The following is a 114,432-nucleotide window of genomic DNA, read 5'->3' as shown; positions in this document are numbered from 1 at the left end:
GCCTCGGCACCATGGCGATATCGAGAACGAGGGCCCAACCACTGAAGCGCCCAGGTTGAAGCGCGCAGAACAAAGCGAGACAGTGCTGGTAGTCGACGACGAGGCCACCGTGCGAATGCTGGTGGCGGAGATACTCGAAGAGCTCGGATACACCACCATCGAAGCAGGCGACAGCGCCGAAGGACTCAAGATCCTGCAGTCGGATGTGCCTATTGACCTACTGGTAACCGACGTCGGGCTGCCGGGCGGGCTGAACGGCCGCCAGATGGCAGATGCGGCGCGCAACTATCGTCCGGACCTGAAAGTACTCTTCATCACTGGCTATGCCGAGAATGCCATTGTCGGCAACGGCCAACTCGCCCCAGGCATGGCCGTCCTCACCAAACCCTTCTCGATAGAAGCCATGACCCAGCGCGTGCGCTTGATGATCGAGGGTTAGGGGCAAGCACACCGGGCTTATCGGAATGCGCTGAGTGGCGTTTTCCAGGCTTCCGTTGCCGAGCAGGGTTGCTCAGATAATAAACTTTTTTGACGGTTGCCTTCAGTGCCAAAACACTGAACTTGCCCCGCACCTTCTTGCGGCGGATGCCGGGCTTAGAGTCGTCGACGTAGTACAGATCGCGAGGCAGATGGGCGTGCAACGCGGAATCGGGCATGGGGTGATTTTCCGGGCAGCCAGTCAGTGGGCTATATCTGCTTGACCGCAAGAGCAAGTGGAGGTGCCGATGGAATTTTTCTCACGTCCATCGCTATTCCGTGCAAGCGCATCTATGCTCTTGCGACGTCAAGCCTCTCTCCATCAATCCGCATCAATCTGCATCAATCTGCATCAACAAGGAAAACAATGAACCAATCTACAGCGTGGTTGCGACGCGGTGTGTGTGTGGCTGTCTGTCTCGCAGCTGCAGGGTTGTACGGATGCAAGACCGATAATGCGGACCAGGAGGATCCCGCCGAGGAAGAGGTGGAGCATGTGCCTGCAGAGGACGATTTCCACCCCGCGTTCGTGCTGGCCACCGATGATGCTCCCGTTCTGACCTCGAGCTTTCGGCAGTCCATGAGCGTGCAGACTACCGCCAGTACCACATCGTCAAGCGGGTGGACGCCTCAGCAGTTCCAGCAGGCCTACAACGTGCCAGCTTCTATCGGCAACCAGCCTGCGGGGTACGGAGTCAAGGTCGCCATCATCACGGCTTACCACTATTCGAACCTGCAGTACGACCTGAATACCTGGGCAAAGACATTTAACCAAAAGCCTATCACCCTTAAAATCATCAACCAGGCTGGGAATCTTAAAAACAGCAACTGGGCGGTGCTGAGCAGCCTGGCCGTTCAGATGGTCAACGCCGTGAGTCCGGGCGCCACTGTTTACGTCATTGAGGCCAAATCCTTTAGTCAGAATGATATAAAGGCGGCCATGCAAACCGCAGCAAATACGGGCGTTAACGTGATATTAATGCCTTTCGGCTCCGTCGAATTTTCCACGGAAGGCGCTCAGACCAACCTGTTTGCGAACAGTCGCATCGCGTGGATCGCGGCAGCGGGATCCCAGTCGCTGCCGAACTTTCCCGCGACCTCTCCTGACGTGATAGCGGTGGGTGGCACGACACCCGGATTGGTAGATCCCCTCGTCGAGACGGCCTGGGCCGACGCAGCGGCTGGCATGTCTGCCTATGAAAGAATGCCCAGTTTCCAGATGATTCCCTCCGTTCAGCAAGTGAACACCACGGCATACCGATCCGCGCCAGACGTGGCCTTCAATGCCGATCCTGCGTACGGTGCGCGTATCTATGTATCAGTGCTTGGTGGGTGGTATGTGATCGGCGGCACTGCGGTATCGTCGTCGTTTTTCACCGGCGTGGTGGCCATCGCCAATCAGCTTAGAAAAAGCCAGAACAAGCCGATGTTATCTTCTGTACACACCTCTTCCGGATCACTTCAGAGCGGCCTCTACGGGCTCATGTCGTCAAACGGTGGACCTACCAATTCCACTGTGTTGAATGATGTTGTAGACGGCTACGCTGGCGAAGGTTCTTACCCAGCGGAACCTGGCTACGATATTGCGACCGGTCTGGGTTCCTTGGATGTGGCGGCGTTTGTCAACTATATGGGGTCCAAGCCGTAGCGTGAGCGCGAGTATACAGGCCGACATTTCGACCGGACCGTCAGCGGTTCCGGTGGGATTGCAGGGCAGTCCCGGCGCAGCGCAATTGCGCCCATCAACAGCCCGTGCGAGCCACGCCAATCATTCCGGATGGATATAGACACCATAAAATTAATGAATTTTTGTTATTCGTTTCGATAGCCTAGATTGTTTCAAGGTCATGGAGAATTGCCTTGAACTCATCTACTACAAACTCAGCAGAAAAATTTGATACCGCACGGGCCAGCGAATACGGCCGCCAGAGTCGTATCGCATTGGCCGGCTATGACGCCTGCCAGGATCTTGCCGCGTGCATGCTGGCAGCCAAGCTCGTAGATACGCGTCACGCCAATATTCTGGTCGTGGGCGCTGGCGGCACAGCACGGGAAATTATCGCGATGGCCAAGCTGGAGCCGACATGGCGCTTCACTGCCGTTGATCCATCCGAGCCGATGCTCGAGGCGGCGGCCCAGCAACTGCAAGCGCAGGATTTACTCGATAGGACCCACCTGCATCTTGGCCAGGTGCAAGAGCTGAAAGCGAATGGGTCGTACGACGCAGCCACCTTGATCGGTGTGCTTCACCATCTCAATGGCAACGCAGCCAAGCAGCAGATCCTGACCGGCATTCACGCTCACCTGAAGCCCGAGGCCCCGCTCGTGGTCGCCTGCAACCAGTATGCCTATGCCAGCCAACCCTTGCTGCTTGCCGCCTGGGGGCAACGTTGGCGACAACATGGCGCCAGCGCGGATGAGGTGAAAGCAAAACTGGGCAAAATACTCCAGGGTGCCGACCCACCCCACTCCGAGGAAGCGGTAAAGAAACTGCTGCATGACGCAGGATTCGGCGAGGCTACCCGTTTCTTCAGCAGTCTGTTCTGGAGTGCCTGGCTTAGCTGCAAGCGCGCCTGAAACGCAACCGACAGAAACGGGGTAGAACCCGAACCACACCCCGTCGCTTCAGAGTTTTGACATCCCTACCCCATCCCACCGCTTGAACGCTTACACGTCCGAACGCTAATATGCGAATAATTCACATTTGCAGAGACGCCCAGCCGTGCCAAGCCCAACGACCAGCAAACTGGGATTCTTTTTCAGCGATCATCACCGCTGGCTGCTGCATCATATTCAACGCCGCCTGCGCAATTACGCCGACGCTGAAGACACTGCTGCAGAGGCCTTCTGCCAGATTCTGGCATCCAGTGTCGACCCGGATACCATCGAGCAGCCCCGCGCGTATCTCTCGACCATAGCGCGCCGGTTGATTTTCGACCGTCACCGCCGCCGTCGGCTGGAGCTCGCCTATCTGGAACGCCTGGCTGCGTTGCCGGAAGCATTGGCGCCCTCCCCGGAAGAACTCGCGCTGCTGGTGGAAGCGCTGAGCGCCATTGATCATTCGTTGTCCGGCCTGCCGCAGGTGGTGAAGCGCGCCTTTCTGTATAGCCAACTGGATGGCTTCAGCTATGCCGAGATCGGGCGCCGCCTGGGTATTTCCGAGCGCACCGTCGGCCGCTATATGACCCAGGCCCTGCAGCAGTGCTATCTGGCCGGGGCAGCGCCGTGAGCCCCGCGCCCGAGCTGGGCCGCGCGGGCAAGGAAGCAATCGACTGGATGGTGCGCCTTCGCGCTGCCGCACCTGACGCGCAGTTGCAGGCGGGCTTTGCGGCCTGGCTGCACAGCGACCCAGCCCACGGCGCCGCCTGGCAGCGCTTGCAACAGGGGCTTGGCGAGCATTACAGCACGCTGCGCAAATTTGAACGGCAAACGCCCGGCGCTGCGCGTGAGGCGCTGTTGCAACCCGACACTTCACGGCGCGCGGTGGTGCGTGGCCTGGTGGGCCTCGGTCTGCTTGGCGGCGGTTTGTGGTTGACCGGGCGCAGCCAGCCAGGCCAGGCCCTGCTCGCCGATCTGCGCACGGGCACCGGTGAGCGTGGCAGTTACCGCCTGGACGACGGCAGCCAGCTCAACCTGAACGCTCAGAGCGCGGCTGATCTTGAATTCACCGCACAACAACGCCTGTTGCGTCTGCGCCAGGGCGAGTTGATGGTACAGGTCGCGGCCGACCCTGGCCGACCCTTTATCGTAAGCAGTGCGCAGGGCGATGTACGGGCGCTGGGTACGCGCTTTCTGGTGCGTCAGGAAGCGCAGGCTACCCGCGTGGTGGTGCTTGAACACGCGGTACGGCTCAGCCTGCCAAACGGCGCATGGCAGCTGTTGCAGGTCGGCGAGGCGGCGCTGTTGCATCCGCAGCATATCGAGCTGCTGCGGGCAGACGAGCTGCACCGCGCCGATTGGTTGCAGGGCCAGCTCAGCGTGCTCGACGAGCGGCTGGAGACGGTGATTGATGCGCTCAGCGCCTATCGGCCTGGCCTGATACGCGTTGCGCCCCAGGTTCGCTCGTTGCGCGTACAGGGCGTTTACCCGCTGGATGACCCCGACCGCGCGCTGACCGCGCTGAGCGAAACCCTGCCGATCCGCGTGAGCCGGTACGGCCCCTGGCTGACTCTGATTGACGCGCAGAACTAGCATGCCGGCAAGCCGGACCCAGCGACCTTTGCGGCTGTTTGCATTTATTTGCAGAAATAACGCAGAACCTTGTCCGGTTTTTGTCGCTCGTCCCACCTATCTCCTGACTACACCCAATTAATCAGGAGCAATTTGTGTTCAGACCCCGCGTTCTTGCTGTTGTCATCGCGCTTGCTGGCGCCGGCCCCTTTGGTTACGCCTACAGCGAACCCAACTCCCAGCAGACTCTGCACTTTGATCTACCCGCCGCGAGCCTGGGCGAGACGATCAATGCCATTGCCCGCCAAAGCGGCCAGGTCGTGTCGCTGGACCCGGCCCTGGTGCGCGGCAAAACAGCCCCGGCAGTGGCAGGTGAGCTCACCGCAACGCAGGCGCTGCAACGCGTGTTGCGCGGCAACGGCCTGGAGTTGCACGTCACCGAGACCGGCAACTTCAGTATTCAGCGCCAGGTTGAGGGCAGTGCGGTTGAGCTGGACGCCCTGACGGTGCTGGGCCAGGTTGACAACACCACCACCGAAGGCAGCGGCTCCTACGCCGCCAACGCTGTGACCATTGGCAAGGGCGTGCATAGCCTCAAGGAAATCCCGCAGTCGGTCAGCGTGATCACGCGCCAGCAACTGGATGATCAGAACATCACCGACCTGCGCGATGCGGTCAATCAGACTACCGGCCTGGTCGGCGCTACCGGCATTGGCCCGGGCATGGTGATTTCTTCACGCGGCTTTCAGATAGATGACTGGCAGTACGATGGTGTGCCTATTCCGCGCAACACCTACGTGCTGGGCAACTGGACGACGCAGGATCTGGTGTATTTTGACCGCGTGGAAATTCTCAGGGGCGCCTCCGGTTTGCTGCAAGGTACCGGCAGCCCTGGCGGGGCGATCAATCTGGTGCGCAAGCGCGGCCAGGTTGCACCCACCCTGAGTATCACCGGCAAGGCGGGTTCCTGGGATCACTACGGTCTGCAGGCGGATGCCGGCGGCCCACTGAATGACAGCGGCAGCATTCGCGGCCGCATGGTGGTCGATCAGGACAATACGCACTCCTTTACTGACTACGTATGGAGCGACACCACCTCGCTCTACGGTGCGCTGGATTTCGACCTCACGCCAGACACCACCCTGGGCATTGGCATGAGCGACACCGACCTGGACTCACGGCCCATGATCCGCGGCCTGCCGCGCTACCCGGACGGCAGCGATATCGGCTTTTCGCGCTCGACGTACAGCGGCGCTACCTGGAACAGCAACAACATAGAGCAGAACACCCTCTACGCCGACCTGGAACATCGCTTCGCTGACACCTGGCGATTCAAGGTGGCTGCGGTGCGCATGCGCGAGCACAACGACTCCACGCATCAGCGCATGCACGGCGTTGTTGCCGAGGACGGTAGCGGCCTGACCTTTGCCGACTGGATCACCGACTTCGAGTCGACCAAGCTTGGCCTGGACGTGTTCATCAACGGCAGTTTCGAGGCGTTCTCCCTCGAACAGGAAGTGACCCTTGGCAGCAACTACTCCAAATACACTTCGGATGATTTTTACGCGCGGCGCTTTGTGGCTGGCGGCAACATCTTCGATATCGACCACCACCGTCCCGAACCCAGCGTAGAGGATATTCTTGCATCGCCGGGCGGCACCGCTACCAACGCCGGTTATGACGTACGCCAGAAGGGCCTGTACGGCAGTTGGCGGGTCAAGCTGGCCGAGCCGCTGACCGCTGTGGTCGGCGCCCGCACCAGTTGGTTCGACTATACCTACGAGCTGCCCGATAGCGGCTACCAGGATAGCCGCACCGAAAGCGGCGAATTCACGCCTTACCTGGGCCTGGTCTACGACCTGAGCGCGGAATGGGCACTCTATGCCAGCTACACCGATGTGTTTGAACCCCAGAGCGGACGAACCGCCGAACAGGAGATACTGGACCCCATCATCGGCAGCAATTATGAGCTGGGCCTCAAGGGCGAGCTCTTGGAGGGCCGGGTGAATACCTCGCTGGCCGTGTTCCGCTACGACCAGCAAAATCGCGCGGTGACCGACGTTGCCTCCGGTTTCCTCTGTGATGGCTGGTACTGCTCCAATGCCTCGGGCGAGGTGCGCAGCCAGGGCATCGAAGCCGAACTCAGCGGCGAGGTGCTGCCCGAGCTGCAGTTGTTCGCCGGCTACACCTACAACACCACCGAGTTTCTTGATGATCCGGACAATGAAGGCAAAACCTTCAGCCAGTGGACGCCCAAGCATATGCTGCGCATGTGGACCGACTATCAACTGCCCGGGGACTGGAACCGCCTTAGCGTGGGCGGCGGCTTTACCTCGCAGAGCCATACCCTGAGCTACGACCGCGAGTTCGAGGTGCCTGGCTTCACCGTCTGGAACGCGCGACTGGGATACCGTCTGAACGACGAAATCAGCCTGGCCGTGAACGCCAATAACCTGTTCGACAAGCGCTACTACCTGCCGGGCTATGCCGCCACCGATGGCAGCAACAACTTCGGCGATCCGCGCAACCTGATGTTCAGCGTCAAATACATCCCGCAGTTCTGATGAAAGTAACCGGTGCCGCCATGCTGAGCGCTGCGCCCTGTGCCTTCAAATAACCATGGGAGAACAAGCCGAAACGCTGATGTTTCGGCCTAGGCGCTGTATTCGGCGAGCCACCACCCGCAGATGCAATACACTGAAGCCGCATGACAATGCACTGCGCTGCCAACCAGCCAAAACAGGTTGAGTTCACAATCTAGCCCTGCGGCGCCCGCACGCAGGCTATGCTGGCAGCGCCTTAGGCAATTTTCAGTCAGTTTCGATATCGGGTGGTGCGTGTGGACAGGTTTCAGGAAATGAAGGTACTGCTCGCCGTGGCGGAAGCGGAGAGTTTTGCCGGGGGTGCCCGGTTGATGGACATGTCGCCGCCCAGCGTTACGCGCGTGATTGTCGGGCTGGAAAAGCGCCTGGGTACTCTGTTGTTGGCGCGCAGCACCCGCAGCCTGCGTTTGACCGAAGCGGGCCGACGCTACGTGGAGGACTGCAAACGCATTCTGCTGGATCTGGATGAAGCCGAAGAGCTGGCCACCGGCAGCAGCATTCGCGCGCGCGGCAACCTCACGGTCACGGCGCCGTTAATGTTTGGCGAGCTGTATCTGATTCCGCTGATTACCGAGTATCTGCACGCGCACCCGCAGGTGACCATCAACGCCCTGCTGCTGGACCGTCTGGTGAACATGGTGGATGAAGGCGCCGACGTGGCCATTCGCATCGGCCGTTTGCCGGACACCGGTTTGCAGGCCATCAAGGTGGGGCAGATTCGCCCGGTGATCTGCGCGGCGCCGGCCTTTCTCGATCGTTTTGGGCGGCCGACAAACCCCAAGGAGGCGCTGGCCGCGCCCATTGTCATGTCGTCTGCCAGCAGCCTGCTGACCGATTGGCAGTTCAACCTGCCGGAGGGCACCATGACCCTGCACCCCAAGCCCCGCCTTAAAGTGACCTCCAATCAGGCGGCGATCAATGCGGCGCGGCTTGGCTGGGGGCTCACGCGCGCGCTGTCGTATCAGGTGGCCGAGCTGGTGGCCAAGGGTGAGCTGGAAATTGTGCTGGGCGAATATGAAGCAGCTGCGCTGCCGGTGCATGTGCTGTATCAGGGCGGAGGGCGGGTGCCCGCCAAGGTGCGCACCTTTGTCGACTTTTGCGTGAGCCGGTTCCAGCAGGACCCGGCGCTGCAACAGGTCGGGAATATCTAGCCCGTGAGCCGCTACCGGGAGATGCAGGTGTTTGCCGCCGTGGCCCAGGCCGGCAGCCTGGCCGCGGCCGCGCGGCTGTTGGCGCTTTCCCCGGCGACCATCATGCGCACCGTTGCTGCGCTGGAAACGCGCCTGAACAACACCCTGCTGCTGCGCGGGCCACGCGGTGTTGAGCTGAGCCCGGCGGGCGACCGTTTTGCAGCCAGTTGCCGGCAGATTCTGGACCAGACCGAGACAGCCGAACGCTCCGCCAGCGGTGTGCATGCCAGCCCCGCCGGGCAGCTGAATGTCTCCTTGCCGCTGCTGATGGATCAGCAGGTGTTCATGCCCATTGCGCTGGACTATCTAGCGGCCTATCCGGAGGTGACGCTGCTTACCCGGGCCAGCGAAGGCGTACCCAATCTGCTGGAAGAAAATATTGATGTGGCCCTGGTGGTCGGGCATTTGCCCAACTCCTCCGGCTTCGCCATGCCGGTGGGCAAGGCCAGGCCGGTGGTGTGCGGCGCCCCCGCCTACCTGGCCAAGTGGGGTCGGCCGCAGACGCCGGAGGACCTCAAGGCGCACCGCAGCGTGCTGACTACCGTCGCCGGCGAGCAGAACGAATGGCGCTTTCGCGGCGAGCGTGGCAGCCGGGTGGTGAAGCCTGCGCCCGCACTCAGCTGTACCACCCTGGGCGGCGCCATTCATGCCGCCACCCTGGGGCTGGGGCTGATTCGCTGCATGAGTTATGAAGCACGCCATGAGCTGCAGAGCGGCCTGCTTGAAACCGTGCTGGATGATTTTGTCGATCAGCACCTGCCGGTGCATCTGATCTACCGCGACGGCCGGCGAGCCGCTGGACGGGTGCGCACATTCATCGATTTTGCGACGCCAAAGCTGCGCGCGCACCCCGCCTTTACCGACTGACCGCCCTCGGCAAAGGCGCTAGCGCGCCGGGGCTTTCTTTCAGAAAACGGAATTTTGCATTGCCCGGCGTGGTGATTCTGCTGGAACGCCAGCGGGTGCAGGATAGATCTACCAGCGCAGAGGCCACCGAACCGGCTTGATACCGCGCTGACTTCTGGCATCCACCACCTGACTTGCAAAAGGAGTTTCACCATGTCTCAGCCCGCTATCAAACTGTATCGTCACCCGCTTTCCGGCCACGCCCACCGCGTCGAACTGCTGCTCTCACTGCTCAAGGTGCCCACCGAACTGGTGTTTGTCGATCTGGCCAAGGGCGAGCATAAAAAACCCGAATTTCTGGCAATCAACGCCTTTGGCCAGGTACCGGTAATTGATGACAACGGCACCCGCCTCAGCGACTCCAATGCCATTCTGGTTTACCTGGCGAAGAAGTACGACCAAGGCAACTGGTTGCCGCAAGAGGCGCTGGCCGCAGCGCAGGTGCAACGCTGGCTGTCGGTATCTGCTGGTCAGCTCGCCTACGGCCCCGCCACTGCCCGCCTGATTACCGTGTTTGGCGCGGCCTTCAATGCCGAGGAAGTAATCAACCGCGCCCATGCCCTGCTGAAGGTGATGGAGGCCGAATTGGCTAGCGCGCCCTTCCTCGCCGGTGACAAGCCCACCATTGCCGACGTGGCCAACTACGCTTACACCGCGCATGCGCCGGAAGGCAATGTATCGCTGGATGAGTACCCGAATGTGCGCGCCTGGCTTGAGCGGATAGAAGCCCTGCCCGGCTTTGTGCCCATGCAGCAGACCGCTGCCGGCCTGCTGGCCGCCTGAGCCACGCAGTACCCCCTGGGCTGCCGGGCTTGCCGGTAGCTCTCTCAAGGAGCGCACTCCATGGATCATCTACCCAAGCACCGTCGCTCACCCTGGCACAGCGGGGAAAGGGCGCTGCAGGAAATCTATAGCGTGGCCGAACGGATGGAAGTGATAGGGCAGAAAGTGATTCGCAATCACATGCCCGATCAGCACCGCGAGTTCTACCAGCAACTGCCCTTTATGATCGTCGGTGCAGTCGATGCGCAGCAGCGGCCGTGGGCCACCTTGCTGGAAGGGCCGGAAGGCTTTGTCAGCTCCCTCGATCCGCAGCGCTTGCATCTGGCAGCGCAAGCCGACAGCCAGGACCCGGCGCACGCCGGCCTGCAAGCCGGCAATGCTATCGGGCTGCTGGGGATCGAGCTGCACACCCGGCGCCGCAACCGCGTCAACGGCGTGATCCAGAGCGCATCCGCTGCAGGCATCGGCCTCACGGTGGAACACTCCTACGGCAACTGCCCCAAATACATTCAGGCAAGGACCTACGCGTTCGCCACAGATCAACCCGGAGATCGCGCACCCTGCCAGGCGTTTGCCGGGCTGAATGCGCGCGCGACCGAGATGATTCGCGCGGCAGACACCTTCTTTGTCGCCAGCTATGTAGACCACGACCCGCAGACCCGCTCGGTGGATGTGTCGCACCGGGGCGGCCGCGCCGGTTTTGTGAAAGTGGATGGCAACAAGCTGACCATTCCCGATTACGCCGGCAACCTGTTCTTCAATACCCTGGGCAACCTGCAGGCCAATCCGGTCGCCGGGCTGCTGTTTGTCGATTTCAGCACTGGCGATGTGCTGCAGGTCACTGGCCACACCGAGCTGATTCTCGAGAGCCCGCTGATTCCTGCCTTCACTGCCGCCGAGCGTTTCTGGACAGTCGAGGTAGAGCAGATGGTGCTGCGTCCTGCGGCTACCGCGCTGCGCTGGGAACTTCACGACTACGCACCCACCAGCCTGGCCACCGGCAACTGGGCAGAGGCGGACGAGAATTGCGCCAGAGCGAGCAGCGCCGCCAGTGGCATCAATGGCGCGTCACGCAGGTACAGCAGGAGACCAGCGAGATCCGTTCGTTCACCCTGCAGCCGCAGGACGATGCGAAAATTGCCTTTGCGCCGGGGCAGCATGTGCCGGTACGTATAACGCCAAAGGGTGAAGACGCCGCGCTGATCCGCACCTACAGCGTGTCCAGCGCGCCGGCCGATAGGCGGATTCGCATCAGCGTCAAGGCGCAGGGGCCGGTCTCGCATCACCTGCACCAGCATGTGCAGGTGGGCGATCTCCTGGAGGTTCGCCCGCCCATGGGGAGTTTTACCCTGGTGCCAGACACGCAGCGCCCCGTGGTGCTGATCGGTGCCGGAGTGGGCATTACTCCGCTGCTCTCGATGTTCCGCGAGCTGGCGGCGCAGAATCAGCAGCATCAACAGCCGCGCCATATCCACCTGTTCCAGAGCGCCAGAACCCTGGCCTACCTGCCCTTTCATGCCGAGCTGCTGGCCTTGCAACAGCGCGACCCGGAGCGCCTGCATCTGCATCGCTCCTTGAGCGACCCAGACCCGGATGCCGTGGTGGGCCGAGACGTCGAGATCATTGGTCGGCTCGACTTTGCGCAGATCAAGGCGCGGCTGCCGCTGGATGACTATGACTTCTATCTGTGCGGTCCCGGCAGCTTTATTCAGGATATGTACGACGGCCTGCGCGGCCTGAATATTCCGGATGCGCGTATCCATGCCGAAGCCTTTGGCCCCTCGGCGCTGCAGCGTTTGATCGTCGAGCAGGCCGCTGCGCCAATACAGCTACCGCCCGCCAGCGGGCCGGTGCCGGTGTTTTTCTCCGCATCGGCCAAGGACGCACGCTGGACGCCGGACAGCGGCAGCCTGCTGGAACTGGCTGAAAGCCGTGGGCTGAACCCCGATTACAGTTGCCGGGGCGGCTCCTGCGGCACCTGTAAAACCCGTCTGGTGAGCGGCCAGGTGCATTACCCGAACCCACCCGCACAGCTGCCGGAGGCAGACAGTGTGCTGATCTGCTGCGCGGTCCCGGCAGAACAGGACGGCGGCGCGCAGCCTTTGGTGCTGGATATTTGAAACAGCTTTGGCGACACGAGCGGCCCCACAGGGCCGACTCTTTCACCCCTGAACAACCCTGCAATCGCAGGCTCACCGACCCTATGCAAACAACGGAGCGCCCAGCATGACTGACATTGAAAATCGACCGCCCCTGCCGCCCTTTACCCGCGAGTCTGCCGTGCTGAAGGTGCGCCTTGCCGAAGATGGCTGGAACAGCCGCGACGCGGCCAAGGTCGCCCTGGCCTATACCCCGGACACCCGCTGGCGCAACCGCGCGGAGTTTGCCACGAGCCGCGCCGAAGCACAGGCTTTTCTCGAGCGCAAGTGGAGCAAGGAGCTGGAGTACCGCTTGATCAAGGAGCTCTGGGCCTTTACCGACAACCGTATTGCCGTGCGCTATGCCTACGAATGGCATGACGACTCAGGCAACTGGTTTCGCTCCTACGGCAACGAGAATTGGGAGTTTGCCGAGAACGGCCTGATGGCTCACCGCTTTGCCTGCATCAACGATCTGCCCATCCAGGAATCCGAGCGCAAATTCCGCTGGCCGCTGGGGCGCCGCCCGGATGATCATCCGGGGCTGTCGCAGTTGGGTTTGTAGCCGCGCGGGGCACGCCATGCCGTGGTGTTTGCTGGCAGGCAAAAAAAAGCCGGGACGCGCGTCCCGGCTTTTCAGTTGCTGCTTGACCATCACTTGGCTTGCAGGAAGTCCAACAGATCCTGATTCAGTTGCTCCTTGTTGGTATCGGCCAGCCCGTGCGGCGCGCCCTCATACACGATCAGCTTGGCGTCCTTGACCAACGCGGCCGAAGCCTTGCGCAGTACAAGCTGCCAGGGAATACCTGGGATATAGCTGAAAACCCTGAACGATGAAAGGCCGATTTGGCCGCCGACCCTTGCCCCTTTATTCAGGAGTTGTCGACCCCGATATCCGGGACCAGCCGAACTTTAACCCGCTGACCTAGCGCTCGCGCTGCACTGGTCAAGGTGGCAATAGTCATTCCTGGATCATTTTGGTCGAGAACTCGATCTACTGCCGTGCGAGTGGTATACATACGTTCAGCCAGGGCCTTTTTCGTCACTTTCTGTAATCGCATTGCTTCACTGATTTGCCAGGCGATGACGCGCTTCAGCGCCGCAGCCGAAACCTCTTCACCGAGACCTTGCTCGGCAAGAAAGTCGTCTAAATCGGAACCAATATGGCGATTCATAAAATTATGCCTCTATAGAACTGATCGGTGCCGTTTTTCGGTAGCCAGATCGGACGCAGGTGTTTTCTGGCTCTTCTTGATGAAGCCGTGAAGCAAATCCATAGCGTTGCCGTGACAACGCGCGCAGCCGAATAATCATCAATTTTCAGCGCGCCCCTCATTCTCGCGATCACGCTCATAACCTTTCATCCTGGCAAACGCAGGCAGCCAGGGCATGCGTCGGCAGGTCCAGACCTCATAGGTTGGCACCAGCTGGTCACCCTGCTCCAAAACGCCCAGGTGCACTTCTATCTCGTCATTGCTGCGTGCAAACACCGATGAGCCGCAGCGCGGGCAGAAGTGGCGGCCCTGGTAATGACGGGTTTCACCTTCGATGATAACGGCGCTCTGCGGAAACACGGCGGCAGCATAGAAGAGCGCGCCGTGATGTTTGCGACAATCCTGGCAGTGGCAGATGCCCACCCGGTAGGGCTGGCCACTGGCTTTCAGCTGCACATCGCCGCAGAGGCAACTGCCGGTAAAGGTGCAGGAGCTGTTCATTGGATCACTCACCACGCCGAAGCCAGCGAAATCGGCATGCGCAGCGGCGCTATCACGCCATTGCGCACGCCGCACATTTCATCGTGCACCACATGCTGCACCAGCACGCAGGGTGGCGGTGGCGTGCCTCTCGGCAATTCGCGCAGCAGGTCACGCAGGTGCGTGCTGGAGCGCAGGTGCATGGCTTTGCCGCGCTCATCCTGCAAGGTACGACATTGCTCTGCCAGATGTGCACGCAGCAGGTAGATACCACCCTCCAGCGAGAGCAACTCCAACTCGCGGATTTTGCCTTGCGTCGCCAGGTGCAGCAGTTCTTTCAGCTTCATGTGCCTTACCTCGTATGCAGCCAAGCGGCTGTGGCTTACCAGGGCAAGCGCTCGCCCTGGTAGGAAAAGAAGCCACCACTGTCCTGCGCGCTGCTTTGATCTATGACTCTCAACAACTCTGCGGCGGCCTGGGCGGCGGGTCGGGCGTTCGCAGCGCCGCGAAAGGGTTCGGACAGCTTTGACACCACAGTGCCCGGATGCAGGCTTAGCAGGCGCGCTTTCGGTCGCTGGCGGGCGTGTTCGATGGCGGCGGTCTTGAGCAGCATGTTGAGCGCGGCCTTGGAGGCGCGGTAGGCATACCAGCCGCCAAGGCGATTGTCTTCAATGCTGCCCACCTTGGCGGATAGCACGGCCATGGCGCCGCTGGCGTCCAGCAGTGGCAGAAAGTGCCGCAGCACCAGCGCCGGGCCCAGACTGTTGATTTGAAAGACCCGCTGTAGAGCGTCCGCCTCTATGGCAGCCAAAGACTTTTCCGGCGCAATGCAGGGCGCATGCAGTATACCGGTAGCCAATAGAATCAGCTGATAGGGCCCCTGGTCGGCCAGGGCCTGAGCAGCTGCTGCGATGCTTGGCGGGTCGGTCAGATCAAGCGCGGGCAGAGTATGGCGGCTCAATTCAGTGACTTGAGCGCAGCCGGTATCACTGCGCAGTTGCGCGCAGAACGCCTGCCCCAGCGCTCCGCTGCTGCCGATCACCAGTGCGCGGTAATTTGCGCCAAAGGATTGCAGACGCAGGGCTGAGTGGTTGCTGTCTGGCGGGGCTGTCACGGCGGCGGTCCTTGGTTGGTGCAAGCGGCAGTCAAGCACCTGGCGGGCTTTGCCTTAACTTACCCCCTTGCCTGCGCACAATCCAGCGCCCGACTACCCGGCCCGGCACGCTGCCATCATCGAGCTGGCGATCCGCGCGTTACGGGGCTGCGCCTGGCGCCGGGATGATGGAGATCTTGCCGTCTTTCTCCAGAATGGCGTATTTGATCTGATCGAGCCGCTCGAGCCCGTGCGAATGCCGCGCTGCCTCCAGCACGTCGCCGCCATCTATGCGGGCCTTCCTGGCACGCGCAGCAATCAGCCGACCCTGCTCGACAATGATGATGGGCTGGCCGTCAGTGATTTTCGCCAAAGCGGGAAAGTGCCGTTTGACCAGCGACAGGCCGATATCGATCAGCACCAGGGTAATGATCACCAGCACGGCGTTGGTAACGGAAAAGTCGTCGCCCAGCAGCGCCTGCTGGGTGGCCTCGCCGATGATCAGCAGCAACACCAGATCGAAGGTGGTGATTTCCGAGAGGGTGCGGCGCCCGGCCAGTTGGAAGATGACCAGAACGACCAGATAGATGGCGGCGGCGCGAAGTATGGAGTCCATTGGCGTGCCTCAGGGGTAGACGAACTGAGTGAAGGAAAGCCGCTGATCGGCCCGGCCGATGGTCGTTCTAGCCAAGCCTGGCCGGGTTGGCCGCGCCGACAGATAGATAACCGCCAGCTGTCCCGGCGCGGTATTGAAGGTCATGCGCTGCCCGGCGGCATAGTTCTGCGTTTCGCTGGGCTGAGGGTTGAGATTCTCCAGCGAAAAGCGCTCGAAGAACTGACCTTCGACACTGATATTCACCTGGCCAGCGGCGTCACCCCGGGCGCTGATCTTCAATTGGGTTGACGCGCCGCTGCGCTCGAAACGGCCATATTCGACCTGCAGGTTGTTATCCGAGGCGACCACGCGGGCGGTACTGAGCACGCCGGTACCAAACAGGCCGAGCAATGCGGCGATGGTAACCAGGCAGAGCCCACACCAACCTGCACGCTCGATCAGCCACTGCCGACGCTGCAGCTGCATGTTCTCTTCTACCGGGTAGGAACGGTTGGCAAAGTCGTCTTTGCTGCTCATCGCCCTCTCGCGTGCGGGCTGACCCGCTGTGTCTTATCGTTCAGCGCAGGCAGCACCGCTGCCGGCCATAAGCATTTGGAGCGGCGGTATAACGGTTCGGTTCAGGCAATCTGCTCTGGCGCCCGGCAGCCGCGCTGCGGCAGGCCGGGCAGATAGGGTCGTTACAGAAAAGGAGCTGGTCGGCTAGACCTGAAAACGCGTCGCGGCAAAGCGGTTGAGCAGCAGATGCATGAGGTAGACCGCGATCAACGACAGGGTGACCGCAATGGCCAGCGACCAGAAACGGTAAAGATCGCTGTAGAACAGATCCTGCCGCGGCGAGAGGTATTGGCCAAACAGGATAGCCATGGTGGTGAGTGCAGCCATGCCGGCGCCGGTGCCACCTTCCAGCAGATGAATACGGGCAAAGAGCATCAGGCAGACCCAGAGCCCCACCGCAACAAAGGGCAGCACGTCGAAGTGATCCATGAGTACAAATTGCACCACCAATCCCAGGTTACAGCCCACCAGGGTGCCCAGGGCGCGGTTCCAGCCGGCCGGTCCGGCGCCGCGCCAGTTCAGCGGAAACAGCACCAGAATGCTGGCCACCTGGGCCGACAAACCGCTCTGCAGATTGAACACCTGAAACACCATGAACGACAGGGTAGCCACTGTGGTAGCCAGAATCACCTCGTGGCGCTGATTGGTGATGGGCTTGGCCGGCATCTGGCGCGGCTGGCGCGGCGCCACATCGCCAAATACCACTTGCATCAGCATGGCGATAAACAGGGTGGTGAACACCGAGACGATGTTGGAAGCGACTATGTCGCCAATATCTGCCGTGGGATAGCTGGCGAAGTGCAGCTGCATCGACATATTCACCACCGACATGGCGCCAAACAGGAAGTTGGTGCCGCTGCTCATCTGCCTGAACAGCAGTGCAAACATGGCCGCGACCAGAATGGTCATGGGCACCGGCTTGTCGCCAAACAGGCCCTGCACGACCAGCACCGCAAAACTGACCATCAACATGTTGGCAAGAAACTGGCGCATCACATGGGCGTTGAGCTTGGGCACCATGGCGAGCAGCAGAATCGGCTGCACGACAAAAAAGGCGCCGTAGTTCCAGCCCATCAGCTTGCACAGCAAAAACCCCAGCATGCCGCCAAAGGCGATGCGCAGGCACTGGCGCAGGTCGTTGGCGTCCAGTTGGGTCTTGCTCATCAGCAGTATGGGTCTCATGGCGGCCTCAGTACACGTAGTGCATCAGGCTGACCATGCGGATCTGCAGGCCGCCAAGCAGCCTGGCCGGGCCGCCGACCGGATACAGCTGCACCGTGGCGCGCGATCCTGAAGGTAACTGCGAGAGTACTTCCGATTGCTCCAGTTGCAGATGAATTCGCTGGCGCTGCGCATCGCGCACCCAGCGGTCGGAGGTTTCCGGCGCCGCCAGACTGCCATCGGGCAGCAACTGACCCTGCTGGGTGCCGGCATCCACAGCGGTTACCCGGGCGGCGAATACCTGGCCGGGCAAGGCATCAAATACTACGGCGGCGGACTCCCCACTGTCCATGTGCACCAGCGACTTCTCGCGGAAATCGGCAATCACATCGGCCTCGTCGCTGACCAGCGCCGCCAACGAGCTGCCGACCGTGGCATAGGTGCCGGGTTTGAGCTGCATATTGGAGACCACCCCATCGGTCTGTGCGCGTACCTGGGTGTAGCTGAGATTGAGTTCGGCGCGCTCCAGATCATTGCGCGCCTGACGCAGACGCAAGTTGTCTTCATCGGTCAGACCGCGCTGCACGCGCAACTGTTCGGCCCGAGCCTTGGCGCTGGCCAGGCTGGATTGTGCTGCCTGATAGTTGGCCTGGGTCTGCTCGTACAGCTGCCGTGATACGTTCTGCTGCGCTACCAGGGTGGCCAGGCGCTTGTGCTCGCGTGCCAGCTCGTTGAGCTGCACCTGGGCCGAGCTCACCTCTGCCTCGGCCGCCGCCAGCGACGCGTCGTAACCGCTGTTGTCGCGCTCGGCGGCTTCCAGCGCCAGTTGCGTCTGTTGCACCGCCAGTTCATAGGGACGCGGGTCTATGCTGAACAGCACTTCACCGGCGGCGACGTGCTGATTGTTGCTCACGTACACATCCACTACCTGGCCGCTGACCTGCGGCGCAATGCGGATGACCGGATGCATGACGCGCGATTGCGGGGTCAGCGGCATCCACAGGTCGGCCGCCAGAAAGTAGCCGAACGCCAGCGCAAAAAGTATCAGGGCCACGCGCACCCAGCGCGCAAATAGCTGATCGGGTGTCATTCACTTGTCTCCTGCTGATTGCCCAGTAGTACCCGCACATTGTGCTCCATACTCAGTAGTACCTCGGCAAAGGCATCCAGCTGCTGATGCGACAGGCCGCGGTAGATATCTTCACGGACTTGCGCAATGTGTACCTCCAGCAGCCTTACCTGCTCACGCCCCTGGGCGGTAAACCACAGGCAATGCACGCGGCGGTCGGCTTCATCACGGCGGCGCTCGATCAGCTGCTGCTCTTCCAACTGGTTGAGCGTGCGCGTAAGCGACGGCATCTCGATGGCCAGTTCGGTGGCCAGGGCCTGCTGGGTGCAGCCCTCGCCCACCTTGTCCAGATGCATGAGCACCGCCCAGCGAGCCTCGGTAATGCCCAGCTCACCCACCGTCTGGTTGATGGCGCTGCGCCACAGCCGATGCACGCGGCCCAGCGCCGCGCCCATGGAGGGCTTGAGGGTTTCGTGCAGATAAACGTTCGACTGCTTGGGCGTGCTCATGTGCTGCTCCGGCTGGTGCCTGGCGAAAAAGGTCAAAGGCCATTTTATTAGTTAGCCTGCTAAGCACAATTCTACGCCGGATAATTTATTTAGCAAGCTAAGCTTATCCGCCCTAATGCAACACTGCGTGGCCTGCATGCAACGATTGCCGGGAAAAAGGCTGGCAGCATGACGGCGGAACGCTCAATGCGCCGCGACGATGCGCTGTTGCGGCGCCTCGGATTTGGTTAGAGTCTGGGTATTCATTCCGGCGCAGGGCGCCGGCTTACTTCTTTTTCTGCGAGCGCTCCATGTCCTATATCGAAGAATCACTCTCCAGTGGCGAAGCCGTTCACAAGATTTTTCACCTGCACTGGTTCGCCAAGGTGCCCATGTACATCTGGATTCTGCTCGGCATTCCGACGCTGGGGATTACCTGGCTAGTCGCGATCTACGAGTACTTTCGGCTACGCTCGATCGAGCAGGGCGTGACCAACAAGCGGGTGATTCTGAAGAAGGGCATCATCAGCCGACAGACCGAAGAAATGAAGCTGACCTCCATCGAGACCGTGGAGATCGAGCAGAGCGTGTGGGGCCGCATGTTCGGTTACGGTACGGTCAAGCTGACCGGCCGCGGCATCAGCGATGTGACCTTCAAGAACATTGATGACCCCATGGCGGTCAAGCGCGAGATCGAGGGCGTGAGCAACCCGGTGGCCTGAGCATCTGGCAGGCGATCACAGCAGGAAGATGGTCGCCAGCCCAAGAAAGGCAAGAAAGCCGATCACGTCGGTCACCGTGGTCAGGATCACGCTGCCGGCCAGCGCCGGATCAATCCCCAGGCGGCGCAGCAACAGCGGGATCATCAGGCCCGACAGCGCGGCGCAGAGCAGGTTGAGCAGAATGGCGGCGCCGATAATGGCGCCGATCTGCCAACTCTTGAACCAGAGAATCGCCAGGGCAGCGACCACCGCCGCCCACAGCAGTCCGTTCAAAAAGCCGATACCCAGCTCCTTGCCCAGCAGCAGGCGCGCGTTCCCGCCTTCCACCTGCCCCAGCGCCAACCCGCGAATGACCAGTGTGAGTGTCTGGCTGCCGGCGATGCCGCCCATGCTGGCAACGATCGGCATGAGCACGGCGAGCGCCACAATCTGCTCCAGCGTGCCCTGAAACAGCCCTATCACCCAGGCCGCGAGGAATGCGGTCACCAGGTTGATGCCCAGCCAAACGGCGCGGCGCCGGGCGCTGGTGAGCACAGGCGCAAACATGTCGGCCTCATCGTTCAGACCGGCCATGCTCATCATCGCGCGCTCGGAGTCTTCGCGGATGATGTCCATCACGTCATCCACCGTGATACGGCCGAGCAGCACGTCGTTATCGTCCACCACCGCGGCGGAAAGGATATCGAGGTCTTCAAAGCGCCGCGCCACTTCGCTGCTGGAGAGCGATACGTCGAGGGCCTTGAACTCGGCATCCATCACGTCGCCCACCTGCGCCTCCGGCGGGCTGGTGACCAGCCGGCTGAGACGCAGCACACCCTGATAGCGATTCTTGCGGTCGACCACCATGACCTTGTCGGTGTGGTCCGGCAGGTCTTCGAGCAGGCGCAGATAGCGCAATACCGAGCCCACGCGCACATCGGCGCGTACCGACAGGTGGTCGGTGTTCATCAGGCCGCCGGCGGAATCCTCCGGGTACGACAGCATCGACAGCAGCTGCTGCCGCTTGCGCACGTCCATGGCCTGCAGCAGGTGCCGACCGTTGCCGGCGGGCAGATCCTGAATCAGGTCGACCAGGTCATCCAGATCGAGCTTCTGCGCCGCGGCGGCCAGCTCGTCCTCGTCCATTTCCAGCGCCAGGCGGGCGCGCACTTCTTCGTGCAGGTGCACCAGTATCTTGCCGGCGCGCTCGGCGTCGAGCATGTCCCACACGCTGCTGCGCTCATCCGGTGGCAGCGCTTCGAGCAGGCCGGCGGCCTTGGCCGGGTGCATCTGCCTGAATGCCTTGCCTACACGCTTGAATTTGCCGGCCTCCAGCGCGTCGCGCACGCGGGCGATCTGGGTGGTGGCGCCGTGATCGTCGTCGTCATCAAGATCGTCGACCAGATCGTCATCCTGCGGGTCACGTTGCAGCGCAGCGGCCATCTGTATATCCAGGTGACGCAGAACCTGCTCTTCGGTGTTGTCGTCCACCTGCTGCCAGGCCGCCTGACGCTGCTCGGGGTCGAGCGCTTCCAGCACGCTGGCTACCTTGCCCGGATGCATCGCGCGCAGCAGCTTGCGCACACGCTTGCGCTTGCCCTTGGCGAGCGCCTCGGCAATGGCATCGAGCTCGGTATGTATGGCGTGGCTGTCGGCTTCGCTCATCGGCGCGCACTACTCCTGTGGCTGAATCGGACAACGAACAGTCAAGGCCCCGCGCGCTGCTGGCCCCTGCTGGGCGAACGGCTGGTAACGGCCGGAGCCGTCGGGTGGCTGGTGCTGTTACAGATGCATCCTAATGTACCCTTGGCAGACGCTGCGCACCAGAACAGGGTCACCTTAACCAGCGCAGCAGACCGGTTTCTCCTGCAAAGGCCGGGGCCCATCCCGGCCAAGGGTGATGCAGCTAACGACAGGCCCGAGCGAAGCACGCTTGCGGCCGGCAAATAAATCGCCCTTGCACACACAAACCACATCAAGCGCACAAATCGCGTCTCCAGACTGGCGACATTACCAATCCAGGTGGAACACAGGGAGACGCAACATGAAGTATCTGATCGGATGGATAGTGCTGGTTACCAGCCTGCTGGGCCAGGCAGCCTTTGCCAACGAGTCTGAAGAGCCGGGCACGGGGCTGTTTCTGCTGCGCAGCGACGCGGAATCGGCCTGGCAGCCAGCGCTGCTGCTGAACACCGAGATGGATGTGCAGGTGAGCGGGCCGATTGCCGAAGTGCGCATCCGGCAGACCTTCAGCAACCCCGGCGGCGCCTTTGCCGAGGGGCAGTATGTGTTGCCGGTCAGCGAGCAGGCGGCAGTGCACGCGATGACGCTGGACATCGGCGAGCGGCGCATCGAAGGTGCCATCCATGAGCGCGAACAGGCGCGCAAGATCTATCAGCAGGCAAAGGAGAACGGGCAGCGCAGCGGCCTGGTGGAGCAAAGCAGGCCCAACTTGTTCCGCACCTCGGTGGCCAACATCGGTGCCGGCGAAACCATCAGCGTGACCCTGAAATACACCGAGCTGCTGCAGCCCGACGCCACCCGCTTCAGCCTGCGCCTGCCGCTGACCATGACCCCGCGCTTCGTGCCCGCACCGCCGGCCTCGGACAACCCGCAACAAGCCCCTGCGCCACGCCCCGCCGGGCCAGAAGGCCCTATAGTGACAGCCACAGGTAACGATTCCACCTCGCACCAGGCGCAGATCAACCTCTATCTGGATTCCGGCATGGAGCTGGCGCAGGTACGCAGCCCCAGCCACGCCATAGAAACGAACTACGACGGCCATGGCTACCTCATAGCTCTGCAGAGCAACCCGGTGCCCATGGACCGCGACTTTGTGCTCGAATGGCAACTGCCCGCCGAAGTCGGCAATCAGGCGGCGCTGTTCAGCGAGGCGGTGGGCGATGGTTACTACGCGCTGCTGATGCTGTCGCCGGCGGCCACCGCCGCTAGCGAAGAGCGCCAACCGCGTGAAGTCTTTCTGATACTCGACACCTCCGGCTCCATGCAGGGCGAGCGCATCCGCCAGGCGCGCCGCAGCGTGGTCTATGCGCTGGAGCGTCTGCAGCCGGAAGACCGCTTCAACGTGCTGGAATTCAACAGCGAGTACAGCATGCTGTTCCGCGAACCGCAGCAGGCCAGCGCCGACAATCTGCACGAAGCCCGGCGCTGGGTGCAGGGTCTGCCGGCCAGCGGCGGCACCGAAATGCTGCCGGTACTGCGCGAGGCCCTGACCCAACCCAACGAGCCCGGTTACCTGCGCCAGCTGATCTTTATCACCGACGGTTCGGTGAGCAACGAGCGCGACGTGCTGCAGATGATCCATCAACGGCTGCGTCAGGCGCGGGTGTTTACCGTGGGTATTGGTGCTGCGCCCAACAACTATCTGCTGCGCAAGGCAGCAGAAGTAGGGCGCGGCCAGTTCACCGCCATCAACGATGCCGAAGGCGTGGGCGAATCGATGAACCGCCTGTTCGAAAAACTCGAATCCCCGGTGCTGACCCACCTGGCACTGCAACTGCCGCCCGGCATCGAGGCAGAAACCTGGCCGCAGAAACTGCCCGACCTGTACGCCGGTCAGCCTCTGGTAGTAGCGATGAAGCTCAATCGCCTGCCCGAGGAAATCACCTTGACCGGGCAGCAACCCGAGCCCTGGCAGCAGCGCCTGGTACTGCCCGAGCAGCAAGACAGCGAAGGTGTCGCAAGGCTGTGGGCGCAGCGCAAGATAGACGCCATGATGGACAAGCTGAATGCCGGGGCCGGCGATGATGAAGTCCGCGATCTGGTGTTACCGGTGGCTCTGGAGCACCAGTTGATGAGCAAGTACACCAGCTTTGTGGCGCTCGAGCCGGTGCCCGCGCGCAGCGCCGAAGAACCGCTGCACAGCCAGCAGGTGCCCAATCTCAATCCGGTGGATCACCGCGCCTATCCGCAAACCTCGCTGGGACTGGCCGGCCTCTGGCGTCTGGCGCTGGCATTGCTGCTGGCCGCCATGCTGGTGCTGTTCTGACGCCGCCCGGCGCACTGGAACAACGGCCATGCGTAAGCTGATTGCAGCGGTGCTGCTGCTCGGTGCCCTGGGCGTTGCGGGCCAGGGGCTCTGGCTACAGGCCAAGGCGCAGGTGGCACAATGGCTGATCGCCCACGCCTGGGATCAGCAACTGGCCAGCGGCGAGGCGGCCAAGCCCTGGGCCTGGGCCGATACCTGGCCGGTGGCGCGGCTGACCGGGCCCAACGGCGAGCAGAGTTACGTGCTCGCCGGCATGAGCGGCCAGGCGCTGGCCTTCGGTCCCGGCCAACTGGATAACGGCGTGCAGCCGGGCGATGCCGGCACCCTGGTGCTGGCTGGGCATCAGGACAGCCACTTCGCCTTTGTCGAGCATCTCAAGGTCGGCGAGGTGCTGGAACTGCAAGGCGCCGACGGGCGCGAGTATCGCTACCGTATCGCCAGCCAGCGCGTAGTCGACAGCAGGACGGAGAACATCGAGCTACAGTACCAACGCGGCGAACTGCGTCTGGTGACCTGCTATCCATTTGCCGCGCTCACCAGCGGCGGCCCGCAGCGCTATGTGGTCACCGCTTGGTTGGAGCCTGCCGCATGATTGCGCTGGCACTGCAGAAACCGCCACAATCGGTGGATCAGTCAAGCAAAGAGCGGCCCATGGGCGACAGGATATTGATCATCGAGGACGAACCGGCGATTGCCGATGCGCTGCTGTACGCACTGGCCACCGAAGGCTTTGAAACCCAGTGGTGCGCGCTGGCCCGCGACGGCATGAGCTGGTTGCGGGAGAATCCAGTCGACCTGCTGGTGCTGGACGTGGGCCTGCCGGATGAAAGCGGCTTTGAGCTGTGCCGCCGCATTCGCCAGTTCTCCACGGTGCCCATCATGTTTCTGACCGCACGCAAGGAAGAGGTCGACCGCATTGTGGGGCTGGAAATCGGTGCCGACGACTACGTGGTCAAGCCGTTCAGCCCGCGGGAGATTTCCGCTCGGGTGCGTGCGATCTTGCGCCGTACCCGCAGCGAACCACCACAACAGGGCAACGAGCGCGGCAGCGAAGAAACTCCGCTGTTTCTGCATGACAGCGAACGCCGACGCATCCGCTATCAGCAGCAATGGCTGGACCTGACCCGCTATGAATACCTGATTCTCAGCGCCCTGCTGCGCCACCCCGAGCACGTGCTGAGCCGCGATCAGTTGATGGATGCCGCCTGGGACGATCCCGGCGCCAGCCTTGACCGTGCGGTGGACACGCACATCAAGGGCATCCGCACCAAGCTCAAACGCATCACCCCCACGCTGGACCCCATCATTACCCACCGTGGCCTCGGCTACAGCATTGATATGCAAGCCGCCGAGGCGCAACCGTGACGCTCAGCAACCGGCTGCTGATCGCCTGGTTCCTGATTGCCGGGCTCGCTACGGTGCTGTTTCTCAGCAGCATTCTCAACCAGGTGCCCTCCTCGGTGCGCCAGGCCAGCGAAGAGGTACTGGTCGACAGCGCCAATCTGCTGGCCGAAGTGGCCGAGCTACATTGGCAGCAGGGCTTCGCCGCCGGCAGCCCCTTCAGCCAGGCGGTGGAACGCTACCGCGCGCGCCAGCTGGACGCGCAGATCTGGTCGCGGCACAAAACGCGCAGCGAACTGGTGATCTATCTGACCGATGAAACCGGCACTGTGCTTTACCACAGCGACCCCACCGAAACCGGCGCGGACTATTCCCGTTGGCGCGATGTATCCCTGACCCTGCAGGGCGAGTACGGCGCACGCACCACGCGGATTGATCCCGAGGACGAAAGCAGCAGCTTCATGTACATCGCCGCGCCGGTGTATCAGGGCGAGCAACTGGCCGGCGTACTCACACTGGGCAAACCCAACGCCAGCCTGCATCCGTTCATTACCCTAGCGCACGGTTATTTCTGGCAGCGTGGCGGCATCATTCTGCTCGGCGCCCTGCTGCTGGGCGCCGGTATGTCGTACTGGCTGACGCGCTCGGTGCGCCGCCTGGTGGATTATGTGGAGCGCGCGCGCAACGGCGAACGCGTCAGCCCGCCCAAGCTGGCTGACCGTGAGCTGGCGCGCCTGGCGCGTGCCACCGAAGCCATGCGCCGCGAGATCGACGGCAAGGCCTATGTAGAGCAGTACGTGCATACCCTGACCCACGAGATGAAGTCGCCGCTCTCGGCCATTCGCGGCGCCGCCGAACTGCTGCAGGAAGCCAACGTACCCGAACCCATGCGCAGCCGTTTCCTGGCCAATATCGACAGCGAATCCGAACGCCTGCAGCGGCTGGTCGATCGCTTGCTGTCCCTGGCCGGGGTGGAAAAGCTGCAACATCTGGAGCAGGCCGAAACCCTGAATCTGGCTAATCTGGTGGCCGGCGAACTGGAGGCCAAAAGGCCGCTGGCGCAGAAGAAGCACCTGGAGCTGAATTTTGTGCAGAGGGGTAACACCCAGGTACGGGGCGACGCCTTTCTGCTGGAACAGGCGATCAGCAATCTACTGGATAACGCCATCGAGTTCAGTCTGGCGGGCGGGCAGGTGATGGTGAGTCTGGAGGCAGAGCAGGAGCCGCTGCGCCTGCGCATTGGCAATGACGGGCCGGCGGTGCCGGATTATGCCTTGAACCGCGTGTTTGAACGTTTCTATTCACTGCCGCGCCCGGACGGCCAGCGCAAGAGTACCGGCCTGGGCCTGAGTTTTGTCAGCGAGGTAGCCAAGCTGCACCACGGTCAGGTGCAGCTGAACAACCGCGAAGGCGGTGGCGTGGAGGCAATCCTGAGCCTGGCCAGAGACAGCCTACTGCCAGCCGAGGAAGGCTCCACGGCTGGCAGTCGCTAACCCCATAACTCAGTCTTCGTAGGACTCGATCGGCGGGCATGCGCAGAACAGGTTGCGGTCGCCGTAGACGTTGTCGATGCGGTTCACACTCGGCCAGAACTTGTTCGCCGCGACCCATGCCTGCGGGAACACCGCCTCTTCACGGCTGTAGCCGCGCTGCCAGTCACCGGTGATGTCGGCCAGGGTGTGCGGCGCGTTGTGCAGCGGGTTGTCTTCCGCGCTCCACTCACCGTGCTCGACCTTGCGGATTTCGGCGCGGATGGTCAGCATGGCATCAACGAAGCGGTCCAGCTCGGCCTTGGATTCGCTCTCGGTCGGCTCGATCATCAGCGTGCCCGCCACCGGGAAGGACATGGTCGGGGCGTGGAAGCCAAAGTCCATCAGGCGCTTGGCAACGTCTTCCTCGGTGATGCCGGAAGCGGCCTTGAGCGGACGGATGTCGATGATGCACTCGTGCGCCACGCGCCCGTTGCGACCGCTGTACAGCACCGGATAGGCATCGCCCAGGCGCTTGGCCAGATAGTTGGCGTTGAGAATGGCTACGGCGGTGGCCTGGCGCAGACCGATGGCGCCCATCAGCGCGATATAGGTCCAGCTGATCGGCAAAATGCTGGCACTGCCCCAGGGCGCGGCACTGACGGCGCCGTTTTCCGGGTTGGGACCGTCCAGCGGCACGACCGGGTGGTTGGCCACAAAGGGCGCCAGATGCGCCTTGACGCCAATCGGGCCCATGCCCGGGCCGCCGCCGCCGTGCGGAATGCAGAAGGTCTTGTGCAGGTTCATGTGCGACACATCGGCGCCGATGTCCGCCGGCCGGGTCAGGCCCACCTGTGCGTTCAGGTTGGCGCCGTCCATGTACACCTGGCCGCCGTGCTGATGAATGATCTCGCAGATCTCGCGGATACCTTCCTCGTAAACGCCGTGGGTCGATGGGTAGGTGATCATCAGGCACGACAGCTTGTCGGCGTTGTCTTCAGCCTTCTGACGCAGGTCGGCCACATCGACGTTGCCCTTGTCGTCACAGCTCACCAGCACGACGCGCATGCTGGCCATCATTGCCGAGGCCGGGTTGGTGCCGTGGGCAGACGTCGGAATCAGGCAGACATCGCGGTGCGCGTCGCCGTTGGCTTCATGGAACTTGCGGATCGCCAGCAGGCCGGCGTACTCGCCCTGCGCGCCGGAGTTGGGCTGCATGCAGATGGCATCGAAGCCGGTAATGTCGCGCAGCATGGCTTCCAGCTCGTCGATCATCTGCTTGTAGCCTTCGGCCTGCGCCAGCGGCACGAACGGATGCAACTGGCCAAACTCCGGCCAGGTGATGGGAATCATCTCGGTGGTGGCGTTGAGCTTCATGGTGCAGGAGCCCAGCGGGATCATCGCGTGGTTGAGCGCCAGGTCCTTGTTCTCCAGCGACTTGATGTAGCGCAGCATCTCGGTTTCCGAGTGATAGCTGTTGAAGACCGGGTGCGTGAGGTACTCAGATGTACGGCGCAGCGCGGCCGGAATGCCTTGCTCGGTGCCGGCTACCTGAGCGTCCAGCGCGGCTATGGTCTGGCCGTGCGCATCGCCGGCAAACACCGCCAGCAGCGTCTCGACGCTGGCACGGGTGCTGGTTTCATCCAGGCTGACGCCCACGGCATCGGCATCGATCAGGCGCAGGTTGATGCGCGCGGCGCGAGCACGCTCGACGATCTCGCCTGCCTTGCCCGGTACCTTCAGGGTCAGGGTGTCGAAAAAGTACTGGTTGCAGCGCTCGATGCCGGCGGTCTGCAGCCCGGCGGCGAGGATGGCGGTCAGGCGCTGCACGCGCTCGGCAATGGTCTTGAGTCCCTGCGGGCCATGATAAACGGCGTAGAAGCTGGCGATGTTGGCCAGCAATACCTGCGCAGTACAGATGTTGGAGTTGGCCTTCTCGCGGCGGATGTGCTGCTCGCGGGTCTGCAGCGCCATGCGCAGGGCGCGGTTGCCACGGGTATCAACCGACACGCCGATGATACGGCCGGGCATGGCGCGCTTGTAGGCGTCGCGAGTGGCGAAGAAGGCAGCGTGCGGTCCGCCGTAGCCCATGGGCACACCAAAGCGCTGGGCCGAGCCGAAGACCACATCGGCGCCCAGCTCACCGGGCGGCGTCAGCAGCGTCAGTGCCAGCAGGTCGGCCGAGACGCAGGCCAGGCCTTTCTGCCCCTGCACCTGTTCGATCAGCGGCTTGAGATCACGGATTTCGCCCCAGGTCGTCGGATACTGGAAGAGCGCACCGAACACGTCGTGCTCGCTCAGATTGCTGACGTCATCCACTACCAGATCAAAGCCGAAGGCCTCGGCGCGGGTGCGCACCACGGAGATGGTCTGCGGGTGGCAATCTTCGTCCACAAAGAACAGGTTGCTCTTGCTCTTGGCCACGCGCTTGGCCAGCGCCATGGCCTCGGCAGCGGCGGTGGCTTCGTCCAGCAGCGAGGCACTGGCCAGCTCCATGCCGGTCAGGTCGATGGTCACTTGCTGGAAGTTCAGCAGCGATTCCAGACGGCCCTGGGCAATTTCCGGCTGGTATGGCGTGTAGGCGGTGTACCAACCGGGATTTTCCAGCACGTTACGCAGAATGACCGTGGGCGTGAGGGTGCCGTGGTAGCCCATGCCGATGCAGGAAGTAAACACCTGATTGCGCGAAGCGATCTGCTTCAGGTAGCTCAGCACCTCGGCTTCGCTGCGCGGTGCGCCCAGCTCCAGCAGCTCATTGCGCAGAATGCTCTGCGGCACAGTCTGACCGACCAGATCTTCCAGCGAGGCGGCGCCCAGGGTGTCGAGCATGGCTTGCTGCTCGGCGGCGTCCGGGCCGATATGCCGACGGATGAAGTCGTCGGTCTGTTCCAGGTCGGTGAGGCTGACTGAGTTACTCATGAGTGGTTACCTGCAAGGACGAATGATGCAAAAGAAGGAAAGCAAAAAGCCCCGACGCGAATCAGGGCTTTTACTGCAGCGGGAAAAACGCCGGATCAGATGGCAGCGCCGTAGGCGTCGGCATCCAGCAGCTTGTCCAGTTCGCTGACGTCGCTGGGCTTGATCTTGAAGAACCAGGCTTCGCCGTAGGGCGCGCTGTTGACCAGCTCGGGGGAATCGGACAGCGCTTCGTTGACGGCAATGACTTCGCCGCTGATGGGTGCGTAGATATCGGAGGCGGCCTTGACCGATTCCACCACGGCGCACTCTTCGCCGGCGCTTACCTGACGGCCCACGTCGGGGCATTCAACGAAGACCACATCGCCCAGCAGGTCCTGGGCGTGGTCGGTAATGCCCACGGTGACGGTGCCGTCGGCTTCCAGACGGGACCATTCGTGACTGGCGGCGTAACGCAGATCGGCAGGAATATTGCTCATTGGACTGTCCTCAAGAAATAAACGTAAAGTTGTTCGGCTTACTCGGCTTACTCAACGACCGACTGGCCATTGCGCACGAAGCAGGGTTTGACCACCCGCACCTCCAGCTGCTTGCCACGGATCTCGACCTTGGCAGTACTGCCGGTGGCGCGCGGCACGCGGGCCAGGGCAATGGAATAGCCCAGGGTTGGCGAGAAGGTCCCGCTGGTGATCTCACCTTCGCCGACGCCTTCGACTATGACCTTCTGATGGCCGCGCAGCACAGCACGCTCTGACAACACCAGACCGACCAGCTTGGGCTGATCGCCCGCCTCTTTCTGTGCAGTAACCGCAGCGCGGCCGATGAAGTCGCGCTCGCTTGGCTCCCAGGCAATGGTCCAGGCCATGTTGGCGGCCAGCGGCGAGATGCTTTCGTCCATATCCGAGCCGTACAAATTCATGCCGGCTTCCAGACGCAGTGTATCGCGCGCGCCCAGACCGCACGGCTTGCAGCCGGCAGCCAGCAGGGCGTCCCAGAGTGCGGCAGCTTCTTCACCGGGTAGCATGATTTCCAGGCCGTCTTCACCGGTGTAACCGGTACGGCCGATGAACCAGCCGCTCTCCGGCAGGCCCTGGAAGGGTTTCAGATCGCTGATCAGCGCGGCGCGGGCGTCGGATACTACGCTCTTGGCCACCTCAATGGCGCGCGGACCCTGCACGGCGATCATCGCCAGATCGGGGCGTTCGGCCAGGGTGACGGCAAAGGATTCGGCCTGGCGGTTCATCCACGCCAGATCCTTTTCGCGGGTCGCGGCATTGACCACCACGCGGTAGCCATCCACGGTGAGATAGACGATCAGGTCGTCGATCACGCCGCCCTCCTCGTTCAACATGCCGCTGTACAGCGCCTTGCCGGAAGATTTGAGGCGCGCCACGTCATTGGCCAGCAGATATTGCAGGTAGTTCTGCGCTTCGGTGCCGGTGACGTCGACCACGGTCATGTGCGACACGTCGAACATGCCCAGGTCGCGGCGAACCTGATGGTGCTCTTCCAGTTGCGAGCCGTAATTCAGCGGCATGTCCCAGCCGCCAAAATCGACGATCTTGGCGCCGGCGGCGAGATGCTGGTCGTACAGGGGAGTCCGCATGGCCATGCAGCAGTCCTTCTGATCGGTGGAATTTCAAAGCCGGGATTGTAGCCGCAAACCGCTACGCTGTGCAGCCCTTGCGCCAGGCCTGCGATTAGCGGTGCACCCGGTGCTCGTTAGCCCGGACGCCGGGCCGAGCGGCGAATCAGCACTATCACCGGCAGCAGGCCAGCCAGCACCAGACTCAACGCCGGCAGAGCGGCACGCGGCCAGTCGCCCTCGGCGGTCAGGCTGTGGATGCGCACAGCCAGGGTGTCCCAGCCGAAAGGTCGCATCAACAGCGTAGCAGGCATTTCCTTGAGCACATCGACAAACACCAGCAGCGCGGCGCTGAGAATGCCCGGCAGCAGCAGCGGCAGATAGATGCGCCAGAGCACGCTGAAACCGGAGTGCCCCAGACTATGCGCCGCCTCCGGCAGTGCCGGGCGAATACGCGCCAGGGCGGCGTCCAGCGGGCCGCTGGCTACCGCCATGAAACGAATCAGATAAGCCAGCAGCAAGGCAAAGAGACTGCCCAGCAGCAAGGGCGCAGGGCTTTCTGCACCCAGCCAGAGGCGCAGCGGGATCAGCAACTGGTTGTCGGCAAAACTGAAGGCGAACATGATACCCACCGCCAGCACCGAGCCCGGCAGCGCATAGCCCAGATTGGCCACGGCCACCGCCGAACGGACGCGGCGCAGCGGTTGCAGGCGCCGCGCCAATACTAGCAACAGGGCTACTGTAACCGTGGCCAGGGCGGCAATGCCGCCCAGCAGCAGGGTGTTGCGAATCAGCATCCAGTACCGACTGTCCAGATCGCTCTTGCCGCTGCTGAACAACCAGTAGAGCAGCTGCAGCACCGGAATGATGAAGGCGACACTCAATACCAGCAGACAGAAACCGAACGCCAGCCAGCCGCGCGCGCCCCGCAGCCGGTAGAGCGCGCCCTGCCGCGGTCGCTCGGCACCGGGGAAGCGCTTGCTGCCCTGCGCCCGGCGCTCGGCGTAGAGCGCCACCAGCACAAAGAGCAATAGCAGACTGGCCAGTTGGGTCGCGGTCTGCAGACTGAAGAAGCCATACCAGGTTTTGTAGATGGCGGTGGTGAAGGTGTCGTAGTTGAACACCGAGACGGCGCCAAAATCTGCCAGGGTTTCCATTACTGCCAGTGCCGCGCCGGCACCGATGGCCGGGCGCGCCATGGGCAGCGCCACGCGCCAGAACCCCTGCCAGGGTGAGTGGCCGAGCACCCGCGCCGCTTCCAGCAGCCCGCGGCCCTGGGCCAGAAAGGCGCCGCGCGCCAGCATGTACACGTAGGGATAGAACACCAGCACCAGCACCAGAATCACGCCGCCGGTGGAACGAATCGGCCACATGCGAAAATCATTGCCCAGCCAGCTGCGCAACAGGGTTTGCAGAGGGCCGGCAAAATCCAGCAACCCGATCATCACGAATGCCAGCACGTAGGCCGGTATGGCGAAGGGCAGCATCAGCGCCCAGTCGAACCAGCGCCGACCCGGGAACTCGCACAAGCTGGTGAGCCAGGCCAGACTCACGCCCAGCAGTACCACCCCGGTGGCCACGCCCACGACCAGTACCAGAGTATTGCTCAGCAAGCGGCCCATCTGCGTCTGCAACAGGTGCGTCCAGATTGCCAGGTCGAGGCTGTTCCAGCTCAGCACCAGTACCAATAGCGGCATCAGCACCAGTGCGGCGGCGCTGTAGGCCAGCAGTCGCCAGCGACGCTTGTCGGGGATGGAAGGGTGCAGCACGGCAACTCCTGCAGACACTGAAACAAAAACGCCCGGTCAATCGACCGGGCGTGCAGTATATCGGCAAAAGCCGATCAAGGCTTTGTTACGATCAATGCCAGCCAACGCGATCCATCATCATGATGGCTTCAGCCTGACGCCGGCCCGCCACTTCCACGTTGATGTTGTCGGCCTTGAACTCGCCCCAGGATGCTACCTCTTCCGACGGCTTGACCGACTCGTTGGCCGGGAATTCCTGATTCACATCGGCAAAGATGCGCTGCGCTTCTTCCGTGGTCAGCCATTCCAGAAAGGCGATGGCTTCTTCGGGATGCTTGGCGTGGCGGGTAACGCCGGCGCCGGAGATGTTCACATGTACGCCACGACCATCCTGGTTAGGCCAGAACAGTTTGACCGGAATATCCGGATTGGCTACTTCCAGACGACCGAAATAGTAGCTGTTGACGATGCCTACATCACACTGGCCGGCAGCAATGGACTGCAGTAGCGCGGTGTCATCAGGGAAGACCGGGGTAGCCAGATTGTTGACCCAGCCCTGGAGTACTTCTGCGGTGCGCTCCTCGCCCAGGGTTTCGATCATGGTGCCCGTCAGCGACTGGTTGTAGACCTTCTTGGCGGTGCGCAGACACAGACGGCCGTTCCACTCGCTGTCGGCCAGCGCTTCATAGGTGCTTAGATCGGCTGGATCAACGCGCTCGGTTGAGTAGGCGATGGTGCGGGCACGCAGCGACAAACCGGTCCAGTAGCCCTCTGCGGAGCGGTACTGCGCCGGGATATTGGCCTCGATTGCGTCAGATTTTACTTCGCGCAGCACGCCCTGCTGCTCGGCCTGCCAGAGGTTACCGGCATCTACAGTGATCAGGAGATCGGCGGGCGTGTTGGCGCCTTCGGCCTTGAGACGCGCCAGCAAGGGCGCTTCGCTGTCGGTGATGAATTGAATTTGGGTACCGGTTTTCTCGGTATACAGATCGAAGACCGGTTTGATCAGATGATCCTGGCGTGAAGAATAGACAACCAGTTCCTTGGCCTGGGCCAGGCCGCTCAGGGTGCTGAAGACCAGCCCCATTACGGCGGCATTGCGAATCACTGACATGGCGAAGCCTCTTGCGAGAGAAATGAATGGTGAGCAACGACAGCAGATGATAATGATTAAGGTTTAGCCTGGCAAACGCGCGACTGTTGCAGGGCATTGCACCAGCGCGTGAAACATTCAGGGGCGCGCCAGCGTGGGCAGCTCGCCGCTCAACCCCATCGCCCGACGCATTACCTCGGATTTGATCATCGGCGCCTGATCGAACATCTTCATGCCGGCATTGCGCAACCAGCGCAGCGGCAAGGCCTGCGCATGGAATAGACGCTCAAAGCCCTCCATGGCGGCCATGACCGCGAGGTTGTTACCCATGCGCGCGCGCTCGTAGCGCTGCAGCACGTCCAGCCCCGCCGGGCTTTCACCACGCGCCAGTGCGGCGCAGAGCACATCACGCAGAACGGCGGCATCCAGGAAGCCGAGGTTCACGCCCTGACCCGCCAGCGGATGAATGCTGTGCGCGGCATCGCCCACCAGCACCAGGCCAGGCATAGCGTAATGCTTGGCATGCCGCTGGCGCAGCGGAATGCTGACGCGTTGATCCGCCGCGAGCACCGGCCCCAAACGTCCCTCCAGCGCCTCGGTCACCGCCGCGCAGAAAGCCGCATCATCCAGCGCCATCACTGCCTGAGCGCGCTCGGGCAGCAATGACCAGACAATCGAGCAGTAATGCTGGCCGCCCCGCGAAGGCAGCGGCAGAAAAGCCAGCGGGCCACTGGGCAGAAAGCGCTGCCAGGCGGTGTGCTGGTGTGGCTCGGAGAGGGTGACCGTGGTCACCACGGCATGGTGCAGGTAATCCCATTCCCGCATGGCAAAGCCGGCCAGTTCGCGCAGTCGTGAGCGCGCGCCGTCCGCCGCCACCACCAGCGGAGCACGCATGCGCTGCCCATCGGTACAATCGACGCGCCAGCCGGTATCTTCGCGCACCAGGCCCTGCACGGTGAGGCCGGGCAGCAGGGTAACGCCGCTGGTGACCAATTGCGCCAGCAGGGCGTTCTGGATCTGATAATTCTCGACGATATGGCCCAGACGCAGCTCGCCCAGGTCCTGCGCGGCGAAGCGCACCTCGCCAGTGCCTTCGGCATCCCATACGCACATGCTGCGGTAGGGCGAAACCGACTCAGGGCCTAAATGCTGCCAGGCGCCGAGGTTCTTCAGTATCTGTTCGGATGCGGCGCTCAGCGCACTCACGCGCGGGTCGAAACCCGAGGGTGTGGTGGCCCGCGGAATGGGCTGCAACGGCTGGCTGTCGAGCAAACCGATGCGCAGGCGCGAATCGGCCATGGCGCAGGCCAGCGCCGCGCCCACCATACCGGCGCCGACAATCAGCAGATCAAAGGCTTGAGTGGAATCCTGCTGCGGCGCTGTTGTATTCATCCTTTCAACCCCATGGCCTGTCGGGCGAAGACCGACTTGAGTGGCGACACTATATCCATTCCCAGCAAGCCGAGGTTGCGCCCAGCCGTGAGTACCGGGCGGCGGTTGCTGAACAGCCGGGTGAGCCAGTCGCTGAGGGCGATGGTTTGGCGTTGATCACTTTGCTGCTGCTGCAGATAGCGTTGCAGCACCCGCAAATCACCTGGCGATTCGGCAACACCGCTATTGAGCAACTGGTCAGCCAGCGCCATGGCATCACGCAATGACAGGTTAAAACCCTGACCAGCAATGGGGTGCAGGCTGTGCGCCGCATTGCCCAACACCACCAGCCCGGAGCGCACCTGCTCTTCGGCCTCGATCAGGCTCAAGGGATAGCTGTGGCGCAGGCCCACTTTTTTCAGCGCGCCCATACGAAAGCCGAAGGCCTCCTGCAGGCGGACGAGAAACTCTGCGTCTGGCAGCGCCGCAACTGCGGCGGCCTCCCCCGCCGGCAACGTCCAGACCAGCGCGCTGCGGCGCTGCGACATGGGTAACAGCGCCAGCGGACCGCTGCGGGTAAAGCGCTCATAAGCCACACCGGCGTGCCCGGCCGAGCTGGTGATATTGGCGATGACCGCCGTCTGGCCATAAGGCCGGCTGTGGCGGTGAATACCCAATTGTTCAAGCAGTCCGGATCGTCCGCCATCGGCGATGATCACCAAATCGGCGTGTTGCTGCGTTTCACCCTGCTCGCTCGCCACTGTAAGCTGATGCCCTTCGGTGGCAGGCCGAATGCCGGTCACTCGCGCCGGCGCCTGCCAATTGACCACGGAATGATCCAGCGCGCCCAACAGCGCCTCGCCCAGCACGGCGTTTTCAGCAACGTAGCCCAGCGCGGGCACCCCTTCGCTGGCGGCCGAAAGCCGGGTTACTCCGGGATAGCCCCGATCCGACACATGAATATGCGCAATCGGCTCGACCTTGCCAGCCAGCGCCGGCCAGACGCCGAGTCCTTCCAGCAGCAGTCGGCTACCGTGCGACAGCGCGGTGGAACGCGCATCATAGCTTGGCTGTATCTCGCCGCTGCCGGGCGGTTGCGCCTCGATCAGTTGCATCTGCCAACCGCGCTCACGGGCATGGGACTGCAAGGCTAGCGCCAGACTGGCGCCCACCATGCCGCCACCGACAATGCTGATCAGGCGGTTCACGCGGGCTCGGCCTCGGTTTCCCGGGCCGCAGCCATCAGCGCTTCAATCTCGTCCGGATCCTTGACCACCTTGTCGGTGAGCACCTGGCAACCGGTTTTGGTGACCACCACGTCATCCTCGATGCGCACGCCAATACCGCGCCATTTGCGCGGCACTGTCTCGTCGTCGGGCGAAATGTAGATGCCCGGCTCGACCGTCATCACCATGCCCGGCTCCAGCGCGCGCCAGACGCCGCCCACGCGATATTCGCCCACATCGTGTACATCCATGCCCAGCCAGTGGCCCACACGGTGCATGTAGAAGCGCCGATAGGCCTCGCTGGCAATCAGCTCCTCGACGTCGCCCTTGAGCAGCCCCAGTTCCACCAGGCCGGCGGTAATCACCCGCAGGCTGGCGTCGTGGGCTTCGTTCCAGCTGCGATCCGGCGCTATGGCCTCGAAAGAAGCATATTGCGCGGCCAGTACTATGTCATAGATGGCCCGCTGCTCGGGGCTGAAACGGCCGTTGGCCGGGAAGGTGCGGGTGATGTCGCTGGCGTAGCAATCCAGCTCGCAGCCGGCATCGATCAGCACCAGGTCGCCATCGCGAATCTGCGCATTGTTTTCGGTGTAGTGCAAAATGCAGGCGTTGCGCCCGGCAGCAACAATGGAAGAGTAGGCCGGCGAGCGACTGCCGTGGCGCATGAAGCTGTGTTGCAACTCGGCTTCGAGCTGGTATTCGTACATGCCGGGGCGACACACCTGCATGGCCCGGGTATGCGCCTCGCAGGAAATATCCGCAGCGCACTGCATGACTTTCAGCTCACCCGCGCTCTTGTACAGGCGCATGTCATGCAGCAGGTGATCCAGCGCGACAAACTCGTTGGGTGGCTGCGCGCCAAGGCGTGCCTTGCTGCGAATCAGGTTGATCCAGTTGGTCAGCCGGCGATCAAACTCCGGGTTGGCACCCATGGCGTAATAGACCCGGGTGCGGCCTTCGATCAGACCGGGCAGGATGTCGTCAACATCGGCAATCGGAAAGGCATCGCTGGCGCCGTATTCGCTGACCGCGCCTTCCTGGCCGGCGCGGTAGCCATCCCACAACTCGCGCTCTTTATCCTTTTCGCGGCAGAAAAGCACGTAGTCGCCATGCTCGCGGCCCGGGATCAGCACGGCCACGGCCTCCGGTTCGGGGAAGCCGGTGAGGTACTGGAAGTCGCTGTCCTGGCGGTAGTTGTGCTCCACATCACGGTTGCGAATGTACACGGGCGCCGCGGGCAGAATCGCGATGCTGTTGGCTTCCATCTGATTCATCAGCGCCTTGCGGCGGCGAGCGTAGTCCTGCTTGCTGATTTGCATGAAGACCTCGATCAATGCAGTGATGCGGGGGGAGTATCCTGCTCGTTGCTGGCCGGCTGGCATTCGCTGAACACCATGAGCGCCGCCATGCGTACATATTCCATGACTTCCATGAAGTCGACCTCGTTGGCCTCGGATTCATCCAGATCGGTCTGCACCTGCGAAATGGCAACAAAGTCGCGCAGCACGCTGTCGGCCTCTTCGCTCAGTTCGCCGCTACGCTCGACCAGGCCAAAGCCGGCGAGAAAGCCTTCACACCACTCGCCCAGTGCCTCAGTGCGGTGGTCCACGGTAGCCGAGTCATCGGGCAGCACCAGCGTAAGATCAAAACCGCTGCCGGTGAGTTCCGCCAGGCTGGCGTCGTAGAGCTGGATCAACGCCACCTTGCCGGCCTCGGCAAGCGTGCTGGTGCCGTCGAGCAACTCCTGCGCCACAGTCAGCCAGGTAGTATGGTCCAGACGGGCGCCCGCTGCCAGGCGGCCGGTCAGATGGCCATGCAGTTCGGCCGGTCGCACCACCGCCCCCACTTCACTGCAGAGCTGGGCGTAGCGATCATAGTCAAAAACGGCGGGCATCAAAGCCATAGTGGTTTCCGGGCCTCCGGCAAATGAGAAACAGGCACTGCTGCGGCTTGGGAATACAGGTATGCTATGGCCTGCATGCGGACGCTCGAAGCAGATGAACTAATGTGGCTCTATTGTGCCTGCCCAGGCCGGGGTAAATCTACCGCCCGCCCCAGGCAAGCCCAATCCAATAGTGCATTGCGCGAGGTTTGACCACCTTGCGGGCCGCCTCTATAGTGGCTCAACACCGGGAAGACAGAATGGCACCAATGGACGCACCCGATATCAACGCCCTCGCACAACGCATTACCCAACTGATCGACCTCTGCGACCAGCTCAAATTGCAGAATCAGCACCTGCTTGCGCAGGAGCGTCTGTGGCGGGATGAACGCGTACAGTTAATCGAAAAGAACGATTTGGCCCGTCAGAAGGTCGAAGCCATGATATTGCGTCTCAAATCCCTGGAGCACGACTCATGAGCCAACCCCTGACTGTCATCCTGCACATACTCGACAAGGAGTATCGCGTCAGTTGCCCGCCGGAAGAGCGGAGCAATCTGGAGCAGGCCGCCCGCCACCTCGACACCACCATGCGCGACATCCGCAACAGCGGCAAGGTCATTGGCGTGGAGCGCATCGCCGTGATGGCGGCGCTGAACATCAGTCATGAGATGCTGACCGGCAACCACGATCAGAGCGGCGCCCTGGACGATCAGAAGGCGCAGATCAGCGAGTTGGTGAAGCGGCTTGATCAGGCACTGGAAAACCACCAGAACTGAGTTTGGCGAGCGTCAGAACCTTCCGTCTTGTCAGCAATTTTCCCATCGGCATCGAAGTCCAACCGGGTTTTCTGTATAGTGGGCAACATCCCTGGGGTGTTGGCCAGTCGGAGATGTCCCTGAGCCGATACTCCTGTACCAGGAGGCCACGCGTTGTTGCCAGTGTGCATGTCCGCATGACGGAAAGCCTGAGGCAGCGCCGTGTCCCCCACCTTGAACTTTCGGGTTCAAGGGCTAACCCGGCAGCGGCACTCTGGGGACCTTTTCCATGACACCCGACTCTCGCAAGCAATTACGCAAACACTTGCGCACTGCTCGCCGCAGCCTGAGTCGGGTCGAACAAAGACGCGCCAGCCAGCAGCTGACGCGCCGTCTGAGCAAAACCAGCCTGTTTGTACGTAGCCGCCACATTGCCTTTTATTTGGCTGCCGATGGCGAGATAGACCCCCTTCCTCTGCTCCACCGCTGCCGGCGCTTGCGCAAGCACTGCTATCTGCCAGTGCTGCACCGTTGGCCCAGCACCCGGATGAGCTTTCAACGCCTGCTACCCCAGCAGCGCTGGACGCGTAACCGCTATGGCATACGTGAGCCGCTACCCAACCGCAAGCTGCAGGTCAGACCCTGGCGCCTTGATCTGGTATTGATGCCGCTGGTGGGATTTGATGAGTCTGGCAACCGGCTGGGAATGGGCGGCGGTTTCTATGACCGCAGTTTTGCCTTCAGGCACAGGCGAGCGAGCTGGCGGCGGCCAGCGCTGATCGGGCTGGCGCATCAGTGTCAGAAGACTGAAGCACTGCCGGCGGCCAGTTGGGATATCCCGCTGGACGGCATCGCCACCGACCATGAGTTATTGTTGCTGCGCCCCGACCTGCGGATGCCGCTCAGGCTCGAGGATAATCAGGGGTAATCATAGGAGGGCTCGGCCGGCGCTTCGCGCGCCGAGGACTTTTCCAGGTAACTCTGGGTATACCCCGTAGTCACCACCCCAAGACCGAAAACGATTACCAAAACCCACAACATATCTGGTTTGCGTCGCACGCGTTGCCTCCTCCACTATCCGGCAATCTATTATTGATCTGTACGCGTTTTTTACTGTCCTGCCCCCTGTGAGCTGAAGGACGAAAAACCCGCGCAACAGTGGGTGTCATTTATAACCTTTAGACAAGAATGTCAAGACCAGACATATCAAGGAGCTATATATATGGCCTTCTGGCTGATGAAATCCGAACCGGACGCTTTTTCCATCGACGACCTGATCGCCGCGGGACAGGCACCCTGGGACGGGGTGCGCAATTATCAGGCGCGTAACTTCATGCGCGGCATGCAGCCCGGAGACACCTTTTTCTTCTATCATTCCAGTTGCCAGCCGCCCGGCATTGCCGGCATCGGCGAGATTGTCAGCCAAGCCTACCCCGACCGGACCGCGCTAGACCCCGAGAGCCCTTATCACGACCCGAAAGCCAGCGCTGAGAAACTACCCTGGGTAGCAGTGGATGTTGTGGCCACCAGCAGGTTCCCGAAACTTCTGATGTTGAGCGAGATCAGACAACTTGCAGGCCTTGAGGATCTGCCCCTGCTGCACAAGGGCAATCGCCTGTCCGTGATGCCGGTCAGCGCGGAGCAATGGTCCATTCTGACTACGGCCATATGATGGCAAGAGCCACCTGGCTGTCGCGACCACTGGCTCAAATGGCAGCATTGTGCTATCAGTACACCGACATCCACAGAGTGCAGCCATGCCAGTTCGCTCAGCCGCCCGCCACCCCAAGCACGCCCTGACGCTGATAGTCCTGCTTCTTGTTGCCCTGCTGTTTGCCATTTTCTATCTCTGGCAGGCGCTGCTGGCTGCAGAGCAGACTCAGGCCCGCGCTCGCCTGCAGCTCGAAGCCAACCGCCTGTTGCGCGATTTCGAGAATTTTCAGGCGATCGAGTGGCTTGATCGTGATTACCGCATGCGCTGGGTTCAACCGCTGGCCGGCAATGAAGCCGCCGTCGATTTTGTCTATGGTCCAGAGCACCCCAACTATGCCGTGCTGGCCGAGGTGGAACGCACTGCAACTGCGCACCTGAGCAACAGCTTTCAATTGGTCCAGGGCGGTCAGGGACTGGCCTATTACGTCCCGCTATATCGCCAGACCGAGACGGGCACGGAGTTTGACGGTTTTCTGCTGGGCATCTTTCGCGTTGAGGTGCTGCTCGCCGACCTGCTCAAGAACCTGCAAGCCAATCGGCTGAGTGTCGAGTTGGAGGCGCGCGGCCAGACGTTGATCAACCGCCCCACCAACGACCAGGTTACCAACAGCTGGAGCGTATCCAGCCCGGTGGAACTGGGCGAAAACCACAACTTCATGCTGGTGGTGCACCCCACCCGTCATCTGCTGGCCACCGCCACTACCCACTTGCCCCTGATGATCATGATCAGTGGCAGCCTGGCGGCCCTGCTACTGTGCTATTCGCTCTGGCTGGCCCTGCAGGCTGCTCGCCGCAACCAGATACTGAAAAGCACCAACCGCCAGCTGCAGGCCGAAGTGGTGCGACGCCAGGCGACCGAAGAAAGCCTGCAACACAATCAGGCACGCCTGAAACTGATCATCGACATGACCGACCACAGTCATGATGCCCTGTTCATCATCGGCCTGCGCCCGCAGGAGCTGGTTTATCTGAACCGCACCTGCTGGCAGAGCCTGGGTTACACCGAGGAGGAGTTGCGTCAGTTGGCCAGCATTGCGCCGCGCGACATCATGCCCGACGCGGATTCCTGGCTGCATGCGGTAAAAAAACTCATTCACGATCAGGGCAACGCCATTTTCCAGCAGCACGTACGCCGGCGCGATGGCAAACTGACCCCGCTGGAAATCAGCGTGCGACATCTGCGTCGCCTGGGCCGAGATTATCTGATCTGCGTGGGCCGCAACAACAGCGAGCAACTGGAGATCGCCGAGCGACTGCAACGGCTATCCAACCAGGATGGCCTGACCGGCCTGTATAACCGTCGCTATTTCGACAAGACCTTGCTCAGCGAGTGGCGCCGACTACGCCGCGACAACGCGCCACTGGGCCTGCTGATGCTGGATGTAGACCACTTCAAACGCTTCAATGATCACCTCGGCCACCAGGCCGGTGACGACGCGCTGCAGCGCCTGGCCAATGCACTGAACAATTGCCTGATGCGCGAGGGCGACTGTGTGTGCCGCTACGGCGGCGAAGAGTTTGCGGTGATATTGCCGGGCGCCGACCCGAGCCAATGCCTGAAAGTGGCCCAGCGCATTCATGAAGCCGTGGCATTGATGGCGTTGCCGCACCCGGAAACCAGCAACGCCAGCGGGCTACTCAGCGTGAGTATCGGCGCCGCCAGCCTGCAACCCATGCCGGAATGGGGTCCGCACGACCTGATCAAACAGGCCGATGCGGCCCTGTATCGAGCCAAGGACGAGGGCCGCAATCGCACCTGCAGCGCCGAGCCGAACGAAGGGCTATAGCTCCAGGAGGGTCTCTAGGTGCGGCTCTGGCGGCTGCTAACCCAGGTACAACCGGTAGGCCGGGTTATCGGTCTCATCCCAGTACTGGTAGCCGATACCCTCCAGCGCCTGGGTCACCAGGTGCCTTTCTTCCTGCGGCACCTGCAATCCGGCCACTACCCGGCCATAGGCCGCGCCGTGGTTGCGGTAATGGAACATCGAGATATTCCAGCGCCCGCCCAGTTTGTTGAGAAAGTTGAACAGCGCGCCAGGGCGCTCGGGGAACTCGAAGCGGAACACCAGCTCGTCGGTCACCTGCTCGGCATGCCCACCGACCATGTGCCGCACGTGCAGCTTGGCCAGCTCGTTGTCGGTCAGATCCAGCACCGGGAAACCCTGCTTGCTCAACTGCGCCACCAATTGGTCGCGCGGGTCCAGTTCCGGGTGCGTCTGCACACCCACAAAGATGTGCGCCTCGCTGCCGCTGTGATAGCGGTAGTTGAATTCGGTAATGGCGCGCTTGCCGATGGCTTCGCAAAAGGTCTTGAAGCTGCCGGGCTTCTCGGGAATGGTGACCGCCAGCAGCGCTTCGCGCTTCTCGCCGATCTCGGCACGTTCGGCGACGTGGCGCAGGCGATCGAAGTTGACGTTGGCGCCAGAGTCGATAGCGACCAGCACCTTGCCGCTGCAACCTTCGCGCGCCACGTATTTCTTGATCCCGGCCACGCCCAGGCAGCCGGCGGGCTCGCAGATGGAGCGGGTGTCGTCGTAGATATCCTTGATTGCCGCGCACATTTCGTCGGTGGTGACGGTTATCACCTCGTCCACGTAGTGACGACACACCTCGAAGGTATGTTCGCCAATCTGCGCCACGGCGACGCCATCGGCGAACAGTCCGACCTGGCTCAGCACTACACGTTCGCCGGCGGCCATCGCCGCCTTGAGGCACGCCGAATCTTCCGGCTCGACGCCAATCACCTTGATCTCGGGCCGCAGGTATTTCACGTAGGCGGCGATACCGGCAATCAGGCCGCCGCCGCCCACGGGTACGAAGATGGCATCTATGCCGGAATGCACCTGGCGCAGAATCTCCATCGCTACCGTGCCTTGGCCGGCGATGGTGTCAGGATCGTCGTAGGGATGGATGTAGACGAAGCCCTTTTCCTTAACCAGCTTCTGCGAGTAGGCCAGCGCCTCGTCGAAGGCATCACCGTGCAACACCACCTTGCCACCGCGGGCGCGCACTGCCTTGACCTTGATCTCCGGCGTAGTGCGCGGCATCACGATGGTCGCCTTGACGCCCATATGCCGGGCAGCAAAGGCCAGGCCTTGCGCATGATTGCCGGCCGAAGCCGCCACCACGCCACAAGCCCGTTGCTCGTCGGTCAGCTGCGCCAGCTTGTTGTAGGCGCCACGAATCTTGAACGAGAACACCGGTTGCAGGTCTTCGCGCTTGAGCAATACGGTGTTACCCAGGCGCTCGGAGAGGAAAGGCGCGGCGTGCACCGGGGTTTCAACCGCCACGTCGTAGACACGTGAGCAGAGGATTTTCTTGACGTAGGTTTCAAGCGTCGGGTTTTGCAGCATGGGTGAGGTCAGCTTGTTCCGGGGGATAAAAGCGGCCAGTCTAGCGAATCCGCGCTATCGCGACTACACGCCAGCCATGGCAACCCCGTATAATCCGCGTTTTTGCCAGCACCCTTTCCAGCCCCGAGGAGCCGACCATGACCCAGGACGAACTGAAACAGGCCGTAGGCCAGGCCGCCGTGGAGCGTCTGCTGCCGTATTTGGACGACAAGAGCGTGATAGGCGTGGGCACCGGTTCCACCGCCAATTGCTTTATCGACGCGCTGGCCAAACACAAACTGGCCTTCGATGGCGCCGTCGCCAGCTCGGAAGCGACCGCCGAGCGCTTGAAGAGCCACGGCATCGCCGTGTACGAATTGAACAGCGTGAGCCATCTGGATTTTTACGTGGATGGTGCCGATGAGAGCAACGACAGGCTGGAGCTGATCAAGGGCGGCGGCGCCGCACTGACGCGCGAGAAAATTGTCGCGGCCGTGGCCAGAACCTTTATCTGCATCGCCGATGAAAGCAAGCTGGTGCCGGTGCTGGGCAGCTTCCCGCTGCCAGTCGAGGTGATTCCCATGGCGCGCAGCCATGTGGCGCGCGAAATCGTCAAGCTGGGCGGTGATCCGGTCTATCGCGAAGGCTGCGTGACCGACAACGGCAACGTGATACTCGATGTCTACAACATGTCGATCGTCAATCCGCAGCAGCTGGAAAGCGATCTGAACGCTATCGTCGGCGTGGTCTGCAACGGGCTTTTCGCCGCGCGCCCGGCCGATGTACTGCTGCTGGGCACCAAGGACGGGGTGAAAGCGCTGGAGCGCTCTTGAGCGCTCTACTTGCCGGGCACAAAGCGATAGAACAGATTGGGCTCGCTGACCAGATACAGCCGGCCCGCACTGTCGAGTGACAACCCTTCGGCCTGCGGTACGGTTTTCTGCAGGCCGCTCATACCGCGCCACAAGCCCAGCAGGCTCAGCGGCCTGCCCGTCTCGCTGTACTCCACAACCATGTGCGACTGATCACTCAGCAACAGCAGGTGACCGGTTTCATCGTGCGTACTCAAGGACGACAGATCATGCATGAACAGCCGTGGCGAATCGGATGATTCGAGCTCCTGAATCGCCACCTGCATGGGCTCCCCCGGCCGCGCATCGACAAATCCGGTGATCGACAGCACGCGCATGGGGTCGCGTTCCTTGACGACCAGCAGCCGCTGTCTGCGGTGATCCCATGACAGCCCCTCAAAACCCTTGTTGCCGTTCAGATCCATGCCGATGGTCAAGCTGGCGGCGGCGTCCGTTGCAACGTCCAAAGCCTGCGGCGGCACATCCAGAATCAGCAATCGCTGCGTACGCTCTTCGGCTACCACATAACGATTGCCGCCTACATGCGTGAGACCTTCCATGTCCTCCACGCCGTTAACGCGCACCTTGCGCAGCAGCTCACCCTCCAGGCTCAACTCGACCAGCAGCGGCTCGCGATTAAGCGTGGCAAACAGGGTGTTGCTCTCGCGGTTGTAGGTTAGCGAGGAAAGATCGTCTTGCAGCCCAACTACCTCATGCCCTTCAATTTCGACACGATAATTGCCCAGACGCATGCTCGCGCTCTGGGGGGGCTGTGCATCCAGGCGCCAGGCATGCCAGAGCAAACTGTCGAGGTGCAGCAAATGCAGCGCGGACGCGCTCAGTAGCAAGAGTAAAAGCAGACCTATCAGCCGTTTTCTCAAGTCGGGTCAGCCGGCGATACGCGTGGTGACCTGTAACTTGCCCGGCATGGCCAGTTGCAATTGATCGCCAGGATTCAGCACCCCCACCCCCGCCGGGGTACCGGTGATCACCACATCGCCCGGCAACAGGGTGAACTGGGTGGCGACATGCCGCAGCAGCGCGAGTACCGGTGTAATCATTTCCGCCGCCGTGCCCTGCTGGCGAAGCTCACCGTTGATTTCCAACTGCAATGACAACTCGCTCAGCTCACCCGCCTCGGCCGCTGGCACAAAGGGCGTCAGGGGGCAGGCACCATCGAAACACTTGGCCCGCTCCCAGGGATGCGCCTTGGCCTTGAGCTGATCCTGCAACTCACGCAGGGTCAGATCCAGCGCCAGGCCGACACCGGCAATCGCTGCGCTGGCTTGAGCCTCAGACACCTCGCCAGTCAGTGGCTGACCGATCAACAGCGCAATCTCGGTCTCGTAGTGCACCGGCCCGCGCCCCTGAATCAGGGCCAACTCCTCACCAATTGGCACCACCGAGGTGGCCGGCTTGATAAACAGCAGCGGCTCGGTGGGTACCGGGTTGTTCAGCTCACGCGCATGCTCGGCGTAATTGCGACCAACACAAACCACCTTGCCCATGGGCAAATCAATCGCAGTACCGTCAGTGTAGTGGTGCTGGTAATTCATCAGAGTTCTCCAAAAGCCGCGGTATGCAGATGGAGGCAAAGCGCAGCCCCCGCTTGCTTGCAGCTTGGGGCTTGACGCTTGCCGCTTTTAGCTGAAAATCTTGCCCGGATTCATGATGCCGTTGGGATCAAACACCGCCTTGATCGATTTCATCACGGCGATTTCCGCCGGGCTGCGGCTGTAGGTCAGATAGTCGCGCTTGGTCATGCCCACGCCGTGCTCGGCGGAGATGGAACCGTTGTACTTCTCGACAATCTCGAATACCCACTTGTTGACCCTGGCGCACTGGCCGAAGAACTCATCCTTGGACAGATTCTCCGGTTTGAGGATATTCAGGTGCAAATTGCCATCACCGATGTGACCGAACCAGACGATCTCGAAATCGGGGTAGTGTTCACCCACGATGGCGTCGATATCGTGCAGGAAGGCCGGTACCTTGCCGACGGTGACCGAGATATCGTTCTTGTAGGGTGTCCAGTGCGAGATGGTCTCGGAGATGAACTCGCGCAGCTTCCACAGATTCTGCAGCTGCTGCTCGCTCTGGCTCATGACCCCATCCAGCACCCAGCCCTGCTCGACGCAGTGTTCGAAGGTAGCCAGGGCGTCGTTGGCAATCTCTTCGCTGATGGCTTCAAATTCCAGCAGCGCATAGAAGGGGCAGTCGGTCTCGAAGGGCGCCGGTACATCCCCACGGCCCATGATCTTGGCCATGGCCTTATCGGAGAAAAACTCGAAGGCGGTCAGATCCAGCTTGTCCTGGAATGCGTGCAGCACGGGCATGATGGAGTCGAAGTCCGGCGTACCCAGCACCATGGCGGTCAGGTTCTTGGGCGCGCGCTCCAAGCGCATGGTCGCCTCCACCACAAAGCCCAGGGTGCCTTCGGCGCCGATAAACAGCTGGCGCAGATCATAGCCGGTGGCGTTCTTGATCAGATCCTTGTTCAGCTCCAGCAGCTCGCCCGTGCCGGTTACCACTTTCAGGCCAGCGACCCAGTTGCGCGTCATGCCGTAGCGAATCACCTTGATACCGCCAGCGTTAGTGCCGATATTGCCGCCAATCTGGCTGGAGCCGGCAGAGGCGAAATCGACCGGGTAATACAGACCCTGGTCTTCGGCGAACTGCTGCAGCTGCGCCGTGACCACGCCTGGCTGGCAGACAACGGTGCGGTCGAACTGGTTGAAATCGCTGATCTGGTTCATATAGTCGAATGACACCACGATTTCGCCATTGGCCGCCACGGCTGCAGCAGACAGACCGGTGCGCCCGCCGGAGGGCACCAGCGCCAGCTTCTGCTCATTGGCAAAGCGCACCACGGCCTGCACCTGTTCTACGGTCTTGGGGAATACGATGGCCAGGGGCGCGGGCTCGAAATGCTTGGTCCAGTCCTTGCCCCAGGCGTTGAGTGATTCGGCGTCAACGCGGACCTTGTCCGGCTCAACCAGGGTCTTGAGGGTAGCAATCACGGCTTCTGGGGTCATGGCGGGCTCTCAAACGAAATTCATGCAGCGCCTGAGCACATTTCATGCAGCCACAGGCATCAAAAAAGGCAGATTATGCTAGCATACGCGGCTTCCGAAACAGGACACTTCTGTCGGACTAAATCGCAGAAGGCTTTGCTCGGCTCATCTCAATCAGCATTCGGGTAACTGACACCATGGCCAAAACCTCGCTGGACAAAAGCAAAATCAAGTTTCTGCTCCTCGAGGGCGTACACCAGACTGCCGTCGACACATTGAAGGCAGCGGGTTACACCAACATCGAGTATCACACTGGCTCCATACCGGAAGAGCAACTGAAGGAATCCATTGCCGACGCGCACTTCATCGGCATCCGTTCCCGCACCCAGCTCACCGCCGACATCTTCAGCCATGCCCACAAGCTGGTTGCCGTAGGTTGCTTCTGCATTGGTACCAACCAGGTGGATCTGGATGCCGCCATGGAAATGGGCGTTGCCGTATTCAACGCGCCCTACTCCAACACCCGCTCAGTCGCCGAGCTGGTCCTGGCCGAAGCCATTCTGCTGCTGCGCGGCATCCCCGAAAAGAACGCTGCCTGCCACGAAGGCGGCTGGATGAAGAGCGCCACCGATTCCTACGAGATCCGCGGCAAGAAGCTCGGCATCATCGGTTACGGCTCCATCGGTACCCAGCTGTCTGTTCTGGCCGAAGGCCTGGGCATGAAGGTGTATTTCTACGATGTAGTGACCAAGCTGCCACTGGGTAACGCTACCCAGGTCGGCTCGCTGACCGAGCTGCTGGGCATGGCCGACATCGTCACCCTGCACGTACCGGAAACCGCTGCCACCAAGTGGATGATGGGCGAGAAGGAAATCCGTGCCATCAAGAAGGGCGGCATCCTGATCAACGCCGCGCGCGGCACCGTGGTGGATATCGATGCGCTGGCCTCGGCCCTGCGCGACAAACACCTGAATGGCGCTGCGATCGACGTATTCCCGGTTGAGCCACGAGCCAATGGCGACGAGTTCGTCAGCCCGCTGCGCGAGTTCCAGAACTGCATCCTGACCCCTCACATCGGCGGCTCGACCATGGAAGCGCAGGCCAACATCGGTCTGGAAGTGGCGGAGAAGCTGGTGCGCTACAGCGACAACGGCACCTCCATCACCTCGGTCAACTTCCCTGAAGTGGCGTTGCCTTCGCACCCCGGCAAGCACCGGCTGCTGCACATTCACGAGAACGTGCCCGGCGTGATGAGCGAGATCAACAGCGTGTTTGCCGCCAACGGCATCAACATCTGTGGTCAGTTCCTGCAGACCAACGAGAAGGTCGGTTACGTGGTGGTGGATGTCGACGCCGAGTACTCCGATCTGGCGCTGGAGAAGATCCTGCAGGTCAAGGGCACCATTCGCGTGCGGGTGTTGTTCTAAGCTGAGCCATCAGCCTGGCGTGCCGGGCTGCAGCAATACCCAAAGGGGGCGCAACGTCGGTTGCGCCCCCTTTTTTTGTTAGTCGCACGGGCATGGGTTCCTAGGGTGGCCAACGCCGAAGGCTTGCCTACCATGGCGTGGTGCATCAGCTGTACACTCAACCGAACATCGCCCGCCTGTTATAAAAGCCCAGTAATATTCCGACCTGGTAGCTCGAGCACCTGCATTAAATTCCGATCTTTTTAGCCTTGCTCCATCTTGAAGGTACATCCACGTCCGCTTTTCGCCTTTGCCGGCGAGTTACTTTTGTTTGCTTGGCCATACAAAAGTAACCAAAAAAAGGCCACCCCACCAAGCTGGCCTGCGGCTTCTCTGCGTTACTCGACAGCTTGGAAGGGAATGATCAGCCAGAGCGCGCCGGGGTTTTTGGGCTTGGTTGCTGATCAGGATGGCAGCAAAACAAGTAACCACTCGGACCAAAACTCCCATCTGAGCGGGCGAGTAGCGCAGATCTGCCGGGAAAAAGGTACGCGCGGTGTCTGAGGTGCGTAGCGCCGAGTTTGCGCGTGCCCCCGGCAGATCGAGCAACGCAGCGAACCCGAAGGGCCGCGCAGCTGGGTGCCCTGGGGGATCGCTAAGGGGGCATGGGCAAGCATGCCCCCTTGGCTCGCCTAGAGGCGAAAACGGTAATGAGCTGATGCACTAACTACAAAGCCGGCGCTGTAGTTACGCAGGTAAACCAGGCAATAACGGGCAGACGGCATTTTTGGCCAATCAAACAAAAGTAACTCGCCGGCAAAGGCGAAAGGCATGCGCAAAGACAGTCTCGAAAAAGAGCTAGACTGGCAACACAAGCGTCTTCCAGGGTGAGTGAGCTCCAGCCTGGCACTGTCAAACGCCATAAAACCCCTCGTCTCAGAACCGCGCCAGAAGCATCCAACCAGAGCCCCCACTGTAATACGCTAGAAACCTGACGCTGGTTGAATGACGCTTCAACCCGACAACCGAACCCCACCCCATGTCCGCCATCCAGTCCCTCGCCGCCCTGCTCAAACCCATCGAATCATTGAGCCCCGAGATGACCATCAGCGAGGTCGCCGACCAGCTGCTGCAGCCCAGCCACAAGGCGTTTCTTTCTCTGCCCGTGGTAGACGCGGCGCAGCGCCCGCTGGGGCTGATCAGCCGGTACCGTTTGCAGGACATTTTCATGCAGCGCTTCGGGCGTGATCTCTGGGGCAAGCGCTCGGTCACCGAGGCGGCCAACCCCGGCTCGCTGGTGATCGCGCTAAATACCTCTCTGGATGACGCCGCACGCATCGTCACCGCGCAGCTGCAATACCCGATTACCGAAGACTTCATTCTGGTCGACGAGTACGGCTGTTATCAGGGGCTGGGCACGGTGCTGGACCTGCTCAAGGCCATGGAAAGCCGCATAGACCAGCGCAACCGTGCGCTAAATCGCGCCCTGCGCGAACTGAAGAACTCGCAGGCGCATCTGATCCAGTCGGAGAAGATGGCCTCACTCGGCCAGATGGTCGCCGGGGTGGCGCATGAGCTGAATACTCCACTGGGCTATGTGAAGAACAATGTGCAACTGCTGCGCGATCTGGTCCAGCCACTGCTGGAGCTGGCCGAGGCGCAGGCGCAGCTGAGCCAGTGCCTGACCGATCCGGACACCTCGGCCGAGACCGTGGAAGCGGCATTCGCGCGTGTGCAGGACGCGACCGAGCTGGCCTCTCCGGCGACCTTCGAAGAGGACTTCACGCCGCTGGTGGACGACACCCTCTACGGCCTGGAGCAGATCGGCGAACTGGCAGTCAGCCTCAAGGACTTTGCCCGCCTGGATCGCGCCATGAGCGAAGACATCGATCTCAACGATTGCGTGCGCAGTGCGCTGGTGATCGCGCGCAATGCGCTGAAGGACAAGGTGAAGGTGGTCACGCGTCTCGGCGAGCTGCCCACCATTACCTGTACGCCCTCGCAAATCAACCAGGTGCTGCTCAACATGCTTACCAACGCGGCGCAGGCGATGCCTGACAGCGGGCAGATTCTGCTCAAGAGCTGGGCGGACGCGCAGTTTGCCTACCTGTCGATCCAGGACAACGGCCAGGGTATTCCCAAAGGCATTCAGCAGCGCATCTTCGATCCCTTCTTCACTACCAAGGCAGTGGGCGAAGGTACCGGCCTGGGATTGGCGATCAGCTACAAGATAGTGCAACAGCATGGTGGCAATATCCGCTTTGCCTCCGAACCGGGGCGCGGCACCCGCTTCGTTATCAGTTTGCCGCTGAACCAGACCCAGTCATTGCAACGGAGCGCTTGATATGACCTCGTCCGATCCCGTGCGCATCCTGTTTGTCGATGACGAAGAACGCATTCTGCGCAGCCTGTCGCTGCAATTTCGCCGCCAGTATCAGGTGATTACCGAGTCCAACCCGGCACGGGTAATGGAGCGCCTGAAAACCGAACCGGTAGACATAGTCGTCAGCGATCAACGCATGCCACAGATCAGCGGCAGCCAATTGCTCAGCCAGGTGCAGCATGCCTACCCCGACAGCCTGCGTATTCTGCTCACCGGCTATTCCGATCTGGACGCCGCGGTAGACGCCCTGAACAGCGGCGGCATCTTCCGCTATCTGACCAAGCCCTGGGAGCAGCGGGATATGGCCGACACCCTGGCGCAGGCGGCCGAGATAGTGCGCCATCGGCGCCGTTTTCTCGGGCAATCACCTGCTGCCGCGGCGCATACGCCCGCCAGAGCACGCCAGGTCTGTTTGCTGCTGGTGGATGAAGAGGCAGAAACCCTGGCCCTGAGCCGCGACATCTGCGGCCGGCTAGGTATACAGCTGCAAGCGGTAAGCACACTGGACGGCGCCCTGGCCAAACTCAACGAAGAGGATGTGGACATCCTGCTGAGCGACATTCGCCTGGGCAGCGATGATCTGCGGCCGCTGCTGATGACCCTGGCGCAAGCCCACCCGCAGTTATTGAGCATTGTGGTCACGCCTTTTCAGGATACCCAGCTGCTGCTGAAGCTGATCAATCAGGCGCAGATTTTTCGCTATTTGCCCAAACCCATTCGCCGCGGCATGCTTGAACGGGCAATCAAGACGGCGGTGGTTCAGGTAGAACAGGCCTGGCAACAGCCCAGCGCGCCGTCCTTGCGTCAGGCAGAGACGCCGCGCGCTGCCGAGGAGCAAAGCCGGGTGAGCAACTTCATGGGCATGCTGGGCCGGCTAAGGCAACGTCTGACGGCATGAGCAGCGGCGCGCGGACTCACGTATCGAGCAACGCAGCCAGTTGCGCCATCTCGTCTTCATTGAAGACCCGCACCCCGGCGCGGCGCAAGGCGGCCGCAGTGACACCTTCACCAGGCACCTTGGTGCCGTTGAAGTTACCGTCGTAATTCTCATGGTTGCCGCATGACGGACTGCGCGCCTTCAACAGGGCGTAACGCAGCCCGTGCCTGGCGGCCAACGCCACGGCCTGTTCTGCGCCGCGCACGAACGCGATTGTGAAATCGTCACCCTCGATACTGCGCACCGGTAGTAGACCATCAAGTACCTGAGCGCCCTGGCCACCGGGAATCTCCGCTGGCGGGCGCGGCGTCGGCAAACCGCCAGCCACCTCCGGGCACAGCGCCACAATACGTCCCTGCGCCTGCCAGCGCAGCAGTTGCGCCTGCGGGTCGAAGCCGCCACCGTCGTAGCGCACCGGGTGACCCAGCAGGCAGCGGCTGACCAGAATCTTTTCCATGCAGTACTCTCTCCTGGCGTTACAGACCCTGCAGTTTAGCGGTCAGCCGCTACTCAGCGCAGCAGCGGATTATCCGGCCGACGACGAAACCAGCCGGCCAGGCTGGCTCGCTCCTTGCCCGCGGCCAGCACCTCATGCTCAATGTCTGCACTGGTGAACACGGCCACGGTTCCCGCGCGCGGCGCCACATCATGAGTGCCCGCAGCCAGGTGCAGGCGCAATTCGCCGCCGTCGCCCGGTTGCCATTGCTGGTTGAGATAAGCCACCACCGAGACACTGCGCAGCGGACTGTCCTGAAAGCGGTCGAGATGCCTCTGATAGCCGGCACCGGGCGGATACAACGCATAATGGGTTTCGAAGCTGTCGAGCCCGAGGAACAGGCTGCGGTTGAGCACATGGCGCAGCTCGTCCATCAGCCGCAGATAGGCACTGTTGGCAGCGCACGGCGGACAGTCGTCCAGCCAACGGGTGTAATCACCACGAATCCGCGGCACCACGGTTTGCTCCGGGCCACGGCCAATCGCCGCCGGCGTCAAGTCGGACTGCTGCCAGAGCGCATGGCATTCGCTGGCCAAGGCCTGCACCAGATCAGCGGGCAGCAACTGCGGTTGCACAGACCAGCCACGCTCGGCCAGCTCATCGGCTATCAGCTCAAAGCGGCTGACCGGTACCCCAGGGAACTCGAACATGGCAGTGACACTCGAACAGGTTACGCCGACACCGGCACGCCTGCCCTGGACCCGCGTTCAGCGGCCAGACCGCGCCAGGTAGGTTGGCCGCGCAGCCGGCCAGGCAGACGCCGGCATTGTATGTCATGGCCGTACTCTGGCAAGATTTTTCCGCGCGGGCAGGTGCCCGCTCGTCACCACATGAGGCTAATATGCGTCCCACCCTGTTTTCCGCCGTTCGCACCACCCTGCTGAGCGGCCTTCTGGCCATGAGTCTTCCCGTTCTGGCCAACAGCAACGAGCTGTACCAGATCTCCGGCATGCAAACCCATCAGGAGCATTTTCAGCAGGCGCTGAAGAAGGCTCAGCAACGCTACGCGGCGCAATTGCCCGCCAATGTGGCTGATAACCTGATGCGCAAGAGCAATGAACGCTTCGAGCCCCAGCGCATGCACGCGCGTGCCGCCGCCACCTTGCAGGTCAACCTCGGCGACGACGAACTCGACAATGCACTCGCTTTCTACCGCCGCGATGTTGGCCAGCAAGTGGTTGCCGCCGAAACCCGCGCCACCTCCCCTGCCGAGGTCAGCGCCATGCAGAATGGCTTGCCGATGATGAAGGTGAGTGCCGAGCGCAAGGCATTGATCGACCGCCTGGCCAAGCAACTGCCGGCGCTCGACCTTGGCGAAGAGGTATCCCTGGCGTTGGCCGGCATGGCGACCGACAGCGCCAATCAGATGCTCGGCGGGCTGTTCCAGATTCCTCAGGAGCTGACCCAGCAGCGCGGCGCCCTGCGTGCACAAATGGAGCCCAACCTGCCGCAGACGCTGCTGTACGTCTACCGCGATCTCTCCGATGCGCAGCTGGAGCAGTATGTGCAATGGAGCGAATCGGACACTGGCCGAGCCTTTTTCAAGGCGGCCAATGCCGCAGCGCATGATGCCTTGAATCCCTGAACCCAGCCTAGCCGCCGAGGCGCGGCGCCAGCCACTCCAGGTACTGCTTGCGCAGGCGTTGATGTTCGTTGGCCAGATGGTGCCGCGCCTTCGGCAGGTACAGGGTATCGGGCGCGGCAAACTTGCTTTCCAGCACCTTGATGTTGTGCTGCCAATCTACCGTGCCGTCATCCTGACCCTGAATAATCAGCGGTTTGTGCACCACGCTCTCTGCACCTTCGATGCGCGGAATCCAGCGCTCCAGCGCCTGCACCCAGGCCACCGGTAACACCTGTGGCTGCAGCGGATCGTGGCTGCGAATGAAGTCGAGGAAGGCCTGATCACTGGAGTTGTCGGTGAACTTGCGCCCCAACTGCTGCACAAAGCCGCCCAACAGCCGCAGCCCCATCTGTGAAAAGCCCCACTGCCGGGGGCGCACCAGCGGCGCCATGAGAATGGTCTCGCCCAGCGCATCCGGCACGGGTCCATGCAGCAGACGGTCAATCAGAATGGCACCGCCGGTGCTCTGCCCCAGCATGTGCCACGGCGCGGGTAGTTCCCACAGCATGGCCTGCTCCAGGACACCATCGAGCACTTTCTGATAGCGCAGAAAGCAGTCGATACTGGCGCGCTCGCCACTGGACAAACCATGGCCCGGCAGATCAAAGGCGAGCACCGCAAACTGCTGCTGCAACGCCCATTCGATGAGGTGGCGGTAAAGCCCCATGTGATCGTAGTAACCGTGCAGAATCAACAGCGTGCCGCGGGCTACTGGTGGCTGCCAGATCTGCACCGCCACGCTGAAGCCGTCCACTTCGATGCGCCCCAGGTGCTGCGCCGAGCGCTCGCTGAAGTCGATGCCGTAATAGCCGGCGTAACGCCGGGCAGCAGCATCCACCGCCCGTCCCGGCTCGAGAGCGGGCAACTGGTCAACAAAGGAAGTGAGAAAATCCTGATCCATTCAGTGTCCAGCCAATAGAGGGAATGCGCGCCAGCAGGCGTCGCAACGGCGGCGCGGCCTAACAGAATTCCACGTTATGAACATGATTTGCAACCGATCATCGTGTAACATGCTGCCTCTCCAAATTCCACGTCCTGATGCGCGATGCGCGCAGGTTGTCAGCAGAGTGAGGGTTTCCCCATGACAGAACGCGTCCAGGTTGGCAGTTTGCAAGTTGCCAAGGTTCTCCACGACTTCATCAATCAGCAGGCCATTCCCGGTACCGGCGTCAACGCCGATGCCTTCTGGACCGGTCTGGAAGCCCTGATCAACGACTTGGCGCCGAAGAACAAGGCTCTGCTGGCCAAACGTGACGACTTCCAGGCGCAGATCGATGCCTGGCACAAGGCGCACAAGGGTCAGCCCCACGACGCCGCTGCCTACAAGACTTTCCTGCAGCAGATCGGTTATTTGCTGCCCGAGCCGGAAGACTTCCAGGCCACCACCGAAAACGTCGACGAAGAAATTGCCACCATGGCCGGCCCGCAATTGGTTGTGCCGGTAATGAACGCCCGCTTCGCCCTCAATGCGGCCAATGCGCGCTGGGGTTCACTCTACGATGCGCTCTACGGTACCGACGCCATTTCCGAAGACGGCGGCGCAACCAAGGGTCCCGGCTACAACGAAATTCGTGGCAACAAGGTCATCGCCTTTGCCCGCGACTTCCTCAATCAGGCAGCTCCGCTGGCTAATGGTTCCCATGTGGACTCCATCGCCTATACCGTCAAGGACTGCCAGCTCAGCGTGGCCCTGAAAGATGGCAGCAACACCGGCCTGAAAGATCCAGCGCAGTTCATTGGCTACACCGGTTCCGCCGATGCCCCCACCGGCGTGCTGCTCAAGCACAACGGTCTGCACTTTGAAATCCAGATTGACGCCACCAGCAACGTCGGCCAGACCGACGCTGCTGGCGTCAAGGATGTGCTGATGGAGTCCGCACTGACCACCATCATGGACTGCGAAGACTCCATCGCCGCCGTCGATGCCGACGACAAGACCGTGGTCTACAGCAACTGGCTGGGCCTGATGAAGGGCGACCTGTCAGAAAGCGTGAACAAGGGCGGCAGCAGCTTCACCCGCACCATGAACCCCGACCGCGAATACACCCGCGCCGACGGCTCCAGCCTGACGCTGCATGGCCGTTCGCTGCTGTTCGTGCGCAACGTGGGCCACCTGATGACCAACAACGCCATACTCGACAAGAGCGGCAACGAAGTGCCCGAAGGCATCATGGACGGCGCCGTTACCAGCCTGATCGCCATGCACAACCTCAAGGGCAACACCAGCCGCAAGAACACCCGCACCGGCTCGGTCTACATCGTCAAGCCGAAGATGCACGGCCCGGAAGAAGTGGCCTTCACCACAGAGCTGTTCGGCCGCGTCGAAGACCTGCTGGGGCTGACCCGCAACACGCTGAAAGTCGGCATCATGGACGAAGAGCGTCGCACCACCATCAACCTGAAAGCCTGTATCAAGGCCGCCAGCGAGCGCGTGGTGTTCATCAACACCGGTTTCCTTGACCGTACCGGCGACGAGATTCATACCTCCATGGAAGCCGGCGCTTTCATTCGCAAGGGTGAAATCAAGGGCGCCGTGTGGATTGGCGCCTACGAGAACAACAACGTGGACATCGGCCTGGCGACCGGCCTCAAGGGCCGCGCGCAGATCGGCAAGGGCATGTGGGCCATGCCCGACCTGATGGCGGCCATGCTGGATCAGAAAATCGGCCACCCGATGGCCGGCGCCAACACGGCCTGGGTCCCTTCACCCACCGCGGCAACTCTGCACGCTCTGCACTACCACAAGGTCAACGTGGCAGAGCGTCAGGACGAGCTGGCCAAGCGCAAGCCGGCCTCGGTCGATGACATTCTGAACATCCCGCTGGCTGCCAGCACCGACTGGTCCAAGGAAGACATCCAGCAGGAACTGGACAACAACGCCCAGGGCATCCTCGGCTACGTTGTGCGCTGGATCGACCACGGCGTCGGCTGCTCCAAGGTGCCGGACATCAACGATGTGGGCCTGATGGAAGACCGCGCAACACTGCGTATCTCCAGCCAGCACATCGCCAACTGGCTGCGCCATGGCGTATGCAGTGAAGAGCAGGTGATGGAAACCATGAAGCGCATGGCGGCCGTGGTCGACCGTCAGAACGAGAACGACCCGGCCTACCAGCCGATGGCGCCGAACTTCGACGACAGCGTCGCCTTCCAGGCTGCGGTAGAGCTGTGCATCGAAGGCAGCAAGCAGCCCAACGGTTATACCGAGCCGGTTCTGCATCGTCGCCGCCGCGAGTTCAAGGCCAAGCACAGCCTGTAAATTGCCCGCAACACTGGAAAGTCCGGCCTTGTGCCGGGCTTTTTCGTTTTCGGTGGTAAAAGACAGCTCCTCTTCTTGGCCGCGGCAACGAATCGGCGCATCATCCGCCCATACGCCATGCGTTGCAGTGGGTACAGTAGGCAGCGAACAAGGATGAAGCACATGGAAAGAATAGAGCCGGTTTTCAGTCACCAAGCACTGGACGCCAGCGGCTTGCTGTCAGGCAAAGCCCGTGCGAAGAAATCATGCAAGGTGGCACGCCCCAGCGTACTGGAGATGGAGGGGCGCCTGTCTCTAGCCAACTACTGGCTATATCACGCGACTTTCAACCTTGATGCTTTCATGCTGTGCTACGCGGCCGCCTATTTTTTGCTGCGCCACAATCCGGCGGCGCTGCTACTGAGCATCGGCACACTCTTTATGCTCAACTGCTGGATCAGTCTCGCACTGGTACTGAGGCGCACCCGAGACACGGGCCGATCTGCCTGGTGGTGTTGGCTGATAGTCCTGCCCCTCATCGGCGAGCTGTTCATGCTGTATTTGGCCCTCAAGCCCGGTCAGGACGAGCCAAACCGCGCAGGGCGTCCTAACCAACCCTATCCCAGAACCGAATACGGGAAAATTGCCTTGCTGGCGATCCTGAACTCTATTCTGGTGGTTCTACTTCTGATCACCTTCAGGCCACAGATTGCGGATGCCTCACGCATACTTTTCGCAGCGTTTCTCAATCTCTTCAGCTGACGCCGCACCGCATCATATGAACCCTTGGATGCCGCAGCACTCCAACGTCACTCAGCTTGAACAGCGTATTTACGCAGTGGGAGACCGCGACATGAAATACATCTTTGAAGTGCACATCAGAGAAGGGTACCGCGCCGAGGATTATGCCGACGCGTGGGTCCGTGCCAGTCAGCTTATACAGAAAGCGCCAGGCGCTCTGGGGACTGAACTGCACCGCAAGATCGGCGATCCGCGAACCCTGATCGCCATCGCACATTGGGACAGCAAGGCCAACCGCGATGCCATGGAAGGACAACCCAATCCAGAGATAGCCGAGATCATCAAGGGCGCTTCGCGCTATTGCGATATACGCCTGATCGGCGAGTTTGATGAGCCCGAATGGACCGTCATGCCTCCATCGCACTGAGCGCAGCCGGCATCCATGTTAGCCGGCCTCGGCGCTGCCGCCATTTTTGCGATGGCCACGCAGATTAAGCAAAAACAGACCAAGCTGCAGGGTGATGAGGGCATAGGCTGCATCGTGCCAGCCCCAGACAACCCAGAGTATGTTGCTCAGGATGAAGCAGCAAAAACCCCAATTGCGCTTGCGACGGGTTTGCGAGCCAACCAGCCAGGCGGCAATCAGGGTAGTCAGCATGGCAGGCCATTGCAGCAGGTCGATCAGGGTTTCCATATTCATATTCCATGGACACAGACGCCTGCGGGACGTTCCACGAACCAAGCGCAATGAGCAGCATTGGTCGTTGACCATGGACAGGATTAGAATACCTACCCGCTCTTACTTCACATGGCGAGATACCGATGAAAGCCGCAGTCGTGAACGACCCGAGTCAGCCACCGCAGTACCTTGATTTTGCTCAGCCGCAGGCGCAGCCGGGGGAAGTTATGGTGACAGTTCGAGGCGCAGCGCTGAGCCAGCTGGTGCGCGCCCAGGCCTGCGCAAAGCACTATTCCAGCCCCAAGCCGCCCTTTGTACCCGGCGCGGATGGTGTGGGCGTGCTCGACAACGGTGAGCGCGTGTACTTCGCCTTTCCGCGCAACCCGGTGGGCGCCATGGCTGAACGCGTGGCGGTCAGCGCTGACTGTGTGGTGGCTATTGCGGATGGCATAGACGACCTCACCGCGGCGGCCATCGCCAACCCTGGCATGTCGTCCTGGGCTGCGCTCACCGAACGCGCCGGATTCGAGCCAGGTGAATCGGTACTGATCAACGGAGCGACCGGTGCTTCCGGCCGGCTGGCGATTCAGATCGCTCGCCACCTGGGCGCCGGGCGTATTGTGGTGACCGGCCGCAATCCGGCCACGGAGCCCGAACTGCTGGCGCTCGGCGCCGACCGCTTCATACCCCTGCAACAGGATGAGCAGTCGTTGGCGGCGCAGCTGCGTGCCGAAATGGACGCCGGCATTGACGTCGTGCTGGACTACCTCTGGGGGCCCTCGGCTGCCGCCATCCTGCGCGCGGCTGATGGCCATGCGCCCGGGCAGGCAGCACGGCGTGTGCGCTTTGTGAATATCGGCTCACTGGGTGGCGCCAACATGGAGTTGCCTGCCAGCGCACTGCGCAGCAGCGGGCTGGAGTTGCTGGGCAGTGGATTGGGGAGCGTTTCCAACGCCGCGCTGGTGCGTTGCATTGGTCAACTGTTACAGGCAATTCCGGTCGCCGGCCTGCATGTGGCAGCAATCGCTCGCCCGCTCGAGCAGGTCAGCCGTGCCTGGGTAGACGACAGTCTGCAAGAGCGCATCGTGTTCGTCCCCTAGACCCGGATAGCCTTGACTGCCTGCAGCCATTGCTGGTGCAGTTGATAACATTCGGTCTGCAGCCCTTGCACCTGCATGGCTTCACGCAATTGCTCGCGTTCCGCCACCAGGTCCTCCAGCGCGCTGCTGTTACCATCCAGTCGATGCATTTCCAGCAGACCCAGATGGTAAAAGCGCAGCACCTGCATGGCCTCGGGGTCATGTTGTGCGACGCCCGCCTTGACCTGATGCATGATGTTGGTCACGCGCATCAGGCTGCGCTTGAGGCGCCAGCCATATACTGCGGGCGCCATGATTTCCCGATGCCAGAGACCAAAGCGTACTATGACCACGGTCAGCGCCAGGCCCAGCAATACACCAGTCAGATTCCAGCGAAAATTGCTCACCTCCGGCTGCCCCAGCACAGCCACCAGCACGCTGGACAAGCCCATCGCCAAAAGGGCAAACAGCGCCAGTACCAGCCATGTGCTCTTGCGGGTTTGCTGGCGGTAGAGTACCGGGTCGCGTTGTTCAATCTCGAATAGAATCGTCATGCTTCACTTTCCCATGCTGTCTGCCAGCGCGGCAGTGTACGCAGTCTGTTTGCACAAGCGCAAAGCCTGACTCGGCAGAAGCGGCACCCGAGCCGGCTATACTGCAGGCGATGGCGAATTTTTGCTGCACCCGTTCGGCCCGGCTTTTCCAACAATATCTCAAAAATGGTACATACATGCTTGCATCCGCGACCTCTACCTCGGCACTACGCCGCCTTGGCATTAGCCTGCTGCCCCTGCTGCTCAGCGCCTGTGCCAGCCAACAGGACACGCCGCCGGAGGGCACCGGCATCGCCAACAGCCTGCTGCGCGGCGAACTTGAGGATGGCCACTACCGCGCCGCAGACGGCAGCTTCAGCGTCGACACACCTTTCAGGCCGGGCAGCGACGCCTACAGCCAGATGCACATCGGCGAATCCTTCGACATCAGCGAAAGCCAGGTGCAGTTCACCTCCTCGGCTGCGCCCATTGAGGTGTATCGGGTACATCTGTTCAAGGGTGATCTGCCAGCCGATGGCGAACTCTATCGCCAGGCCACCGCCCAGTATTTTCAGTTGTTCGAGGAGCGCTACCACACCACGCTGGAACCCATCAACCTGCAGGATCACCGCATCAGCGGCGTAAGCGCCACCAGCGCCACCTTTGGTCAGCATATTCCACAGCGCAGCGCGCTTGGCCTGAGCGCCGAGGCTGTGGATATCTGGCACAGCTATTATTATCTCGAGCGCGGCGATAACGCCGCCTTTATCTGGATCAACCGCCCGCAGCCGGATCAGGCTGGTGCCAGTGCGGGCGCCGAAGAGCGCATCGAGGCCTTCATCGATTCATTCGAGCTGACCAGTAAAGCGCTGCGTTAAGGTTTTGCGAGGAGCGTCTCAGGTCCGCTTGCCGTGAATCGCTATACTGCCGGGCCATTCAGGAAAGGACCTCCGATGCCGGCTTTGAAAACCCTCCTCGCGCGCCTGCCCCAACTCGATCTCAGCCGCGGTTTACTGCTGTTCGGTTTTATCTTTGTGGTATTCGGCGCCACACTCGCGGTCAGTCTGGGCGGCAGTATGCTCTGGCGATACCAGGCCACCGCCGACTGGCAACAGGTGCCTGCCGAACTCAGCCAGCTGGAACTCCTCGGCAGCCGTGGCCAGTCCCAGAGCTGGCAGGTAAAGGCCCGCTACCACTATGAATTTGCCGGTAACACTTACAGCAGCGAGCAGGTCGGGCTGAGCAACGGCTCCGACAGCTTCGAGCGATACTGGCAACAGCTGCATGAGGCATTAGCGCGCAGCCAGGAATCTGGCCGGGTGCAGGCTTGGGTAAACCCCGAAGAACCCGCGCAAGCGCTGCTTACACGCCAGTTGCATGTGCCACTGTTGATGTTCAGCGGGCCTCTGGGCGGCACCATCTTGCTGATGGGCGTCGGCATCATGTGGTTCGGCTTTCGCACCAGAGCAGATGGCAGCCTGAAAACCATCGCCCGCCAGGGCATATCCAGCGGAACGGGCGAAAGCGCCCGCCTGCTGATCTGGTTTGGCGGGCTGTTCACCCTGGCCTGCCTGCCGCTGCTTTTTGCCCTTCCCCCCGCCGTGGCCGAAGGCAATCAGCTGATACTGATCTGGTTGCTGCTGCCGCTGATCGGCGTTGGCTGCTTCTGGGCGGGGCTGCGCGCAGAACGTCGTTACAACCGGATTGGTGCTACGCGGCTCTTCCCTGACCCGCTACCGGGATATGCCGGCGGACAAGTAGGCGGGCATTTTCTGCTAGCTCAGGGAGAGTGGGTAGAACCGCCGCGTATCCACCTGACCTGCGTGCATGTGTATCAGGTTTGCAACCCTCTCTCCGGCGGCAACGACCAGAACAAAACACAAACCCACCGGGTGCCTCTCTGGGAGCAGGAAACACAGGCTTACTGCCGCCCGTCAACCAGAGGCGTAGACACGCACTTTGTGTTCGACGTGCCCGCGCATCTGCCCGCGACCGGCGATCACCCCGATGCCGAGGGAAGCATTCATTGGCAGGTGCGCTGTGACGGGGTGGTCCGGCAGGTCGATCGCAGCCACAGCCCGCATACCCGTGCCACATTGCTTGGCAGCCCCGAACAGCACGTTCAGTTCGAGCGCGGGTGGGAGCTGCCGGTAGCAGCAGGCCAGGGGCGTGCGCAGCGCGCCGTGGTACAACCTTCCCGCGAGCAACCCCGGCGGGCCGCCGAACCAAAGAGCGAAGCAGCACCGGTAGCCATGGAGCAAACCGCCACCGGGCTGCGCATCAAGGGCAAGCGCGACATGGCTGTTCTGATGGTGGTGGGACTCTGGGTTCTCGGGCTAAGCTTTTCTGCATTGGGCGCAGGTTTGGTGTATCTGGCGCTCAATGACCATGTGCTGCTCTGGCTACTTGGCCCACCGCTGCTGCTGATTGGCCTCGCGGTGCTGCTTGCCGCGCTGATCTGGCCGGGGCTCAGCGTGACCAGCGTGGTATCGGCCGGGCAGATATGCGCGATCAGAAAGTGGTACTTTCTGCCGCTGCGCCGACGCTGCATCGTGGTCCATTCGCGCGATCAGTTGCAGCTGCACCACAGCATGACCCGTATCGACGACCAGGGCACTGTCCACAGCTTCACGCTGATGCTGCAGGCGGGCGACGAAGCCATTCGCCTGACCGGCCATATCGCCGGCCGTGATGCTGCCGACGCCGTGGGCAAACGGGTCCTTGATCAACTGTTTCCCCATGCACAGCCTACTCTCCCTTTGTAGCGCGCAGACCAACAGGATAAGATTCGCCTACGCGAATTCGAGTCGGTCGCTACGGTCGATCGCCCTTCGGATAGGAACGCCTGCGCCAGCGCGTTCATGCACACCCATTTATCCATTAGCAGCCTGGCCCGCGCCAACCACCCGCGCCGGCCGGGCCGATATATGTTCAATCAGGATCCTACCAATGCGCCGTCAGTTGTCCATCCTCGCCCTCATGCTCTGTGTTGCTGTCATACAGGGCTGCGCTACCTACACCACGCCAGCCGGCGGGGTAAATATTCCCGCCCTGGGCGATGGCGATATTGCCGAACTCATGACAGTGGAGCCGGCTGCGCAGTTTCCCGCACGCATTGCCGTAGCGCGTGTGCAGTCCTCAGGCTACAGCTCACGCACCAATGACAGCCAGGGCGGTGGCCGTTACAGCGTGGTCACCACCCGCGACATCGAGAGCGAAGCCGACTTCAGCAAACTGGCGGGGATGGAGATGGTCGCCAGCGTGGCCCCGGTCGGCCGCCTGCTGCTGCCCGAGCAGCTTGACAGCATCAAGGATCTGCGTCTTTCGGCGGCGAGCCTCAAGGCGGACATGCTGCTGATCTATTCGATCGACACCGCCTTCCACATCGAGGGCGAAACCCTGGGCCCGCTCACCGTTGTCACCCTGGGCCTGCTGCCAAGCAAGCAGGCATTTGTCGCCTCAACCACCTCTGGTCTGCTGGTCGATGTACGCAGTGGCTATGTGTACGGCGTGGCCGAGGCCACCGAGCGTGACGAAAAGCACACCAATGTCTGGGACAGCTCCGCTGAGATGGACCGCGCCCGCGTGCTGTCCGAGGCGGCCAGCTTCCAGCAGTTCATGAATGAAGTAGGCAATCTGTGGCAAGCGACGCTGCGTCAGTATGCGGTGAGCGAGCCCGTGCTGGCGCCGCCAGCCGCTCCCCCGGCTCCGCAAATACCCGCGCCAGCGGTCCCCGCCATGCTGGAGCCAACGCCTAGCCAGGAAACCTATACCTTCTGAGGCCGTCCCAGCGGCCTGCGCCGCCGAAAACGCCTCAGCCGGGGGCGCGAGTTCGGGCTGAGCTGCGCCCGCTTCCGCGCTAGTGATTGCCGATCGCACAGGTGCAATTTGCAGTTGCGGTGATAATTTTTCGCCGAGACCCGCCAGCTCCGTTAAACTTGCCAGATAAAAGCAATCTGCCGCCGGCAGCCTGGAAGTCTGACTACGGATGAACGCTCGACGCCAATGGAACCGCCTGACCAGGCTGTGGCTACTCTGCCTCAGCTGCCTGCTGGCGACTGCAGGCCAGGCGGCAGCGGCCACGCTGCTTGATCCCGTCGCGCAAATCCCACTGAATGCCCGGCTGTACAGCTACCAACACCAGGGTACTGCGCTCGACCTCGACGGCGCGCAACAAGCCTGGCGCCAGCAGGCTTTCGCCCCGCCAGACCACAGCCAGACGGCCAGCAACTTCGGCCTGACCAACGCACAGGTCTGGCTCTACACCGACTTTGCCACCCCAGCCGATTGGACGGGACGCTGGCTATTGGAGGTGGGGCACGCTTCGCTGGATGCGGTGGATCTTTATCTGGCGCGCGACGACGAACCTTTTGTACACCAGCACTCTGGCGATCAGGTGCCTTTCACCGAGCGCAGTATCAACCATCGCAACCACGTCTTCGATCTCGGGCTGACACCTGACAGCCATTACCGGCTGTTCATCAGCGTCAAGTCCGAGGGCACCCTGGCCGCGCCGGTGACGCTATGGGAAGCAGACGCACTCTGGCGGCACGATCAGCTCACCTATTCAATATTGAGCATCTACTACGGCTTGTTGCTGGCGCTGCTGATCTACAACCTCTTTCTGTACCTGTCGCTGCGTGATCGGCTGTATCTGATTTACGTCGCCTTTATCAGCTGTCTGGCCATTGGCCAGGCAGGCCTTTCAGGTCTGGTGGGGCAGTTCATCTGGCCGCACAATGCCTGGCTGACCAACATCTCCCCCACCGCGGCGGTGTCGGCCGCCGGCGTTTTTGGTGCGCTCTTTGTCCAGTGCTTTCTTGCCGACACCCCCAGGCGCCTGCGCTTGCAATGGCTGATGCCCGTGATCAGCAACGCCTACTTCCTGACGTTCTGCTGCACGATATTCTGGTCCTACCACCTGGGCGCGATCGCGGTGAACCTGATTTCGCTGTTGTTTGCCGCCAGCGCCTTCTTCCTCGGCGTGGTCAGCTTGTATTTCCGCGAGCCAGGCGCCCGCTTCTTTGTGCTCGCCTGGGTCTCCTTTCTTTCCGGCGTGACCATCATCTCGCTGCATAATCTGGGCTTGCTTCCATCCAATGTGCTCACGGCCAACGCGCTGGCTATTGGCTCTGGCCTGGAAATGTTATTGCTCTCGCTGGCACTGGCCGACCGCATCAATGATATTCAGCGGGCCCGCGACCACGCCCAGGCCCAGGCACTGCAAATACGCCAACAGATGCTGGAAAACGTACGCGAGAGCGAGCGTCTGCTGGAAGCCAGGGTAGCGGAGCGGACGCTGGAGCTGGAGCGGACCAATCGCCAGTTGCAGCAAAGTCAGCAGTTACTGGAGCAGCAAGCCAGACACGACGCTCTTACCGGGCTGGCCAATCGGTCGTTGTTGAACGAGCGGCTTGTCGAGGCCCAGGCCAGGGCAGATCGGCAGCAGCAAAGCTTTGCCCTGGTGGTTGCCGATCTGGATCGCTTCAAGAGTATCAATGACCGCTTCGGCCACGCAGCCGGTGACGAGGTATTGATCGTAATCGCCAACCGCCTGAGCACGGCGGTGAGGGCCAGCGACATGGTCGCCCGCATGGGCGGGGACGAGTTTGTGCTGGTGCTGGAATCACTGCAGGAGCACGCCGACCTGCAGAGTTTCAGCGCCAAGATCCGCCAGGCGGTCTGCTCTCCCATTGTCCTCAGCGGTGGCGAGACAGTGCAGGTAGGTGTGAGCATTGGCGCGGCCTTCTACCCGGAGCAAGCCGCCAGTGTAGAACTGCTACTGCTGCGGGCAGACAAGGCCATGTATGCCGAAAAATCCACCGCCTGAGCAGCGGCGCCACGGTGGCCTGCGCCGCCGCTGGCTGATCGCACTTGCCGTGGTGCTGGGTCCTGCCAGCGCGGTGCAGAGCCAGCCATCCCCGCCACCGGTCAATGAGTGCGTGATATTGCTGCATGGGCTAGCGCGCACCAGCGCCTCCATGGAAAGCTTGCAACAGGCACTATCGGCCGCCGGCTATCAGGTGGTCAATCATAATTATCCCTCGCGCCAGCATCCCGTGGCGGAACTTGGCAAACTGGCCATTGGCCCCGCATTGCAGGCCTGCGCGAGCGAAAGCCGGGTGCATTTTGTCACCCATTCATTGGGTGGCATTGTGCTGCGCTACTACCTGCAGCAGGAGCCGCTGCCGCAGCTGGGCCGCGTGGTCATGCTGGGGCCACCCAACCAGGGTAGCGAGGTAGTGGATGAACTGCGTGAGCTGCCCGGCTTCGCCTGGATCAACGGCCCGGCGGGTCTGCAACTGGGCACCGGCGCTGATGAACTGCCGCGGCAGCTGGCCAAGCCGGAATTCAGCCTGGGTATCATCGCCGGCACCCGCAGCATCAATCTGTTGTTATCCACCCTGCTGCCCAACCCCGACGACGGCAAGGTCTCGGTGGCAAGCACTCGGGTTGACGGCATGACGGACCATATCAGCCTGCCGGTCACGCACCCGCTGATGATGCGCGATGAGGAGGTGATCGCCCAGACCCTGCATTTTCTGGCGGCCGGGCGCTTTACTCATCCGCCCAGCGCCCGGCCACGCTAACATGAGGGCGAAATGCCCGAGATGTAATGGATGCGCACATGCTGATCAATACCCTGACCGACCTCAGTGTGATGCTGCTCAGCATCACACTGCTGTATCTGAGCATGCTCGCCTATGCGCGGCGGCGCCAGCCGAGCTGGCATGGCGTCCTGCAGCAACGCAGAGCGCTGACGCTGCTGTTGCTGACGCTCAGCGTGATTGCAATAAAAATCAGCAAGGAGGTCCTGGGCGGCCATACCAGCGAGCTGGACATCGCCCTCTTGCAAGGTATTCACCGGCACAGCTCCGCGGCCGCCGAACGCTTCTTTCAATGGGTTACCCTCACCGGCTCGTCGCGCTTCCTTACCCCGCTGGGCGCACTGCTGACTGCGGCGCTGCTGCTGTCGCGGCATCATCGGGAGGCCTTGCTGTTATCCGTATCGATGATCAGTGGCGCGTTGCTGGTAACCGGCATCAAACTGGCGGTCGCCCGGGAGCGCCCCGCGCTCTGGGCCACCGACTGGCATTGGAGCTACAGCTTTCCCAGCGGCCACACCATGGGAGCCGCGGTGTGTGCTACCGCGCTGGCGCTCTGCGTCGCCCAACTATGGCCCGCGATGCGCAGACCGGCAATGTTTCTGGCGGGGGTCTGGATAATCCTGGTCGCCTCCTCGCGTCTGGTGCTCGGGGTACATTGGCCAACCGACGTCCTGGCTGCCGCCTGCCTGGGGATAGTCTTGCCCATTTTGCTGCGTCTGGGGGTAGTGGCTGGCGGACTGCTGCCGCCACGCTGAGCATCGCTTCTTTCCCGGCAAATCGCCGCCGCCATATCAGCGCGCCAGACCCCGCGGCAGCATAGCCTTCAGCGGCAGGGTTGCTCTGCAAAAACCCCGCCTGCTGATCCGTCATATGACTATAATGCCATCATGGCACTCGGACACGGACCGTCTCTTTACAGTTGTCGCCCAGAGGTCGTGCTGCATGCATAAGTTCACCTAATGAGTTCAATAAGCTCTACTGCTCCGCCTGTTTCCCAGGTAATCGACATGTTGCTGGATGCGGTTTGCATGGTCGATGAACAGGGCAACTTCGTTTACATCAGCGCCGCGTGCGAACGCATCTTCGGTTATACCCCAGAGGAGCTGGTGGGGCGTCGCCTGCTTGAACTGGTTCACCCCGATGACATGGAGCTGACGCTGGCCACTGCGCAGCGGGTGCGCGAGGGTGAGCTGATCCCGCACTTCGAGAACCGCTATCTGCGCAAGGATGGCGAGATCGTGCACATCATGTGGTCTGCGCGCTGGTCCGAAGGCGACAAGCTGCGCATCGCCGTGGCGCGAGACATTACCGAACGCAAGCGCTACGAGGCCATGCAGGCAGCCGGTTACGCCATATCGGAGGCGGCCAACGTCGCCGTTGATCTGGATTCGCTCTGTGCCCAGGTGCACCAGGTAATCAAACAGCTGCTACCGATAAACCTGTTCAGTCTGGCGCTGCACGATCCGCACAGCGGTGAAATTGCCTTTCGCTATCACCGCAGTGACAACAGTCCGGCACTGCAGCGCCTCGACATAATCACCGACAGCAGCACCATGCCGGAGAGCCTGTCTCCAGCCGATCAGGCCCATTGGCTGGGCGTGCCCTTGCTCACGCAGGAGGTAGCCTTTGGCGCCATGGTGTTGCAACGGCAACCCGACCGGCCGGCTTTCAGTGAGCGGGATCGCACCCTGCTACAGCACCTGGCCACCCAGGTAGCGGCTGCGGTCCAGCGGGTGCAGCTGCAGGCACGCTTGCAGTTTCTTTCCCATCATGACCAGTTGACCGGCTTACCCAACCGCATGCTGCTGAGCGACCGTCTGGCCATGGCGCGCGAGCGCGCGCAACGTCAAGGTAGCCCGGCGGCAGTGCTGTTTCTCGACCTCGACCGGTTCAAGGCAGTCAACGACCTGCTGGGGCACGCCATCGGCGACCTGCTGCTACAGGAAGTGGCCCGGCGCCTGCGCAGCGTGGTTCGCAGCACCGATACCGTGGCCCGCATGGGCGGTGATGAGTTCGTCATATTGCTGGAAAACGTCGGCGCAATCGAAGAGGCCTGTCGCGTGGCCGACAAGGTCTGCACCGCTCTCGGTGAGCCCTACCATCTGGGCGCTCAGACGGTGCGCTGCGGCCCCAGCGTCGGCATCGCGCTGACACCACCACAAGCCGAGGATATGGAATTGCTGCTCAAACGCGCAGACCAGGCCATGTACCGAGCCAAGGAACAGGGCGGCAGCCGGTACGTCCTGGCAGATTGAGCGCCCAGCCCTGGCGCGCCGGGCGGGTGCTTTGGCACGCTGCGCAGGTATCAGGGAACCAACATTTGTTTGGCAGACCTAAGCACTAGACCCGCCTGAATCCTCAGGCGTCCCCGGCCACGGTTATGCAGACGGCTGATCACCTTCAATCAGGGTAACGGAATGCCTCCCCATACCGCTGTTCCCCATACCGACGTGCCACATACCGAAGAGTCCAATAGCGGACTGTCGCACGCCGGAGTGAGCCATGCCGCTACGCCCTTGCCCGAGCTGCGTGGTGACGAAACCTTCTACATCGTGCTCAATACCGGTTCTGGCAAACACACAGGCTCCGAGGTGCAGGACAGCATCAGCGCCGTACTGAACGCAGCCGGGCGCAACTTCAAACTGCTGCAGGTGCACGGCGGCGCAGGCCTGGAAGCAGCAGCCAATGAGGCAGTAGCGCTGGCGCGTGCCAATCGCGGGGTAGTAGTCGCCGCTGGCGGCGACGGCACGCTCAATGCGGTCAGCAATGTCGTGCTGGGCACGGGCCTGCCCTTCGCCATACTGCCGCAGGGCACCTTCAATTATTTTGGCCGCACCTTCGGCATCTCGCAGGATACCGAGACCGCCACCCGCTGCCTGCTGGATGCGGTGATCGAACCGGTTCAGGTCGGCATGCTCAACAACAAGGTGTTCCTGGTCAATGCCAGTCTGGGTCTGTATCCCGATCTGCTGGAGGATCGCGAAGCCTACAAACAGCGTTACGGCCGCAGTCGCTGGGTCGCCTTGTGGTCGGCGCTGGTCACCCTGTTCCGCGCCCATCGTCAGCTGTCGGTCACCCTGGACTTCGAGGGCACCACCAGGCAACTGCGCACCCAGACCATAGTGGTGGGTAACAACGCCCTGCAACTGGAGCATATTGGCGTGCATGAAGAGGTAGAGCTGCAACACGACCACCTGGTGGCGATGACCGCCAGGCCACTGAGCACGCTCGCGCTTTATACCCTGGTGGCCAGAGGCTTGCTCAGCCGCATGGGCGATGCCGAAAACCTGATCAGCTTCGGCTTCAAGAAGATGACCGTGCGTCTGGGGCCCACACGCAGGCGCATCAAGGTGGCGATGGACGGCGAAATATTCTGGCTGCGCGCTCCGCTGGAGTTTCGCGTACCCGACCAACCACTCCCCTTGCTGGTACCCAGGGATGAGAGCCAACGGGAGCGCGCATGACATGTCTACTGCATATTTCTGACCCGCACTTCGGCACGGTGCAGGACCCGGTCGCAAGCGCGCTGATGCACTTGGCCGAGCAACAGCGCCCGGACCATGTACTGCTCAGCGGCGATATCACCCAGCGCGCGCGGCGCAAACAGTTTGCCGCCGCGCGTGCTTTCACCGAGCGCCTCCCGGCGCCGGTGCTGGCCGTGCCGGGCAATCACGACATCCCGCTATTCAATCTGTTCGCCCGGCTGGTGCACCCCTATCGCAATTACTCCCGCGAGTTCGGCAGCGACCTGGAGCCCGTGCTGGAGACCGAGCAACTGCTGGTGGTCAGCGTGAACTCGACCAAACCCGCCCGGCACAAGAATGGCGAGGTAACCCCGGCGCAAATAGCACGGGTTGCTGCGCGTCTGAAGCAGGCCCGCCCGGGACAGTTGCGGATTGTGATGCAGCACCACCCAGTGCGAGCTATCGAGGAGTCAGACCAGTCCAACCTGTTGATCGGCCGCGCCGAAGCCATCCCCGAGTGGGTCGATGCCGGGCTGGATCTGTTGCTGGCCGGCCACATCCACCTGCCTTACATACGGCCGTTGAGCGGCCGGCACAGCCCGCGTCAGGGTTGGACAGCCCAGGCGGGCACCGCGCTGTCGGCGCGCGTGCGGGGCAATATTCCCAATTCGGTCAACCTGATTCGCCATCAATGCCGTGACGGCCTGCACGAGTGCAGCGTGGAGCGTTGGGATTACAACGCTACAGAACACGTCTTTGAGCTGTTCAGCGAAACCGACCTGGCACTGCACCGGAGCGACTGAGAGATGCGCTTGTTTCGCTCCGGCTTTGCCGCGTTTCTGGTATGGCTGCTGCTATTGGGACTGTTCGCGCTGTTGCAGCCGTGGTGGACGCTGCCGGCCCATTGGGACCCGCGCGCGCCGCTGAGCCTGCAAGATCCCATCACACCGGTTACGCGCTGGAAGATGCAGCGCCTGGAAAGCGCGCCCCAGCAATGCCTGGCGCTGCTGGAAAGCGCTGCAGACGAAGAGCTGCAGCACCTGCCGTTGGAAGACTACACCCCGGTCGCCGGATGTCCCTTGAGTAACGTGGTGCGGGTCGAGCGTACCGGTGTGCGCTTCAACGCCCCCTTCACCCTGACCTGCCCGGTAGCGGTCAGTTGGCTGATGTTCGAGCAGCAGCGCCTGCAATCTCTGGCGTTGCAGCATCTGGGCTCGCCCATTACCCGTATCGAGCATTTTGGCACCTTCGCCTGCCGCAATATCTATCACCGGGAAAATGCCCGGCGCAGTGAGCACGCCAGCGCGGCCGCCTTCGATGTTGCGGCCTTCACTACCCGCAGCGGTGTGCAGGTCAGCGTGCTGAAAGACTGGGACAACGGCAAGGCTGCCAACAAGTCACTGTTTTTGCGCGAAGCGCACGATGCGGCCTGCGATTACTTCGGCACCGTGTTGGGACCGGAGTACAACGCTCCGCACGCCAATCACTTTCATTTCGACAATCGCAACTTCGGCTACTGCCGCTAGGGTCACCTGCCAGGGCACCACCGCGCTGCCCCGCACCGGTGTGTTGCAGCCATGGCCATTGTTGGTGGTGCCGCAAGCCCGCTAAACTGCCCCTCCGCCCGAATCAGCCTTGGAGTCCCATGTCGGATCTGTCGTTTTACCAACTGGCCCTGATAGGTCTGATTTTCGTCTGGAGCGGCTTTGTGCGTTCCGGCCTCGGTTTTGGCGGCGCAGTGCTTTCACTGCCTTTTTTGCTGCTGGTGGATAACGACCCGCTGGTGTTCCTGCCACTGATTGCCGCGCACCTGCTGCTGTTCTCTTCACTGACGATTTTCATGAACAACCGCAAGCGCGCGCCCAGTGCCGACGGCGCGGTGCGTGAAAGTACCGTCGACTGGCGCTATCTGTGGCGCATGCTGGGCATCATGATAGTGCCCAAGCTGATTGGCGTGCTGGGTCTGCTTACGCTGCCCGCCAGCGTCATGAGCATCATCATTTTCTGCATAGTGGCCGCCTACGCGGTGTCCTATATTCTCAACCGGCCCTTTCGCAGTAACAGCAAGCTGGTCGACACCCTGTTTCTGATGCTGGGCGGCTATGTCAGCGGCACCTCATTGATCGGCGCGCCGCTGATCATCGCCGTCGCCGCGCAACACGTGGCCAAGGAAAAGCTGCGCGATACCCTGTTCGCGCTCTGGTTCATTCTGGTGGCCATCAAGATGGCCGCGTTCATCTATGCCGGCGTCGATCTGCAGTTGATCCACCATTTGTGGTTGCTGCCCTGCGTCACGGTCGGCCATTTCATCGGGTTACGCTTCCACGACCACATGCTCAAGGGCGAAACCGGCAGGTTCTTCCGCGTGCTGGGTATTACCCTGCTGATAATCAGCTGCATCGGTTTGTGGCAAATTCTCGCCAGCTAGGTTCCGCAGGATGACAACCCGCCTTTGCCGGCTATGCTGAGCGGACCTCAACGCCTTTGGAGCCCAACTGCATGACCATGCTGACCCTGTACACCAATGCCCAGTCGCGCGGCCGTATTGCCCACTGGATGCTGGAAGAGACCGGCGCCACCTACGAAACTCGCTGGCTGGCCTACGGCCCGGAGATGAAAAGCCCGGAGTATCTGGCCATCAACCCCATGGGCAAGGTGCCGGCACTGGTGCACGGCAGCGCCGTGGTCACCGAGTGCGCCGCCATCTGCGCCTATCTGGCCGACCGTTTCCCGGCCAACCACCTGGCGCCAGCGGTAGACGACCCCCGGCGCGCTACCTATCTGCGCTGGCTGTTTTTTGCCGCAGGCCCGCTGGAAACCGCCGTCACCGCCAGATCACTCGACTGGCAGGTACCTGAAGGCCGCAGCCGAATGGCTGGCTTTGGCAGCTATGCCGACACCTTGAATGCGCTCGAAGATGCCCTGCGTGAAGGCCCCTGGCTCTGTGGCGAGCAGTTCACCGCGGCCGACGTGTACCTTGCCTCGCAACTGGGCTGGGGCATGATGTTCGACACCATTGAAAAGCGCCCGGTGTTCGAGCGCTACGTTGCCGCCGCCTACGCGCGTCCGGCCAATATTGCCTCGGACCGGTTGAACGGAGCCTGACCGGCAGGCTCAGCAAACCAGCGTCTGCTCACTCATATCCACTGGATCAAGGTAGCGGATTCTAGCGGTCTTGAAGCGCAGATCCACGCTCAGATGGCAGTAGTGCTCACCGTGGCGCCAGGCCATGGCGACGCTGCTGTCGTTGGAGTAATTCAACTCGAAGCGGCCATCAAAGGCCGGGTGCGTGTTGCGAAAGCGCATCAGCTTCAACAGACGCTGTACCACCGGCTGCTCTATCGCTTCATCCACCTCCCACAGGCTGTAGTAGTGGCGGTTGATGTCGCGCAGCTCGCCGGTCTGCTGCATCAGTTGCTCGTCGTTACAACCAGCCAGCAGGCCCACATAGTAGACCTGCGGGATGCCGGGGCAGAAGAACTGCACCGCGCGCGCGGCGATATAGGCATCATCGTTGCGCATCAGGGCATCGTAGAAGGTACAGGTCAACTGATAAATGGCGCCCACGCTGTTTACCTTGGCTGCAGAACGCCGCAGTATCGGGTCGGCGCTGCGCTGGCTGATGTTGTCGATCAGGCCCTTTATCTTCTCCTCCGGCAGCACCCCTTCCACATCGGGAATGCAGATGCCGTCATGGGTATCCAGAACCGTGACCATGTTGCGCGGACACATGCGCAGCCAATTCTTCAGGTAGGTGCTGTTGGCGTCGAGCAGCGAGTAGAGCATCAGCGGCGGCAGGGCAAAGCCGTAGGGCCGCATGTTGCGCCGTGCAATGGCGTACTGGTAACTGCTGTGATCGTGCACCTCCGGCAGGCACTCTGCACCATGGCGCAGCGCAACCTCATTGATCCGTTCGAGGATGCGATATACCTCGGGCTCGACCAGAAAGCAGCTGGTACCCATGCGCTTGGTGGTGTAACCAAAGGCGTCCAGACGCAGGAGCTTGACGCCGCGCGCGGTAAGGAAGCGAATGTAGTCTTCCATCAGTTCATAGGTGAGCGGCGATTCGTAGTTGAGATCGATCTGCCGCTCCGTGAAGGTGCACCAGACCCGCGCGCTGCTGCCGTCGGCCAGCGTCAGTTGGCGAAAAGGCTCTTTCTCCTTACGAATGTGAATTCGCGCCAGGTCATCCGGTGTGATTTCGCCAAAGCGGTCGACGTGCACGAACAGCTCGGCGTAGGGCGAGTCGAAGCCCTTGGCGATAAAGTCGAGAAACTCGGCAGACTGGTCGGAGATATGGTTGACCGTCAGATCACAACACAGGTCATAGGCGGCGGCCAGGCGCTCGATATCGTCCCAGCTGCCAAACTCCGGATCCACTTCCTTGTGCGTCAGGGGTGAAAAGCCGCCATCGGCGTTGGAGGGAAAGAACGGCAGAATATGCACACCGCCAATGGCCTCGGCCAGGTGCTTGTCGAGCGTGGCATGCAGGTCGCTCAGATTGCGACCAATGCGGTTGGGATAGCAGATCAGCTGCACAGCGTTGCGTAATGGCACAGGCGGCTTCCTTGTTCTGGGCAAAGGACGGAAGGGGCGCAACCTGGCGGTTTGGCCGCCGGATCAGTCCCATGAACTCTACCCAAAACCCTGCAAAAATCGCGCCTCTAAACCGATCGAGAGGTGTTGCTCAGCGCCCCTGCTCAGCGTCCCTGCTTGATCGCCCGCGGCGCTCATGCCGCAGTGCCAGAGCGTACAACAGCAAGCCGCCCAGGGCGGTCGCGGCGCCCACGTAACCGGTCGAGGTCCAGCCGAAGCCGGCGACTATGGCCATGCCGCCCAGCCAAGGGCCCAGCGCATTGGCGATATTGAAGGCTGCGTGATGCGCCGACGCCGCCAGTGTCTGGGCATCGGCGGCTACGTCCATCAACCGCGTCTGCAGCGGCGGCGACAGCGCCACCATGGTGCCGACCGCTACGGACGCCAGCAGTATGCTCCACAGCGCCTGCGCCGCCAGCGGAAACAACAGCAACACCAGGGTGCTCCAGACCAACACTACACCCACCGCCTTGAACTGCAGCTTCTCGAACAACCAACCACCGGCCAGGTTGCCGATAATGGCGCCCACGCCAAAGGCTGCCATGGCCAGCGGTACCATGCTGCGTTCAACCCGGGTCACGTCCAGCAGGGTCATGGCCAGATAGCTGAACACGCAGAACATGCCGGCAAAGCCGATGGCGCCGATACCCAGCGCAAACCAGACCTGCGGCCGGCGAAAGGCCTGCAACTCGGTGAGCGGATTGCTGGGTTTATGCTGCGCATCCAGCGGCAGGAACAGCGCTATCATCACCACCGTCAGCAAGGCCATGACGGCCACCGCGACAAAGGCGTAGCGCCAGCTGATGGATTGCCCCAGCAGGGTGGCCAGCGGGTTGCCGACGAGGATGGCCACGGTCAGCCCGAGCATTACCTGACTGACCGCTGCGGCGCGCTTGTGCGGGGCTACCAGCGAGGCCGCCACCAGCGCCGCGACGCCAAAGTAAGCACCATGTGGCAGCCCGGCGACAAAGCGCGCCAACATCAGACTGTGGTAATCCGGCGCCAACGCGCTGGCCAGGTTGCCAAAGGCGAAGAACAGCATCAGCAACAGCAGCAGATGCCGCCGACGCAGGCGAGCGCCAAATACAGCCAGAATAGGCGCACCGACCATCACGCCCACCGCGTAGGCACTGATCACGTGCCCGACCTGCGGCTCGCTGACTTGCAGATCCAGGGCCATGTCGGGCATCAGTCCCATGATCACGAACTCGCCGGTGCCGATGGCGAAGCCGCCTACCGCCAGCGCTAGCAGAATCAGCCAGGAGGCTACCCTGGCTGGCAGCGGCGTGACTGCGGATGAGCTTTCCAGAGAGGAGTTCGACATTCGGCTTTCCTGTGGCGCAGAGGCAAAAGCGGCCGATTATTCGCGCTTTGGGCCCGCAGGTGAAGCCTTGTCGGACAGATTCGGCAATAATTTGCGCAATTCGTCTGAAAACCTTCTGTTTCGCCGCTTCAGGGCTGTTTAAGCGGGTGATATTCGCGGCTACGCCGCGCCCCAAAAGCGCATTGGCGTTGCTATCCGGTATGCTCAGGGTCTTTGCCGGGGACATCCGATGTGGGAGCTGACAAGTTACGCGGGACTCTTTCTGATTGCCCTGGGCGCCGCCACTGTGCTGCCGCTGCAATCGGAGTTCGCGCTGGTCGCCCTGCTGGTGCAAGGGCATTACCCGGTGTCGCTGCTGTTGCTGGTGGCCACCGCCGGCAATGTGCTGGGCGCCATCATCAACTGGGTTTTGGGGCGTTATCTCGAGCGCCTGCAACACAAACGCTGGTTTCCACTGAAGGCCAAGCAACTGCATCGTGCCCAGGCAAGTTATCAACGCTGGGGTTACTGGTCACTGCTGATGAGCTGGGCACCCTTTGTTGGCGACCCGCTGACCATAGTGGCCGGGTTGATGCGCGAGCCGCTCTGGCGCTTCACCCTGATCGTTACCCTGGCCAAGGGTGGGCGCTACCTGTTGCTGGCAGCTGCCACCCTTGGCTGGATGCCAGCCGAGACTGCCGTCTGACTGCTGCCCTCCCGGCAGCCTGCCGAGTTCAGCGCAGCGACTCTATATACAAGGCTTCCACCTTGCTGCGTGCCCAGGGTGTCTTGCGCAGAAACTTGAGACTGGAGTTGAGGCTTGGCTGACTGAGAAAGCAGTTGATGGGTATGCGTCGGCCCAGCTCCTCCCAGCCATACTGCTCGACCAGCGCAGTGACAATCGCCTTGAGGGTGACGCCGTGCAAGGGGTCCGGGTTTGCGGTATCACGGGGGTCCTGGGTCATCAAGGCATCCTGAAGTACTGTGCCAGCGCCGCCGAAGGTGCTCGGAGCGCAGAGGGAAAGCCTGTATTCTACCCGCCCTATCTTCCTTGCCCAGCCCTGTGGCGCAAATGCGCAGCGCAGGCAGCCGTGCCTGAACGGAACTGCAAATGAATGACTCTCTGGTATTGATTGGTCTGAGCAACCCCAAGAGCCCCACCAACATGGGCGCGGTGTTGCGTGCCGCCGGCTGCTTCAATGCCGACGCTGTGCGCTACACCGGCACCCGCCATGACCGCGCTGCACAGTACAGTACCGATACCAAACAGGTCGCCCGCCGCCTCCCGGCCACGCGGGTGGAGTCGCTGCTCGAAGCCTTGCCGGCAGATACCCAGGTGGTGTGCATCGAGCTGGTCGAAGGCGCTGTGCCCTTGCCGCAGTTTGTGCACCCGGCCCGCGCCCTGTACCTGTTCGGGCCGGAAGATGGGACTTTGGAGCAGGCGCTTGTCGATCGTGCCGACGCTGTGGTCTATATCCCCACCCAGGGCTGCCTCAATCTGGCCGCCACGGTGAACCTGGTACTCTATGATCGGCTGTGCAAAGACCCGACCCACGAGCAGGGCGACGCCCTGATCCGCCGCAGCCGGGATACCAACAACAATGTTAGAATCCGCGCCAACCCAGCCACCCGAGCCAAGCCCTGACCGTGTCCGACGCCACCACCGATTTTGATGTGATAGTGCTGGGCGCAGGCGCCTCGGGGTTGTTCTGCGCCTTTACCGCCGCCCAGCGCGGCCGACGCGTGCTGGTGCTGGAGCGTGCCAACAAGATCGGCAAGAAGATTCTCATGTCCGGTGGCGGACGCTGCAACTTCACCAACCAGCTGGTCGAGCCAGGCAACTTTCTCTCGCGCAATCCGCACTTCTGCAAATCGGCGCTCAAGCGCTACAACCAGTGGCAATTCATCGCCCTGGTGGAGCAGCACGGCATAGCCTATGAAGAGCGCAAGCACAGTCAGTTGTTCTGCAAGGACTCGGCCAAGCAGATAGTCGCCATGCTGGAAGATGAATGCATAAGTGCAGGCGTCGAGATACGCACTCAATGCGAGCTGCAGCGTTTGCAGGCGGTGACCGAAGCCGACAGCAATCTACGCTACCGCATGGAGCTGCTGCATAACGGGCGTGCGCAGCGGCTTGGCTGCAACTCGGTGGTAGTGGCCACCGGTGCCCTCTCGGTACCTACCCTGGGCGGTTCCGGCATGGGTTACGAGCTGGCCGAGCAGTTCGGCTTGCGCCTGGTGCCACGGCAGGCCGGCCTGGTGCCCTTCATGTTCAGCGACGCCATGAAGCCGCTCTGCGAGCGCCTTTCCGGTCTGGCACTGGATATCGAGGTCAGCTGCAACGGCCAATCCTTCAGCGAGGCCATGCTGTTCACCCATCGCGGCATCAGCGGTCCGGCGATTCTGCAGATATCCAATTACTGGGCCCCGGGCGACGAGATTTGCATAGACCTGCTGCCCGGTATCAATGCGCTGGACTGGCTGCTACAGGCCAAACAGACACAACCACGCAGCCGCTTGAAAACCTGCCTGGGGCAGCACTTGGCCAAGGGCCTGGTGGGCGAATTGCAGCAGTTGTGGTGGGCACAGGAAGAGGACACGGCGCTGGCCGAATTCAGTGACCGCCGACTCACCGAGCTTGGCCAACGACTCAACGCCTGGCGTCTCAAACCTTCGGCCACCGAAGGCTACCGCACCGCTGAAGTTACCCTGGGCGGCGTGGATACCGATGATATCAGTTCCAAAACCATGGAAGCCAAACAACAGCCGGGCCTGTTCTTTATAGGTGAGGTGCTGGATGTGACCGGCCATCTGGGCGGCTTCAATTTCCAGTGGGCCTGGTCCTCGGGGCATACCGCCGGGCTTTTTGCATAGTAGGCGCAAGCGCACCCCTAGCTCCCCAGAAACATGCTCGTGCGCTGCGCTTTTTTGCGCCGCCCTGGCCAGTCTTGTCTACACTGAGGCAAACCCTGTTCCCAGCCGGCGGCGCCCTGCCGAGCGCGCCCGGTTAATCGGATTTGATGCTTTGACAAGGAGCACGCATGACCGTCATTCCCCGCCTCGCCCGCCTTCCTCTGGCAACCCTGATCAGCACACTCGGCCTGTCCACTGGCGCCTTCGCCGCCGTCGACAACCCCGCTGACACGATTTTTTACGGCGGGCCCATCCTGACCATGGACGATACCTACCCGGACGTGGAGGCCGTGGCGGTCGACGATGGCATCATTGTCGGCGTGGGGACGCGCACTATGCTGGAAGCGGATTTTCGTGGCCCCGACAGCCAGTTGCGCAACCTCAACGGCCGCACCCTGATCCCCGGCTTTGTCGATGCCCACAGCCATCTATCCTTTGTTGGTGTGCAGGCGGTCTCGGCCAACCTGCTGCCGGCGCCGGATGGACCAGGCAATTCGATAGCCGCCATCCAGCAAGCGCTGCGGCAATATCTGGCGAGCAGCACTCGCGCGCAGGATTACGGCGTATTGATCGGCTTCAACTATGACGATTCGCAGCTGCTGGAACAGCGCCACCCGACCCGTGCCGAGCTGGACGCTGTTTCCACCAGCATCCCTATCATGACCATTCACCAGTCCGGTCATCTAGGGGTCTACAACAGCAAGGCGCTGGAAGTGCTGGGCATCAACGCCAGCACGCCGAATCCCGAAGGCGGCACCATTTACCGCGAAGAGGATGGCGTAACACCCAACGGTTTAATGGCAGAAAATGCGCATATCGCCGCGCTGATCAAGCTGCTACCCAAGTTCACACCGCAGCAAAGCCTGGATATGCTGATGCAGGCCCAGCAAATCTATCTGGCCAACGGCTTCACAACCATCCAGGATGGCCGTACCTCACCACAGACCTTGCAGGGGCTGGCACAGGCTGCCAAGGCGGGCTACTTCAAGGCCGATGTGGTGGCCTACCCCGACCTGGTAGCCAACCTGCAGGACCCCATGCTCGACGGCCCGCTGATGTCGCGCAACTACACCGATCATTTCCGCATTGGCGGCGTGAAGCTGACCTTTGACGGCTCGCCGCAGGGCAAGACCGCCTGGTTCACCCACCCGTATTTTCAGCCGCCCGAACATGAAAGCGAAGGCTACAGTGGGCACCCGCTGTTCGCCGACGATGCCCAGGCCCGCAGGCTGATGGAACTGGCCTATACCAACGGCTGGCAGGTCATGGTGCATGCCAACGGCGATGCCGCCATCGATCAGTTGATTCGTCTCACCGATGCGGTGCAGCGCGAAATCCCCGAGATCAGCGACCGCCGCACGGTATTGATTCACGGCCAATACCTGCGCGCCGATCAGATTCCGCAACTGGCCACGCTCGGCATCTTTCCTTCGCTATACCCCATGCATACTTTCTATTGGGGGGACTGGCACCGCGATTCGGTCGCAGGCCCGGAGCGGGCGCGGTTCATCTCACCGACTGGAGCGGTCTATCGCTCGGGTATGAAGTTCAGCATTCACTCCGATGCGCCGGTGACCTTTCCCAACTCCATGCGCATTCTGCAGAGCGCGACCAATCGCGTGACGCGCAGCAACCTGATCCTGGGCCCGGAGGAGCGCCTGGACGCGCTCACGGCCTTGAAAGCGATGACTATCTGGCCTGCCTACCAGCACTTTGAAGAGAACAGCAAGGGTTCGATCGAGAAGGGCAAGGTGGCCGATCTGGTGGTGCTGTCGCATAACCCGGTGACCCTGCAGCGCGAACAGCTACTGGGTGTGAAGGTGCTGGAAACCATCAAGGGCGGCACAACGGTTTACCAAGCCGAAGCCCAGCAGCCAGCGAGTCAGTAGACTACCGCCACCTGAGGTTGGCGGCCATGGCCGGGTCGGCGGGGCCACTCCCCGACGCCGGCCTTTTTTGGCCCGGCTCCACTCACACCGGCGGCGCACTGCGCCGGGCCAGCAGCCCCCAGAACAGCAGCAGCGCCAGCGCGGCATATTGGCAGCGTTGAATAGCGAGCGCATGGCGGCTGTAAAAACTGCCCCCAGCACTGGCGGAGAATGGCATATCGACCAGACGCTCAGCACGCGAGAACGCTGGTGTACTGGCCACCACCCGGCCGCTGGGTACCGTGGCCACGGAGGGGCCATTGTTGATCAGGTGAATCATCGGCACGCGATTTTCCACGCCCCGGATGATGGACATGTCGCGGTGCTGAAACGGCTGCGAGGTCTCGCCAAACCAGTTGTCCTGAGAGAGAAACAACAACAGCTTGCCCGCCGCATCGCTGCCGACAGACTCCGCCACAAATTGCGGGAAGGCGGTTTCGTAACAGACCTTTGGGAGTACCCGCATATCTCCCGCCAAGAACTCCATGTGCTCGGTGCCCGCACCCACCTGCCGCAGATAATCGCCCATGAACATGCGCGTCACCTGGGTGATTCCGGGTAGCTGAAAGAACGCCGGCAGATATTCACCAAAGGGCATGCGCTTGACCTTGCGATACTGCCCGGCCAGTTCGCCGCTGCCATCCAGCCAGGCCACGGTGTTGTAGCTCACTTGCTCGGCATTTTCCCAGCGAGTCTCGACATCGTGGAAAAACAGCGGCACACCCCAGTGTCTGACCTCCCTGGCATAGCTGCTACGGACCGTAAACCTGTCGTAATAGCCCTTGTAGCGCGCCTCTGGCCACGCCACCCATTGCGCACCGGCCTTGGCCAGGCGTCGGCTGGCGACCATTTCTTCCGGCGCTTCGCGGGTAAAGCCCTCGCGCGGTGGCGGAATGCGGCGGCGCGGTGGGTCATTGGGCTGCACCAGACCAATGCGCATGGTCTCCCAGGTGCGCACCTGGGCGTCCCAGTATGAGAGTGCGTAAAGGCCATAGGCAAACCACAGCAGCAGCACCAGTGTGCCGGCCAACATGCCCAACCCGGCGGCGCGGCTGCTGCTCTGGTGCGCCTGCAGCAGTTGAAACATCAGCACGCTGAAGCCCAGCATCATGATGTTCAAGCCCTGCGCTCCCAGCAGATCAACGCCTTGCAGGGCAAGCAGAAAACGCGCCTGACCTTCGGCAAAATCGGTCACGAAGAGCTGCGGGAATATTGCCATTACCGCGCTGATGACCAGCGGAAAGGTGAGCAGGTCCCAGTTCGGCAGGCGCTGCGCCAGCCAGCGGTATAACAGACAGGCAAAGCCGACCGCCAGCCCGGTATAAAGCCAGAACAACGTCGCCAGCCCAGCGCTGACCCACCACGACAAGCCCTTGAGATGAATCATGAAGTCGATCATCCAATGGCTGGCCCCGGCAAAGCACAGCACCCCGGTCAACCAGCCCAGCGCGAAGGCCGCAGGCAGACCCGTGCCGCGCAGGGCATAAAGCAAGGGCACCCCGGCCAGCCAACCGGTCCAGAACAGTACGGGATTGACCCAGGGGGCAAACATCATCACACCGCTGACCGCAGCCAGCGCCAGCCGGGCAGCCCAGGTGAGCGCGCGCACCGGCTCGGCCTGCACCAGCGATGGCCCGTTCAGGGTGACGCCGTGGGCGGCGGGGTCAGCATCAAACTGCGCCATGAAACCTCTTGTTGTTATGCTGTTGTGATTCAAACGCGGCCCGGCTCAGCGGAGCTTAGGCAGCCAAAACGGGCGGCGCCGCAGCTCGGTTGAGCTCAACGGCGCCCGGCAAAAATACCCCACGACAATAGAAGTGCCGCAGCCCGGGCAACATCGCCTGTTAGGGTGAACTTGCCTCCTATACCGGGCTGGCACGCCGTCGACAAAACCCGTTATCCTTGGGCTTTTACACACCCTGGACCCAAGCCTATGCCCCATTGGTTGACAGGTTTGCTGACCTGCCTGCTGATCCTGCTCAACACCCTGATCGGCATCGGCCCCATGCTGATTCTCGGGCTGCTCAAGGTAGCCATACCTCACACTGGCTTGCGACGCCTGTGTTCCCGAGGCGTGATGTGGATCGCAGAAACCTGGGCCGAGATTAACAAGAGCATCTTTCATCTGCTGCTACCAACGCGCTGGGATGTGCGTTGTGATACGCCGCTGGCTACCGACCATTCGTATCTGGTGATCAGCAATCATCAGTCCTGGGTCGACATACCGGCGCTGGTCAACGCCTTCAATCGCAAGACGCCCTACTTCAAGTTTTTCCTCAAGCGCGCCCTGATCTGGGTGCCCTTTCTCGGGCTGGCGTTCTGGGCGCTCGACTACCCCTTCATGAAACGCTACAGCAAGGCGCATCTGGCCAAGCACCCGCAGGATCAGGGCAAGGATCTGGAAATTACCCGGCGCGCCTGCGAGAAGTTCCAGCAACTACCGGTGACGGTGGTGAATTACTTGGAGGGCACCCGCTTCACACTTGCCAAGCACCAGCACCAGCAATCGCCCTACCGCTATCTGCTCAAGCCCAAGGCCGGCGGCATTGCCTTCGTGGTTGCCGCACTCGGCGCCCAGATGCGCTCGGTGCTGGATGTCACTATTGTCTATCCCGAGGCACGGCCACCGGGCTTCTGGCAGTTGGTCAGTGGTCAGGTGTCGAGCATCACCGTCGACATTCGCGGCCGCGCGCTGCCGCCTGACCTGATAGCCGGAGACTACAGCCTGGACGCGGAATACCGCGCCCGCTTTCAGCAGTGGGTCAGCCAGTTATGGCTGGAAAAGGATCAGCGCATTGCCGAGCTGCGCGCCGAGCTGGCCGCTCGAGGCTGAGGGCACGACATTAGTCAGGCAGCTCTTCTATGACCTCCTGCAGGGGACGCGCGGGCAGCGAGAGCGCTTCGGCCACTTCCTCATTGCACAGGGTCCCGCCGCAGACATTCAGCCCCTGGGCCAAATGCTTATCCTCACTCAACGCCCGTTTGGCTCCCTTGTTGGCCAGCGCCAGCACAAAAGGCAAGGTCGCGTTGTTGAGGGCCTGAGTCGAGGTGCGTGCCACCCCCCCAGGCATATTTGCCACGCAGTAATGCACCACGTCGTCGACGATATAGGTAGGCTCGGCATGGGTGGTGGGGCTGGATGTTTCGGCACACCCACCCTGGTCAATGGCGACATCCACCAACACGGCGCCGGGTTGCATGCGCTTGACCATATCTGCGCTGATCAGCTTGGGAGCCGCCGCTCCGGGCACCAGCACTGCGCCTACCACCAGGTCGGCTCCGAGCAGTTGCTCTTCCAGCGTCGCACCTGTGGAGTAGAGCGTGTTGATGCGGTTGCCGTACTGTGCGTCCAGGCGTCTGAGCGCATCGGGATTCTTGTCCAGCACAGTGACGTCGGCGCCCAGTCCCACCGCCATTGCCAGCGCATTGCTGCCGACCACACCGCCGCCCAGAATGACCACCTTGCCGCGCGGAACTCCCGGCACCCCGCCAAGCAGTACGCCACGTCCGCCGCGGGCCTTTTCCAGGCAGCCGGCGCCAGCCTGGATGGCCATGCGGCCAGCCACTTCGGACATCGGAGCCAATAACGGCAGGCGTCCCTGCGCATCGGTCACGGTCTCATAGGCAATGCAGATGGCGCCACTGGCCAGCAGGTCGCGGGTCTGCTCTGGATCTGGCGCCAGATGTAGATACGTAAAGAGTATCTGTCCTGGGCGCAGCCGGGCGCGCTCCTCGGCCTGCGGTTCTTTCACCTTGATCAACAGATCGGCCTGGGCGAAAACTTCCTCGACGGTAAGCAGGTCTGCACCGGCCTGACGGTAAAGCGCATCGCCATAACCGATGGCGGTGCCCGCATCGTGTTCGACAAAGACCTGATGCCCCTGGCGCACCAGCTCGCGCACAGACTGCGGGGTCAGACCAACCCGATATTCGTGATTCTTGGTCTCTTTTGGAACGCCGATCTGCATGGCACTGCCTCCCAACTGATGAAAACTTGAATCATCAGTGTAGTTGGCGGCGAGCGGGCAGCGGCGAAAAAATGCCTGCGCGCGCGTCCCTTCGCTAGCCTTGTTGCAGCAGCCGGGGGCGCGACTATGGGTTTCCAGCTGGCTGCACGGGCTGATCGGGCGCCGCGACGATACGATTGCGGCCGCCATGCTTGGCCGCATACATTCGCTTGTCGGCCACCTTCAACAGGCCACTCAGGTCCGCACCATCCTCCCCCAGCGTTGCCACGCCACCGCTGAAGCTGATAGTCAGTATGGCGTCATCCAGATGCAGTGGCGTGGCTACCAGTTGCTGACGCAGCTGGTCCGCCAGCATGGCAGCCTGCTGGTGTTCGGCGCCAAGCAGCAGCAGGGCAAACTCCTCTCCGCCCAGGCGACAGGCGAGATCGGAGCCGCGCAAACGGCTCGATAGCAACTGGGCAGCATGCTGCAGCGCAAGGTCGCCAATATCATGGCCGTATTCATCGTTAACCCGTTTGAACATATCCAGATCCAGCACCACCAGAGACAAGGCCATACCACTGCGCTCTGCCTGGCTGCGCAGGCGGGGAAATTCCTTGGCAAGACGCATCCGATTGGCGATGCCGGTCAGGCTGTCGGTACCGGCCAGTTCGATCAGCCGCGCCTCATTGCGGGTACGGCTGCGCTCGTAGATGTGGGAAAACAACAGCACCGCCAGGCTGCTGAAGGCCAGATTGGCAACGACCAGCAGATTCATTGCGTGTTCGTCAGTCATGTAGCGCACAGTGAAAGCCACCACCGCTGCAGTTACAAAGGTCAGCGACATCCAGAATCCACCCCGCTGCCCTAGCAAGAGATAAGAGACGATGGGAATGATCTGGATCCAGGCAAATACGGTAAAGGAGGTATTGGGTAACAGCAGGGCAAATACCATGATGCTGAAGAAAGGCACCAGATACGCGACTGTCCAGGCCGCAAGGTGATGCGTTTTGGGGATGATCGGCAACAGACTCAGGGCGAAGACGGCGTAAACGATCTCCAGCGAAGCCAGCAGGTAGAGCCCGCGATAGATGTTCAGCGTCGCAAAGATGACGCCAAACAGCAGCGTCAGCCACAACAGCGCGCGCAGCACGGAGCGACGATGACTCTGATTGTGTTCCAGTTGCTCGACCAATAGCGTTCCTCTTGAAAATGCGGAGCTTGAGTCTGTGCCCCCGGCGACCGAGGCGTCATAATGAAAACCAGTCTTTTCGCTGTGAACAGATAGACGAAGTGGCCGAAAAAAACTGGCATTTTGATGCAACCTCTTCTCAAGAGGTCAATATGTTGTCATGCTTGCAAAAATAGCCCTGATAATGGCCATCTGCCTTAACTAACAGATTTTGGCAGTGAATAACAGACAATGGCGTCAAGGATCTCGAAGTGACCGCGATTCCCCTGCTGGTATGTGACGACTCCAATATGGCTCGCAAGCAGCTTATTCGAGCATTGCCGGCAAATTGGCCGTTCCGTATTACTCAGGCGACCAATGGCGTTGAGGGCCTCGAGGCAATACGCGCCGGCGCCGGCCAGATTGTGTTGCTCGACTTGACCATGCCTGAGCTGGATGGTTTTGGCGTACTCGCCGCCCTACGCGAACAGGCACTTGCTGCGGAAGTCATTGTAGTCTCCGGTGACGTTCAGGAAGAAGCAGTACGTCGTGCCAAGGCGCTGGGCGCCCGTGCCTTCATCAAGAAACCGGCCGATCCCATACAACTGGCTGAAGCACTCAACTCCCTGGGCGTGGACGTTCCTCTGGCCGCTGCCCCTGCCACCACCGACCTTGAACTACCGCTGCCAACCGTCTCCTTTCGCGATGCCTTCCGCGAAGTATCCAACGTCGCCATGGGGCGCGCCGCCGAGCTACTGGGTCGGGTATTGGGTACCTTCATCAAGTTGCCGATACCCAACGTCAATATTCTGGAAGTCGGCGAGCTGCACATGGCGCTGGCCGACGCACAGCGCGGCCAGCGCCTGTCTGCCATCTGCCAGGGCTTCATTGGCGGCGGCGTGGCCGGCGAGGCGCTACTGATCTTCCATGATTCGGAAATCGAAGACGTCGCCCGACTCCTGAATGCGCAGGAAGACGAAAGCGCTCAACTGGAAATGCTGCTGGATCTGGCCACCATCATCATCGGTGCCTGCCTCAACGGCCTGTCGGAGCAATTGAACATTACCCTGTCGCAGGGACATCCGCTGGTACTCGGCCAGCATTGTCCGATCGAAGATCTGATTCGTATCAATCAACGCCGCTGGAAGCGCACCCTGGCTGTGGAAATCAGTTATGGTCTGGAAGACATGGAGATTCATTTCGACCTGTTGCTGCTGTTCACCGAGGACTCGGTGCCCCGACTGCGCGAAACCCTCGACTTCATGATCAACTGAATTAAAGGCAAGGTGCATGGCTGCTCAGTTTGACATCAACGAACTTCATTGGCTGCTCGACATTGTGCAAAGCATTGATGTCGGGGTGGTGGTGATGGACCGCGATTACAACATCGAGGTCTGGAACAGCTTCATGGAGAACCATTCCGGCCTGGGCTCGGCGCAGGCCAGCGCCCGCTCCCTGTTCGAGCTGTTTCCCGAAATCGACCAGACCTGGTTCACCCACAAGGTGGAAACCTCGGTGATGCTGGGCACCCGCGCCTTCACCATCTGGGAACAGCGCCCCAACCTGTTTCGTTTCAAAAGCTACCAGCCGATAACCGGACTGGCCGATGAGATGTACCAGAACGTCACCATCTTGCCGCTACGCAGCAGCACCGGCAAAACCGACCACGTTTGCCTGATTATTTATGATGTCACCGGCGTGGCTGTAAACAAACGGCAACTGGAATCTGCCAATACTAAGTTACGCGAACTGGCCCTGCGTGACGGTCTCACGGGATTGCTCAACCGCCGCTACTGGGAAAGTTGCCTGGAACACGAGTTTGCCCGTCATCAACGCTACGACAACGACGTCAGTCTGGTGATGTTCGATATTGACCACTTCAAGAAGGTAAACGATACCTACGGTCATCAGGCCGGCGACGAGGTGATTCGTCTCACTGCCCAACTGACTGAGCAACTGGCGAGAGAAACAGACTTCTGCGGCCGCTACGGTGGCGAAGAGTTTGTTGTGCTGATGCCTGACACTACCCAGGAGGGGGCGCTGCAGTTCGCCGAACGTCTCAGGCAGAGCGTGGAGCGTCAGCAGATTGATCATCAGGGCAACCCCCTGACCTTCACCATCAGCCTGGGCGTGGCCCGGCTGAGCGAAGGTATGGAAGCCTATCAGCAGCTCATCGAGAGTGCCGACAAGGCGCTGTATCAATCCAAGGAAAACGGCCGAAACCGTACAACGGTAGCCGAGTAAGTCCCGGTTTCAAGGCATTCTCATGCGGTGTTTCACATTCGCTCAACCTGCGGTATGATGCGCGGGCAAGGACGAGATGCGTCAAGGAATACGCTATTACAGAGCACCATCTGCCTGATGAACGTTTTTTTGACAGCAACAAGTCGTACTCGGTCAACACAGCATAGGCAGTCCGAACATGAGCGAACCCAAACGCGGGTGGCGCTGGGCGTATAGCAAGACTCGCAGCTACCACACAACCAAACTTCAAGCAGTCTACCGTGCCACCCGTTACTGGGTGACTGGCGATACCGGCTCATTCATTACCCACGGCGGCTTTCGCAAGAGTCGCATTCGGCGCTGAAGCGCTGCTGGCGCACCCCTTCTATCTGGTACACTGCAAAGCCTTTCTCTGCCCCAGGCCAGTGCCGTGACCCAGACCGCTTTCAACTCGCTAAAACTGCCTTCGGCCATGCTCGAAACCCTGCAGCAAATGGGCTACAGCAGCATGACGCCGATTCAGGCAGAAGCCCTGCCACTGATATTGCAGGGTGACGATCTGGTGGCGCAATCACGCACCGGCAGCGGCAAGACCGCCGCCTTTGGTATTGGTTTGCTGGCACCACTGAACCCGCAGTTTTTCGGGTGTCAGGCCCTGGTGCTCAGCCCCACGCGCGAGCTGGCCACGCAAACCGCCACGGCGCTGCGCAACCTGGCTCGCGGACTACCCAATATCAAGATCATTACGCTCTGCGGCGGCACGCCCTTTGGCCCCCAGGCCGCCTCGCTGGAACAGGGCGCCCATGTCATCGTCGGGACGCCGGGACGCATTCAGGATCACCTGGCGCGCGGCACCCTGAGTCTCGACCGACTCAACTGTCTGGTGCTGGATGAAGCCGATCGCATGCTGGACATGGGCTTTGTCGAGCCGATTCGCGAGATCATCAGCCAGACCCCGACTCGCCGCCAGACCCTGTTGTTCTCCGCCACCTACCCTGCGGGTCTCAAAACGCTGGCCAGCGATTTCATGCGTGAGCCCAAACAGGTGACCATAGACGATGCCAGCCCGAGCAATCCGATCAGCCAGCGTTTCTATGAAATAGACGAAGCGCAGCGCTTCGAGGCGGTATTGCGTCTGCTCGCGGCCAATCGTCCGCAACCCTGTATTGCCTTCTGCCACACTCGCCAGCAATGTCAGGAGCTGGCCGACTACCTCAACGCCAACCGCATCAGTGCCCAGGCGTTGCATGGCGACATGGAGCAACGTGACCGCGACCAGGTACTGGCCCTGTTCGCCAACCAGAGCTGCAGCGTACTGACCGCCACCGACGTGGCCGCCCGCGGTATCGACATCGAAGGCGTGGCAGCGGTGATCAATGTGGAGCTATCCGCCGATCCTGCCGCACACACCCACCGCATAGGCCGCAGCGGCCGGGCCGGGCAATCCGGCCTGGCCTTGAGTTTGGTGGCGCCTCGTGAACTCAAACGTCTGCGCGCGATCGAAGAACTCAGCAATGAGCCGCTCGACTGGCAAGAACTTCAAAATCTGCCCGCGCAACTGGATCAACCGCTGATCGCACCCATGCGTACCCTGGCTGTAGCCGGTGGCCGCAAGGATAAACTGCGGCCCGGCGACCTGCTCGGCGCCCTCACCGGGGAAGCCGGCCTGACCAGCGATGCCATCGGCAAAATCAGTATCAGCGACTTTCAGGCGTTGGTGGCCATTCGCCGCGACCAGGCCCAGAAAGCGTTGAACCGGTTGAGCGAAGGCAAGATCAAGGGTCGCCGCTTCAAGGTTCGCTTGCTGAACTGAGCACACCCCCCACAGGTTGTGATACCAGCTTGACCACATTAGGCCACGAGGGCTGTTCATGGATGCCAGTCAGCAACTGATTCTGTTGATTCTGGGTTGTACCATTGGTCTTTTTCTCTGGGGTCGCTGGCGTCACGATGTAGTCGCGCTGGCCGCGCTCATGGCCTGCGTGGTCTGTGGCCTGACGCCAGCCGCCGAGGCCTTTGTCGGCTTTGGCCATCCTGCGGTGATTACCGTCGCGGCCGTGCTGATACTCAGCAAAGGCCTGCAGACAACCGGCGCGGTTGAGGCCCTGGCTCAGCGCGCGCTACCCAAGAAAGGCGGCGCCCTGGCCAGCCTGGCTGTGCTGACCTTGCTCGGCGCTTTCCTCTCCGCCTTCATGAACAACGTGGGCGCCATGGCGCTATTGATGCCTCTGGCGTTGCAGCTGTCCGCGCGCGAGGGGCTGGCCCCGGCCAGGGTGCTGATGCCTTTGGCATTCGGCACCATCCTGGGCGGCATGACCACCCTCATCGGCACGCCGCCCAACCTGATTGTCGCCGGGTTTCGCGCGCGCCAGGAACTGGGCAGCTTCGGCATGTTCGATTTCACCCCCGTAGGGCTTGGCGTGGCACTGGCTGGGGTCGTGTTCGTGGTGCTGACCAGCCGCTGGCTGGTGCCCAACCGCGCCCAACCGGATGTCGGCAGTTTTGATACCGGCACCTACCTGACCGAAGTGCATATTGATGCCGACAGCAAGGCGGACGGCAAGACCCTGGCAGAGGTAGAGCAGTTGCTCGACGACAATGACGCGCAAATTGTCGGCATGGTGCGCAACGACTTTCGCGTGACCGCACCCCAGCCAAGCCGGGTACTGCGCGCTGGCGACATTCTGGTAATCGAAGCCGAGCCCGAAGGGCTTGGCGCCTCGCTCATGCGCCTGGGCCTGAAACTGGAAGAGGCGGTTGCGCCCAAAGCGGAGAAACAGGAAGCCGAAGCCGAGCAAGACGCCGACGCCGACGCCAACACAGAGCAAAGCGCCGCGCAGCAACCAGACAGCAACCCCGAAGCAGCCCAAGCGCAGCCCGCCCCGGTAACCGCTGATGCCGAAAGCAACGGCAGCCCTGCAGCGCCTGAGAAAGAAAAGACGAAAGAGAGCAAGCCCAGCCTGTCCGACGAGATCACGGTGCAGGAGCTGGCAGTACAGCCCAGCGCCAGCATTCTGGGCCGCAGCGCCTCCGATATCCAGCTACGCACCCGTTTCGGCATCAACCTGCTGGCCATCTCGCGACGGGGGCACAGATCCATCAGACGCCTGCGCTGGACTGACATCGAGGCCGGCGATGTGCTCCTGATGCAGGGTACTCCGGAGGCCATTTCCGGTTTTGCCAGTGAGTATGGCTGTGTACCCCTGGCTCCGCGTTCCATTCTGATTCCCGATCGACGCAAGGCACTCTATGCCATCAGCATCATGCTGGGCGCTATCGCCCTGGCGGCCTTCGGTATCCTGCCCGCGGCGGTGGCTTTCATGGCCGGGGTATTGGGGTACATGCTCACCCGAGTGACTCCACTGCGACGCATCTACGAGGCGGTAGACTGGCCCATCATTGTCCTGCTCGCGGCCTTGATGCCGCTGGCCGCAGCCATGGGCGACACCGGCGCCGCCGACCTGCTGGCCAAGAGCCTGCTTGATCACTTTGCCCAGGGCAACGCCATCATCGCCTTGATCCTGATACTGATAGTCACCATGACACTGTCGGACTTCATGAACAACGCGGCTACCGCCGCCGTGATGTGCCCTATAGCTCTGAGCATAGCCGGGCAACTGCAAGTCAACCCGGACAGTTTCCTGATGGCCGTTGCCATAGGCGCTTCCTGTGCCTTCCTGACGCCCATCGGTCACCAGAATAACACCCTGATCCTGGGCCCGGGGGGCCTGCGATTTGGCGACTATTGGCGCATGGGGCTGCCACTGGAGCTATTGGTTGTTGCGGTGAGTATTCCCATGCTGCTTTGGGTTTGGCCCTTGTAAGTAGCCTAGCCCTTGCAAGGGGGGCACGCCCGACCAGGGCGTGCCCAGCGCGCGCCATTATTCAATCACGCCGCAGGCGACCCGAGCGCCGCCACCACCCAGAGCCTCGGGGTGATCGGAATGATTGTCGCCACCGGCGTGAATCATCAAGGCTCGACCTTCAATTTCCGAGAGCTTCTTGATCCGCGGTGCCAGCACCGGGTATTCGGCTTTGCCGTCTGTGGTTACGTAGAGCGCAGGCAGGTCACCCAGGTGCCCTTCGGCGTAGGGCCCCAGGTGCTTGCCGGTGTTCTCGGGGTCATAATGGCTGCCCGCAGCCGCCGCCGGGGTGAGCTTGCCGTCTTTTTCGGCCGGTTCGCAGCTGGGATTCTGGTGCACATGGAAACCATGGATACCCGCGTCCAGCGAATTCAGCTCCGGTGTAAACAGCAGTCCGTAATCGGTTTCGCTGATGGTCACGGTGCCTATGGCTTGTTCCTTGCCGTCCACCCCGACCTGGTTGATGCTCACCTCCTGCGTGGCGGCCTGCGCCACACCGGCCGACAATGCCAAAACCAGAGCCAGTCCATTCGATGCTTTCATGATGATCTCCCGTGTACTTTGCAGTAAGTATCCTGAAATAGGGCAAAAAGGTGCTCACCTGTGGCAAGCACCTTTTTGCCGGCTACTTCATAGGGACCGGAGAGCACTGCTGTGGTTCCTGCGAACTTCAGGCCCGGTTGCGGCGCGCCAGCATAAGCATCTAGCCGCCTTCCCTGCCGGGCGCGGCAGGCTCAACCGGCACAAAGTCTTCCTTGTAGCGCACCGCGCAGTCCGGGCAAGTAAAGCTGTCGGGTAACGCCATCCAACTGGTACCGGGCGCGAAACCCTGGTGCGGATCGCCCTGCCGCTCATCGTATTCGTAGTCACATTCGGGGCAGCGATACCGGCTCATGCGGCAGCCTCCGCGCACCCCTGCGCAGGTGCCTCGGGGCTCAGCCCATAGCGACGCATCAACATCTCCCGCTTCGCCGGCAGGAAATTGATCCGTGCTGGATCGCGGTCGACCGCAGCCAGCAGGCGAGCATCCATGACCTTGAACCACAGCCGGGGGAAGTAGGCCAGCAGGTACATGCCGAAATAGCCATTGGGCAGGCGCGGCAGATCCGGAAAGTCACGCAGCGACTGGTAGCGCCTGGTGGGATGGGCATGGTGATCGGAGTGCCGTTGCAGGTGAAATAGCGCCCAGTTGGAAAACAGATGATTACTGTTCCAGGAATGATGCGGCTGACAGCGCTCGTAGCGGCCATTGGGCTGTTTTATGCGCAGCAGGCCGTAGTGCTCAATATAGTTCGCCTGGGTCAGTTGAAAGGCACCCCAGAAGGCAATCAGCAGCATCACCGGCAGTATCTCGATGCCCAGCCAGGCGATCAGCCCGATATAGAGCACGGCACTGATCAGCCCTGGCTGCAGTATTTCGTTCTCCAGACTCCACACTGATTTGCCGCAGCGCTCCAGCCGCTGCGCCTCCAGATCCCAGGCGCGGAAAAAGGCGCCGGGCATCTCGCGAAAGACGAAGCGATAGATGCTTTCACCCATGCGCGCCGATGCCGGGTCCTCCGGCGTAGCCACATCGCGGTGATGGCCGCGATTGTGCTCGACAAAGAAATGCCCGTAGCAGCCCAGCGCCAGGGTGATCTTCGCCAGCCAGCGCTCCAGCGCGGTTTTCTTGTGGCCCATCTCGTGGCCCAGATTAAGGCCGAACCCAAGCGAGCCGCCGGTGGCCAGGATCACCGCCAGGGTGCCGTACCAGGGCAACTCGTGCGTGCCGAGAAAGATGATATTGACCAGAAAGCTGAGCCACAGAATCGGTACCAGCGCATAGGTCACATAGCGGTAGTAGGGATCGGCCTCCAGCGCGGGCACGGCCTCTTCGGGCGGGTTGCTGAGATCTTCGCCAAGTACCCCATCGAGCATCGGAATCACCACGTACCCGAACAGGGTCGACAACCACAGCCAGATGATCTGCGGCGATACCAGCATATACAGCAAGGGCCCGACCAGCGCCAAGCCGGGCACCATCAGAGAAAACAGCCAGAGCCGGCGTTTACGGTCAACGTAGCCTGCCAGGCCGTTGTCATGGGCAGATAGAGCAGTCATGCGGTCATCCTCTTGTTGTTGTAGCTATGACCTTCACATCTTCTGCCCGCCGGCAGCCGGCAACACCCGTTGCAAGCGGCAACTTATCGTCATATTGTGACAACTGCGTCTGCCGTCCAATCCATTACAACAAGGTTCGCTATGGCGTCCGAGCAACTCTGGTTGAGCCCTGCGGTACACCCGGTGTACGTCCGTCTGGTGTACGCGGAGCTACTGCGACAGGGCCTGAGTGCGGAGCAGATTCAGGCGGGCAGTTCATTCGATTGGCATGCGCTGCACGACAATCATTTTCTCAGTCTCGGCAGCCTGCATAACCTGTTGCTGCGGGCGCTGGCGTTGAGCGCCAGGCCCTGGCTGGGCTTTGCCGTGGGTCTGCATACCGACGTCAGCGCCCACGGGCCTGCCGGTTACGCGGCAGTCTGTGCCAGCAATATTGGTGCAGCCATTGACATCACCGAACGCTACGCCAGCCTGCGTCAGCACCTGGCTCATTTTCGACTGGAGCCGGGCGAGGCGCCGATACTGACGCTGCAGGAATTGCGGGTGCCGACTGCCGTTCGCGAGTACCTGCTTGGGCATTTCACCACTGGCATGTTGCGGCTGCTGGAGACCCTGGGTGGTCAACCGCTGAATGAACAGATCAGGATCGACTGGCCGCTACCCGAGCCGAGCTGGTCCGAGCAACTGCAGGACTATGCCCGCGAATGGCGTTTCAATGCGCCAGGGCTGCGCATTCATCTTCCGGCGGGATTGTTGCAGCAGCCCTGTCTTGGCGCCGACCCGCAGGCGTGCCGGCAGGCCCTGCGTGATTGTGCCAATCAGCTGGAGCAACAACAGCGTGGCGGCTCGCTGACCGAGCGGATCAAGCAGCGACTACTGCAATGCGAGGAGGGTTATCCCACCCTTGCCGGTATTGCCGCGCTGGAGCATGTGACGCCACGTACGCTGCTGCGTCACTTGCGCAGCGAGGGCAGTCGATACCAACAGATTCTGGACAGTCTGCGCGGTGAACAGGCGGCCTGGTTGCTGAGCCACACCGAGCTGAGCATCGAGCGCGTGGCCGAGCGGCTCGGCTATCAGGACACCAGCAACTTCAGTCGCACCTTCCGCCGCTGGCACGGCTGTACACCAAGGGCGTACCGTCGCCAGAGCCGATAAACCGGCACGGCGAAGGTGCCGCCGGGGCCTCAGTTGCTCGGCGTTACGCGCAGCACCTTGCCACTGGCGTTGTCGGTCAGGAGATATATCGCGCCGTCCGGCCCGCTGCGCACATCACGAAAACGCGCGCCCAGCTCCTTGAACAGACTTTCCTGCTCGGTAACCTCAGTGCCGTTGAGCACCACGCGGCGCACTTCCATGCCGGCCAGCGCCGAGACCAGCAGATTGCCCTGCCACTGCGTAAACAGCTCGCCGCGATACAAGGTCATGCCCGAGGGCGCGATGGAAGGTGTCCAGTGCAAGAGCGGCTGCTCCAGCCCCGGCAACTCGGTGTAGGGCGATACCTGGGCACCGTCATAGTCCACACCGTAGGTAATCTTGGGCCAGCCGTAATTCTTGCCGGCTTCGATCAGATTGATCTCATCGCCGCCGCGCGGGCCGTGCTCGTTGCTGTAGATGCGCTGGCTCTGGGCATCGTAGAGAATCGCCTGCACGTTGCGATGACCAATGCTGTAGAGCTCCGGCTTGGCGCCCTCCTGGCCCACATAGGGATTGTCCTGCGGTACCGAGCCATCGCGATTCAGCCGTACGATGCTGCCCAGATGATTGCCGGTATTCTGCGCCTGCTCGCGGTAATCAAAACCATCACCCAGCGTCAGCAACAGGGTACCGTCCGGCAGAAAGGCAATACGCCCGCCATAGTGTGCGCTGCCCTTCTTGGCTGGCTGTGCGCGGAAGATCTCCTGGGTATTTTCCAGCGCCCTACCCTTGAAGCGTGCCGAGGCCAGACAGGTATGGTTGGCCTCGGCAGTACCGCAGGCGTAGCTCAGAAACAGCTCGCCGCTCTGGGCAAAGTCCGGCGCCAGCGCCAGCCCCATCAAGCCGGCCTGGCGATTGACAAAGGCTTCGGGCACGCCAGCGACCGGCTCGGGCTGCAATTCACCTGCGGCATTGATCAGGCGCAGCGCGCCGGTGCGCTCGGTCACCAGCATGCCGCCATCGGGCAGAAATGCCAGTGACCAGGGATAGGACAGGCCTTCGGCAACGGTCTCAATCTTGTAATCCGCCGCCTGAACCTGAGTAGCGAGGGCCAGCAACGCAGTTCCGGCAACCAGTGTACGAATGAACATGGCAACTCTCCTTGGGCCGGGAAATCAGCCCAGCACACGCAGCCCGCGCCGCGCTTTGGGTTTGGTCAGGCGCCCGAACAGCCAACTGCCGGCGCCCACCGCCAGCATCATGCACAGCAGTCCGGCAGTGACGCGGGTGGCGGCGATAAAGGTGGGCATGGGCAACAGATAATTGGCCAGCATGAACGCCACCCAGATGCCGCCGGCTCCGGCCAGAAAATAGAGCAGCCAGCGCCAGGGCTTGAAGATGCGGCCCAGTGCTTCGGCCAGCGGTAACGCCAGCAACAGCGTAGCGGCCACCATGATGACAAAGATCGGGGTGAAACCACGCAGGTCATGCCAAGAGGTGGTCATTCGCGTCGGCAGATCGATCACCACGTCCATCTCCTGCAGAAAAAGCAGGTTGAACTGAGTTTGCACCAAAGAGCCGAGCGCGGTGGCCAGCACCACACTCAGCAGATAGAAAAAAAGGATCCGCAGCACGGATGCAAGCTTCATTCTTGTTGTTCCTGATCAAGCGATATAAAAGGGAAGTTCAGGCCTCGGCATCGCCCTGCGGCAACTCGGGCAGATTGCGTAGCGCCTGCTCATAGGCCGGCAGGTCGAAGGGCTGATCATGCTCCAGCATTGTGCCTATGCAATGCGCAAGCACCTGCGCCATCAGCTCCAGGCTCTCTTCACGCGGATAACCTACCAGCGTCAACTTGTTCAGTGTGGCCTGGGCGGCGGCCGGCTCGCCAGCCGCCAGCTGGTTCTCCACGGCTTCAATCAGTTTGGCCTGGGCGAAGGCTTCATCGGGCTGGTCATCGGTTGGCTGCATGTGATCTTCTCGTACTGCAAATGGCAAACAGGGCGGCTATGGCCGCCCTGCTGTTCAGGCTCAGTTGATCTTGGGATCCAGCTCGCCGCGCGCATAGCGCTCGAACATGTCATCCAGGCAGATCGGCTTGATCTTGGAGGCGTTGCCTGCGGTACCAAAGGCTTCGTAACGGGCAATACAGATATCGCGCATGGCGTCGACGGTCTTGGCGAGGAACTTGCGCGGATCGAACTCGGCCGGGTTCTGTGCCATGAAACGACGAACCGCACCGGTTGAGGCCAGACGCAGATCGGTATCAATGTTGACCTTGCGCACGCCGAACTTGATGCCTTCAACGATCTCTTCGACCGGTACCCCGTAGGTTTCCGGGATCTCGCCACCAAACTCGTTGATGATCTTCAGCCACTCCTGCGGCACGGAAGAGGAACCGTGCATGACCAGATGGGTATCGGGAATGCGCTTGTGAATCGCCTTGATCTGCTCGATGGCGAGAATGTCGCCTGTCGGCGGACGGGTGAACTTGTAGGCGCCGTGGCTGGTACCAATGGCAATCGCCAGGGCGTCAACGCCGGTCTGCTTGACGAAGTCAGCGGCTTCTTCGGGATCGGTCAGCATCTGGCTGTGATCCAGCACGCCTTCGGCGCCGATGCCGTCTTCCTCGCCTGCCATACCGGTTTCCAGACTACCCAGGCAGCCCAGCTCGCCTTCCACGGACACACCACAGGCGTGCGCCATTTCAACGGTACGACGAGTCACGTCGACGTTGTACTCGTAGCTGGTCGGGGTTTTGCCGTCAGTACCCAGGGAGCCGTCCATCATCACCGAGGAGAAACCCAGCTGGATGGAGCGCTGGCACACCGCCGGGCTGGTGCCGTGATCCTGGTGCATACACACCGGAATGTGCGGAAACTCTTCGATCGCCGCCAGAATCAGGTGGCGCAGGAAGGGCGCACCGGCGTACTTACGCGCACCGGCAGACGCTTGCACAATCACCGGGGAGTCGGTCTTGTCGGCCGCTTCCATGATGGCGCGCATCTGCTCCAGGTTGTTGACGTTGAACGCGGGCACGCCGTAGGAATATTCGGCAGCGTGGTCGAGCATCTGGCGCAGGCTGATGAGGGCCATGGGTATCTCTCCGTAAATGATTATCGTGGCGGCAAGCTGCAAGCTTCAAGCCGCAAGCTGCCCGGTAAATGTCGACAGTTTACTCGTCTCACTCAATATTGGTCACCCCTGCCTGGCGCATGCCATGACAGGAGTGCTTTCGCTCTTTGCTTGAAGCTTGAAGCTTGAAGCTTGAAGCTGAATTATTTCGAGCGTGACTCCAGCACCTCAACGGCGGGAAGTACCTTGCCCTCGACAAATTCGAGGAAGGCGCCGCCGCCGGTGGAAATATAGGATATCTGCTCGGCCACGCCATATTTGTCGATAGCCGCCAGGGTATCGCCACCGCCGGCAATCGAGAAGGCCGGGCTTTCGGCAATCGCCAGCGCCAGCGCCTTGGTGCCTTCGCCGAACTGATCAAACTCGAATACACCCACCGGGCCGTTCCACAGGATGGTGCCGGAAGACTTCAGCAGCTCGGCAAACTGCGCTGCAGTCTGCGGGCCAATGTCCAGAATCATGTCGTCTTCAGCCACATCGGCCACCAGCTTGACGGTGGCTTCCGCGTCCTCGGCGAAGGCCTTGGCCACCACCACATCAACCGGTAGCGGCACGCTGACCTTGGCCGCGATGGCCTTGGCGGTATCCAGCAGATCGGCTTCGTACAGCGACTTGCCAACCGGCAGGCCGGCAGCAGCCAGGAAGGTGTTGGCAATACCGCCACCCACAATCAGCTGATCGCATTTTTCCGACAGGGCGTTGAGTACGTCCAGCTTGGTCGAGACCTTGGAGCCGGCAACGATGGCCGCCATCGGCCGGGCGGGCTTGTCCAGCGCCTTGGCCAGGGCATCCAGCTCAGCCGCGAGCAAGGGGCCGGCGCAGGCCACACGGGCAAACTTGGCAACACCATGAGTCGAGCCCTGGGCCCGGTGCGCGGTACCAAAGGCGTCCATCACGAAGACGTCGCAAAGCGCTGCATATTCCTGCGCCAGCGTATCGGTGTTCTTCTTTTCGCCCTTGTTGAAGCGAACGTTCTCCAGCAGCACCAGTTCACCCGGTTGCACAGTAACGCCGGCAAGATAATCGCGTATCAGCGGGACTTCGCGACCCAGCGCCTTGCTCAGATAGGCCGCTACCGGCGCCAGGCTGTTCTCCTCGCTGAATTCGCCTTCCTCCGGACGCCCCAGGTGGGAGCACACCATCACGGCAGCGCCCTTCTCCAGCGCCAGCTTGATGGTCGGCAAGGCCGCCAGAATACGCGCATCGCTGCTTACCTGGCCGTTCTTGACCGGCACGTTGAGGTCTTCACGAATGAGTACACGCTGGTCCTTGAGGTCCAGGTCGTTCATGGTCAGTACGGTCATGGTCCGCTCCTTGAAAGTTAACAATCGATACCTGCGTGAGCTCGAGCGCGGCGCGCTCAAGCCCGAAATTCAATGACCCCGCTGCAGCCAGTAACGCGCAACATCCAGCATGCGATTGGCGAAGCCCCATTCGTTATCGAACCACACCAGCAGATTGACCAGACGCGGGCCGGAGACGCGTGTCTGGCTGGCATCAATTACCGCCGAATGCGGGTCGTGGTTGAAGTCGCAGCTGGCGTGCGGCAACTCGGTATAGTCCAGCAAGCCAGCCAATGGGCCCCGGGCCGCTTCGCGCAACAGTCGGTTGACCTCGTCGGCGCTGGTGTCGCGGCTGACCTGCAAGGTGATATCCAGCGCGGACACATTGACCGTCGGCACCCGGACCGCCTTGGCCTGTATGCGTCCGACCAATTCCGGCAGCAAGCGTTCAATGCCTCGCGCCAGGCCGGTGGAGACCGGAATGATCGACTGAAAGGCCGAGCGCGTGCGGCGCAGATCGGTGTGATGGTAGGCGTCGATCACCGGCTGATCGTTCATCGCCGAATGAATGGTGGTGATGGAGACATACTCCAGCCCCAATTGCTCGTTCAGCAGCTTGAGCAGCGGCACGCCGCAATTGGTGGTGCAGGAGGCATTGGAGACCAGCCGCGCATCATTGGGTAATTGCTCATGGTTGACGCCGTACACCAGGGTCGCATCCACCGCCCGCTCATTGGCCATCGGCTGCGAGAACAACACCCGCGGCACGCCGGCATGCACGAAGCGCAGACCCTGCTCGCGGCTGGTGTACTGCCCGGAGCACTCCAGCAGCAGGTCAATGCCCAGCGCCTGCCAGTCGATCCCCTCGGGCTCGGCCTGGCGCAGCACCCGAATCGGCCGCCCCTCGATCATCAGGTCATCACCCGCCAGCTTCACATCGCCGGGAAAGCGCCCGTGAGTGGAGTCAAAGCGGGTGAGATATTCAATGCTTTCGCGGTCGGCCAGATCATTCAGCGCCACTATCTGCAACCCATCACCGCCGCGCTCGTGCAAGGCACGCAGCACACAGCGACCGATACGGCCGTAGCCGTTCAGGGCGATTCGATAGGGTGCGCGGTTTGGCATAGCAGCCGAGGCTCCGTTCAGCTGCAAGCTACAAGCTACAAGCTGTAAGCGCTCCGTGAACAGCTTGCAGCTTGCGGCTTGCGGCTTGCGGCCGGATTAATCTTCCAACAATTCTTCAGCCGCCAGCAGCACGTTCTGCAGGGTGAAGCCGAATTCCTCGAACAGGGCGTTGGCCGGGGCCGATTCGCCGAAGGTCTGCATGCCGATGATGCGGCCGTCGAGGCCTACGTACTTGTACCAGAAGTCGGCATGCGCTGCTTCGATGGCGATACGAGCGCCCACTTCCAGCGGCAGCACTGCCTGCTTGTACTCGGCATCCTGCTGATCGAACACGCTGGTGGACGGCATGGAGACCACGCGCACCCGCTTGCCCTGCTCGCTGAGCGCGGTCCAGGCGTCTACTGCCAGACCTACTTCCGAGCCGGTAGCGATCAGAATCAGTTCGGGTTCGCCGCTGCAATCCTTGAGCACGTATCCGCCGCGAGCCACATCAGCCAATTGCGTGGCATCACGCTCCTGGTGCGGCAGGTTCTGGCGCGAGAACACCAGTGCGCTGGGGCCGTCGGCGCGCTCGAGTGCGTACTTCCAGGCAATCGCCGATTCAACCGCATCGGCCGGGCGCCAGGTATCCAGATTCGGCGTGCCACGCAGGCTGGCCAGTTGCTCGACCGGCTGGTGGGTTGGGCCGTCTTCGCCCAGACCAATGGAGTCGTGGGTATACACGTGGATAACGCGTTGGCGCATCAGCGCCGACATGCGCACTGCGTTGCGCGCGTATTCCATGAAAATCAGGAAGGTGGCGCCGTAGGGCACAAAGCCGCCGTGCAACGCGAGACCGTTCATGATGGCGGTCATGCCGAATTCGCGCACGCCGTAGAACAGGTAGTTGCCGGAAGCATCTTCAGCCGTCACACCCTTGCAACCCTTCCACAGGGTCAGGTTGGACGCGGCCAGGTCAGCAGAGCCGCCCAGCAGTTCAGGCAGCAGCGGGCCAAAGGCGTTCAGCGTGTTCTGACTGGCCTTGCGGCTGGCGATGGTTTCGCCCTTGCTGGCCACCTCGGCAATATAAGCGTCGGCCTGCGCGCTGAAGTTGTCCGGCAGTTGCCCGGACATGCGCCGTTGCAGCTCGGCCGCCAGCTCTGGGTAGGCGCTCTGATAAGCGGCAAAGGTCTGGTTCCAGGCGCTTTCCGCCTTGGCGCCGGCCTCAAGCGCGTCCCACTCGGCCTTGATCTCGGCAGGAATATCGAAGGGGCCATGGGCCCATTTCAGCGCATCGCGGGTAGCAAGCACCTCGGCCTCACCCAGGGCAGAGCCGTGCGACTCTTCCTTGCCCTGCTTGTTCGGCGAGCCGAAACCGATGATGGTCTTGCAGCAGATCAGCGTGGGCTGCGCGGTGTTCTTGCGGGCGGTTTCGATGGCGGTCTTGATCTCGTCGGCATCGTGGCCATCGACATTGCGGATGACCTGCCAGCCGTAGGCTTCGAAGCGCTTGGGCGTATCGTCGCTGAACCAGCCTTCCACTTCACCGTCGATGGAAATGCCGTTGTCGTCATAGAAGCCGATTAGCTTGCCCAGACCCAGGGTGCCGGCCAGCGAGCAGACCTCGTGGGAGATGCCTTCCATCAGACAGCCATCACCCATGAACACATAGGTGTGGTGGTCCACGACCTTGTGGCCATCGCGGTTGAACTGGGCCGCCAGGGTCTTCTCGGCGATAGCCATACCCACGGCATTGGCAATGCCCTGCCCCAGCGGGCCGGTGGTGGTTTCGATCCCCGGGGTGTAGCCGTATTCGGGATGGCCCGGCGTCTTGCTGTGCAACTGACGGAAGCTCTTGAGATCGTCGATGCTGACGTCGTAGCCAGTGAGGTGCAGCAATGAATAGAGCAGCATGGAGCCATGACCGTTGGACATGACAAAGCGGTCACGGTCGGCAAAGGTCGGATTGGCCGGGTTGTGCTTGAGGTAATCGCGCCACAGGACTTCGGCGATATCCGCCATGCCCATGGGCGCGCCGGGGTGGCCGCTATTGGCTTTCTGCACAGCATCCATACTGAGGGCACGGATGGCATTGGCTCGGTCACGACGGCTGGGCATGGACAACTCCTGTGGCTACAAGGCATGGGCAGCAACCGCAGCAGGCGGCTGGCCGGAAAATAAGGCGGGCATTTTCGCGCAAACGGCGCCAACGGGCAATGAAAACCCCATGACGCCTTGCGTAAAGCCCGGCAGAGCCAGACGAATGGCCAAAGAAAACCTATATCAAAACATTTTGATATAGCCCTTGCGAGCACTGATTATCGCAACTACACTGCCCAGCATGAACCAAATTGCGCGCCTGGATGCCGCCCTCCCCAGCCCCACCGACGCACTGGCCGCCTTCTGCAAGGCGACCGGCGACAGCCTGCGGCTGGATATTCTGCGCGTGTTGCGCAACGACTCCTTCGGCGTGCTGGAACTGGCACAGATCTTTGCCATGCGTCAGTCGGGCATGAGCCATCACCTGAAGGTGCTGGCCAACGCCGGCCTGGTCAGCGCCCGCCGCGAAGGCAACTCGATTTTCTATCGGCGCAGCCTGCCCACTCCCGACATCGGCTGGCACCAACTGCACGCCCAGTTGCTACTGGAACTGGATGCCCTGCCGCCCGAGCCAAGACTGCTGGCCGCCATCGGCCAGGTGCATGGCCAGCGTGCGGAGCTATCGCGCCAGTTCTTTGCCCGTTTTGCCGACGGTACGCCGGCGCAGCAGGATCTGATTGCCCACTTCGGCGCGTATCGCGAGCCCTTGCTGGCGTTGATCGACACCCTGCCCCTGCCGAGCCGGCAATTGGCGATTGAGGTCGGCCCCGGCGAAGGCGGCTTTCTGCCCAGCCTGGCCGCGCAGTTTCAGCAGGTCATAGCGCTGGACAACGCCGAGTCGATGCTCGAGCGCGCACGCCAGCAATGCAGCGACGCCGGTTTGCAGAATGTGCAGTGCCTGCTGGCCGATGCCCTGGCGCCGCAACAACTGCCGCCGGCCGACTGTCTGGTATGCAACATGGTGCTGCACCATATGCCGGCACCGGCCGAGGCACTGCGCCGCTTCGCCGACCTGCTCAAGCCGGGCGGCAGCCTGGTACTGACCGAGCTGTGCAGCCACGACCAAAGCTGGGTTCGCGACAGCTGTGGTGACCTATGGCTGGGATTTGATCAAGACGATATTGCCCACTGGGCTACTGCAGCCGGCCTCGAGGTCGGTCTCAGTCAATACATTGGCCTGCGCAACGGTTTTCAACTGCAGTTGCTGCAACTGGCCAAACCCGCACCATCTTCTTCCTCCGAGGAAAGGACAACAATATGAGCGATTACTCGATTTTCACCTCTGAATCGGTGTCCGAAGGCCACCCCGACAAACTGGCCGACCAGATTTCCGATGCGGTTCTGGACGCCATTCTCGCCGAGGACAAGTTCGCCCGCGTGGCCTGCGAAACCATGGTGAAAACCGGTGTCGCCATCGTCGGCGGCGAGATCACCACCACTGCCTGGGTTGATCTGGAAGACCTGGTGCGCAGCGTGATCAAGGACATTGGCTATACCTCCTCCGATGTTGGCTACGACGCCGATACCTGCGGTGTGATCAACATCATCGGCAAGCAGTCACCGGACATCGCCCAGGGCGTGGATCGGCAGAAGCCGGAAGACCAGGGCGCCGGCGACCAGGGCCTGATGTTTGGCTACGCCAGCAACGAAACCGATGTGCTGATGCCCGCGCCCATCACCTTCGCCCATCGCCTGGTCGAGCGCCAGGCCGAAGCGCGCAAGGATGGCACCCTGAGCTGGCTGCGCCCGGACGCCAAGTCGCAGGTCACCTGCCGCTACGAGAACGGCATCGTCACCGGCATCGACGCCATCGTGTTGTCGACTCAGCACAATCCGGAGATCAGCCAGGCTGACCTGCGCGAAGCGGTGATGGAAGAAATCGTCAAGAAGGTGCTCCCGGCCGACCTGCTGCACGCCGACACCCAATACCACATCAACCCGACCGGCAAGTTCGTGATTGGCGGCCCGGTCGGCGATTGCGGCCTGACCGGTCGCAAGATCATCGTCGACACCTACGGCGGCATGGCCCGTCACGGCGGCGGCGCCTTCTCCGGCAAGGATCCGTCCAAGGTCGACCGCAGCGCTGCCTATGCCGGTCGCTACGTGGCCAAGAACATCGTTGCTGCCGGCCTGGCCGACAAATGCGAAATTCAGGTGTCCTACGCCATCGGCGTGGCGCAGCCAACGTCCATGTCGATCAACACCTTCGGCACCGGCAAGATCAGCGACGACAAGATCATCCAGCTGGTACGCCAGCACTTCGACCTGCGCCCCTACGCCATCACGCGCATGCTCGACCTGCTGCACCCGATGTACCGCGCCACCGCAGCCTACGGCCACTTTGGCCGCACGCCGGTAGAGATGACGGTCAAGGGCGACACCTTTACTGCGTTTCCGTGGGAGAAGACGGACAAGGCGGCCGACCTTCGCGCTGACGCTTGAAAGTAGCGGCAAGCTTCAAGCTGCAAGCAACAAGCTGTCCGCGCTCACTGAAGGGTTTAGGGTTTGCTTGCGGCTTGTAGCTTGTAGCTTGCCGCTGATGTTTACCGCCGCTCAGCGGCGATAAACATCGTGGCAGGCTTTACAGGCCTGCTGCACCGCGCGCAGCTGGTCACTGACCTGACCGGGGCCGCGAACCCCGCCGGCAGTGGCGGCGCTGAGGTCGGCGACGCTGGCTTTGAAGGTGTCGATGGCTTCGGCGAAGCCCTGCGGGTCGGACCAGATATCCGACTTGGCGCGATTGGGCTCAGGCTCGGCGCCGGGTTCAGGGAAGTGAGCCCAGGGTTGATCGGCCAGTTTGGCCAGCCCTTGGGCGTGCTCGGCAAACACCGGGCCGTCAAAAGGCAGACGATCAGACAGCATGCCGCCCATGGGCTCGCTATGCTTGATCATCTGCTTGAACAGCGCCTGGCGCTTGCCCTCGGGCGAATTGGGGTCGGGCTCGTTGTTGCAACCGATCAAGGCCACACCCAACAGGGCAATGGCCACGAATTTTTGGTATGAAGCAGAACGCATGTTTCATCCGTACAGGAAAATGAGAGGGGCTGGAAGCCTGCCGGACTTAACCGCCCGTAGCGCAGTGTTGAGTTCGACAGGCTTCTAGTATCGCCGTTTGAAAGGCTCCGGCCAAGGCTGCGCCAAGCGCTGCCGGCAACCGGAAGAATTGCAACCCCGTGCGAGGGGCGCTGCAGCAGCCGGATTATCCGCTGCCAGGCTCGCATGGGGCATGTGACATTTAACCGCGCCCATTCGCATCCACGAATGGAGAATTACATGAGTGCCGTTATGAACACTGCCAATGCAACCGACTACAAGGTCGCCGACATTTCCCTGGCCGACTGGGGCCGCCGCGAGATCATCATTGCCGAATCGGAAATGCCGGCACTGATGGGTCTGCGCCACAAGTACGCCGGCGAGCAGCCGCTCAAGGGGGCGAAAATCCTCGGCTGCATCCACATGACCATCCAGACCGCCGTACTGATCGAAACCCTGACCGCACTGGGCGCTGAAGTGCGCTGGTCCTCGTGCAACATCTTCTCTACCCAGGATCAGGCCGCCGCCGCCATCGCGGCGGCCGGTGTGCCGGTATTCGCCTGGAAAGGTGAAACCGAGGAAGAGTACGAATGGTGCCTGGAGCAGACCATCCTCAAGGACGGCCAGCCCTGGGATGCCAACATGATTCTGGATGACGGCGGCGACCTGACGTTGATGCTGCACGACAAGTACCCGCAAGTGCTCGAGCGCGTCCACGGCGTCACCGAAGAGACCACCACCGGCGTACATCGCCTGCAGGACATGCTGAAAAAAGGCACCCTGAAGATTCCGGCGATCAACGTCAACGACTCGGTGACCAAGAGCAAGAACGACAACAAGTATGGCTGCCGCCACAGTCTGAACGATGCCATCAAGCGTGCCACCGATCACCTGCTCTCCGGCAAGCAGGCACTGGTTATCGGTTACGGCGACGTAGGCAAAGGCTCGGCCGCCTCGCTGCGCCAGGAAGGCATGATCGTCAAGGTCAGCGAAGTCGATCCCATTTGCGCCATGCAAGCCTGCATGGACGGCTATGAAGTGGTCTCCCCCTACAAGGATGGCCTGAACGACGGCACCGATGCCTGCGTTGATGCCGCTCTGCTGGGCAAGATCGACCTGCTGGTGACCACCACCGGCAATGCCAACGTCTGTGACGCCGGCATGCTCAAGGCGCTGAAAAAGCGCGCTGTGGTCTGCAACATCGGTCACTTCGACAACGAGATCGATACCGCCTACACCCGCGCCAATTGGCACTGGGAAGAGGTCAAGCCGCAGGTTCACAAGCTGCACCGCACCGGCAAGGACAACTTTGACGCCGCCAACGACGACTACCTGATCCTGCTGGCCGAAGGCCGCCTGGTGAACCTGGGTAACGCCACCGGTCACCCAAGCCGCATCATGGACGGCTCTTTCGCCAACCAGGTACTGGCGCAGATCCACCTGTACAACGGCAAGTTCGCCGACCTGCCGGTTACCGAAAAAACCAAGAACGTCACCGTCATGGTACTGCCGAAGAAACTGGACGAAGAAGTGGCTGCCGAAATGGTCAAGGGCTTTGGCGGTGTTATTACCCAGCTCACCAAGACCCAGGCCGACTACATCGGCGTGGAAGTCGAAGGCCCGTTCAAGCCGGATAGCTATCGCTACTAAACAGCTGCAAGCTGCAAGCTGCAAGCTGCAAGCTGCAAGCTAGATCAGCGTGAGTTTTACGTGTTTCCCGTCAAGCCTTATCTGGCGGCAACAACGTAAAACTCACCGGCACACTGCTTTTGCTTGAAGCTTGCGGCTTGAAGCTTGAAGCTCCAAACCTCCCTGCAAGATGAAGGGCAGTACCCATGAACCAAACGAATAACAACACCCCGGTCAGCTTCGAGTTCTTTCCGACCAAGACCGACGCCGGGCATGAGAAGCTGATTGCCGCCGGCCATGTGCTGGCCGCTGAAAATCCCGAGTTTTTCTCGGTTACCTACGGCGCCGGTGGCTCGACCCGTGACCGTACCCGCAAGACCGTACTGCAACTCGATGGCGAGGTGAAGATTCCAACCGCGCCGCATCTGTCGTGCGTAGGCGATTCGCTGGATGACCTGCGCAGCCTGCTGGGCGAATACCGTGACGCCGGCATCAAGCGCATTGTCGCGCTGCGCGGCGATCTGCCCTCGGGCATGGGTCAGGCCTCAGGCGAGCTGCGTTACGCCAATGAACTGGTCGAGTTCATCCGCAAGGAAACGGGCGATCATTTCACCATCGAAGTGGCCGCCTATCCCGAGGCGCACCCGCAAGCACAACACTTTGAGGCGGACCTAAAGAACTTCGTGCGCAAGGTGCAAGCCGGCGCCGATAGCGCTATAACCCAGTACTTCTTCAACGCCGACTGCTACTTTCACTTTGTTGATCGCGTACGCAAGGCCGGTATCGAGGTACCGATAGTGCCGGGCATCATGCCGATCACCAATTACAGCAAACTGGCGCGCTTCTCCGACGCCTGTGGTGCCGAAATTCCGCGCTGGATTCGCAAGCAGCTGGAAGCCTACGGTGACGACAGCGACAGCATCTGCAACTTTGGTACCGAGGTCATCAGCCAGATGTGTGAGCGGCTGATTGCAGGCGGCGCGCCGGCCCTGCATTTTTATACCTTGAACCAGGCCGAACCCAGCCTGGACATCCTGCGCAACCTGCGCCGCAGCTAGAAGGCGGCTAGACTACCGCAATGCGCATTTCTCATCTGGTCTTGCCATTGCTGTTGTGGCCCGGGGTTTCGCTGGCGGCCAACCTGAAGATTGTCAGCGAAGCCTGGGCGCCCTACATATTCGAGCACGATGGCCAACTGCAGGGTGTCGATTACGAGACCGTGCAGCAGGTATTCAGCCAACTGGGATACCACATCGAATGGGAACTGACACCCTGGAAGCGCGCCATGCTCAGCGTCACCAGCGGCCGCGCCGATGCCATTCTGGACATACTGCCCGATGCCGAACGCCGACGGCAGTTGATCTTCCCCAGCGAACATCTGTCCATCAATGATTCTGTACTCTTCTACTCGCGCCGGCATCCTCACCCTTACGCCCGCCTCGAGGATCTGCGCGGCCTCACCATAGGAGTGGCGCCCGGCTACCTTTACGGCAACTCGGCGTTTGTGACGGCTGACTATTTCACCCGCGAGCCGGCCCCAACGGTGGAAGCCAACCTGCTCAAGCTGCGCACCCAGCGCATCGACCTGGCGCTGATCGATCGCCGCGCCGGCCTGTATGTGCGCCAGCAGTTAGGTCTGGAGCAACAGATTGGCTTTGATCCGCAACCCGTCGGTAGTGGCAAGCTGTTTCTGGCCTTCCATCGCGGTGCAGGCAAGGTCGAACTCAGCCATGCGTTCAGCACCCAGCTGAAGCGCTTCAAGCAAAGCCAAGAATATCAGCAGATTCTGTCCCGTTACCGCAGCAACGAGGCAAATAAATAGCGTCAAAACGCTGTCGCGAGACTATTCCTGGCGCTGGAAAGCAGGCTAGACTCTCCCAATGAGATCACCACGCTGGCTTCTTCTGCTTCCCCTGCTTCTGTGCCATGCAGCACTGGCGAAGCCGTTGAATATCGTCAGCGAGGCCTGGCCACCCTATATCTACGAAACTCAGGGGCAGTTGCAAGGCGTCGACTATGACGTCACCAACCGGGTGCTCCGCCAATTGGGTTATCAGCCGCGTTGGCAACTCCTGCCTTGGCGCAGAGCGCAGCACGACACCCTCAGTGGTCATGCCGATGCCATCCTGGATATCTCGCCCAACGCGACGCGGCGCGAGCAGTTCATCTTCCCCAGCGAGCCCCTGTCCCATAGCGAAACCGTCCTGTTCTACCGGCTGGACCGTCCACATCCCTTTAACGGTCTGCAAGATCTGCGTGGGCTGCGTATTGGCGTCACCGCCGGCTACGTGTATGGCAATGCGCAATTCAACAACGCCGACTACTTCAGCCACGAAGTCTCGCCCTCCAACGAGGCCAGCCTGCTGATGCTGATGCGTGATCGCGTCGACATGGTGATGATGAACAAACGGGTCGGGCAATTTACGCTGCGCCAGCTCGACCTCACACAGCAAGTCAGCCACCACCCGTTGGTGGTCAGCAGTGGATCGCTGTTCCTGGCCTTCCATCGCCGCCCCGAACTGGCCGAACTGGCAGAACGCTTCGGCGCCGCGCTGCAGACGTTCAAGGCCAGCCAGGAATACCTGCAGATCCTGCAGCACTATGGCCTGAGCGACCTCTGAATCGCCCGGCTGTGACCCACAACAAGCACTACTTCCTGCCACCTGCAGGCGCATTACCAGAGCGTATCCGACCGCCGAGCAGGCCGGGCTGTGTCAGCGCACGCTTTCTGTTATACTCGGCTCCCTTCATTCCAGGCCGCACGGACAAGCGGCAGGCAACGACCCCTTGGCGGGCAGTGTCACCCTGACACCAGCTCGCAGGAAACCGGTTGTTACCTGCATGTTCGCAACGGCCATCACAGGGTTATCTGAATGTCCTTTGCTTCCTTGGGCCTGTCCGACGCACTCGTGCGCGCGGTGGCTGCTACCGGTTATACCAATCCCACGCCTGTTCAGGCGCAAGCTATTCCCGCCGTACTCGAAGGCCGCGACCTCATGGTTGCCGCCCAGACCGGCACCGGCAAAACCGCCGGCTTTGCATTACCCGTTATTGAGCGCCTGTTTCCTGCCGGGCAAGCCGACGCCAACTACAAGCGCGTCGGCAAGCAGGTACGCGTTCTGGTTCTTACGCCAACTCGCGAGCTGGCCGCCCAGGTGCATGACAGCATCCGTGCCTACGCCGCCGAGCTGCCGTTGAAGTCTGCCTGTGTATTCGGCGGCGTTGGCGCCAACCCGCAGATGAAAGCTATCGCCCCCGGCCTGGATGTTCTGGTCGCGTGCCCTGGCCGCCTGCTTGATCTGGTTGGCCAGCGCGCAGTAGACCTGTCCAAGGTCGAAGTACTGATTCTTGACGAAGCCGACCGCATGCTCGACATGGGCTTTGTGCATGACGTGAAAAAGGTGATCGCCAAGCTGCCGAGCAAGCGGCAGACGCTGCTGTTCTCGGCGACCTTCTCGAAAGACATTACCGATCTGGCCAACAAGTTGCTCGACAACCCGGCCCGCATCGAAGTGACCCCGCCCAACTCCACCGTTGAGCGCATCAACCAGAAGGTTTACCGCGTCGCTGCCGGCCACAAACGGGCACTGGCTGCACACCTGATCACTCAGGGTGCGTGGGAGCAGGTGCTGATCTTCACCCGCACCAAGCACGGCGCCAACCGTCTGGCCGAATACCTCGACAAGAACGGCCTGGCCGCTGCGGCCATCCATGGCAACAAGAGCCAGAGCGCCCGCACCAAGGCCCTGGCCGACTTCAAGGCCAACAAGTTGCGCATTCTGGTGGCTACCGATATCGCCGCCCGCGGCCTGGATATCGACCAGTTGCCCCATGTGATCAACTTCGAGCTGCCCAACGTCTCGGAAGACTACGTGCACCGAATCGGCCGTACCGGCCGCGCCGGTCGCAGTGGTGAGGCAGTCTCGCTGGTCAGCCCAGACGAAGACAAGCTGCTGCGCGCCATCGAGCGCATGACCAAGCAGCGTATCGACGAAGGCGCGCTGGAAGGTTTCGAGCCGCCGGCCCAGGCCGAGCTCAACAGCGATCGCCCGGAACGCCCACGCGGTGGCGCCAGCAATGGTCGCAATCAGAACCAGCCGCGTACCAGCAACGGCAGCGGCCGTGGCCAGAGCGCGGGCAAGCCTGCCGGTCAGGGCGCTGGCCCGGCTCGCGGACGCGGTCGTCCAGACAAGCCAAGCACAGAACGGCCGCGCGGACCAAAGCGGGCTGCGCACGTCATCAGCGAGCCGGAAGATGCGGTTACTCTGGAGCGTCGTCGCCAGGCCAATGGTAATCGTGCCGATCCGCTGCCGCAGAACAAACCCAACAATCGCCGGCCGAACAACCGTGGCCCACAGCGCGAAAAACCGGCACTGCTGGGTCCTCGCTGAGCCAAGGCGCTAGCCGCGCAGCAAGGCAATGACAAAAAAGGGGCTTCGGCCCCTTTTTTTGCGTCTGCGTTTTGCTACACGCAGCACAGCCGCAAGGTGACGTTGGCAGCAGTGACTTCTATAGTGAGTCAGACACAGACTCATTCACTGCGAATCAACAAGGACGCCTCCCCAGATGAAAGCTGCCCACCTCCTGCTTGCCGGCCTGCTATCAACCAGCGCCACCACACTGCTTGCCGCCAGCATCCAACCTACCCCCGAGCCCGGCCTGTGGATCAGCGAAAGCACCACGCTGATCAACGGCGTGGACATGCAGGCGAAGATGCTCGAAGTCCGCCAGAACATGCTCGCCGGCATGCCGGAAGAGCAGCGCGCCATGGCCGAGAAAATGATGAACGACGCCGAAGAGGCCGGCCACCGCCGCTGCATCAATGCCGAGCTGGCGAAGAAGATGACCGATCCCGAAACCCTGCTCGCCGACGCCCGTGAGCAAATGCCCGGCTGCGATCTGCAGGTCGATCAGAAAGACGATGACCAGCTGGAATTCCACGGCAACTGCGCCAACAGCGAAGGCTTCAATGGCGACCTGAGCGGCGACATGCAGATGGTCAGCAGCAAGGAGATGCGCTCCAACTTTCTTGGCGAAGGCACCTATCAACTACCGGCGCAGGCCGCCGGCGCGCTGGGCGAGGAATTCAATGGCCCAGTGAAGGTGGAGCACAAGGAAACCAGCAAATGGGTAGGCAGCGATTGCGGTGACACACCGGTCGAACCCCTCTCCTGACCCGCCCTCCTGACAGCCTGCCACCCTCGGCAGTTGGGCGCCGCGCTGACCGATGCGCCACCAGGCATGACATTGATCACAGCCTGCGTAAAGCAGGCTCGTGCGCGGCTTTGTTTCTGCGCTAAGCTGGCAGGTCTTCCGCGCCGAACCTGGCCGACCGCACAAGGATGTCATGGCATGACCTTGCCTTACCGCAGCAGGTGCTGCACCTCTCTGCTAGCCAGACCATCTCGCAGCCCAGCCGCAGAGCCGGCAGGATTCCTCATCCCTGGAGCGGGCTGGCGCGCGTCATGCTGAACACAGCACTGGCGCCAGGCAGACTGGCGGCCGCCGCGGCCGCCTTTGTGCTCTGGGGCGGCTGGGCATTGCTGGCCAACTGGTCTGCGGGGCCGCGCGAGGCATTGCTCGCAGGTCTGGTGCAGGGCTGCGCCAGCGCCGTCATCACCTTGCTGATGGCCATCTGTGCTACCACGCTCTTCAATCGAATACCCGGCCCCACATGGCTGCGCATCGCCCTGCCCCCGGCTCTCATTGTCTCGGTCAGCTTCAGCGGGCTATGGCTGGTGCATAGTCTCAACGCCACCCCTGCCCTGTGGGCCACCATTGTGCCGCCGAGTAGCCTGGCCTTCGTCTATTGCCTGTATCTCACCTTT

At 61.7% G+C, this 114,432-nt stretch carries 106 protein-coding genes, 1 other RNA gene, 4 pseudogenes and 1 riboswitch (2 of these 112 only partly in view); of the genes and pseudogenes, 63 read left to right on the top strand and 48 right to left on the bottom strand.

The annotated features are described in order from the left end of the window. Positions 1-439: pseudogene (locus tag V7756_RS01555) on the top strand (ATP-binding protein) (its annotated part extends 1,223 nt beyond the left edge of the window); the annotation flags it as partial. 100 nt (positions 440-539) lie between these two features. Here the strand turns inward: V7756_RS01555 and V7756_RS19115 are convergent. Further along, positions 540-656 (bottom strand): annotated as a pseudogene (locus V7756_RS19115) (DNA topoisomerase IB); the annotation flags it as partial. 188 nt (positions 657-844) lie between these two features. On the opposite strand from V7756_RS19115, the gene V7756_RS01550 reads away from it, so the two are divergent. The 10 genes and pseudogenes from V7756_RS01550 (at position 845) to V7756_RS01505 (ending at position 12,832) form a co-directional block, all read left to right on the top strand. Beyond that, positions 845-2,125 carry a S53 family peptidase gene (locus tag V7756_RS01550; protein ID WP_335608403.1) on the top strand — a complete coding sequence of 427 codons (1,281 nt, stop codon included), beginning with the start codon at positions 845-847 and terminating at the stop codon, positions 2,123-2,125. A 212-nt stretch (positions 2,126-2,337) separates the two neighbouring features. Further along, positions 2,338-3,054: a class I SAM-dependent methyltransferase gene (locus V7756_RS01545; RefSeq protein ID WP_335608402.1), complete on the top strand. Its 717-nt coding sequence runs from the start codon at positions 2,338-2,340 to the stop codon at positions 3,052-3,054. Positions 3,055-3,199: 145 nt separating this feature from the next. After that, positions 3,200-3,706 (top strand): sigma-70 family RNA polymerase sigma factor, encoded by a 507-nt coding sequence (locus V7756_RS01540; protein WP_335608401.1) that lies wholly within the window; start codon positions 3,200-3,202, stop codon positions 3,704-3,706. Beyond that, on the top strand, positions 3,703-4,668 hold the full coding sequence (locus V7756_RS01535; protein ID WP_335608400.1) for a FecR family protein: 966 nt from the start codon (positions 3,703-3,705) through the stop codon (positions 4,666-4,668). Before V7756_RS01540 ends, V7756_RS01535 begins: the two co-directional genes overlap by 4 nt. 134 nt (positions 4,669-4,802) lie before the next feature. Beyond that, positions 4,803-7,211, top strand: coding sequence for a TonB-dependent siderophore receptor (locus V7756_RS01530; protein ID WP_442908931.1), 2,409 nt, complete (start codon positions 4,803-4,805; stop codon positions 7,209-7,211). A 293-nt stretch (positions 7,212-7,504) separates the two neighbouring features. After that, positions 7,505-8,401: a LysR family transcriptional regulator gene (locus V7756_RS01525; protein WP_335608399.1), complete on the top strand. Its 897-nt coding sequence runs from the start codon at positions 7,505-7,507 to the stop codon at positions 8,399-8,401. Between the two features lie 3 nt (positions 8,402-8,404). After that, positions 8,405-9,307 (top strand): LysR substrate-binding domain-containing protein, encoded by a 903-nt coding sequence (locus tag V7756_RS01520; RefSeq protein ID WP_335608398.1) that lies wholly within the window; start codon positions 8,405-8,407, stop codon positions 9,305-9,307. A gap of 192 nt (positions 9,308-9,499) precedes the next feature. After that, on the top strand, positions 9,500-10,129 hold the full coding sequence (locus V7756_RS01515; protein ID WP_335608397.1) for a glutathione S-transferase family protein: 630 nt from the start codon (positions 9,500-9,502) through the stop codon (positions 10,127-10,129). A gap of 60 nt (positions 10,130-10,189) precedes the next feature. Further along, positions 10,190-12,249, top strand: a pseudogene (locus tag V7756_RS01510) (pyridoxamine 5'-phosphate oxidase family protein). 106 nt (positions 12,250-12,355) lie between these two features. Beyond that, the gene (locus tag V7756_RS01505; RefSeq protein WP_335608396.1) at positions 12,356-12,832 is read left to right on the top strand and encodes a nuclear transport factor 2 family protein; all 477 of its coding nucleotides are present in this window, start codon (positions 12,356-12,358) and stop codon (positions 12,830-12,832) included. Between the two features lie 89 nt (positions 12,833-12,921). Here the strand turns inward: V7756_RS01505 and V7756_RS01500 are convergent. The 10 genes and pseudogenes from V7756_RS01500 to V7756_RS01455 form a co-directional block, all read right to left on the bottom strand. After that, positions 12,922-13,047 (bottom strand): annotated as a pseudogene (locus tag V7756_RS01500) (alpha/beta fold hydrolase); the annotation flags it as partial. Positions 13,048-13,139: 92 nt separating this feature from the next. After that, positions 13,140-13,442 carry a Fis family transcriptional regulator gene (locus V7756_RS01495; RefSeq protein ID WP_335608395.1) on the bottom strand — a complete coding sequence of 101 codons (303 nt, stop codon included), beginning with the start codon at positions 13,440-13,442 and terminating at the stop codon, positions 13,140-13,142. A gap of 138 nt (positions 13,443-13,580) precedes the next feature. Continuing rightward, complete coding sequence (locus V7756_RS01490; protein ID WP_335608394.1) at positions 13,581-13,982, bottom strand: GFA family protein; 402 nt, start codon at positions 13,980-13,982, stop codon at positions 13,581-13,583. Between the two features lie 8 nt (positions 13,983-13,990). Beyond that, the gene (locus tag V7756_RS01485) at positions 13,991-14,308 is read right to left on the bottom strand and encodes a DUF6482 family protein (protein WP_335608393.1); all 318 of its coding nucleotides are present in this window, start codon (positions 14,306-14,308) and stop codon (positions 13,991-13,993) included. Between the two features lie 35 nt (positions 14,309-14,343). Continuing rightward, on the bottom strand, positions 14,344-15,075 hold the full coding sequence (locus tag V7756_RS01480) for an SDR family oxidoreductase (protein ID WP_335608392.1): 732 nt from the start codon (positions 15,073-15,075) through the stop codon (positions 14,344-14,346). Positions 15,076-15,214: 139 nt separating this feature from the next. Further along, the gene (locus V7756_RS01475) at positions 15,215-15,670 is read right to left on the bottom strand and encodes a DUF421 domain-containing protein (protein ID WP_335608391.1); all 456 of its coding nucleotides are present in this window, start codon (positions 15,668-15,670) and stop codon (positions 15,215-15,217) included. A 9-nt stretch (positions 15,671-15,679) separates the two neighbouring features. Further along, complete coding sequence (locus V7756_RS01470; protein WP_335608390.1) at positions 15,680-16,186, bottom strand: hypothetical protein; 507 nt, start codon at positions 16,184-16,186, stop codon at positions 15,680-15,682. A gap of 183 nt (positions 16,187-16,369) precedes the next feature. Beyond that, complete coding sequence (locus V7756_RS01465) at positions 16,370-17,407, bottom strand: DUF2955 domain-containing protein (protein ID WP_335608389.1); 1,038 nt, start codon at positions 17,405-17,407, stop codon at positions 16,370-16,372. Between the two features lie 7 nt (positions 17,408-17,414). Beyond that, a complete protein-coding gene (locus V7756_RS01460) occupies positions 17,415-18,476 on the bottom strand; it encodes an HlyD family secretion protein (protein WP_335608388.1) in 1,062 nt (353 codons plus the stop codon). Next, complete coding sequence (locus tag V7756_RS01455; protein WP_335608387.1) at positions 18,473-18,964, bottom strand: MarR family transcriptional regulator; 492 nt, start codon at positions 18,962-18,964, stop codon at positions 18,473-18,475. Before V7756_RS01455 ends, V7756_RS01460 begins: the two co-directional genes overlap by 4 nt. A gap of 290 nt (positions 18,965-19,254) precedes the next feature. Here V7756_RS01455 and V7756_RS01450 point away from each other — a divergent pair, with 290 nt between their 5' ends. Beyond that, positions 19,255-19,665 carry a PH domain-containing protein gene (locus V7756_RS01450; protein ID WP_335608386.1) on the top strand — a complete coding sequence of 137 codons (411 nt, stop codon included), beginning with the start codon at positions 19,255-19,257 and terminating at the stop codon, positions 19,663-19,665. Between the two features lie 15 nt (positions 19,666-19,680). Here V7756_RS01450 and mgtE read toward each other — a convergent pair whose 3' ends face one another. Continuing rightward, positions 19,681-21,309, bottom strand: coding sequence for a magnesium transporter (mgtE, locus tag V7756_RS01445; protein ID WP_335608385.1), 1,629 nt, complete (start codon positions 21,307-21,309; stop codon positions 19,681-19,683). 379 nt (positions 21,310-21,688) lie between these two features. Here mgtE and V7756_RS01440 point away from each other — a divergent pair, with 379 nt between their 5' ends. The 4 genes from V7756_RS01440 to creC are packed head-to-tail and all read left to right on the top strand — an operon-like array spanning position 21,689 to position 26,487. After that, positions 21,689-23,653, top strand: coding sequence for a marine proteobacterial sortase target protein (locus V7756_RS01440; RefSeq protein WP_335608384.1), 1,965 nt, complete (start codon positions 21,689-21,691; stop codon positions 23,651-23,653). Positions 23,654-23,681: 28 nt separating this feature from the next. Then, positions 23,682-24,245, top strand: coding sequence for a class GN sortase (locus V7756_RS01435; RefSeq protein WP_335608383.1), 564 nt, complete (start codon positions 23,682-23,684; stop codon positions 24,243-24,245). A gap of 59 nt (positions 24,246-24,304) precedes the next feature. Continuing rightward, the gene (gene creB / locus V7756_RS01430; RefSeq protein ID WP_335608382.1) at positions 24,305-25,018 is read left to right on the top strand and encodes a two-component system response regulator CreB; all 714 of its coding nucleotides are present in this window, start codon (positions 24,305-24,307) and stop codon (positions 25,016-25,018) included. Continuing rightward, entirely contained in the window at positions 25,015-26,487 is a 1,473-nt protein-coding gene (gene creC / locus V7756_RS01425; protein ID WP_335608381.1) for a two-component system sensor histidine kinase CreC, read from the top strand. The genes creB and creC overlap by 4 nt, the downstream gene beginning before the upstream one ends. A 9-nt stretch (positions 26,488-26,496) precedes the next feature. Here creC and gcvP read toward each other — a convergent pair whose 3' ends face one another. The 9 genes from gcvP to V7756_RS01380 form a co-directional block, all read right to left on the bottom strand. Beyond that, positions 26,497-29,382, bottom strand: a complete 2,886-nt coding sequence (gcvP, locus tag V7756_RS01420) for an aminomethyl-transferring glycine dehydrogenase (protein WP_335608380.1) — start codon at positions 29,380-29,382, stop codon at positions 26,497-26,499. A gap of 95 nt (positions 29,383-29,477) precedes the next feature. Next, positions 29,478-29,858: a glycine cleavage system protein GcvH gene (gene gcvH / locus V7756_RS01415; RefSeq protein ID WP_335608379.1), complete on the bottom strand. Its 381-nt coding sequence runs from the start codon at positions 29,856-29,858 to the stop codon at positions 29,478-29,480. A 47-nt stretch (positions 29,859-29,905) separates the two neighbouring features. Beyond that, positions 29,906-30,991: a glycine cleavage system aminomethyltransferase GcvT gene (gcvT, locus tag V7756_RS01410; RefSeq protein ID WP_335608378.1), complete on the bottom strand. Its 1,086-nt coding sequence runs from the start codon at positions 30,989-30,991 to the stop codon at positions 29,906-29,908. Between the two features lie 110 nt (positions 30,992-31,101). Further along, the gene (locus V7756_RS01405) at positions 31,102-32,733 is read right to left on the bottom strand and encodes an ABC transporter permease (RefSeq protein WP_335608377.1); all 1,632 of its coding nucleotides are present in this window, start codon (positions 32,731-32,733) and stop codon (positions 31,102-31,104) included. Positions 32,734-32,824: 91 nt separating this feature from the next. Further along, positions 32,825-33,826: an extracellular solute-binding protein gene (locus V7756_RS01400; RefSeq protein ID WP_335608376.1), complete on the bottom strand. Its 1,002-nt coding sequence runs from the start codon at positions 33,824-33,826 to the stop codon at positions 32,825-32,827. A 117-nt stretch (positions 33,827-33,943) separates the two neighbouring features. After that, positions 33,944-35,197 carry an FAD-dependent monooxygenase gene (locus tag V7756_RS01395; protein WP_335608375.1) on the bottom strand — a complete coding sequence of 418 codons (1,254 nt, stop codon included), beginning with the start codon at positions 35,195-35,197 and terminating at the stop codon, positions 33,944-33,946. Then, a complete protein-coding gene (gene ubiH / locus V7756_RS01390) occupies positions 35,194-36,384 on the bottom strand; it encodes a 2-octaprenyl-6-methoxyphenyl hydroxylase (protein WP_335608374.1) in 1,191 nt (396 codons plus the stop codon). Before ubiH ends, V7756_RS01395 begins: the two co-directional genes overlap by 4 nt. Beyond that, on the bottom strand, positions 36,381-37,721 hold the full coding sequence (gene pepP, locus V7756_RS01385; RefSeq protein ID WP_335608373.1) for a Xaa-Pro aminopeptidase: 1,341 nt from the start codon (positions 37,719-37,721) through the stop codon (positions 36,381-36,383). Before pepP ends, ubiH begins: the two co-directional genes overlap by 4 nt. 11 nt (positions 37,722-37,732) lie before the next feature. Continuing rightward, positions 37,733-38,305, bottom strand: coding sequence for a UPF0149 family protein (locus V7756_RS01380; RefSeq protein WP_335608372.1), 573 nt, complete (start codon positions 38,303-38,305; stop codon positions 37,733-37,735). Positions 38,306-38,544: 239 nt separating this feature from the next. On the opposite strand from V7756_RS01380, the gene V7756_RS01375 reads away from it, so the two are divergent. The 4 genes from V7756_RS01375 to V7756_RS01360 all read left to right on the top strand — a co-directional run bounded on the left by V7756_RS01375 (position 38,545) and on the right by V7756_RS01360 (position 39,969). Further along, positions 38,545-38,763, top strand: coding sequence for a TIGR02449 family protein (locus V7756_RS01375; RefSeq protein WP_442908930.1), 219 nt, complete (start codon positions 38,545-38,547; stop codon positions 38,761-38,763). Next, the gene (locus V7756_RS01370) at positions 38,760-39,062 is read left to right on the top strand and encodes a cell division protein ZapA (protein ID WP_335608371.1); all 303 of its coding nucleotides are present in this window, start codon (positions 38,760-38,762) and stop codon (positions 39,060-39,062) included. The genes V7756_RS01375 and V7756_RS01370 overlap by 4 nt, the downstream gene beginning before the upstream one ends. An 85-nt stretch (positions 39,063-39,147) precedes the next feature. After that, a non-coding RNA gene (ssrS, locus tag V7756_RS01365) (6S RNA) lies at positions 39,148-39,326 on the top strand. A 4-nt stretch (positions 39,327-39,330) separates the two neighbouring features. Beyond that, entirely contained in the window at positions 39,331-39,969 is a 639-nt protein-coding gene (locus tag V7756_RS01360; protein WP_335608370.1) for a 5-formyltetrahydrofolate cyclo-ligase, read from the top strand. Here V7756_RS01360 and V7756_RS01355 read toward each other — a convergent pair. Further along, positions 39,960-40,100, bottom strand: coding sequence for a hypothetical protein (locus tag V7756_RS01355; RefSeq protein ID WP_335608369.1), 141 nt, complete (start codon positions 40,098-40,100; stop codon positions 39,960-39,962). The two genes, V7756_RS01360 and V7756_RS01355, sit on opposite strands and share 10 nt — an antisense overlap. Before the next feature lie 163 nt (positions 40,101-40,263). Here V7756_RS01355 and V7756_RS01350 point away from each other — a divergent pair, with 163 nt between their 5' ends. Continuing rightward, positions 40,264-40,713 (top strand): EVE domain-containing protein, encoded by a 450-nt coding sequence (locus V7756_RS01350; RefSeq protein ID WP_335608368.1) that lies wholly within the window; start codon positions 40,264-40,266, stop codon positions 40,711-40,713. 85 nt (positions 40,714-40,798) lie between these two features. Further along, positions 40,799-42,541 (top strand): diguanylate cyclase, encoded by a 1,743-nt coding sequence (locus V7756_RS01345; protein WP_335608367.1) that lies wholly within the window; start codon positions 40,799-40,801, stop codon positions 42,539-42,541. Between the two features lie 36 nt (positions 42,542-42,577). On the opposite strand, the gene ilvA is transcribed toward V7756_RS01345, so the two are convergent. Next, positions 42,578-44,107 carry a threonine ammonia-lyase, biosynthetic gene (ilvA, locus tag V7756_RS01340; RefSeq protein WP_335608366.1) on the bottom strand — a complete coding sequence of 510 codons (1,530 nt, stop codon included), beginning with the start codon at positions 44,105-44,107 and terminating at the stop codon, positions 42,578-42,580. 137 nt (positions 44,108-44,244) lie between these two features. On the opposite strand from ilvA, the gene rpiA reads away from it, so the two are divergent. Beyond that, on the top strand, positions 44,245-44,919 hold the full coding sequence (gene rpiA / locus V7756_RS01335) for a ribose-5-phosphate isomerase RpiA (RefSeq protein ID WP_335608365.1): 675 nt from the start codon (positions 44,245-44,247) through the stop codon (positions 44,917-44,919). Positions 44,920-44,924: 5 nt separating this feature from the next. Here the strand turns inward: rpiA and V7756_RS01330 are convergent, their stop codons facing one another. The 3 genes from V7756_RS01330 to V7756_RS01320 all read right to left on the bottom strand — a co-directional run bounded on the left by V7756_RS01330 (position 44,925) and on the right by V7756_RS01320 (position 47,972). Beyond that, positions 44,925-45,689 (bottom strand): SdiA-regulated domain-containing protein, encoded by a 765-nt coding sequence (locus V7756_RS01330; RefSeq protein WP_335608364.1) that lies wholly within the window; start codon positions 45,687-45,689, stop codon positions 44,925-44,927. Between the two features lie 135 nt (positions 45,690-45,824). After that, positions 45,825-46,493 carry a fumarylacetoacetate hydrolase family protein gene (locus V7756_RS01325; RefSeq protein WP_335608363.1) on the bottom strand — a complete coding sequence of 223 codons (669 nt, stop codon included), beginning with the start codon at positions 46,491-46,493 and terminating at the stop codon, positions 45,825-45,827. Between the two features lie 87 nt (positions 46,494-46,580). Beyond that, positions 46,581-47,972, bottom strand: coding sequence for an FAD-binding oxidoreductase (locus V7756_RS01320; RefSeq protein ID WP_335608362.1), 1,392 nt, complete (start codon positions 47,970-47,972; stop codon positions 46,581-46,583). 176 nt (positions 47,973-48,148) lie between these two features. Between V7756_RS01320 and serA the strand changes: the two genes are divergently transcribed. The 3 genes from serA to V7756_RS01305 all read left to right on the top strand — a co-directional run bounded on the left by serA (position 48,149) and on the right by V7756_RS01305 (position 52,638). Next, positions 48,149-49,378: a phosphoglycerate dehydrogenase gene (serA, locus tag V7756_RS01315; protein WP_335608361.1), complete on the top strand. Its 1,230-nt coding sequence runs from the start codon at positions 48,149-48,151 to the stop codon at positions 49,376-49,378. A 1,018-nt stretch (positions 49,379-50,396) separates the two neighbouring features. Then, positions 50,397-51,701: an ATP-binding protein gene (locus tag V7756_RS01310; protein WP_335608360.1), complete on the top strand. Its 1,305-nt coding sequence runs from the start codon at positions 50,397-50,399 to the stop codon at positions 51,699-51,701. A 1-nt stretch (position 51,702) separates the two neighbouring features. Next, positions 51,703-52,638, top strand: a complete 936-nt coding sequence (locus V7756_RS01305) for a response regulator (RefSeq protein ID WP_335608359.1) — start codon at positions 51,703-51,705, stop codon at positions 52,636-52,638. 16 nt (positions 52,639-52,654) lie between these two features. Here V7756_RS01305 and V7756_RS01300 read toward each other — a convergent pair whose 3' ends face one another. Together V7756_RS01300 and V7756_RS01295 are read right to left on the bottom strand one after the other, a co-directional pair. After that, the gene (locus V7756_RS01300; RefSeq protein WP_335608358.1) at positions 52,655-53,134 is read right to left on the bottom strand and encodes a DUF523 domain-containing protein; all 480 of its coding nucleotides are present in this window, start codon (positions 53,132-53,134) and stop codon (positions 52,655-52,657) included. A 53-nt stretch (positions 53,135-53,187) separates the two neighbouring features. Beyond that, positions 53,188-53,823 (bottom strand): 2OG-Fe(II) oxygenase, encoded by a 636-nt coding sequence (locus V7756_RS01295; RefSeq protein ID WP_335608357.1) that lies wholly within the window; start codon positions 53,821-53,823, stop codon positions 53,188-53,190. 191 nt (positions 53,824-54,014) lie between these two features. On the opposite strand from V7756_RS01295, the gene V7756_RS01290 reads away from it, so the two are divergent. After that, complete coding sequence (locus tag V7756_RS01290) at positions 54,015-54,758, top strand: DUF2059 domain-containing protein (RefSeq protein WP_335608356.1); 744 nt, start codon at positions 54,015-54,017, stop codon at positions 54,756-54,758. A gap of 7 nt (positions 54,759-54,765) precedes the next feature. On the opposite strand, the gene V7756_RS01285 is transcribed toward V7756_RS01290, so the two are convergent. Continuing rightward, positions 54,766-55,698: an alpha/beta hydrolase gene (locus tag V7756_RS01285; RefSeq protein WP_335608355.1), complete on the bottom strand. Its 933-nt coding sequence runs from the start codon at positions 55,696-55,698 to the stop codon at positions 54,766-54,768. 180 nt (positions 55,699-55,878) lie between these two features. Here V7756_RS01285 and V7756_RS01280 point away from each other — a divergent pair, with 180 nt between their 5' ends. The 3 genes from V7756_RS01280 (at position 55,879) to V7756_RS01270 (ending at position 59,203) form a co-directional block, all read left to right on the top strand. Further along, the gene (locus V7756_RS01280; protein ID WP_335608354.1) at positions 55,879-58,056 is read left to right on the top strand and encodes a malate synthase G; all 2,178 of its coding nucleotides are present in this window, start codon (positions 55,879-55,881) and stop codon (positions 58,054-58,056) included. Between the two features lie 162 nt (positions 58,057-58,218). Then, on the top strand, positions 58,219-58,797 hold the full coding sequence (locus tag V7756_RS01275; RefSeq protein ID WP_335608353.1) for a DUF805 domain-containing protein: 579 nt from the start codon (positions 58,219-58,221) through the stop codon (positions 58,795-58,797). A 91-nt stretch (positions 58,798-58,888) separates the two neighbouring features. Next, the gene (locus tag V7756_RS01270; RefSeq protein ID WP_335608632.1) at positions 58,889-59,203 is read left to right on the top strand and encodes an antibiotic biosynthesis monooxygenase family protein; all 315 of its coding nucleotides are present in this window, start codon (positions 58,889-58,891) and stop codon (positions 59,201-59,203) included. An 18-nt stretch (positions 59,204-59,221) separates the two neighbouring features. Here V7756_RS01270 and V7756_RS01265 read toward each other — a convergent pair whose 3' ends face one another. Next, complete coding sequence (locus V7756_RS01265) at positions 59,222-59,470, bottom strand: hypothetical protein (protein WP_335608352.1); 249 nt, start codon at positions 59,468-59,470, stop codon at positions 59,222-59,224. A gap of 128 nt (positions 59,471-59,598) precedes the next feature. On the opposite strand from V7756_RS01265, the gene V7756_RS01260 reads away from it, so the two are divergent. Continuing rightward, on the top strand, positions 59,599-60,555 hold the full coding sequence (locus V7756_RS01260; RefSeq protein ID WP_335608351.1) for a quinone oxidoreductase family protein: 957 nt from the start codon (positions 59,599-59,601) through the stop codon (positions 60,553-60,555). Here the strand turns inward: V7756_RS01260 and V7756_RS01255 are convergent. Then, on the bottom strand, positions 60,552-61,088 hold the full coding sequence (locus V7756_RS01255; protein ID WP_335608350.1) for a DUF3087 family protein: 537 nt from the start codon (positions 61,086-61,088) through the stop codon (positions 60,552-60,554). The genes V7756_RS01260 and V7756_RS01255 overlap by 4 nt on opposite strands. Positions 61,089-61,264: 176 nt before the next feature. Between V7756_RS01255 and V7756_RS01250 the strand changes: the two genes are divergently transcribed. The 12 genes from V7756_RS01250 (at position 61,265) to V7756_RS01195 (ending at position 74,244) form a co-directional block, all read left to right on the top strand. Further along, positions 61,265-61,945, top strand: a complete 681-nt coding sequence (locus V7756_RS01250; RefSeq protein WP_335608349.1) for a hypothetical protein — start codon at positions 61,265-61,267, stop codon at positions 61,943-61,945. A 75-nt stretch (positions 61,946-62,020) separates the two neighbouring features. Further along, positions 62,021-63,832, top strand: coding sequence for a DUF3592 domain-containing protein (locus tag V7756_RS01245; protein WP_335608348.1), 1,812 nt, complete (start codon positions 62,021-62,023; stop codon positions 63,830-63,832). Positions 63,833-64,016: 184 nt separating this feature from the next. After that, positions 64,017-64,847 (top strand): hypothetical protein, encoded by an 831-nt coding sequence (locus V7756_RS01240; protein ID WP_335608347.1) that lies wholly within the window; start codon positions 64,017-64,019, stop codon positions 64,845-64,847. Between the two features lie 208 nt (positions 64,848-65,055). Next, the gene (locus V7756_RS01235; RefSeq protein ID WP_335608346.1) at positions 65,056-66,897 is read left to right on the top strand and encodes a diguanylate cyclase; all 1,842 of its coding nucleotides are present in this window, start codon (positions 65,056-65,058) and stop codon (positions 66,895-66,897) included. After that, positions 66,875-67,657: an esterase/lipase family protein gene (locus tag V7756_RS01230; RefSeq protein WP_335608345.1), complete on the top strand. Its 783-nt coding sequence runs from the start codon at positions 66,875-66,877 to the stop codon at positions 67,655-67,657. Before V7756_RS01235 ends, V7756_RS01230 begins: the two co-directional genes overlap by 23 nt. Positions 67,658-67,695: 38 nt before the next feature. Next, a complete protein-coding gene (locus V7756_RS01225) occupies positions 67,696-68,430 on the top strand; it encodes a phosphatase PAP2 family protein (protein ID WP_335608344.1) in 735 nt (244 codons plus the stop codon). Between the two features lie 204 nt (positions 68,431-68,634). Further along, positions 68,635-69,930, top strand: coding sequence for a diguanylate cyclase domain-containing protein (locus V7756_RS01220; protein ID WP_335608343.1), 1,296 nt, complete (start codon positions 68,635-68,637; stop codon positions 69,928-69,930). A 162-nt stretch (positions 69,931-70,092) separates the two neighbouring features. Next, positions 70,093-71,139 carry a diacylglycerol/lipid kinase family protein gene (locus V7756_RS01215; RefSeq protein WP_335608342.1) on the top strand — a complete coding sequence of 349 codons (1,047 nt, stop codon included), beginning with the start codon at positions 70,093-70,095 and terminating at the stop codon, positions 71,137-71,139. After that, complete coding sequence (locus tag V7756_RS01210; RefSeq protein WP_335608341.1) at positions 71,136-71,942, top strand: metallophosphoesterase family protein; 807 nt, start codon at positions 71,136-71,138, stop codon at positions 71,940-71,942. The genes V7756_RS01215 and V7756_RS01210 overlap by 4 nt, the downstream gene beginning before the upstream one ends. 3 nt (positions 71,943-71,945) lie before the next feature. Further along, on the top strand, positions 71,946-72,665 hold the full coding sequence (locus V7756_RS01205; protein WP_335608340.1) for an extensin-like domain-containing protein: 720 nt from the start codon (positions 71,946-71,948) through the stop codon (positions 72,663-72,665). A 119-nt stretch (positions 72,666-72,784) separates the two neighbouring features. Next, positions 72,785-73,567 carry a sulfite exporter TauE/SafE family protein gene (locus tag V7756_RS01200; RefSeq protein WP_335608339.1) on the top strand — a complete coding sequence of 261 codons (783 nt, stop codon included), beginning with the start codon at positions 72,785-72,787 and terminating at the stop codon, positions 73,565-73,567. 71 nt (positions 73,568-73,638) lie between these two features. Continuing rightward, positions 73,639-74,244 (top strand): glutathione S-transferase family protein, encoded by a 606-nt coding sequence (locus tag V7756_RS01195; protein WP_335608338.1) that lies wholly within the window; start codon positions 73,639-73,641, stop codon positions 74,242-74,244. A 9-nt stretch (positions 74,245-74,253) separates the two neighbouring features. Here the strand turns inward: V7756_RS01195 and gtfA are convergent, their stop codons facing one another. Together gtfA and V7756_RS01185 are read right to left on the bottom strand one after the other, a co-directional pair. Further along, a complete protein-coding gene (gene gtfA, locus V7756_RS01190) occupies positions 74,254-75,696 on the bottom strand; it encodes a sucrose phosphorylase (protein ID WP_335608337.1) in 1,443 nt (480 codons plus the stop codon). 130 nt (positions 75,697-75,826) lie between these two features. Next, positions 75,827-77,059, bottom strand: a complete 1,233-nt coding sequence (locus V7756_RS01185; RefSeq protein WP_335608336.1) for an MFS transporter — start codon at positions 77,057-77,059, stop codon at positions 75,827-75,829. A gap of 229 nt (positions 77,060-77,288) precedes the next feature. Between V7756_RS01185 and V7756_RS01180 the strand changes: the two genes are divergently transcribed. After that, complete coding sequence (locus tag V7756_RS01180) at positions 77,289-77,744, top strand: YqaA family protein (RefSeq protein ID WP_335608335.1); 456 nt, start codon at positions 77,289-77,291, stop codon at positions 77,742-77,744. A gap of 28 nt (positions 77,745-77,772) precedes the next feature. Here V7756_RS01180 and V7756_RS01175 read toward each other — a convergent pair whose 3' ends face one another. Beyond that, positions 77,773-78,003: a VF530 family protein gene (locus V7756_RS01175; RefSeq protein WP_335608334.1), complete on the bottom strand. Its 231-nt coding sequence runs from the start codon at positions 78,001-78,003 to the stop codon at positions 77,773-77,775. A gap of 146 nt (positions 78,004-78,149) precedes the next feature. Between V7756_RS01175 and V7756_RS01170 the strand changes: the two genes are divergently transcribed. The 3 genes from V7756_RS01170 to V7756_RS01160 all read left to right on the top strand — a co-directional run bounded on the left by V7756_RS01170 (position 78,150) and on the right by V7756_RS01160 (position 81,840). Next, positions 78,150-78,683, top strand: a complete 534-nt coding sequence (locus tag V7756_RS01170; RefSeq protein WP_335608333.1) for an RNA methyltransferase — start codon at positions 78,150-78,152, stop codon at positions 78,681-78,683. Between the two features lie 2 nt (positions 78,684-78,685). Further along, complete coding sequence (locus tag V7756_RS01165) at positions 78,686-79,912, top strand: NAD(P)/FAD-dependent oxidoreductase (RefSeq protein ID WP_335608332.1); 1,227 nt, start codon at positions 78,686-78,688, stop codon at positions 79,910-79,912. Positions 79,913-80,079: 167 nt separating this feature from the next. Then, positions 80,080-81,840, top strand: a complete 1,761-nt coding sequence (locus V7756_RS01160; RefSeq protein ID WP_335608331.1) for an amidohydrolase — start codon at positions 80,080-80,082, stop codon at positions 81,838-81,840. An 82-nt stretch (positions 81,841-81,922) separates the two neighbouring features. Here V7756_RS01160 and lnt read toward each other — a convergent pair whose 3' ends face one another. Further along, positions 81,923-83,563, bottom strand: coding sequence for an apolipoprotein N-acyltransferase (lnt, locus tag V7756_RS01155; RefSeq protein WP_335608330.1), 1,641 nt, complete (start codon positions 83,561-83,563; stop codon positions 81,923-81,925). Between the two features lie 249 nt (positions 83,564-83,812). Here lnt and V7756_RS01150 point away from each other — a divergent pair, with 249 nt between their 5' ends. After that, complete coding sequence (locus tag V7756_RS01150; RefSeq protein ID WP_335608329.1) at positions 83,813-84,712, top strand: acyltransferase; 900 nt, start codon at positions 83,813-83,815, stop codon at positions 84,710-84,712. 10 nt (positions 84,713-84,722) lie between these two features. On the opposite strand, the gene ald is transcribed toward V7756_RS01150, so the two are convergent. Continuing rightward, positions 84,723-85,847 (bottom strand): alanine dehydrogenase, encoded by a 1,125-nt coding sequence (gene ald / locus V7756_RS01145; RefSeq protein WP_335608328.1) that lies wholly within the window; start codon positions 85,845-85,847, stop codon positions 84,723-84,725. Positions 85,848-85,971: 124 nt separating this feature from the next. Continuing rightward, a complete protein-coding gene (locus V7756_RS01140) occupies positions 85,972-87,021 on the bottom strand; it encodes a GGDEF domain-containing protein (protein WP_335608327.1) in 1,050 nt (349 codons plus the stop codon). A 248-nt stretch (positions 87,022-87,269) separates the two neighbouring features. Here V7756_RS01140 and V7756_RS01135 point away from each other — a divergent pair, with 248 nt between their 5' ends. From V7756_RS01135 to V7756_RS01115, 5 genes are all read left to right on the top strand, one after another. After that, positions 87,270-88,271, top strand: coding sequence for a response regulator (locus V7756_RS01135; RefSeq protein ID WP_335608326.1), 1,002 nt, complete (start codon positions 87,270-87,272; stop codon positions 88,269-88,271). A 16-nt stretch (positions 88,272-88,287) separates the two neighbouring features. Further along, complete coding sequence (locus tag V7756_RS01130) at positions 88,288-89,241, top strand: GGDEF domain-containing protein (protein WP_335608325.1); 954 nt, start codon at positions 88,288-88,290, stop codon at positions 89,239-89,241. 178 nt (positions 89,242-89,419) lie between these two features. Further along, a complete protein-coding gene (locus tag V7756_RS01125; protein WP_335608324.1) occupies positions 89,420-89,584 on the top strand; it encodes a hypothetical protein in 165 nt (54 codons plus the stop codon). 66 nt (positions 89,585-89,650) lie between these two features. Next, positions 89,651-91,033, top strand: a complete 1,383-nt coding sequence (gene dbpA / locus V7756_RS01120; protein ID WP_335608323.1) for an ATP-dependent RNA helicase DbpA — start codon at positions 89,651-89,653, stop codon at positions 91,031-91,033. 58 nt (positions 91,034-91,091) lie between these two features. Next, the gene (locus V7756_RS01115; RefSeq protein WP_335608322.1) at positions 91,092-93,044 is read left to right on the top strand and encodes an SLC13 family permease; all 1,953 of its coding nucleotides are present in this window, start codon (positions 91,092-91,094) and stop codon (positions 93,042-93,044) included. A gap of 57 nt (positions 93,045-93,101) precedes the next feature. Here the strand turns inward: V7756_RS01115 and sodC are convergent, their stop codons facing one another. The 3 genes from sodC to V7756_RS01100 form a co-directional block, all read right to left on the bottom strand. Then, entirely contained in the window at positions 93,102-93,626 is a 525-nt protein-coding gene (gene sodC, locus V7756_RS01110) for a superoxide dismutase [Cu-Zn] SodC (protein WP_335608321.1), read from the bottom strand. 160 nt (positions 93,627-93,786) lie between these two features. Then, the gene (locus tag V7756_RS01105) at positions 93,787-93,978 is read right to left on the bottom strand and encodes a rubredoxin (RefSeq protein WP_335608320.1); all 192 of its coding nucleotides are present in this window, start codon (positions 93,976-93,978) and stop codon (positions 93,787-93,789) included. Continuing rightward, positions 93,975-95,183, bottom strand: coding sequence for an alkane 1-monooxygenase (locus tag V7756_RS01100; RefSeq protein ID WP_335608319.1), 1,209 nt, complete (start codon positions 95,181-95,183; stop codon positions 93,975-93,977). The genes V7756_RS01105 and V7756_RS01100 overlap by 4 nt, the downstream gene beginning before the upstream one ends. A gap of 141 nt (positions 95,184-95,324) precedes the next feature. On the opposite strand from V7756_RS01100, the gene V7756_RS01095 reads away from it, so the two are divergent. Next, positions 95,325-96,341: a helix-turn-helix transcriptional regulator gene (locus V7756_RS01095; RefSeq protein WP_335608318.1), complete on the top strand. Its 1,017-nt coding sequence runs from the start codon at positions 95,325-95,327 to the stop codon at positions 96,339-96,341. A 29-nt stretch (positions 96,342-96,370) separates the two neighbouring features. Here the strand turns inward: V7756_RS01095 and V7756_RS01090 are convergent, their stop codons facing one another. From V7756_RS01090 to tkt, 7 genes are all read right to left on the bottom strand, one after another. Continuing rightward, positions 96,371-97,471: a PQQ-dependent sugar dehydrogenase gene (locus tag V7756_RS01090; RefSeq protein WP_335608317.1), complete on the bottom strand. Its 1,101-nt coding sequence runs from the start codon at positions 97,469-97,471 to the stop codon at positions 96,371-96,373. A gap of 24 nt (positions 97,472-97,495) precedes the next feature. Continuing rightward, complete coding sequence (locus V7756_RS01085; protein ID WP_335608316.1) at positions 97,496-97,969, bottom strand: hypothetical protein; 474 nt, start codon at positions 97,967-97,969, stop codon at positions 97,496-97,498. A gap of 37 nt (positions 97,970-98,006) precedes the next feature. Beyond that, a complete protein-coding gene (locus tag V7756_RS01080; RefSeq protein ID WP_335608315.1) occupies positions 98,007-98,291 on the bottom strand; it encodes a hypothetical protein in 285 nt (94 codons plus the stop codon). A gap of 60 nt (positions 98,292-98,351) precedes the next feature. Next, positions 98,352-99,416: a class II fructose-bisphosphate aldolase gene (gene fba / locus V7756_RS01075; RefSeq protein WP_335608314.1), complete on the bottom strand. Its 1,065-nt coding sequence runs from the start codon at positions 99,414-99,416 to the stop codon at positions 98,352-98,354. 182 nt (positions 99,417-99,598) lie between these two features. Continuing rightward, the gene (locus V7756_RS01070; protein ID WP_335608313.1) at positions 99,599-100,759 is read right to left on the bottom strand and encodes a phosphoglycerate kinase; all 1,161 of its coding nucleotides are present in this window, start codon (positions 100,757-100,759) and stop codon (positions 99,599-99,601) included. 69 nt (positions 100,760-100,828) lie between these two features. Further along, entirely contained in the window at positions 100,829-101,863 is a 1,035-nt protein-coding gene (gene epd / locus V7756_RS01065) for an erythrose-4-phosphate dehydrogenase (protein WP_335608312.1), read from the bottom strand. A gap of 96 nt (positions 101,864-101,959) precedes the next feature. After that, positions 101,960-103,960, bottom strand: coding sequence for a transketolase (gene tkt / locus V7756_RS01060; RefSeq protein WP_335608311.1), 2,001 nt, complete (start codon positions 103,958-103,960; stop codon positions 101,960-101,962). Positions 103,961-104,183: 223 nt separating this feature from the next. Between tkt and V7756_RS01055 the strand changes: the two genes are divergently transcribed. Beyond that, entirely contained in the window at positions 104,184-105,203 is a 1,020-nt protein-coding gene (locus V7756_RS01055; protein ID WP_335608310.1) for an ArsR/SmtB family transcription factor, read from the top strand. Then, entirely contained in the window at positions 105,200-106,384 is a 1,185-nt protein-coding gene (gene metK, locus V7756_RS01050) for a methionine adenosyltransferase (RefSeq protein ID WP_335608309.1), read from the top strand. The genes V7756_RS01055 and metK overlap by 4 nt, the downstream gene beginning before the upstream one ends. Positions 106,385-106,495: 111 nt before the next feature. On the opposite strand, the gene V7756_RS01045 is transcribed toward metK, so the two are convergent. Beyond that, complete coding sequence (locus tag V7756_RS01045) at positions 106,496-106,957, bottom strand: c-type cytochrome (protein WP_335608308.1); 462 nt, start codon at positions 106,955-106,957, stop codon at positions 106,496-106,498. Positions 106,958-107,113: 156 nt separating this feature from the next. Beyond that, a riboswitch (S-adenosyl-L-homocysteine riboswitch) is annotated at positions 107,114-107,196 on the top strand. A 19-nt stretch (positions 107,197-107,215) separates the two neighbouring features. Here V7756_RS01045 and ahcY point away from each other — a divergent pair. The 7 genes from ahcY to V7756_RS01010 form a co-directional block, all read left to right on the top strand. Continuing rightward, the gene (ahcY, locus tag V7756_RS01040; protein ID WP_335608307.1) at positions 107,216-108,625 is read left to right on the top strand and encodes an adenosylhomocysteinase; all 1,410 of its coding nucleotides are present in this window, start codon (positions 107,216-107,218) and stop codon (positions 108,623-108,625) included. A 185-nt stretch (positions 108,626-108,810) separates the two neighbouring features. Beyond that, positions 108,811-109,662: a methylenetetrahydrofolate reductase [NAD(P)H] gene (metF, locus tag V7756_RS01035; RefSeq protein ID WP_335608306.1), complete on the top strand. Its 852-nt coding sequence runs from the start codon at positions 108,811-108,813 to the stop codon at positions 109,660-109,662. A 20-nt stretch (positions 109,663-109,682) separates the two neighbouring features. Then, positions 109,683-110,426 (top strand): substrate-binding periplasmic protein, encoded by a 744-nt coding sequence (locus tag V7756_RS01030; RefSeq protein ID WP_335608305.1) that lies wholly within the window; start codon positions 109,683-109,685, stop codon positions 110,424-110,426. Between the two features lie 124 nt (positions 110,427-110,550). After that, entirely contained in the window at positions 110,551-111,225 is a 675-nt protein-coding gene (locus V7756_RS01025) for a substrate-binding periplasmic protein (protein WP_335608304.1), read from the top strand. Between the two features lie 252 nt (positions 111,226-111,477). Further along, positions 111,478-112,995, top strand: a complete 1,518-nt coding sequence (locus tag V7756_RS01020; RefSeq protein WP_442908929.1) for a DEAD/DEAH box helicase — start codon at positions 111,478-111,480, stop codon at positions 112,993-112,995. Positions 112,996-113,170: 175 nt separating this feature from the next. Continuing rightward, positions 113,171-113,779 carry a DUF3617 family protein gene (locus V7756_RS01015; protein ID WP_335608303.1) on the top strand — a complete coding sequence of 203 codons (609 nt, stop codon included), beginning with the start codon at positions 113,171-113,173 and terminating at the stop codon, positions 113,777-113,779. A 290-nt stretch (positions 113,780-114,069) separates the two neighbouring features. Then, on the top strand, positions 114,070-114,432 hold the 5' portion of the coding sequence (locus tag V7756_RS01010) for a hypothetical protein (RefSeq protein WP_335608302.1). It continues 54 nt past the right edge of the window; only the first 363 of its 417 coding nucleotides appear in the window; the start codon lies at positions 114,070-114,072; its stop codon lies off the right edge, out of view.

Origin of the sequence: Halopseudomonas sp., from assembly GCF_036961105.1 — a bacterium.
Classification (GTDB): Bacteria; Pseudomonadota; Gammaproteobacteria; order Pseudomonadales; family Pseudomonadaceae; genus Halopseudomonas.
Note: the sequence above shows the minus strand (reverse complement) of the source record. Positions and strands in the feature narration are given on the sequence as shown.

What these genes read in the sequence shown, in the direction of transcription:
- V7756_RS01245 (WP_335608348.1), top strand. Translation starts at nt 62,021, where the DNA reads ATGCCGGCTTTGAAAACCCTCCTCGCGCGCCTGCCCCAACTCGATCTC.
- V7756_RS01235 (WP_335608346.1), top strand. Translation starts at nt 65,056, where the DNA reads ATGAACGCTCGACGCCAATGGAACCGCCTGACCAGGCTGTGGCTACTC.
- V7756_RS01230 (WP_335608345.1), top strand. Translation starts at nt 66,875, where the DNA reads ATGCCGAAAAATCCACCGCCTGAGCAGCGGCGCCACGGTGGCCTGCGC.
- V7756_RS01015 (WP_335608303.1), top strand. Translation starts at nt 113,171, where the DNA reads ATGAAAGCTGCCCACCTCCTGCTTGCCGGCCTGCTATCAACCAGCGCC.
- V7756_RS01250 (WP_335608349.1), top strand. Translation starts at nt 61,265, where the DNA reads ATGCTTGCATCCGCGACCTCTACCTCGGCACTACGCCGCCTTGGCATT.
- V7756_RS01485 (WP_335608393.1), bottom strand. Translation starts at nt 14,308, where the DNA reads ATGAAGCTGAAAGAACTGCTGCACCTGGCGACGCAAGGCAAAATCCGC.
- V7756_RS01290 (WP_335608356.1), top strand. Translation starts at nt 54,015, where the DNA reads ATGCGTCCCACCCTGTTTTCCGCCGTTCGCACCACCCTGCTGAGCGGC.
- V7756_RS01265 (WP_335608352.1), bottom strand. Translation starts at nt 59,470, where the DNA reads ATGGAAACCCTGATCGACCTGCTGCAATGGCCTGCCATGCTGACTACC.
- V7756_RS01045 (WP_335608308.1), bottom strand. Translation starts at nt 106,957, where the DNA reads ATGCGTTCTGCTTCATACCAAAAATTCGTGGCCATTGCCCTGTTGGGT.
- V7756_RS01090 (WP_335608317.1), bottom strand. Translation starts at nt 97,471, where the DNA reads ATGTTCATTCGTACACTGGTTGCCGGAACTGCGTTGCTGGCCCTCGCT.
- tkt (WP_335608311.1), bottom strand. Translation starts at nt 103,960, where the DNA reads ATGCCCAGCCGTCGTGACCGAGCCAATGCCATCCGTGCCCTCAGTATG.
- V7756_RS01395 (WP_335608375.1), bottom strand. Translation starts at nt 35,197, where the DNA reads ATGAATACAACAGCGCCGCAGCAGGATTCCACTCAAGCCTTTGATCTG.
- V7756_RS01080 (WP_335608315.1), bottom strand. Translation starts at nt 98,291, where the DNA reads ATGCAGCCAACCGATGACCAGCCCGATGAAGCCTTCGCCCAGGCCAAA.
- V7756_RS01115 (WP_335608322.1), top strand. Translation starts at nt 91,092, where the DNA reads ATGGATGCCAGTCAGCAACTGATTCTGTTGATTCTGGGTTGTACCATT.
- ahcY (WP_335608307.1), top strand. Translation starts at nt 107,216, where the DNA reads ATGAGTGCCGTTATGAACACTGCCAATGCAACCGACTACAAGGTCGCC.
- V7756_RS01300 (WP_335608358.1), bottom strand. Translation starts at nt 53,134, where the DNA reads ATGGAAAAGATTCTGGTCAGCCGCTGCCTGCTGGGTCACCCGGTGCGC.
- V7756_RS01380 (WP_335608372.1), bottom strand. Translation starts at nt 38,305, where the DNA reads ATGGCTTTGATGCCCGCCGTTTTTGACTATGATCGCTACGCCCAGCTC.
- fba (WP_335608314.1), bottom strand. Translation starts at nt 99,416, where the DNA reads ATGGCCCTCATCAGCCTGCGCCAGATGCTCGACCACGCTGCCGAATAT.
- V7756_RS01160 (WP_335608331.1), top strand. Translation starts at nt 80,080, where the DNA reads ATGACCGTCATTCCCCGCCTCGCCCGCCTTCCTCTGGCAACCCTGATC.
- V7756_RS01220 (WP_335608343.1), top strand. Translation starts at nt 68,635, where the DNA reads ATGAGTTCAATAAGCTCTACTGCTCCGCCTGTTTCCCAGGTAATCGAC.
- V7756_RS01440 (WP_335608384.1), top strand. Translation starts at nt 21,689, where the DNA reads ATGAAGTATCTGATCGGATGGATAGTGCTGGTTACCAGCCTGCTGGGC.
- lnt (WP_335608330.1), bottom strand. Translation starts at nt 83,563, where the DNA reads ATGGCGCAGTTTGATGCTGACCCCGCCGCCCACGGCGTCACCCTGAAC.
- ald (WP_335608328.1), bottom strand. Translation starts at nt 85,847, where the DNA reads ATGCAGATCGGCGTTCCAAAAGAGACCAAGAATCACGAATATCGGGTT.
- V7756_RS01200 (WP_335608339.1), top strand. Translation starts at nt 72,785, where the DNA reads ATGTCGGATCTGTCGTTTTACCAACTGGCCCTGATAGGTCTGATTTTC.
- V7756_RS01030 (WP_335608305.1), top strand. Translation starts at nt 109,683, where the DNA reads ATGCGCATTTCTCATCTGGTCTTGCCATTGCTGTTGTGGCCCGGGGTT.
- V7756_RS01345 (WP_335608367.1), top strand. Translation starts at nt 40,799, where the DNA reads ATGCCAGTTCGCTCAGCCGCCCGCCACCCCAAGCACGCCCTGACGCTG.
- V7756_RS01515 (WP_335608397.1), top strand. Translation starts at nt 9,500, where the DNA reads ATGTCTCAGCCCGCTATCAAACTGTATCGTCACCCGCTTTCCGGCCAC.
- V7756_RS01215 (WP_335608342.1), top strand. Translation starts at nt 70,093, where the DNA reads ATGCCTCCCCATACCGCTGTTCCCCATACCGACGTGCCACATACCGAA.
- V7756_RS01490 (WP_335608394.1), bottom strand. Translation starts at nt 13,982, where the DNA reads ATGAACAGCTCCTGCACCTTTACCGGCAGTTGCCTCTGCGGCGATGTG.
- V7756_RS01255 (WP_335608350.1), bottom strand. Translation starts at nt 61,088, where the DNA reads ATGACGATTCTATTCGAGATTGAACAACGCGACCCGGTACTCTACCGC.
- V7756_RS01125 (WP_335608324.1), top strand. Translation starts at nt 89,420, where the DNA reads ATGAGCGAACCCAAACGCGGGTGGCGCTGGGCGTATAGCAAGACTCGC.
- V7756_RS01240 (WP_335608347.1), top strand. Translation starts at nt 64,017, where the DNA reads ATGCGCCGTCAGTTGTCCATCCTCGCCCTCATGCTCTGTGTTGCTGTC.
- V7756_RS01400 (WP_335608376.1), bottom strand. Translation starts at nt 33,826, where the DNA reads ATGTCAGTGATTCGCAATGCCGCCGTAATGGGGCTGGTCTTCAGCACC.
- V7756_RS01105 (WP_335608320.1), bottom strand. Translation starts at nt 93,978, where the DNA reads ATGAGCCGGTATCGCTGCCCCGAATGTGACTACGAATACGATGAGCGG.
- V7756_RS01305 (WP_335608359.1), top strand. Translation starts at nt 51,703, where the DNA reads ATGACCTCGTCCGATCCCGTGCGCATCCTGTTTGTCGATGACGAAGAA.
- gcvP (WP_335608380.1), bottom strand. Translation starts at nt 29,382, where the DNA reads ATGAGTAACTCAGTCAGCCTCACCGACCTGGAACAGACCGACGACTTC.
- V7756_RS01435 (WP_335608383.1), top strand. Translation starts at nt 23,682, where the DNA reads ATGCGTAAGCTGATTGCAGCGGTGCTGCTGCTCGGTGCCCTGGGCGTT.
- V7756_RS01455 (WP_335608387.1), bottom strand. Translation starts at nt 18,964, where the DNA reads ATGAGCACGCCCAAGCAGTCGAACGTTTATCTGCACGAAACCCTCAAG.
- V7756_RS01350 (WP_335608368.1), top strand. Translation starts at nt 40,264, where the DNA reads ATGGCCTTCTGGCTGATGAAATCCGAACCGGACGCTTTTTCCATCGAC.
- V7756_RS01465 (WP_335608389.1), bottom strand. Translation starts at nt 17,407, where the DNA reads ATGAGACCCATACTGCTGATGAGCAAGACCCAACTGGACGCCAACGAC.
- ilvA (WP_335608366.1), bottom strand. Translation starts at nt 44,107, where the DNA reads ATGCTGCAAAACCCGACGCTTGAAACCTACGTCAAGAAAATCCTCTGC.
- creB (WP_335608382.1), top strand. Translation starts at nt 24,305, where the DNA reads ATGGGCGACAGGATATTGATCATCGAGGACGAACCGGCGATTGCCGAT.
- V7756_RS01450 (WP_335608386.1), top strand. Translation starts at nt 19,255, where the DNA reads ATGTCCTATATCGAAGAATCACTCTCCAGTGGCGAAGCCGTTCACAAG.
- V7756_RS01525 (WP_335608399.1), top strand. Translation starts at nt 7,505, where the DNA reads ATGAAGGTACTGCTCGCCGTGGCGGAAGCGGAGAGTTTTGCCGGGGGT.
- V7756_RS01495 (WP_335608395.1), bottom strand. Translation starts at nt 13,442, where the DNA reads ATGAATCGCCATATTGGTTCCGATTTAGACGACTTTCTTGCCGAGCAA.
- sodC (WP_335608321.1), bottom strand. Translation starts at nt 93,626, where the DNA reads ATGAAAGCATCGAATGGACTGGCTCTGGTTTTGGCATTGTCGGCCGGT.
- V7756_RS01210 (WP_335608341.1), top strand. Translation starts at nt 71,136, where the DNA reads ATGACATGTCTACTGCATATTTCTGACCCGCACTTCGGCACGGTGCAG.
- rpiA (WP_335608365.1), top strand. Translation starts at nt 44,245, where the DNA reads ATGACCCAGGACGAACTGAAACAGGCCGTAGGCCAGGCCGCCGTGGAG.
- V7756_RS01375 (WP_442908930.1), top strand. Translation starts at nt 38,545, where the DNA reads ATGGCACCAATGGACGCACCCGATATCAACGCCCTCGCACAACGCATT.
- V7756_RS01100 (WP_335608319.1), bottom strand. Translation starts at nt 95,183, where the DNA reads ATGACTGCTCTATCTGCCCATGACAACGGCCTGGCAGGCTACGTTGAC.
- metF (WP_335608306.1), top strand. Translation starts at nt 108,811, where the DNA reads ATGAACCAAACGAATAACAACACCCCGGTCAGCTTCGAGTTCTTTCCG.
- V7756_RS01195 (WP_335608338.1), top strand. Translation starts at nt 73,639, where the DNA reads ATGACCATGCTGACCCTGTACACCAATGCCCAGTCGCGCGGCCGTATT.
- mgtE (WP_335608385.1), bottom strand. Translation starts at nt 21,309, where the DNA reads ATGAGCGAAGCCGACAGCCACGCCATACATACCGAGCTCGATGCCATT.
- V7756_RS01360 (WP_335608370.1), top strand. Translation starts at nt 39,331, where the DNA reads ATGACACCCGACTCTCGCAAGCAATTACGCAAACACTTGCGCACTGCT.
- V7756_RS01225 (WP_335608344.1), top strand. Translation starts at nt 67,696, where the DNA reads ATGCTGATCAATACCCTGACCGACCTCAGTGTGATGCTGCTCAGCATC.
- serA (WP_335608361.1), top strand. Translation starts at nt 48,149, where the DNA reads ATGGCCAAAACCTCGCTGGACAAAAGCAAAATCAAGTTTCTGCTCCTC.
- V7756_RS01550 (WP_335608403.1), top strand. Translation starts at nt 845, where the DNA reads ATGAACCAATCTACAGCGTGGTTGCGACGCGGTGTGTGTGTGGCTGTC.
- V7756_RS01275 (WP_335608353.1), top strand. Translation starts at nt 58,219, where the DNA reads ATGGAAAGAATAGAGCCGGTTTTCAGTCACCAAGCACTGGACGCCAGC.
- V7756_RS01285 (WP_335608355.1), bottom strand. Translation starts at nt 55,698, where the DNA reads ATGGATCAGGATTTTCTCACTTCCTTTGTTGACCAGTTGCCCGCTCTC.
- V7756_RS01085 (WP_335608316.1), bottom strand. Translation starts at nt 97,969, where the DNA reads ATGAAGCTTGCATCCGTGCTGCGGATCCTTTTTTTCTATCTGCTGAGT.
- V7756_RS01270 (WP_335608632.1), top strand. Translation starts at nt 58,889, where the DNA reads ATGAAATACATCTTTGAAGTGCACATCAGAGAAGGGTACCGCGCCGAG.
- gcvT (WP_335608378.1), bottom strand. Translation starts at nt 30,991, where the DNA reads ATGGCCATGCGGACTCCCCTGTACGACCAGCATCTCGCCGCCGGCGCC.
- V7756_RS01170 (WP_335608333.1), top strand. Translation starts at nt 78,150, where the DNA reads ATGAATGACTCTCTGGTATTGATTGGTCTGAGCAACCCCAAGAGCCCC.
- V7756_RS01470 (WP_335608390.1), bottom strand. Translation starts at nt 16,186, where the DNA reads ATGAGCAGCAAAGACGACTTTGCCAACCGTTCCTACCCGGTAGAAGAG.
- V7756_RS01370 (WP_335608371.1), top strand. Translation starts at nt 38,760, where the DNA reads ATGAGCCAACCCCTGACTGTCATCCTGCACATACTCGACAAGGAGTAT.
- epd (WP_335608312.1), bottom strand. Translation starts at nt 101,863, where the DNA reads ATGCCAAACCGCGCACCCTATCGAATCGCCCTGAACGGCTACGGCCGT.
- V7756_RS01205 (WP_335608340.1), top strand. Translation starts at nt 71,946, where the DNA reads ATGCGCTTGTTTCGCTCCGGCTTTGCCGCGTTTCTGGTATGGCTGCTG.
- V7756_RS01095 (WP_335608318.1), top strand. Translation starts at nt 95,325, where the DNA reads ATGGCGTCCGAGCAACTCTGGTTGAGCCCTGCGGTACACCCGGTGTAC.
- V7756_RS01295 (WP_335608357.1), bottom strand. Translation starts at nt 53,823, where the DNA reads ATGTTCGAGTTCCCTGGGGTACCGGTCAGCCGCTTTGAGCTGATAGCC.
- V7756_RS01055 (WP_335608310.1), top strand. Translation starts at nt 104,184, where the DNA reads ATGAACCAAATTGCGCGCCTGGATGCCGCCCTCCCCAGCCCCACCGAC.
- V7756_RS01020 (WP_442908929.1), top strand. Translation starts at nt 111,478, where the DNA reads ATGTCCTTTGCTTCCTTGGGCCTGTCCGACGCACTCGTGCGCGCGGTG.
- V7756_RS01460 (WP_335608388.1), bottom strand. Translation starts at nt 18,476, where the DNA reads ATGACACCCGATCAGCTATTTGCGCGCTGGGTGCGCGTGGCCCTGATA.
- pepP (WP_335608373.1), bottom strand. Translation starts at nt 37,721, where the DNA reads ATGCAAATCAGCAAGCAGGACTACGCTCGCCGCCGCAAGGCGCTGATG.
- V7756_RS01150 (WP_335608329.1), top strand. Translation starts at nt 83,813, where the DNA reads ATGCCCCATTGGTTGACAGGTTTGCTGACCTGCCTGCTGATCCTGCTC.
- V7756_RS01280 (WP_335608354.1), top strand. Translation starts at nt 55,879, where the DNA reads ATGACAGAACGCGTCCAGGTTGGCAGTTTGCAAGTTGCCAAGGTTCTC.
- V7756_RS01505 (WP_335608396.1), top strand. Translation starts at nt 12,356, where the DNA reads ATGACTGACATTGAAAATCGACCGCCCCTGCCGCCCTTTACCCGCGAG.
- V7756_RS01180 (WP_335608335.1), top strand. Translation starts at nt 77,289, where the DNA reads ATGTGGGAGCTGACAAGTTACGCGGGACTCTTTCTGATTGCCCTGGGC.
- V7756_RS01070 (WP_335608313.1), bottom strand. Translation starts at nt 100,759, where the DNA reads ATGACCGTACTGACCATGAACGACCTGGACCTCAAGGACCAGCGTGTA.
- V7756_RS01260 (WP_335608351.1), top strand. Translation starts at nt 59,599, where the DNA reads ATGAAAGCCGCAGTCGTGAACGACCCGAGTCAGCCACCGCAGTACCTT.
- gcvH (WP_335608379.1), bottom strand. Translation starts at nt 29,858, where the DNA reads ATGAGCAATATTCCTGCCGATCTGCGTTACGCCGCCAGTCACGAATGG.
- V7756_RS01330 (WP_335608364.1), bottom strand. Translation starts at nt 45,689, where the DNA reads ATGCGTCTGGGCAATTATCGTGTCGAAATTGAAGGGCATGAGGTAGTT.
- V7756_RS01310 (WP_335608360.1), top strand. Translation starts at nt 50,397, where the DNA reads ATGTCCGCCATCCAGTCCCTCGCCGCCCTGCTCAAACCCATCGAATCA.
- V7756_RS01175 (WP_335608334.1), bottom strand. Translation starts at nt 78,003, where the DNA reads ATGACCCAGGACCCCCGTGATACCGCAAACCCGGACCCCTTGCACGGC.
- V7756_RS01320 (WP_335608362.1), bottom strand. Translation starts at nt 47,972, where the DNA reads ATGACCCCAGAAGCCGTGATTGCTACCCTCAAGACCCTGGTTGAGCCG.
- V7756_RS01475 (WP_335608391.1), bottom strand. Translation starts at nt 15,670, where the DNA reads ATGGACTCCATACTTCGCGCCGCCGCCATCTATCTGGTCGTTCTGGTC.
- metK (WP_335608309.1), top strand. Translation starts at nt 105,200, where the DNA reads ATGAGCGATTACTCGATTTTCACCTCTGAATCGGTGTCCGAAGGCCAC.
- V7756_RS01325 (WP_335608363.1), bottom strand. Translation starts at nt 46,493, where the DNA reads ATGAATTACCAGCACCACTACACTGACGGTACTGCGATTGATTTGCCC.
- V7756_RS01130 (WP_335608325.1), top strand. Translation starts at nt 88,288, where the DNA reads ATGGCTGCTCAGTTTGACATCAACGAACTTCATTGGCTGCTCGACATT.
- V7756_RS01185 (WP_335608336.1), bottom strand. Translation starts at nt 77,059, where the DNA reads ATGTCGAACTCCTCTCTGGAAAGCTCATCCGCAGTCACGCCGCTGCCA.